This window comes from Pseudomonas sp. 8Z, assembly GCF_902506535.1.
In the GTDB taxonomy this organism is placed as follows: Bacteria; Pseudomonadota; Gammaproteobacteria; order Pseudomonadales; family Pseudomonadaceae; genus Aquipseudomonas.
On the sequence record NZ_LR733826.1, the window covers coordinates 113,451 to 226,580 of the forward strand.

96 protein-coding genes, 1 tRNA gene, 1 other RNA gene, 6 pseudogenes and 1 riboswitch (2 of these 105 running past the window's edge) are annotated in these 113,130 nt (G+C 61.7%); of the genes and pseudogenes, 41 read left to right on the forward strand and 63 right to left on the reverse strand.

The features are described 5' to 3' along the window. On the reverse strand, positions 1-1,184 hold the 5' portion of the coding sequence (pobA, locus tag AERO9A_RS09885) for a 4-hydroxybenzoate 3-monooxygenase (protein ID WP_159971796.1). It extends 1 nt beyond the left edge of the window; the window shows 1,184 of its 1,185 coding nt (coding positions 1-1,184); its start codon is at positions 1,182-1,184; the stop codon is cut by the window's left edge — 2 of its three bases fall inside, at positions 1-2. A gap of 108 nt (positions 1,185-1,292) precedes the next feature. On the opposite strand from pobA, the gene AERO9A_RS09890 reads away from it, so the two are divergent. The 3 genes and pseudogenes from AERO9A_RS09890 (at position 1,293) to AERO9A_RS22770 (ending at position 4,261) form a co-directional block, all read left to right on the forward strand. Beyond that, positions 1,293-2,150 (forward strand): helix-turn-helix domain-containing protein, encoded by an 858-nt coding sequence (locus AERO9A_RS09890; protein ID WP_159971797.1) that lies wholly within the window; start codon positions 1,293-1,295, stop codon positions 2,148-2,150. Between the two features lie 170 nt (positions 2,151-2,320). Further along, positions 2,321-3,406 (forward strand): annotated as a pseudogene (locus AERO9A_RS22765) (sensor histidine kinase); the annotation flags it as partial. Positions 3,407-3,532: 126 nt separating this feature from the next. Continuing rightward, the gene (locus AERO9A_RS22770) at positions 3,533-4,261 is read left to right on the forward strand and encodes a methyl-accepting chemotaxis protein (protein WP_372239670.1); all 729 of its coding nucleotides are present in this window, start codon (positions 3,533-3,535) and stop codon (positions 4,259-4,261) included. 449 nt (positions 4,262-4,710) lie between these two features. On the opposite strand, the gene AERO9A_RS09900 is transcribed toward AERO9A_RS22770, so the two are convergent. Then, positions 4,711-5,598: an ABC transporter substrate-binding protein gene (locus tag AERO9A_RS09900; protein WP_159971799.1), complete on the reverse strand. Its 888-nt coding sequence runs from the start codon at positions 5,596-5,598 to the stop codon at positions 4,711-4,713. Positions 5,599-5,828: 230 nt separating this feature from the next. On the opposite strand from AERO9A_RS09900, the pseudogene AERO9A_RS22455 reads away from it, so the two are divergent. The 3 genes and pseudogenes from AERO9A_RS22455 to AERO9A_RS09915 form a co-directional block, all read left to right on the forward strand. Then, positions 5,829-6,009 (forward strand): annotated as a pseudogene (locus AERO9A_RS22455) (integrase); the annotation flags it as partial. 48 nt (positions 6,010-6,057) lie between these two features. Continuing rightward, the gene (locus AERO9A_RS09910) at positions 6,058-6,423 is read left to right on the forward strand and encodes a type II toxin-antitoxin system RelE/ParE family toxin (protein ID WP_159971801.1); all 366 of its coding nucleotides are present in this window, start codon (positions 6,058-6,060) and stop codon (positions 6,421-6,423) included. Continuing rightward, positions 6,416-6,748, forward strand: a complete 333-nt coding sequence (locus AERO9A_RS09915) for an XRE family transcriptional regulator (RefSeq protein WP_159971802.1) — start codon at positions 6,416-6,418, stop codon at positions 6,746-6,748. Before AERO9A_RS09910 ends, AERO9A_RS09915 begins: the two co-directional genes overlap by 8 nt. A 69-nt stretch (positions 6,749-6,817) precedes the next feature. Here the strand turns inward: AERO9A_RS09915 and ssrA are convergent. Continuing rightward, positions 6,818-7,209, reverse strand: a transfer-messenger RNA (tmRNA) gene (gene ssrA, locus AERO9A_RS09920). 127 nt (positions 7,210-7,336) lie between these two features. On the opposite strand from ssrA, the gene AERO9A_RS09925 reads away from it, so the two are divergent. Continuing rightward, entirely contained in the window at positions 7,337-10,240 is a 2,904-nt protein-coding gene (locus AERO9A_RS09925; RefSeq protein ID WP_159971803.1) for an ATP-binding protein, read from the forward strand. A gap of 10 nt (positions 10,241-10,250) precedes the next feature. On the opposite strand, the gene AERO9A_RS09930 is transcribed toward AERO9A_RS09925, so the two are convergent. Both AERO9A_RS09930 and AERO9A_RS09935 read right to left on the reverse strand, forming a co-directional pair. After that, a complete protein-coding gene (locus tag AERO9A_RS09930) occupies positions 10,251-10,496 on the reverse strand; it encodes a hypothetical protein (RefSeq protein ID WP_159971804.1) in 246 nt (81 codons plus the stop codon). A gap of 89 nt (positions 10,497-10,585) precedes the next feature. Beyond that, on the reverse strand, positions 10,586-12,427 hold the full coding sequence (locus tag AERO9A_RS09935) for a DUF4105 domain-containing protein (protein WP_159971805.1): 1,842 nt from the start codon (positions 12,425-12,427) through the stop codon (positions 10,586-10,588). 301 nt (positions 12,428-12,728) lie between these two features. On the opposite strand from AERO9A_RS09935, the gene AERO9A_RS09940 reads away from it, so the two are divergent. From AERO9A_RS09940 to AERO9A_RS09970, 7 genes are all read left to right on the forward strand, one after another. After that, a complete protein-coding gene (locus AERO9A_RS09940) occupies positions 12,729-15,203 on the forward strand; it encodes a Lon protease family protein (RefSeq protein WP_159971806.1) in 2,475 nt (824 codons plus the stop codon). Positions 15,204-15,367: 164 nt separating this feature from the next. Continuing rightward, positions 15,368-15,721 carry a hypothetical protein gene (locus tag AERO9A_RS09945; RefSeq protein ID WP_159971807.1) on the forward strand — a complete coding sequence of 118 codons (354 nt, stop codon included), beginning with the start codon at positions 15,368-15,370 and terminating at the stop codon, positions 15,719-15,721. A 112-nt stretch (positions 15,722-15,833) separates the two neighbouring features. Continuing rightward, positions 15,834-16,328: a TIGR00645 family protein gene (locus tag AERO9A_RS09950; protein ID WP_159971808.1), complete on the forward strand. Its 495-nt coding sequence runs from the start codon at positions 15,834-15,836 to the stop codon at positions 16,326-16,328. A gap of 141 nt (positions 16,329-16,469) precedes the next feature. Next, entirely contained in the window at positions 16,470-16,772 is a 303-nt protein-coding gene (locus tag AERO9A_RS09955; protein ID WP_159971809.1) for a DUF6482 family protein, read from the forward strand. Between the two features lie 14 nt (positions 16,773-16,786). Further along, the gene (locus AERO9A_RS09960; protein WP_159971810.1) at positions 16,787-18,322 is read left to right on the forward strand and encodes a cryptochrome/photolyase family protein; all 1,536 of its coding nucleotides are present in this window, start codon (positions 16,787-16,789) and stop codon (positions 18,320-18,322) included. Then, positions 18,319-18,456: a DUF2256 domain-containing protein gene (locus tag AERO9A_RS09965; RefSeq protein WP_159971811.1), complete on the forward strand. Its 138-nt coding sequence runs from the start codon at positions 18,319-18,321 to the stop codon at positions 18,454-18,456. The genes AERO9A_RS09960 and AERO9A_RS09965 overlap by 4 nt, the downstream gene beginning before the upstream one ends. A gap of 150 nt (positions 18,457-18,606) precedes the next feature. Further along, on the forward strand, positions 18,607-19,236 hold the full coding sequence (locus AERO9A_RS09970; protein WP_159971812.1) for an FKBP-type peptidyl-prolyl cis-trans isomerase: 630 nt from the start codon (positions 18,607-18,609) through the stop codon (positions 19,234-19,236). Positions 19,237-19,624: 388 nt separating this feature from the next. Here the strand turns inward: AERO9A_RS09970 and AERO9A_RS09975 are convergent, their stop codons facing one another. The 3 genes from AERO9A_RS09975 to AERO9A_RS09985 all read right to left on the reverse strand — a co-directional run bounded on the left by AERO9A_RS09975 (position 19,625) and on the right by AERO9A_RS09985 (position 24,277). Then, complete coding sequence (locus tag AERO9A_RS09975; RefSeq protein WP_159971813.1) at positions 19,625-19,855, reverse strand: hypothetical protein; 231 nt, start codon at positions 19,853-19,855, stop codon at positions 19,625-19,627. A gap of 172 nt (positions 19,856-20,027) precedes the next feature. Then, the gene (locus AERO9A_RS09980; RefSeq protein WP_159971814.1) at positions 20,028-23,072 is read right to left on the reverse strand and encodes a multidrug efflux RND transporter permease subunit; all 3,045 of its coding nucleotides are present in this window, start codon (positions 23,070-23,072) and stop codon (positions 20,028-20,030) included. A gap of 59 nt (positions 23,073-23,131) precedes the next feature. Beyond that, positions 23,132-24,277: an efflux RND transporter periplasmic adaptor subunit gene (locus AERO9A_RS09985; protein WP_159971815.1), complete on the reverse strand. Its 1,146-nt coding sequence runs from the start codon at positions 24,275-24,277 to the stop codon at positions 23,132-23,134. Positions 24,278-24,470: 193 nt separating this feature from the next. Here AERO9A_RS09985 and AERO9A_RS09990 point away from each other — a divergent pair, with 193 nt between their 5' ends. Then, positions 24,471-24,686 carry a DUF6434 domain-containing protein gene (locus AERO9A_RS09990; RefSeq protein WP_178111125.1) on the forward strand — a complete coding sequence of 72 codons (216 nt, stop codon included), beginning with the start codon at positions 24,471-24,473 and terminating at the stop codon, positions 24,684-24,686. 214 nt (positions 24,687-24,900) lie between these two features. Here AERO9A_RS09990 and AERO9A_RS09995 read toward each other — a convergent pair whose 3' ends face one another. The 5 genes from AERO9A_RS09995 to AERO9A_RS10015 form a co-directional block, all read right to left on the reverse strand. Further along, a complete protein-coding gene (locus AERO9A_RS09995) occupies positions 24,901-26,514 on the reverse strand; it encodes an NAD(P)/FAD-dependent oxidoreductase (RefSeq protein ID WP_159971817.1) in 1,614 nt (537 codons plus the stop codon). A 131-nt stretch (positions 26,515-26,645) separates the two neighbouring features. After that, positions 26,646-27,770 (reverse strand): glycine cleavage system aminomethyltransferase GcvT, encoded by a 1,125-nt coding sequence (gcvT, locus tag AERO9A_RS10000; protein ID WP_159971818.1) that lies wholly within the window; start codon positions 27,768-27,770, stop codon positions 26,646-26,648. A 174-nt stretch (positions 27,771-27,944) separates the two neighbouring features. Continuing rightward, entirely contained in the window at positions 27,945-30,797 is a 2,853-nt protein-coding gene (gene gcvP, locus AERO9A_RS10005; protein WP_159971819.1) for an aminomethyl-transferring glycine dehydrogenase, read from the reverse strand. 9 nt (positions 30,798-30,806) lie between these two features. Beyond that, positions 30,807-31,190, reverse strand: coding sequence for a glycine cleavage system protein GcvH (gcvH, locus tag AERO9A_RS10010; protein ID WP_159971820.1), 384 nt, complete (start codon positions 31,188-31,190; stop codon positions 30,807-30,809). A 541-nt stretch (positions 31,191-31,731) separates the two neighbouring features. Further along, the gene (locus AERO9A_RS10015; RefSeq protein WP_159971821.1) at positions 31,732-33,249 is read right to left on the reverse strand and encodes a sigma-54-dependent transcriptional regulator; all 1,518 of its coding nucleotides are present in this window, start codon (positions 33,247-33,249) and stop codon (positions 31,732-31,734) included. A 73-nt stretch (positions 33,250-33,322) separates the two neighbouring features. On the opposite strand from AERO9A_RS10015, the gene AERO9A_RS10020 reads away from it, so the two are divergent. After that, positions 33,323-33,520, forward strand: a complete 198-nt coding sequence (locus AERO9A_RS10020) for a hypothetical protein (RefSeq protein ID WP_159971822.1) — start codon at positions 33,323-33,325, stop codon at positions 33,518-33,520. A gap of 108 nt (positions 33,521-33,628) precedes the next feature. On the opposite strand, the gene AERO9A_RS10025 is transcribed toward AERO9A_RS10020, so the two are convergent. The 17 genes from AERO9A_RS10025 to AERO9A_RS10105 form a co-directional block, all read right to left on the reverse strand. Further along, positions 33,629-34,327 (reverse strand): endonuclease, encoded by a 699-nt coding sequence (locus AERO9A_RS10025; RefSeq protein ID WP_159971823.1) that lies wholly within the window; start codon positions 34,325-34,327, stop codon positions 33,629-33,631. Between the two features lie 110 nt (positions 34,328-34,437). Then, on the reverse strand, positions 34,438-35,100 hold the full coding sequence (locus AERO9A_RS10030) for a DsbA family protein (RefSeq protein WP_159971824.1): 663 nt from the start codon (positions 35,098-35,100) through the stop codon (positions 34,438-34,440). Positions 35,101-35,470: 370 nt separating this feature from the next. After that, a complete protein-coding gene (gene tnpB, locus AERO9A_RS22460; RefSeq protein ID WP_256665900.1) occupies positions 35,471-35,713 on the reverse strand; it encodes an IS66 family insertion sequence element accessory protein TnpB in 243 nt (80 codons plus the stop codon). Positions 35,714-35,794: 81 nt separating this feature from the next. After that, the gene (locus AERO9A_RS10040) at positions 35,795-36,055 is read right to left on the reverse strand and encodes a hypothetical protein (protein ID WP_256665902.1); all 261 of its coding nucleotides are present in this window, start codon (positions 36,053-36,055) and stop codon (positions 35,795-35,797) included. Positions 36,056-36,278: 223 nt separating this feature from the next. Next, positions 36,279-37,616 carry an ATP-dependent endonuclease gene (locus AERO9A_RS10045; RefSeq protein ID WP_159971825.1) on the reverse strand — a complete coding sequence of 446 codons (1,338 nt, stop codon included), beginning with the start codon at positions 37,614-37,616 and terminating at the stop codon, positions 36,279-36,281. Then, complete coding sequence (locus tag AERO9A_RS10050; RefSeq protein WP_159971826.1) at positions 37,600-38,583, reverse strand: reverse transcriptase domain-containing protein; 984 nt, start codon at positions 38,581-38,583, stop codon at positions 37,600-37,602. Before AERO9A_RS10050 ends, AERO9A_RS10045 begins: the two co-directional genes overlap by 17 nt. A gap of 549 nt (positions 38,584-39,132) precedes the next feature. Beyond that, positions 39,133-39,206: transfer RNA gene (locus AERO9A_RS10055), tRNA-Gly, on the reverse strand. Positions 39,207-39,279: 73 nt separating this feature from the next. Next, positions 39,280-40,167 carry an alpha/beta fold hydrolase gene (locus AERO9A_RS10060; protein ID WP_159971827.1) on the reverse strand — a complete coding sequence of 296 codons (888 nt, stop codon included), beginning with the start codon at positions 40,165-40,167 and terminating at the stop codon, positions 39,280-39,282. Between the two features lie 391 nt (positions 40,168-40,558). Further along, complete coding sequence (locus AERO9A_RS10065; RefSeq protein WP_159971828.1) at positions 40,559-41,251, reverse strand: pseudouridine synthase; 693 nt, start codon at positions 41,249-41,251, stop codon at positions 40,559-40,561. Between the two features lie 3 nt (positions 41,252-41,254). Next, positions 41,255-41,461: a cysteine-rich CWC family protein gene (locus AERO9A_RS10070; RefSeq protein ID WP_159971829.1), complete on the reverse strand. Its 207-nt coding sequence runs from the start codon at positions 41,459-41,461 to the stop codon at positions 41,255-41,257. Continuing rightward, positions 41,461-42,927, reverse strand: coding sequence for a sensor domain-containing diguanylate cyclase (locus AERO9A_RS10075; protein ID WP_159971830.1), 1,467 nt, complete (start codon positions 42,925-42,927; stop codon positions 41,461-41,463). The genes AERO9A_RS10070 and AERO9A_RS10075 overlap by 1 nt, the downstream gene beginning before the upstream one ends. Before the next feature lie 697 nt (positions 42,928-43,624). Continuing rightward, a complete protein-coding gene (gene uca / locus AERO9A_RS10080; protein WP_159971831.1) occupies positions 43,625-47,335 on the reverse strand; it encodes an urea carboxylase in 3,711 nt (1,236 codons plus the stop codon). Between the two features lie 220 nt (positions 47,336-47,555). After that, entirely contained in the window at positions 47,556-48,191 is a 636-nt protein-coding gene (locus AERO9A_RS10085) for an urea amidolyase associated protein UAAP2 (RefSeq protein WP_159971832.1), read from the reverse strand. 11 nt (positions 48,192-48,202) lie between these two features. Continuing rightward, positions 48,203-48,931, reverse strand: a complete 729-nt coding sequence (locus AERO9A_RS10090) for an urea amidolyase associated protein UAAP1 (RefSeq protein WP_159971833.1) — start codon at positions 48,929-48,931, stop codon at positions 48,203-48,205. A 2-nt stretch (positions 48,932-48,933) separates the two neighbouring features. Continuing rightward, positions 48,934-49,737: an ABC transporter ATP-binding protein gene (locus tag AERO9A_RS10095; protein WP_159971834.1), complete on the reverse strand. Its 804-nt coding sequence runs from the start codon at positions 49,735-49,737 to the stop codon at positions 48,934-48,936. Continuing rightward, positions 49,734-50,549 (reverse strand): ABC transporter permease, encoded by an 816-nt coding sequence (locus AERO9A_RS10100; protein ID WP_159971835.1) that lies wholly within the window; start codon positions 50,547-50,549, stop codon positions 49,734-49,736. Before AERO9A_RS10100 ends, AERO9A_RS10095 begins: the two co-directional genes overlap by 4 nt. A 61-nt stretch (positions 50,550-50,610) precedes the next feature. Then, positions 50,611-51,681 (reverse strand): putative urea ABC transporter substrate-binding protein, encoded by a 1,071-nt coding sequence (locus tag AERO9A_RS10105; RefSeq protein WP_159971836.1) that lies wholly within the window; start codon positions 51,679-51,681, stop codon positions 50,611-50,613. A gap of 65 nt (positions 51,682-51,746) precedes the next feature. After that, positions 51,747-51,849, reverse strand: a riboswitch (guanidine-I (ykkC/yxkD leader). A gap of 296 nt (positions 51,850-52,145) precedes the next feature. Between AERO9A_RS10105 and AERO9A_RS10110 the strand changes: the two genes are divergently transcribed. Then, positions 52,146-52,577: a hypothetical protein gene (locus AERO9A_RS10110; RefSeq protein ID WP_159971837.1), complete on the forward strand. Its 432-nt coding sequence runs from the start codon at positions 52,146-52,148 to the stop codon at positions 52,575-52,577. On the opposite strand, the gene mmsB is transcribed toward AERO9A_RS10110, so the two are convergent. From mmsB to AERO9A_RS10145, 7 genes are all read right to left on the reverse strand, one after another. After that, positions 52,574-53,455, reverse strand: a complete 882-nt coding sequence (mmsB, locus tag AERO9A_RS10115) for a 3-hydroxyisobutyrate dehydrogenase (protein WP_159971838.1) — start codon at positions 53,453-53,455, stop codon at positions 52,574-52,576. The two genes, AERO9A_RS10110 and mmsB, sit on opposite strands and share 4 nt — an antisense overlap. Before the next feature lie 138 nt (positions 53,456-53,593). Beyond that, positions 53,594-54,430: an oxaloacetate decarboxylase gene (locus AERO9A_RS10120; protein WP_159971839.1), complete on the reverse strand. Its 837-nt coding sequence runs from the start codon at positions 54,428-54,430 to the stop codon at positions 53,594-53,596. Between the two features lie 69 nt (positions 54,431-54,499). Continuing rightward, positions 54,500-55,603, reverse strand: a complete 1,104-nt coding sequence (locus AERO9A_RS10125) for an enoyl-CoA hydratase/isomerase family protein (protein ID WP_159971840.1) — start codon at positions 55,601-55,603, stop codon at positions 54,500-54,502. Between the two features lie 103 nt (positions 55,604-55,706). Next, the gene (locus tag AERO9A_RS10130; protein WP_159971841.1) at positions 55,707-56,525 is read right to left on the reverse strand and encodes an enoyl-CoA hydratase; all 819 of its coding nucleotides are present in this window, start codon (positions 56,523-56,525) and stop codon (positions 55,707-55,709) included. Between the two features lie 38 nt (positions 56,526-56,563). After that, positions 56,564-57,727: an acyl-CoA dehydrogenase family protein gene (locus tag AERO9A_RS10135; protein ID WP_159971842.1), complete on the reverse strand. Its 1,164-nt coding sequence runs from the start codon at positions 57,725-57,727 to the stop codon at positions 56,564-56,566. A gap of 6 nt (positions 57,728-57,733) precedes the next feature. After that, positions 57,734-58,981, reverse strand: coding sequence for a substrate-binding protein (locus tag AERO9A_RS10140; RefSeq protein WP_159971843.1), 1,248 nt, complete (start codon positions 58,979-58,981; stop codon positions 57,734-57,736). 310 nt (positions 58,982-59,291) lie between these two features. Continuing rightward, complete coding sequence (locus AERO9A_RS10145; protein WP_159971844.1) at positions 59,292-60,104, reverse strand: HDOD domain-containing protein; 813 nt, start codon at positions 60,102-60,104, stop codon at positions 59,292-59,294. 139 nt (positions 60,105-60,243) lie between these two features. Here AERO9A_RS10145 and ung point away from each other — a divergent pair, with 139 nt between their 5' ends. Beyond that, on the forward strand, positions 60,244-60,933 hold the full coding sequence (gene ung / locus AERO9A_RS10150; protein ID WP_159971845.1) for a uracil-DNA glycosylase: 690 nt from the start codon (positions 60,244-60,246) through the stop codon (positions 60,931-60,933). A gap of 9 nt (positions 60,934-60,942) precedes the next feature. On the opposite strand, the gene AERO9A_RS10155 is transcribed toward ung, so the two are convergent. After that, the gene (locus AERO9A_RS10155; RefSeq protein ID WP_159971846.1) at positions 60,943-61,809 is read right to left on the reverse strand and encodes a DUF6279 family lipoprotein; all 867 of its coding nucleotides are present in this window, start codon (positions 61,807-61,809) and stop codon (positions 60,943-60,945) included. Between the two features lie 91 nt (positions 61,810-61,900). After that, positions 61,901-62,455, reverse strand: coding sequence for a tetratricopeptide repeat protein (locus tag AERO9A_RS10160; protein WP_159971847.1), 555 nt, complete (start codon positions 62,453-62,455; stop codon positions 61,901-61,903). Positions 62,456-62,605: 150 nt separating this feature from the next. Here AERO9A_RS10160 and AERO9A_RS10165 point away from each other — a divergent pair, with 150 nt between their 5' ends. Next, complete coding sequence (locus AERO9A_RS10165; protein WP_159971848.1) at positions 62,606-63,730, forward strand: M14-type cytosolic carboxypeptidase; 1,125 nt, start codon at positions 62,606-62,608, stop codon at positions 63,728-63,730. A gap of 22 nt (positions 63,731-63,752) precedes the next feature. On the opposite strand, the gene AERO9A_RS10170 is transcribed toward AERO9A_RS10165, so the two are convergent. From AERO9A_RS10170 to AERO9A_RS10185, 4 genes are all read right to left on the reverse strand, one after another. Beyond that, entirely contained in the window at positions 63,753-65,381 is a 1,629-nt protein-coding gene (locus AERO9A_RS10170; RefSeq protein ID WP_159971849.1) for an NADP-dependent glyceraldehyde-3-phosphate dehydrogenase, read from the reverse strand. A 72-nt stretch (positions 65,382-65,453) separates the two neighbouring features. After that, complete coding sequence (locus AERO9A_RS10175; protein WP_159972301.1) at positions 65,454-66,092, reverse strand: bifunctional 4-hydroxy-2-oxoglutarate aldolase/2-dehydro-3-deoxy-phosphogluconate aldolase; 639 nt, start codon at positions 66,090-66,092, stop codon at positions 65,454-65,456. 160 nt (positions 66,093-66,252) lie between these two features. Continuing rightward, positions 66,253-68,079 carry a phosphogluconate dehydratase gene (edd, locus tag AERO9A_RS10180; protein ID WP_159971850.1) on the reverse strand — a complete coding sequence of 609 codons (1,827 nt, stop codon included), beginning with the start codon at positions 68,077-68,079 and terminating at the stop codon, positions 66,253-66,255. A 75-nt stretch (positions 68,080-68,154) separates the two neighbouring features. Then, entirely contained in the window at positions 68,155-69,186 is a 1,032-nt protein-coding gene (locus AERO9A_RS10185; RefSeq protein WP_159971851.1) for a LacI family DNA-binding transcriptional regulator, read from the reverse strand. A gap of 344 nt (positions 69,187-69,530) precedes the next feature. Between AERO9A_RS10185 and AERO9A_RS10190 the strand changes: the two genes are divergently transcribed. Together AERO9A_RS10190 and AERO9A_RS10195 are read left to right on the forward strand one after the other, a co-directional pair. Beyond that, positions 69,531-70,064, forward strand: a complete 534-nt coding sequence (locus tag AERO9A_RS10190) for a gluconokinase (protein WP_159971852.1) — start codon at positions 69,531-69,533, stop codon at positions 70,062-70,064. 52 nt (positions 70,065-70,116) lie between these two features. Next, positions 70,117-71,493: a GntP family permease gene (locus AERO9A_RS10195; RefSeq protein ID WP_159971853.1), complete on the forward strand. Its 1,377-nt coding sequence runs from the start codon at positions 70,117-70,119 to the stop codon at positions 71,491-71,493. 134 nt (positions 71,494-71,627) lie between these two features. Here AERO9A_RS10195 and AERO9A_RS10200 read toward each other — a convergent pair whose 3' ends face one another. Then, entirely contained in the window at positions 71,628-72,227 is a 600-nt protein-coding gene (locus tag AERO9A_RS10200; protein ID WP_159971854.1) for a helix-turn-helix domain-containing protein, read from the reverse strand. A 241-nt stretch (positions 72,228-72,468) separates the two neighbouring features. Here AERO9A_RS10200 and glnT point away from each other — a divergent pair, with 241 nt between their 5' ends. From glnT to AERO9A_RS10220, 4 genes are all read left to right on the forward strand, one after another. Then, positions 72,469-73,803 carry a type III glutamate--ammonia ligase gene (glnT, locus tag AERO9A_RS10205; RefSeq protein WP_159971855.1) on the forward strand — a complete coding sequence of 445 codons (1,335 nt, stop codon included), beginning with the start codon at positions 72,469-72,471 and terminating at the stop codon, positions 73,801-73,803. A 124-nt stretch (positions 73,804-73,927) separates the two neighbouring features. Further along, the gene (locus AERO9A_RS10210) at positions 73,928-74,830 is read left to right on the forward strand and encodes a glutamine amidotransferase family protein (RefSeq protein WP_159971856.1); all 903 of its coding nucleotides are present in this window, start codon (positions 73,928-73,930) and stop codon (positions 74,828-74,830) included. 142 nt (positions 74,831-74,972) lie between these two features. Then, positions 74,973-75,656 (forward strand): protein glxC, encoded by a 684-nt coding sequence (locus AERO9A_RS10215; RefSeq protein WP_159971857.1) that lies wholly within the window; start codon positions 74,973-74,975, stop codon positions 75,654-75,656. 29 nt (positions 75,657-75,685) lie between these two features. Beyond that, complete coding sequence (locus tag AERO9A_RS10220; protein ID WP_159971858.1) at positions 75,686-77,011, forward strand: FMN-binding glutamate synthase family protein; 1,326 nt, start codon at positions 75,686-75,688, stop codon at positions 77,009-77,011. A 264-nt stretch (positions 77,012-77,275) separates the two neighbouring features. On the opposite strand, the gene AERO9A_RS10225 is transcribed toward AERO9A_RS10220, so the two are convergent. From AERO9A_RS10225 to AERO9A_RS10245, 6 genes and pseudogenes are all read right to left on the reverse strand, one after another. Further along, on the reverse strand, positions 77,276-77,743 hold the full coding sequence (locus tag AERO9A_RS10225; RefSeq protein WP_159971859.1) for a GNAT family N-acetyltransferase: 468 nt from the start codon (positions 77,741-77,743) through the stop codon (positions 77,276-77,278). 76 nt (positions 77,744-77,819) lie between these two features. Then, positions 77,820-78,686: a methyl-accepting chemotaxis protein gene (locus AERO9A_RS22775; RefSeq protein WP_372239671.1), complete on the reverse strand. Its 867-nt coding sequence runs from the start codon at positions 78,684-78,686 to the stop codon at positions 77,820-77,822. Beyond that, positions 78,681-79,976, reverse strand: a pseudogene (locus AERO9A_RS22780) (nitrate- and nitrite sensing domain-containing protein); the annotation flags it as partial. The pseudogene AERO9A_RS22780 and the gene AERO9A_RS22775, both read right to left, overlap by 6 nt. Positions 79,977-80,139: 163 nt before the next feature. Then, positions 80,140-80,598, reverse strand: coding sequence for a cyclophilin-like fold protein (locus AERO9A_RS10235; RefSeq protein WP_256665906.1), 459 nt, complete (start codon positions 80,596-80,598; stop codon positions 80,140-80,142). A gap of 347 nt (positions 80,599-80,945) precedes the next feature. Further along, the gene (locus tag AERO9A_RS10240; protein ID WP_159971861.1) at positions 80,946-82,049 is read right to left on the reverse strand and encodes an alpha/beta hydrolase; all 1,104 of its coding nucleotides are present in this window, start codon (positions 82,047-82,049) and stop codon (positions 80,946-80,948) included. A gap of 63 nt (positions 82,050-82,112) precedes the next feature. After that, a complete protein-coding gene (locus AERO9A_RS10245; protein WP_159971862.1) occupies positions 82,113-83,312 on the reverse strand; it encodes an MFS transporter in 1,200 nt (399 codons plus the stop codon). Positions 83,313-83,524: 212 nt separating this feature from the next. Between AERO9A_RS10245 and AERO9A_RS10250 the strand changes: the two genes are divergently transcribed. The 3 genes from AERO9A_RS10250 to AERO9A_RS10260 all read left to right on the forward strand — a co-directional run bounded on the left by AERO9A_RS10250 (position 83,525) and on the right by AERO9A_RS10260 (position 87,383). Beyond that, the gene (locus tag AERO9A_RS10250; protein WP_159971863.1) at positions 83,525-84,448 is read left to right on the forward strand and encodes a LysR family transcriptional regulator; all 924 of its coding nucleotides are present in this window, start codon (positions 83,525-83,527) and stop codon (positions 84,446-84,448) included. Positions 84,449-84,624: 176 nt separating this feature from the next. Then, positions 84,625-85,098, forward strand: coding sequence for a (2Fe-2S)-binding protein (locus tag AERO9A_RS10255; RefSeq protein ID WP_159971864.1), 474 nt, complete (start codon positions 84,625-84,627; stop codon positions 85,096-85,098). Then, positions 85,095-87,383 carry a xanthine dehydrogenase family protein molybdopterin-binding subunit gene (locus tag AERO9A_RS10260; RefSeq protein WP_159971865.1) on the forward strand — a complete coding sequence of 763 codons (2,289 nt, stop codon included), beginning with the start codon at positions 85,095-85,097 and terminating at the stop codon, positions 87,381-87,383. Before AERO9A_RS10255 ends, AERO9A_RS10260 begins: the two co-directional genes overlap by 4 nt. Before the next feature lie 107 nt (positions 87,384-87,490). Here AERO9A_RS10260 and AERO9A_RS10265 read toward each other — a convergent pair whose 3' ends face one another. Beyond that, positions 87,491-88,675 (reverse strand): GGDEF domain-containing protein, encoded by a 1,185-nt coding sequence (locus AERO9A_RS10265; protein ID WP_159971866.1) that lies wholly within the window; start codon positions 88,673-88,675, stop codon positions 87,491-87,493. A 372-nt stretch (positions 88,676-89,047) separates the two neighbouring features. On the opposite strand from AERO9A_RS10265, the gene AERO9A_RS10270 reads away from it, so the two are divergent. From AERO9A_RS10270 to AERO9A_RS10290, 5 genes are all read left to right on the forward strand, one after another. After that, positions 89,048-89,590, forward strand: a complete 543-nt coding sequence (locus tag AERO9A_RS10270; RefSeq protein WP_159971867.1) for a dimethylamine monooxygenase subunit DmmA family protein — start codon at positions 89,048-89,050, stop codon at positions 89,588-89,590. Beyond that, entirely contained in the window at positions 89,587-90,531 is a 945-nt protein-coding gene (locus tag AERO9A_RS10275; RefSeq protein WP_159971868.1) for a PDR/VanB family oxidoreductase, read from the forward strand. The genes AERO9A_RS10270 and AERO9A_RS10275 overlap by 4 nt, the downstream gene beginning before the upstream one ends. 10 nt (positions 90,532-90,541) lie before the next feature. After that, positions 90,542-91,570 (forward strand): DUF3445 domain-containing protein, encoded by a 1,029-nt coding sequence (locus AERO9A_RS10280; protein ID WP_159971869.1) that lies wholly within the window; start codon positions 90,542-90,544, stop codon positions 91,568-91,570. A 92-nt stretch (positions 91,571-91,662) separates the two neighbouring features. After that, positions 91,663-92,793, forward strand: a complete 1,131-nt coding sequence (locus AERO9A_RS10285; protein ID WP_159971870.1) for an aminomethyltransferase family protein — start codon at positions 91,663-91,665, stop codon at positions 92,791-92,793. Positions 92,794-92,858: 65 nt separating this feature from the next. Continuing rightward, a complete protein-coding gene (locus AERO9A_RS10290) occupies positions 92,859-93,200 on the forward strand; it encodes a multidrug efflux SMR transporter (RefSeq protein ID WP_159972303.1) in 342 nt (113 codons plus the stop codon). A 57-nt stretch (positions 93,201-93,257) separates the two neighbouring features. Here AERO9A_RS10290 and AERO9A_RS10295 read toward each other — a convergent pair whose 3' ends face one another. The 7 genes and pseudogenes from AERO9A_RS10295 to AERO9A_RS10320 all read right to left on the reverse strand — a co-directional run bounded on the left by AERO9A_RS10295 (position 93,258) and on the right by AERO9A_RS10320 (position 100,500). After that, positions 93,258-93,440, reverse strand: coding sequence for a hypothetical protein (locus tag AERO9A_RS10295; protein WP_159971871.1), 183 nt, complete (start codon positions 93,438-93,440; stop codon positions 93,258-93,260). After that, positions 93,437-93,571 (reverse strand): hypothetical protein, encoded by a 135-nt coding sequence (locus tag AERO9A_RS22465; RefSeq protein WP_256665909.1) that lies wholly within the window; start codon positions 93,569-93,571, stop codon positions 93,437-93,439. The genes AERO9A_RS10295 and AERO9A_RS22465 overlap by 4 nt, the downstream gene beginning before the upstream one ends. A 196-nt stretch (positions 93,572-93,767) precedes the next feature. Then, entirely contained in the window at positions 93,768-93,947 is a 180-nt protein-coding gene (locus AERO9A_RS10300) for a hypothetical protein (RefSeq protein WP_159971872.1), read from the reverse strand. Between the two features lie 56 nt (positions 93,948-94,003). Next, positions 94,004-95,374: an ammonium transporter gene (locus AERO9A_RS10305; RefSeq protein ID WP_159971873.1), complete on the reverse strand. Its 1,371-nt coding sequence runs from the start codon at positions 95,372-95,374 to the stop codon at positions 94,004-94,006. 260 nt (positions 95,375-95,634) lie between these two features. After that, a pseudogene (locus tag AERO9A_RS22635) lies at positions 95,635-96,606 on the reverse strand (methyl-accepting chemotaxis protein); the annotation flags it as partial. A gap of 90 nt (positions 96,607-96,696) precedes the next feature. Continuing rightward, positions 96,697-99,042: a DUF1989 domain-containing protein gene (locus tag AERO9A_RS10315; RefSeq protein WP_159971875.1), complete on the reverse strand. Its 2,346-nt coding sequence runs from the start codon at positions 99,040-99,042 to the stop codon at positions 96,697-96,699. A gap of 87 nt (positions 99,043-99,129) precedes the next feature. Then, complete coding sequence (locus tag AERO9A_RS10320; protein WP_159971876.1) at positions 99,130-100,500, reverse strand: NAD(P)-binding domain-containing protein; 1,371 nt, start codon at positions 100,498-100,500, stop codon at positions 99,130-99,132. A gap of 290 nt (positions 100,501-100,790) precedes the next feature. On the opposite strand from AERO9A_RS10320, the gene AERO9A_RS10325 reads away from it, so the two are divergent. Genes AERO9A_RS10325 through AERO9A_RS10335 form a run of 3 tightly spaced genes read left to right on the forward strand, consistent with a single transcriptional unit; the run spans position 100,791 to position 103,305 of the window. Next, positions 100,791-101,888, forward strand: coding sequence for a sensor histidine kinase (locus AERO9A_RS10325; RefSeq protein WP_256665911.1), 1,098 nt, complete (start codon positions 100,791-100,793; stop codon positions 101,886-101,888). After that, positions 101,885-102,535: a response regulator gene (locus AERO9A_RS10330; protein WP_159971877.1), complete on the forward strand. Its 651-nt coding sequence runs from the start codon at positions 101,885-101,887 to the stop codon at positions 102,533-102,535. Before AERO9A_RS10325 ends, AERO9A_RS10330 begins: the two co-directional genes overlap by 4 nt. After that, positions 102,532-103,305, forward strand: a complete 774-nt coding sequence (locus AERO9A_RS10335) for a PAS domain-containing protein (protein ID WP_159971878.1) — start codon at positions 102,532-102,534, stop codon at positions 103,303-103,305. Before AERO9A_RS10330 ends, AERO9A_RS10335 begins: the two co-directional genes overlap by 4 nt. 155 nt (positions 103,306-103,460) lie before the next feature. On the opposite strand, the pseudogene AERO9A_RS10340 reads toward AERO9A_RS10335, so the two are convergent. Then, positions 103,461-103,627 (reverse strand): annotated as a pseudogene (locus AERO9A_RS10340) (IS256 family transposase); the annotation flags it as partial. A gap of 1 nt (position 103,628) precedes the next feature. Between AERO9A_RS10340 and AERO9A_RS10345 the strand changes: the two are divergent. The 5 genes and pseudogenes from AERO9A_RS10345 to AERO9A_RS10365 all read left to right on the forward strand — a co-directional run. Beyond that, positions 103,629-103,951, forward strand: a pseudogene (locus AERO9A_RS10345) (IS110 family transposase); the annotation flags it as partial. Positions 103,952-104,268: 317 nt separating this feature from the next. Further along, complete coding sequence (locus tag AERO9A_RS10350) at positions 104,269-104,544, forward strand: hypothetical protein (RefSeq protein ID WP_159971879.1); 276 nt, start codon at positions 104,269-104,271, stop codon at positions 104,542-104,544. 21 nt (positions 104,545-104,565) lie between these two features. Next, on the forward strand, positions 104,566-105,408 hold the full coding sequence (locus AERO9A_RS10355) for a DUF692 domain-containing protein (protein ID WP_159971880.1): 843 nt from the start codon (positions 104,566-104,568) through the stop codon (positions 105,406-105,408). After that, the gene (locus tag AERO9A_RS10360) at positions 105,405-106,115 is read left to right on the forward strand and encodes a DUF2063 domain-containing protein (RefSeq protein WP_159971881.1); all 711 of its coding nucleotides are present in this window, start codon (positions 105,405-105,407) and stop codon (positions 106,113-106,115) included. The genes AERO9A_RS10355 and AERO9A_RS10360 overlap by 4 nt, the downstream gene beginning before the upstream one ends. Positions 106,116-106,120: 5 nt before the next feature. Further along, positions 106,121-106,717: a DoxX family protein gene (locus AERO9A_RS10365; protein WP_159971882.1), complete on the forward strand. Its 597-nt coding sequence runs from the start codon at positions 106,121-106,123 to the stop codon at positions 106,715-106,717. A 280-nt stretch (positions 106,718-106,997) separates the two neighbouring features. Here the strand turns inward: AERO9A_RS10365 and AERO9A_RS10370 are convergent, their stop codons facing one another. From AERO9A_RS10370 to ngg, 4 genes are all read right to left on the reverse strand, one after another. Next, positions 106,998-107,237 carry a YheU family protein gene (locus AERO9A_RS10370; RefSeq protein WP_159971883.1) on the reverse strand — a complete coding sequence of 80 codons (240 nt, stop codon included), beginning with the start codon at positions 107,235-107,237 and terminating at the stop codon, positions 106,998-107,000. A 40-nt stretch (positions 107,238-107,277) separates the two neighbouring features. Further along, a complete protein-coding gene (locus tag AERO9A_RS10375) occupies positions 107,278-110,025 on the reverse strand; it encodes a hybrid sensor histidine kinase/response regulator (RefSeq protein WP_159971884.1) in 2,748 nt (915 codons plus the stop codon). A gap of 161 nt (positions 110,026-110,186) precedes the next feature. Next, positions 110,187-111,389 carry an osmoprotectant NAGGN system M42 family peptidase gene (locus AERO9A_RS10380; protein WP_159971885.1) on the reverse strand — a complete coding sequence of 401 codons (1,203 nt, stop codon included), beginning with the start codon at positions 111,387-111,389 and terminating at the stop codon, positions 110,187-110,189. A gap of 61 nt (positions 111,390-111,450) precedes the next feature. Next, positions 111,451-113,130, reverse strand: partial view of an N-acetylglutaminylglutamine synthetase gene (gene ngg, locus AERO9A_RS10385; RefSeq protein WP_159971886.1) — the 3' portion only. The gene runs 60 nt beyond the window's last position; 1,680 of the gene's 1,740 nt are visible here — the last part of the coding sequence; its start codon lies beyond the right edge, outside the window — the gene reads right to left on this strand; the stop codon is at positions 111,451-111,453.

Here is a 113,130-nt window from a genome sequence, read left to right on the forward strand (position 1 = left end):
TACTCGACCGCTTCGTAGGGCAGGCCGACGTAGTTCTCGGCGATGGTGCGGCGCCCGGCTTCGGAGCCGACGAAGTAGTCCAATTCGGTCTGCTGCATGCGCTGGCTGAAGGCGTCAGTGTCGGGGAAGCGGTGCAGCATCGAGGTCATCCACCAGGAGAAACGCTCAGCCTTCCAGATGCGCCGCAGACAAATTTCCGAGTATTTCTCCAGCAACTCCGTGCGGCCTTCCTGATGCACCTTGAGCAGGATGCGGTACAGCGTGTTGACGTCGCTGGCCGCCAGGTTAAGGCCCTTGGCGCCGGTGGGCGGGACGATGTGCGCGGCGTCGCCGACGAGGAACAAGTGCCCGTATTGCATGGGCTCGACCACGAAGCTGCGCAGCGGCGCGATGCTCTTCTCGATGGATGGGCCGGTGATCAGCTTGGCGGCGGTTGGTGCGGGCAGGCGGCGCTTGAGTTCGTCCCAGAAGCGCTCGTCCGACCAGTTTTCGACTTTTTCCTCGCTGCTGACTTGCACGTAGTAGCGGGTGCGCGTCGGCGAACGCATGCTGCACAAGGCAAAGCCGCGCTCGTGGTTGGCGTAGATCAGCTCTTCGTTGACTGGCGGGGTGTCGGCCAGCACGCCGAGCCAGCCGAAGGGGTAGACCCGCTCGAACTCGGTGAGCACGCCTGCGGGAATGGATTGGCGCGATACACCATGGAAGCCGTCGCAGCCGGCGATCTGCTGGCAATCCAGGCGCATGCGCTGGCCTTCGTGGGTGAAGGTGACATAGGGCTGCTCGCCCTTGAGGTCGTGCAGTTCGACCTCGCTGACGCTGTAGAAGCTTGGCGCGCCGCAGGCCACGCGGGCGTCCATCAAATCGCGGGTGACTTCGGTTTGGCCGTAGACCATGACGGTCTTGCCACCTGTCAGGCCGCGCAGATCGATGCGCTCCAGGCGGCCGTCGAAGGCCAGTTCGAAGCCGTCATGCACCAGGCCTTCGCGCTCCATGCGGGCGCTGACGCCAGCCTCGCGCAGCAGATCGACCATGCCCTGTTCGAGCACGCCGGCGCGGATGCGGCTGAGCACGTAGTCCGGGCTTTGGCGTTCGATGATGACGTTGTCGATACCGGCCTTGTGCAGCAACTGGCCGAGCAACAGGCCGGACGGGCCGGCACCGATGATTGCAACTTGGGTTTTCATTATTGTTGTCCCGGTTATGCACTGATGTAGGAATCAGTATTTTTGATGTATCGATGTCCGCCATGAAGGCACTATCCGCTTAGTTACTTGGACTTTTCGAGGATTCGTATGACCGGTCAGGTTCCTGTGTTCAAGCTCTACGGCGAGGATCGCGCCTGGCCGACGCCAGACCTGATCCACTGCGAGTCGATTGCCGAGCGCAGCCGCCTGCACGGCTGGGAAATCAGCGCTCATCTGCACAGTGATCTGCTGCAGGTGCTGTACATCCAGAGTGGCCATGCCGAGGTGGAGATCGATGGCCAAGTGCGCGTGCTCGACCAGGCGGCGGTGCAGGTGGTGCCGGCGCTGTGCGTGCACGGCTTTCGTTTTTCCGAGGATATCCAAGGCCATGTGCTGACCTTGGCCCAGCCAATGGTCGAGCACCTCGGCGCGGCGCTGGAGCGACCGCCGCTGACTCAGGCGGTTTGCTATCTGGCGCAAGGCCAAGAGCCGCGCCTGGATATGCTGTTCGCCACCCTGGCTCACGAATACGGGCAGCACGAGGCAGGGCGCGAGTTGATGTTGCAGTCGCTGATCAGCGCGCTGCTGGTATGGCTGGTGCGTCAAGCTTTGGCCAACGAGCATGAGGAAGCCTTGTTGAGTGACCGTGGGCGCCACCATTTGCGGCGCTTTCAGGGGGTGGTCGAGGCGCACTATAGCGAGCATCGTCCGCTGGACTGGTACGCCTCGCAGTTGGGCCTGAGCGTGGCCCATCTCAATAGCCTGTGTCGGCGCCTGGCCGGGCAGTCCGGCCTGCAGTTGATCCATCAGCGGCTGTTGCTCGAAGCCAAGCGTAACTTGGTCTATACCTCGATGACGGTCGCCCAGGTGGCCGACAGCTTAGGATTTTCCGAGGCGGCTTATTTTTCGCGTTTCTTCAGGCGGATGACGGGGCTTTCTCCCAGGGCATTCCGTGAGCGGCGCTGAGCCTCTGAGTTGCCTTTACCTAGCAAAGACACAGCACAGGTAAAACGGCTGGTTGGGTCTATATTCGAGGGAGGCCTTAAGCGTTGCGTGGGCATGCCGATAGCCTTTTGAGCCTTCATCAGTAACGGTCTTGTGCCGGTTGTAGTCCCACTCTTACGAGAGCCAGTCGAATGAATATCAAGCAGAAACTGACCTGGGCGTTTGCCGCTATCGCGTGCGTGCCGATCCTTCTGGTTGCCGTCGTGGTCATTTATAACTTGCGCGTACAGGCTGAGGCCGATTTCCTCGATAGCAGCTCTCGCGAGATCCGTCAGATCGACAATGCCATGGGCATGTTCTTCAAGGGCATCAGCGAGAACATCGATTACATCGCCAGTCTGCCGGAGATCGTGGCTGCTCCCGTTCTGAAAAACTACTCGTCGGCCGATGCCCCGAGCCAGCCATTACCGGAAACCAACCAGCAGTTGGAAAGCCTTTTCGACCGCTTCGCCAAGTCGCATCCGACCACGGCCTATATGTCCTACGGCCGGGTCGATGGCGGCTATGCCATCTGGCCAAGCGATCCGGGCCTGAAAAGCTACGACCCGCGCGTGCGCCCCTGGTACAAGACTGGTATAGCCTCTCCAGGCAAAACGGTACGCACTGCCGCCTACTACTGGGCGCCGGATGATGCCGTGCTGATCGGTACCGTGCGTGCCGTCAACGATGCGCAGGGCAATGTGGCCGGTGTAGTCGGGCTGGATGTGTCGCTCAAGCAGCTCACCGACCTGGTCAAGCAAATCAAGATTGGCGAAACCGGCTATCTGCTGCTGGCTGAGGCGAGCGGCAATGTTTTGGTTGACTCTGGCAATGCCGAGAACAACTTCAAGTCGCTTACCGACCTGGGCGGCGACTACGCCAAGATGGCAGGTGCCGATGGTTTGCAGGAGGTTCAGATCAATGGCACCCATTACATGGCCAATGTCTGGTCGTCGCCCACGCTTGGCTGGCGCTTTATCGGCTTGATCGAACGCGACGAGGTCATGGCCAAAGCCAACGTCTTGGCCTGGCAGATCGGCGTGATTGTGCTGCTACTGGCCATTGTTTTTGCCGTGGTCGGCGGCGTGTTCGCCAAGCTCATCGTCAACCCGATCCGTAGCGTTGCCAGCGGCTTGGAAGGCATTGCGCAGGGGGAGGGCGATCTGACTCGCAGCTTGAGCGTACAAGGCAAGGATGAAACGGCGCTGCTGGCGCGTTGGTTCAACCAGTTTCTTGGCACCATTCGTCAACTCGTGCAGAGCATCATGGAGGCCTCGGCGGCACTGCGCCAGACTTCCGATGACTCTACCCGTGTCGCACATGACATGAACGATGTGGCCGAGCGTCAGCGTGGCGCGGTGGAAATGGTCTCCACGGCCTTCAATGAAATGGTCGCCACCGCCAACGAAGTCGCCCGCTCCTGCAGCGAGGCCGCCAGCTCTGCCGACGACGGCCAGCGCCAGGTGCATACCGGTCAGACACAGATCGAAGATGCCACCGACAGCGTCACCCGCCTGAGCGACAACCTGAAGCAATCGGCCTTGGCGCTGCAGGCTCTGGAGCAGGACAGCCAGAACATCAACGCCATCCTCGGCACCATCCGCTCGATTGCCGAGCAGACTAACCTGCTAGCGCTCAACGCCGCCATCGAGGCCGCGCGAGCAGGGGATCAGGGCCGTGGCTTTGCCGTCGTTGCCGACGAGGTGCGTGCCCTGGCCCAGCGCACCGCCGACTCCACCGGCGAGATCGACAGCCTGCTCGGCGGCCTGGCACGGCGCACCCAAGAGGTGACGCGGCAGATGCAGAACAGCCTGGAAATGTCTCAGACCAGCGTTGAGCGCATCAGCCTGGCCAGCCAGAGCTTCGAGCAGATTCGCGGTTCGGTGGATCACATTCGTGACCAGAACACCCAGATCGCTACGGCCGCTGAGGAGCAGCACCAGGTCGCCGAGGAGATCAACCGCCACATCGCGCAGATTCAGAACGACGCTCAACTGGTGGAAAATCTCGCGCAGTCGGCGCATCGAGATTCGCAGGAGCTGGCGCAACTGTCTGAGCAACTGCATGGCCTGGTCGGGCGCTTTCGCGCGTGAGGCTACGGGCCTTGCACCGGATCAGCCTGGTCCGGTGCAAGGTTTGAAACCGATACGTCATTAGTTGCTTGTGCAGCCTCTGGCTCTGGCGTATCGACCTTGCGTATCTCCGGCCCCGGCCAGTGATTTATGGGCACCTCTAAACACTACTACGTTGCCATCGCGGCGTTAAGAACAGGCTCGTGCGCGAGTCCTAGCAAAATGCTCATTTACAGCACGCAAAGTCGAACGCGATTCCGAGCCTCTCTCGCCTGTTTTACAGGGGCGCCAGCGGTATTGCGTTGGCTGCCGCGCCTACGTTTTTAGACGTGCCTTTATCCTGTTTGTATTTTCCGTGATTGAGCCACCGCAAGGTGGCGCTATGCAGACAGGAGCAGGCATTGGCGTAAATTGCTGGAGGGGTCGCTTGAGGCCGCGTGCTTTGCCTGCGTATTGGGCATCAACGAGATTCATCTGCCTTCTCGGAAGAAGCGATGAGTGGAGTCCGAATGTTTTTCCAGCATCAGTGCGGCATCTTCAGTATTTCCCTGAGACTCCTTCACGATACCGTGCTGGATCGCCAATGAGCGGTAAACGCCTTTGAGCTCTAGAGCACGCAGTGCATGGTTAAAACGCTCAAGTAGTTGTTCGGCTTGAGGGTAATGACGCGAGGTCATCAGGTAGTTGTAACCGACGTTCAAAGGTGTATCCATTACACGAAAGTGAGCGTGTTCTTCGGGAGGGAATATAGTGCGAATGATATTCCAGCCCACCACTTCCACGGCAGGCACCAAGTCCACGCGGCCAGCACGCAGCATTCTGAAACTTTGCTCCTCGCTTGAGGCCAGCGATAGCTTAATGCCTGCGTCGGAAAAAACGCTTTCATAGTAGTAGCCGCGTACGCCGCCGACTCTGAGTCGACTGAGTTCACGTAAATCTGTGAAGGTTTTTGGAAGCGACGGTTGCTCTTCGCTGTAGTGAAACAGCATCGTGCGCTTGGCATATAGAGGGATTGAGAACAAAAACTTTTTCTCACGCTCTGGCGTAGGCACATAAGGCATGGTGGCCCATGCTTGCAGCGAATCCACGGCCTGTTCGCCGCGTGCCCAGGGCATGAAACGAAACTCGAATTTAACGCCCATTTCCTTGCCTACTTCCTGCAGTAGTGCGCTTAGGAAACTGTCCTGCGGTTTGGCGCTGGTATAGGGAGGCAACTCGCTGGTCACAATGATCAATGTTTGCGGCGCCGCATAACTTGCACTGCAATAGCTCCATGCCACACCAAGAGCACCCAGCAAATACAATCGCCTCAGGCATCCTGCAAAAAGCAAGATACTGGCGATACCCATAGCGATCATAAGCGCGCTCCCAGGCGATAAGGCCCTCGATAAGCATAGCGCAGCCTGAGAGGGACCCACGAAAGGCTTCAATACCTTGTCGGGCATGCCGGTAAGCACACGCAGTAGCTGTCTGGCACGCTGGTGCTCCATGGCGATGAAAAGACTGCCGGTCTGCGTGATGCCGCGATTAACGTCAGCGAAACCAAGGCCAGCAAGGTTCGTTCGGTGCCGAGCAGCGTAGAGCTTGAGGCCAGGCCGTCCACGCACTGCGACACACCTTCGCCAGCCACTTCATCCAGAACGGCGGCAACATCCTCACCCTGCAGAAAATCCAGGGCACTCCAGCCTTGCCACTCCATGCGCTACGCGCACCTGGTGCCGGATCATCTGCAGGATGCGGTACGCTTTGGCCCGCTCTCGTCCCTATGATTCAGATATTCCATTGATGGAATATTCCTTTGAGGTTATATTTTCTCCATGACTTGGAATATCGAATACACCGACGAGTTCGGTGAGTGGTGGGAAGGCTTGTCTGCAGAGGAACAGGAGTCCGTTGCGGTGTCAGTCCAGCTCCTAGAGGAGCGAGGCCCGTCACTTGGCTTTCCACACAGCAGCGGAATCAATGGCTCTCGTCACAGCCATATGCGCGAGCTGAGGACTCAGCACGAAGGCCGACCCTACAGAACCCTGTATGCATTTGATCCCAGGCGTTCGGCTATTTTGCTGATCGGTGGCGACAAGACTGGTGATGATCGTTGGTATGACATCAACGTTCCGCTATCTGATCGACTGTACGACGAACATTTGGAACAGCTTCGTAAGGAGGGCTTGATAGATGGCTAAGAAATTTGCAGAGCTGCGCGCAAAAATGGCGCCTGAGGCTCAGGCCAGGGTAGAGGCCAAAGCCCAGGAGCTGCTTGCAGAGATGCCGCTTAATGAGCTGCGCCAGGCTCGTGGGCTGTCACAGAAGGTGCTGGCTGAGGTGCTGCATGTACAGCAACCATCCATTGCCAAGATGGAAAAGCGTACTGACATGTACATTTCTACTTTGCGTAGCCACATCGAAGCCATGGGTGGTCAGTTGGATGTCATTGCCCGCTTTCCCGAAGGTTCGGTGAAGATCAGCAATTTTTCAGACATCGAAAGCGATCTTCTCCAGCAGTCTTAACGCTTCGACACTTTTTCGGCACCCCAAAGAAAAACCCCTGACTTCCTCTAGGAAAATCAGGGGTTTATTTGGTGGAGCCGGGGGGATTTGAACCCCCGTCCGCCAGTTCTCCACTGTTGGTACTACATGCTTAGCCGTGTCTATTGAGTTAACCCTCAGCCGCCCGACGGGCAGGGTGCATTGGGCGAGTTGTGTAAGTTTTAGCCACTTCGTCCACAACGTACTACGCGGCGATCCTGTTCTGCATGACAATCACTTCAGGTTTACAGGCATCCCCTAGTGATCGCTGGAGCCGAAGCTACCAGAAGGACTAGTCGCGCCGCTTACGCAGCGAGAGCGTAGCCCTCGTAGTTTTCGTCATTGGCAACTATAGAAAGTTGCAACAGTTGATTTACGACTTCTGTTACCAAGTCGGCATGCACCTCGAGCTTCGCTACCGGCGTCGAATCCTAATCGGCCCCGAAACTTTGGTGGTTACAGCTAGGACGCGGAGTTTACGGCAAAGGTTCCTCTGCGTCGACTGCGGATTCGGCTCGGGGAGGCTATGATGGCGCGCCTGCTCAGGGTGGGAATTGGAAAGGAGTCGTCATGCCGAGTAGCCGTTATCCCTTGCGTCAGTGGATTTGGCGAGCCTTTGTTCAGAGTGCGCTGATCCCCCTGGTTCTGGTGGAGTCTGTGCTGATCGCGGTGTATCTGTTGAGCAATCAGGCCATTCGCGATGAGCAGGTGGCCCACCTGCAGGAAACTGCTGTGCGTGACTTGGCCAGTGCTGCGCAGCGTGAGGCGCAGGTCATCGATGGTCGTCTGCGTGCTGTTGAGGTGCAGGTTCAGGTCTTTCGCGATGCTGTGCAACGCGCGTTGCTCGATAGCCGTTTTCGCCCGGATGACAAGGAGCGGCAGCGCTACGCGACCACTGCTTCTGGGGTGTTCTATAGCCGCACTGACGATGGCCGGGCGGCATCGTTCTATGCCAATAGCACGCCCTTGGCTAAACAGGATCACGCTAAGGTGATGCGGTTGTCGCAGGTCGATCCGTTGATGCGTTCGTTCCATCAGGCCAATCCGCTGGTCGCGGCGCTCTATTTCAATAGCTGGGACAGCTACAACCGTATTTATCCCTGGTTCGATACACCGGCGCAGTATCCCCATGACATGGTGATACCGGATTACAACTTCTATTACCTGGCTGATGCCAAACACAATCCGCAGCGCAAGGTCGTCTGGACTGACGTGTATCTCGATCCTGCTGGGCAGGGCTGGATGATGTCTGCAATTGCGCCGGTTTATCGTGGCGATTTCCTCGAAGGCGTGGTGGGGTTTGATATCACTGTCGACCAGGTGTTGGGCGAGATCGATGAGCTGAATGTGCCTTGGGATGGCTACGCGATGTTGATTGGCCCGGATAATCGGATCATGGCTTTGCCTGCGGCAGGGGAGCTGGATTTTGGTTTGCGCGAGCTGACGCACTATTCCTATGAAGAGGCAGTGCGGCGTGAGGTGCTAAAGCCAGAGGACTTCAGCCTGTCGCGGCGTGAGGGAATGGAGCCTTTGCTAACTGCCATGAGCAGTGGTGAGGGCAATGTGCGGGAAGTGATGCTGGGCGGGCGTAAACAACTGGTTGCCTGGAGCGTTATCGCGCAGACCGGTTGGCGTTTGCTGCTGGTGGTGGATGAGGAGCGCATTTTTCAAGGCACCAATCAGTTGGCCAAGCGCTATCAGCACATCGGTTACTGGCTGATTGCGGGGCTGCTGCTGTTCTACCTGTTGTTTTTTGCCGGTATGTGGTGGCGCTCGCGGCAACTCAGCGAGCAACTGGCGCGCCCGATCAACGGGGTTGTGGATATGGCTGCTAGCCTTGGCCAGGGCGAATATCCCGCGGATGCTCCGCGCAGTCATATCCATGAAGTCGATGCGCTGGCCGAGGCTATGCAGCAGGCAGCTCGGCAGTTACAGATCAGTGAACGCAAGCGTCAGGATACCCATGAGCTACTGCAACTGGTGCTCGATAACACCACTGAAAGCCTTTGGCAGATTGACGCGCAGGCCTTGACCATAGAACTGAGTGAGCGCTTCGTGCGGCGCTTTGGTCTGGGCGCCAACCTGCTCACCTTGAGCGAATTCAACCAGCGTGTGCACCCGGACGACCTGGAGCGCCTGCGCCATCTGCGCAGGCTTTTCGCTGAGCAGGGAGAGGAATATTTCGATGCCGAGTACCGCTACCTCAATTGCCGTGGCGAGTATGTCTGGCTGCTCAGTCGCGGGCGCTTGCTGGAGCGCGATGCGACAGGCTGGCCGCGGCGCATCGCCGGTACGCACGTGGATATCACCCGGCTCAAGCTCGCGCAGGAAGAGTTGCGCCATGCCAGTCTGCAGGCGCAGACGGCGAGCCAGGCCAAGAGCCGCTTCCTGTCGAGCATGAGTCATGAGTTGCGTACGCCGCTCAATGCCATCCATGGTTTTGCCCAACTGATCGAGCTGGAAACCCAAGACAAAGCCGGTGCTCAGCAGGAGGCCGACTATGCTCGCGAGATCGTCCAGGCCAGCCGCCATCTCACGTCGTTGGTGGACGACATCCTCGATCTGTCGAGCATTGAGAACCGACGCCAGCAGTTGCAACTGCAAGCCATCGAAATCGGCACGTTGCTCAAAGGTTGTGCAGAGCTGGTACAGCCAGAGGTGCAGCAACGGAAATTGCAGTTGCAGGTGATGCCTGCTGCTGATCCCGCACTCTACGTGCAGGGTGACCCGCGCAGGGTGAGACAGATCCTGCTCAATCTGTTGTCCAACGCGATCAAATACAACAGCCCGCAAGGTGCGATTCGTGTGGGCTATGAAGTGCGCCCCAACTGCGTACGGCTATGGGTTGAGGATACCGGCCCAGGGCTTGCTGAGGGGCAAGTGGCCCGGCTCTTTCAGCCGTTCCAGCGTCTGGGGCGTGAGAGCTCGAACATTCCCGGTACTGGTATTGGCCTGATGTTGTGTCGTGAGTTGGCCAGTTTGATGGATGGCGAGGTCGGCGTGCGGAGCGAGCTGGGTGTTGGCAGTCGCTTCTGGCTCGACCTGCCCAGCGCCGCCCGCCCGGAAGACGGCTTGATTGAAGGGCAGCAGGCGCTGCAGACGGCTCGTAGCTTGGTGCTGTGCGTGGAGGATCAGCCGACCAACGTGCGGATGTTGCAGGCGTCGTTGCGTGAGTTTGCGGACGTACGCAGCGTGAGTTCGTGGCAGAGCGCGATGGCTGAGCTGCATTTGCAGACACCTGCTCTGGTGTTGCTGGATATCGACTTGGCCGATGGCAGTGGCTTGGATGTGCTCGACGCGATGCAGAGCGAGCCGCGTCTGCGGGAGGTGCCGGTCATGGTGATCAGTGCGGCGACCGACACTCATCTCTTCGCAGAGGCCCAGGCGCGTGGTGCTGCTATTTGCCTAGCTAAACCGGTGGAGCAGCAGGTATTGCGCCAGGCTGTTCTGGGGTTGCTTTACAGTGGCTTCTGAGTGGCGGCTGTTACTCGCTGGCGGAGAGCAGGTCGAGCGCCTCGGCCAATACACGAGCCGACTCGGCATGTTCGCCAGACTTGTGCAGCGCTTCGCCTTCGGCGCGTAGCTCCTTGACCTTGGCCACCACCTCGGGATCGCTGGGTGGATCGCTCTGCAGCATTTCGTCGATTTTGGCCATGTCCTGTGGGCAGTGCATGGCCCACAGCGGAAAACTGATCAAGGCGGCAGCAAGCAACACGAATAGACGGCGCATGGCGACTCTCCGAGCGGGTGGTGGAGTTTGCAGTATAGGAGAGTTGATGCAGGGCAAGAGGCGACCTGCACAGGCAGGTCGTTTCGGGCTCAGTAGTGATACCAGCGCAGCTCCAGTTTCACCTCGTTGACCGGGCTGGCGAGTTGGCTGAACTCGCGTTGGGCGCTCAGGCGCAGGCCGAGGTTGCGTGAGACTTCCCATTGTTGATTGAGGGACAGGCGCTGGCGCACTTCGCCGTTATAGAAGTAGTCGCTGGCGCCCTCCAGGGTCAGGTTGCCCAGCGGGTTGCGCCACAGCAGGCCGGTGTTGAAGCCCAGGGCGGGGGCGATCACGGAGGCAAAGTCTTCGTTGTATTCCAGGCGGGTGGTGCCGAGGGCGAAGCCGAGTAGGTCTTCGCTCAATTGCCAACTGGCGCCGGCGCCACCGCTGATATGTGCGACCAGTGGGGTGTCGCCATCTTTGCCGAGTACCCGCTCCAGCCCACCGCCGACCTGCCAGGACAGAGGTTGCAGCAGGGCGTTGCGCGGCGTCAGCGAGCGGATGTTGGCTAGATCCAGGCGTTGCACTTGCCAGTGGTTGTTCTCGTACTGGCGCAGCTTGAGCTGGAGAATCTCGATTTGCGCACCCAGCGGGAAACCGTCGAGATTGTCGTTGAGGTCGTGGTAGGCCATGCGCAGGCCGTACTCGGCGAAGGCGCGGTTGTCGCGGCTGCCACCGGCCAGTTGCCAGGTGCGCGACTGGTGGCCTTCCTCGGGCAGCGGCGGGCGCTCGATGTTCAGTGGCGGCGGTGGATTGCGGCTGATCGCGCCGAGAAGTTGGAAGCTGCGCTGCGCCGTGACCCTGCGTTCATTGTCGTTGGCCTGGTAGCGCACCAGGCGGAAGGCGGCGTCCTGGATCAGCGCGCGGCGTTCGTTGGGCAGGGCAGTAAACGCGGCATCTTGCAACAGCGTCGGGTCTTCGCTCAGGCGCAATACCCAGGCCTGCTCGTCTGCATCGAGCGGCTCGGCGCGGGCCAGCAGCTCGCGTTCACGGGAGGGGCGATAGTCGATGCGTTCGATCAGCCCGGCATCCTTGACCGCGCGCACGGTGTCGGTGGGGATGGCGGTAAGCGGGAAGTGTTCGGTCAGCTCGATGCCGGGGCGGGCGATCTCCAGCAATTCCAGCAGGCGGTAGGAGCAGTTTTCGTCGAAGAAGAAGTAGTCGAAGCGGATCTGCTTGAGCTCCCAGACATGCTCGACCATGCGCTGGGTTTCCTCGGGCGTCAGGTTCAGCCGGTATTCCCACAGATCGCGGTTTTCCAGGCGGCTGTATTCGCTGAGCTTGTCGTGGTAGGGCACCAGGGCGAACAGGCCGGGATAGCCGCCCATTAGGCCGCGCCAGGCGTAGAGAATGCCGTTGTCGTCGCCTTCGATAAAGGCGCCGAAGTTCAGCGCGTAGCTGAGCAGGGCGGTGTTGTGGCTGTCGATGTCGGGCTGGTCGATGCGCAGCAGGGTGTGGCCGAACATCGACGACGGGCTGTTCAGGTACGCCGCCGGGAATACCAGCACGGCGCTATGCGGGTTGATGTCGGCCATCCACGCCCGGTACTCGGCGCAGTCCGGGCTGGGCAGATCGGTCAGTTGCAGTTGCGCCTTGAGCCAGCGCGTGCGCGCCGGGTAGATGCATTGGGGATGACGGTCGCCCAGTTCGGCGGGTTGATACAGTGCCTTTACTGTGGCGGTGAGTTCGGCGGCGGGGTCATGGGCGCCGCTCTCGGCGAGGAAGAAATCGTCGTCATCGACGTAGCTGCGCCAGCCGCCGAGCTTGCCGGTTTCATAGTGGCCGAGGGCTATCCAGTAGGGATCAGCGGCCAGCTCGGCCAGGCGCTGGGGCGAGGCGGCATGAAGGGGAAGGCTGCAACACAGGGCGAGGATGGCGACTATCCGATTCAAGGACGCGGCTCTTGTTGAGGGCAGGCGATGGGGCGAGCTTTGGTCAGGTACGCAGTAGGTGTCAAGGCAGCAGACAAAGCCGTTGCGCGCAAGTGCTGACGGGCATCGGCAATGGCCGCAGGTGGGCGCGCTACATTGGGGGCTCTTTAATCCTTATGGCGAGTGTTTGTGCTTTGCTGAACAAGAGGTTTTGCCGGGTGATTTCTCTGTTGCGATGAATCAAGCCTTGATCGTCGTTGCGCCGCAGGCCCAGAATCACCCCATGTTTTGCGGAATTTTCCGCCCGCTATAAGGATCGCCAATGTCCAAGCTTAGCCTCGATGCTTTGCGCCTTGCCCCCGAATCACTGACCCGTCCCTTCGCCCCTGAGCAGTTCAACTTCACCAGCACTGACGAACTCGAACCCTTTCGCGGCGTGCTAGGCCAGACGCGTGCGGTCGAGGCGCTGCAATTCGGCGTGGCCATGCCGCGCCCTGGTTACAACGTGTTCGTCATGGGCGAGCCTGGCACCGGGCGCTTCTCTTTCGTGCAGCGCTACCTCAAAGCCGAGGCCAAGCGTATGGACACCCCGGCGGACCGTGTCTATGTCAATCATTTCGACGAGCCGCGCGAGCCGCGTGCGCTGGAGCTGCCCGCGGGCACGGCCAGTGATTTCATCGCTGACATCAATTTGTTGATCGATAACCTGCTGGCCACCTTCCCGGCGGTGTTCGAGACGCCGACTTACCAGCAGAAGAAGAGTGCCATCGACCGCACCTTCAACAAGCGCTATGACCAGGCGCTGGACGTGATCGAGCGTTTGTCGCTGGAGAAGGGCATCGCCCTGTACCGCGACAGCACCAACATCGCCTTTACCCCGATGGCCGAAGGCAAGGCGCTGGATGAAGCCGAGTTCGCCCAGTTGCCCGAAGCTGAGCGTGAGCGCTTCCATGCCGATATCGCCGCCCTGGAAGAGCGCCTCAATGAGGAGCTGGCCAGCCTGCCGCAGTGGAAGCGCGAGTCGAGCAACCAACTGCGCCAGCTCAACGAAGAAACCATCACCGTCGCCCTGCAACCGCTGCTGGCGCCGCTGTCGGAGAAGTACGCGGAGAACGCAGGCGTTTGTGCCTACCTGCAGGCCATGCAGGTCAATCTGCTGAAAACGGCGGTTGATCAGTTGGTGGATGTGGACAAGGCCGATCCGCAACTGCGCAAGCTGCTCGAAGAAATCTACTGCCCGAGCCTGGTGGTTGGTCACCACGCCAATGGCGGTGCGCCGGTGGTATTCGAGTCGCACCCAACCTACGACAATCTATTTGGCCGCATCGAATACAACTCCGACCAGGGCGCTTTGTACACCAGCTACCGCCAACTGCGCCCTGGTGCGCTGCACCGCGCCAATGGCGGCTATCTGGTGGTCGAGGCGGAAAAACTGCTGGGCGAACCCTTCGTCTGGGAAGCGCTCAAGCGCGCCCTGCATTCGCGCCAGTTGAAGATGGAATCGCCATTGGGCGATCTGGGCCGCATCGCCACCGTGACCCTTAATCCCCAGGTCATCCCACTGCAGTTGAAGGTCATCATCATCGGTTCGCGCCAGCTCTATTACGCGCTACAGGACGCCGATCCAGACTTCCAGGAAATGTTCCGCGTACTGGTGGACTTTGACGAAGACATCCCGCTGGCTGACGAGAGCCTGGAGCAGTTCGCTCAATTGATGAAGACGCGCACCTCGGAAGAGGGCATGGCGCCGCTGAGCGGCGCTGCCGTGGCGCGTCTGGCGACCTACAGTGCGCGTCTGGCTGAACATCAGGGGCGTTTGTCGGCGCGCATCGGTGACCTGTTCCAACTGGTCAGCGAGGCGGACTTTATCCGTCAACTGGCGGGCGAGACGTTGACCGACGTTGGCCATATCGAGCGTGCGCTCAAGGCCAAGGCCACTCGCACCGGCCGTGTCTCGGCGCGGATCATCGACGACATGTTGGCTGGCATCATCCTCATCGACACCAGTGGTGCCGCCGTTGGCAAATGCAACGGCCTGACCGTGCTGGCTGTCGGTGATTCGGACTTCGGTGTGCCGGCGCGGATTTCCGCCACGGTCTATCCGGGTGGCAGCGGTATTGTCGATATCGAGCGCGAGGTCAGCCTGGGTCAGTCGATTCACTCCAAGGGCGTGATGATCCTTACCGGTTTTCTCGGCAGCCGCTACGCTCAGGAATTTCCCCTGGAGATTTCCGCCAGCATCGCCCTGGAGCAGTCCTATGGTTACGTCGACGGTGACAGCGCCTCGCTTGGCGAGGTATGTACGCTGATCTCGGCCTTGTCGCGCACGCCGCTCAAGCAGTGCTTCGCCATCACCGGTTCGATCAACCAGTTCGGCGAGGTGCAGGCGGTCGGTGGGGTCAACGAGAAGATCGAAGGCTTCTTCCGCCTGTGTGAGGCGCGTGGTCTGACTGGTGAGCAGGGGGTGATCATCCCGCACTCCAATGTCGCCAACCTGATGCTCGACGAACGTGTGCTACAAGCCGTGCGTGCCGGGCAGTTCAACGTCTACGCCGTGCGTCATGTCGACGAGGCGCTGAGCCTGCTGGTCGGCGAGCCGGCCGGGTACCCGGACGAGAAGGGACGTTTCCCCAAAGGCAGCGTCAATGCCCGCGTGGTCGAGCGTTTGCGCGATATCGCTGCAATTGGCCTGGAGGAGGAGAGCAGCCCTGCCGAAGCCAAGGAGCAGGCGCCCGTCGAGGCAAGCAAGGCTGCGCCAAAACCACGGCGCAAGAAGGCTGACGGCGAGGCGAGCTGATCAGTTCTTGCACGGCTTCTGTGCGAGCCCCTTGGCAGGTGCGCTGGAGCGTTTGCGCACGTGTCATCAACAGAGTTATCCACAATTTTTGTGGGTAACTCTGACTTCCCTCTTCGGGCGCTTGGGGTGTAGGCTGAGGGCTGGATTCCGCGAGGGTCGCCGCCATGCCGCGTAGCCTCTGCCTCACCCGAGACTGTCTGGGACTTGTTACCCGTATCGAGTGCGTAATCAAACCGCTGGCTGGTGATCGAGGCCTGTGGACGTTGATTTGCGCAGCAGGCATGGCGGGCTCTCAGCCCACGGCCATCAAGGCGCAAGGCCCATTCTTTGGGCCTCATGCTGCCGAAGAGGTACTCGCGGCTATCGTCCAGAGCCTAGCCCAGCAGGGCTACGGTGAATGTTCCGAACCTCCGATCTGGAGCCTGCACCAGCAGGCAGAACTGCGGCGGCTGAACGACTCACAGCGGCGCCATCCGGGGACTTATCGCTTGCGCCCCGATACTGACGGGCAAAGCTGAAGGCGCTGCGGCCCTGTGTTGTTGCCAGGTTTATCCACAATGTGCTGCATGCTTTGTCCTGCCTGCGCCGCTGGGTATACTCGCCGCCATTTCCGCCCCGAGTGAGACCTTCATGGAACGCTTTATCGAAAACGCGATGTATGCCTCGCGCTGGTTGTTGGCACCCATCTATTTTGGCCTGTCGCTCGCCTTGTTGGCTTTGGCACTGAAGTTTTTCCAAGAGATCTTCCACATCCTGCCGGTTGTCTTCGAGAAAACCGAGGCCGAGCTGATTCTGGTGCTGTTGTCGTTGATCGATATGGCGTTGGTCGGCGGCTTGCTGGTGATGGTGATGTTCTCCGGTTACGAGAATTTCGTGTCGCAACTGGATATCAGTGATGGCAAGGAGAAGTTGGAGTGGCTGGGCAAGATGGACTCCAGCTCGCTGAAGATGAAAGTGGCCGCGTCGATCGTTGCGATTTCCTCGATCCATCTGCTGCGCATGTTTATGGACGCCCAGCAGATCAGCGGCGAGAAACTGATGTGGTATGTGATCATCCACATGACTTTCGTGGTATCTGCCTTCGCCATGGGCTATCTGGACAAGCTGACCAAGCATAGCCACTGAGCTTTTATCGCGTTGAGCTGCCGCCCGGCCGTTGCATAACGGACGGGCGGTTTTCATTTGGGCCTTGTGCTTTTTAAATGCTGTACAAAAATTGTTTATGTATAGGTTTTTGTATAGCTTTATAGAGAACGAGGAGCGCTCATGAATCTGTCCGATCTTGCCATTCATGCCCAGGCTGGGCGTATAGACGAACTCAACCTGATCTCCCTGGAAGGTGGCATCTACCTGCTGGAGGCACGCATGGATGGGCGTGCTTATCCGCTTCACGACGAGCACGGTGTCACGTTGAACCTGCGCTCGGTCGAGCACGCCCGCGATGCGCTACAGGAAATGCCTACGCTGCCATTCTTCCTGGTGCACAGCTCGGTGCATGACGAGATGTGTGGCATGCCCACGGCTGATAACAGCCTGCGTGTGCCCATCGCCTTGCGTTCAGGGTGGTGACGGACGCTGCCGCCATGAGTGCACGCCGCCTGATTTTGCTACTGGGCGACCAGCTCACTCCTGGCCTCGGTGCTCTGGCCGACATTGACCCTGAGCGCGATCACCTGCTGCTGGCCGAGGTGATGGAGGAGGCCAGCCATGTACCGCATCATCCGAAGAAGATCGCCCTGATCTTCAGCGCCATGCGCCATTTCGCCGAGGCTCTGCGTGAGCGGGGGCTACAGGTGCACTACGTGACGCTGGACGATCCGGCCAACAGCGGCTCGCTGCCCGGCGAGTTGCAGCGCTGGACGCAGCAGCTTAACCCTGCCGAGGTGCACCTGACCGAGTGTGGTGACTGGCGCCTGGAACAGGCGCTGCGCCATTGCGGCGTGCCGATTCACTGGCACCCGGATACGCGTTTTCTCTGCTCGCGCGAAGCCTTCGCCGCCTGGGCGCAGGGACGCAAGCACTTGCGTATGGAGTTCTTCTACCGCGAGATGCGCCGCGCCAGCGGCCTGCTGCTGAACCCGGACGGCAGCCCCGAAGGCGGGGCCTGGAACTTCGATGCCGATAACCGCAAGGCCTTGCCCAAAGGCGTGCGGCCACCGGCGCCGTTGCGTATCGAAGCGGACGCTACTACCGCCGAGGTGCTGGAGTTGGTCGCGCAGCGCTTTGCCGATCACTACGGTCGCCTGGACGGCTTCGATTACCCGGTGACAGCCGAACAGGCCGAGCGCCTGTGGCGGTATTTCCTCGCTTATGGTCTGGCCGATTTCGGTGATTATCAGGACGCCATGGCCGATGGCGAACCCTTTCTCTTTCATTCGCGCATCAGCGCCGCGTTGAACATCGGCCTGCTCGACATGCGCCGACTGTGCAGCGAAGTGGAGGCGGCCTATCGCGCTGGCGAGGTGCCGTTGAACGCGGCCGAGGGTTTTATCCGCCAGTTGATCGGCTGGCGCGAGTACGTGCGTGGCATCTACTGGCTGCGCATGCCGGAGTACGCCGAGGGCAATACCTTCGGCAATGCGCGGGCGCTGCCGGCGTTCTACTGGACGGGGCAGACGCGCATGAACTGCATGCGCCAGGCCATCGGCCAGACCCTGGAGCACGCCTACGCGCACCATATCCAACGGCTGATGGTTACCGGTAACTTCGCCCTGCTTGCCGGCATCGCGCCCAAGGCCATCTGCGACTGGTACCTGGCCGTGTACATGGATGCCTTCGACTGGGTCGAGCTGCCCAATACCCTGGGCATGGTGATGCACGCCGACGGCGGTTACCTGGGCTCCAAGCCTTACTGCGCCAGCGGCCAGTACATCAAGCGCATGTCCAACCATTGCCAGGGGTGCAGTTACAAGGTGAGTGAAAGCACCGGCGAGTCGGCCTGTCCGTTCAATGCGTTGTATTGGCATTTTCTGATGCGCCACCGCGAGCGCTTGGAGCGCAACCCGCGCATCGGCATGGTTTACCGCAACCTGGCGAGGATGAGCGAGGCCAAGCAACAAGCGCTTTGGGGCTGGGGCGAGCGTTTGCTGGCACGACTCGATGCCGGGGAGATGCTGTGAGCAAGAGCAAGTTGCCGGTCAAGACCTGCTTGGTCTGCGGCCTGCCCTTTACCTGGCGCAAGAAGTGGGCGCGTTGTTGGGACGAGGTGCGCTATTGCTCCGAGCGTTGTCGGCGGGGGCGCAACGCCCTGTAGATTCAGACAGTCGCCGCTGAAGCGCCTCCCACGGAATGTGCGCTGTGGGCGGGGCTTTAGCCGCGACAGGCTTGGCACCTTGCCGTGACCTCGCGCCGGGCTTCTGTGCTAGTCTGGCCGACCTTTTTGTAGCCCCTAGCGGAGCCTTTCATGTCCGAATTTACCTTCAGCCCCGATCTGTCCTCCGACGAAGGCCGCGTCAGCTACGGCATCGGCCGCCAACTCGGTGGTCAACTGCGCGACAACCCGCCGCCGGGCGTTGATCTGACTGCCATCCTCGCCGGTCTGACCGATGCCTTCAGCGGCCAGGCCAGCCGCGTTTCCGAGGCTGAGCTGGGCGCTAGCTTCAAGGTTATCCGCGAAATCATGCAGGCTGAGGCCGCTGCCAAGGCTGAAGCCGCTGCCGGCGAAGGTCGCGCCTATCTGGTCGAGAACGCCAAGCGTGAAGGCGTCACCGTGTTGGCCTCCGGCCTGCAGTACGAAGTGCTGGTAGCGGGCGAGGGCGCCAAGCCGTCGGCTGACGATCAGGTGCGTACCCACTACCACGGCACCCTGATCGACGGCACTGTGTTCGACAGCTCCTACGAGCGCGGTCAGCCGGCAGAATTTCCGGTCGGCGGCGTGATTCCGGGCTGGGTCGAAGCCCTGCAACTGATGGGCACTGGTAGCAAATGGCGTCTGCACGTACCGAGCGAGCTGGCCTACGGCGCGCAAGGTGTAGGCAGCATCCCGCCGCACAGTGTGCTGGTATTCGATGTCGAGCTGCTCGACATCCTGTAAGAGTCGTTAACGGCCTGCTGCGCGTCGGCGCTACTGCGTTAAAAACAAGCGAGTAATGCTCATGTACAAAAGTACACTGCGCTCACTCGCTTGTTTTTGCCTTGTATCGCTCTAGCTCGCGATGCCGGAGAAAGGTTTTTAGGGTGGACAAGGCTGTTTTTGTCCACCATGGCGGCGGTGGACGGGTGAAGCGTCGTCCACCCTACGATCGAGCGGCCCTCTGCCATGGCAGGGGGCCGTTGCATTTCAGGGCGGGCGAAATGCCTGGGCGTCGCAGTTTGTAGGGTGGACAAGGCTGTTCTTGTCCACCACGGCGACGGTGGACGGGTGAAGCGTCGGTCCACCCTACGATCGAGCGGCCCTCTGCCATGGCAGGGAGCGTTGCGTTTCAGGACGGGCGCAAGGCCCGGGCGTAGCAGAACAGGAACAGGCTGCGCACCAGCTCCTTGAGCACGCTGGGCTCGTTTGAGTTGAGTTCGTGCAAATCCAGATCGCCCTGGTCGCGCAGCTCGTCCAGCGCATCTTCTTCCAGCACAGCGCAGACTTCGCCGGTCTGGCGGTTGAGGATTCGCAGGTAGGGATGTGGCCGATCCAGCCAGGCATCGATGAGGTAGGTCATGGCAGTTCTCCTTGGCCGTTAATATGTAAATGAGAATAATTACTATTACATAAATAGCAAGGACCAATTACGACCTTTTGTCGCTTCCGTGAGTCAGGTGCTGGCGATAAAGGGATTGTGGGAGGGGCCTGAGCCGCGACAGTCGCCGCTAAAGCACCTCCCACTGGATCGGTCAGTGCGCCTCTTGCTGCGGTTTGGCATCCGGCTTGGCCAGCAGGCTGTACACGCAGGGCAGGACGAACAGGGTGAACAGTGTGCCGACGCTCATGCCGGTGGCGATCACCAGGCCTATGTCGAAACGGCTCACCGCACCGGCACCGCTGGCGAGGATCAGCGGCACCATGCCGAACACCATGGCCGCGGTAGTCATCAGCACCGGGCGCAGGCGGATGGCGGCGGCTTCTTCGATGGCTTCGCGCACGTTCAGCCCCTTCTCGCGGCGTAGCTGGTTAGCGAACTCGACGATAAGGATGCCGTGCTTGCTGATCAGACCGATCAGTGTCACCAGGCCCACCTGGGTGTAGATGTTCATGCTTGAGAAGCCGAGGAAGATTGGCACTAGCGCGCCGCAGATCGACAGCGGCACGGTGACCAGAATCACCAGCGGGTCGCGGAAGCTCTCGAACTGCGCCGCCAGCACCAGGAAGATGATCGCCAGCGCCAGACCGAAGGTGAGCAACAGTGCGCTGCCTTCCTGCACGTATTGGCGCGAGGCGCCGGCGTAGTCGTAGCTGTAGCCGCGTGGCGCTTCCTCACGGGTGATCTGGGTGATGGTGTCCACCGCCTCGCCCATGCTGACGATGGGCACACCCTGGATGATGACCGAGTTGAGTTGCTGGAACTGGTTGAGCTTGGTCGGGCGGGCGCGGTCACTGACGCGGATCAGCGTACCCAGCGGCACCATCTGGCCGCTTTCGCTGCGCACATAGTAGCTGTCGAGCCAGCCCGGATTGTCGCGGTAGGCGCGCTCCACCTGGGCGATCACCTTGTAGCTGCGGCCGTCGATGGTGAAACGGTTGATTTCACCCTCGCCGAGCAGGCTGGCCAGCGTGGTGCCCAGATCCTGCATCGATACGCCCATCTGCGCGGCTTTCTCGCGGTCGATGTCGACCACGACCTCCGGCTTATCGAAGGCCAGGTCGATGTCGAGGAAGGCGAACTTGCCCGACTCCTGCGCGCGTGCCTTGACCCGCTGGGCCACTTGCAGCAGCGACTCATAGTCGTTTGGTGTGTTGATCACGAACTGAAACGGCAGGCCTTCACCGGTGCCCGGCAGCGATGGCAGGTTGAAGCCGAATACCTGCAGGCCGGGGATTTGGTCGAGTTTGGCTTGTACTTCGGGAAGGATCGCCATTTGCGTGCGCTCACGCTCGTCCCAGGGCTTGAGCAGAAAGCCGCCAATACCTGACTGCACGCCATTGAAACCGTTGATTTGGAACGAGGAGTAATACTCGGGGAACGTCTTGAAAATTTCGACAAACTGCTTGGAATAAGCGTTCATGTAGTTGAGGTTGGTGGGCTGTGGCGACTGGCTCATCATGAATACGATGCCTTGGTCTTCATCCGGTGCTAGCTCGTTCTTGGAGAACGACAGCAGCGCCGGAATCAGCGCCATCACAATCAGGCCGAACACCACCACGACAGGCCGGGTATTGAGCGTGCCGTGCAGGGCGCGCTGGTAGCGCCGCTTGAGCGTGTCGAAGATCTGATCCAGGCGATGTGCCAGGCCCGACGGGTTTTCCTCATGACGCAGCAGCTTGGCGCACATCATCGGCGAGAGGGTCAGGGCGACGATACCGGAGATGATCACCGCGCCGGCCAGGGTCAGGGCGAACTCCTTGAACAGCGCGCCAGTCAGGCCTTCGAGAAAACCGATAGGGGCATACACCGCGGCCAGGGTGATGGTCATGGAAATCACCGGCACGGCGATCTCACGTGCGCCTTCGAGGGCGGCATCGAACGGCGTCTTGCCCTCTTCGATATGGCGGTGGATGTTCTCTACCACGACGATGGCGTCGTCCACCACCAGGCCGATGGCCAGCACCATCGCCAGCAAGGTGAGCAGGTTGATCGAGTAACCCATCAACTGCATGAAGAACAACACACCGACCATCGACAGCGGAATGGTGACCACCGGGATCAGCACCGAGCGCAAGGCGCCGAGGAACAGGAACACCACGACTATGACGATCAGCACCGCTTCGCCGAGGGTCTTCACCACCTCGTCGATGGATGCCTGGATGAACTCGGTGGCGTCGTAGGCGATGGCCACCTTGAGGTTCGGCGGCAGTTGCGCCTCCAACTCCGGCATAGCCGCGCGCACGTTCTTGATCACATCCAGCGGGTTGGCGCTGGGTGTGGCCTTGATTGCGATGTACACCGAGGGGATGCCGTCGAACGAACTGATCGAGTCGTAGTTCTCTGCGCCCATTTCCACGCGGGCGATATCGCGCACTAGCACGCGGCTGTCACCCATCGTCTTCACCGGAATGGCGGCGAAAGCATCGGCGGATTTCAGGTCGGTACTGGCGTTGATGCTGGTGACCACGTACTCGCCCTTCACCTCGCCGGCAGCGGAGAGGAAGTTGTACTTGCGCACCGCGTCGTTGAGGTCGCTGGCGGTGACGCCGTAGGCGGCCATCTTCACTGGGTCGAGCCACAGGCGCATGGCGAACACCTGGTTACCGAGGATCTGCGCCTCGGCCATGCCGGGCAGCGTGGCCAGCTTGGGCTGGATGACGCGCGACAGGTAATCGGTGATCTGCGGGTTGGACAGCTCACTGCTGTAGAAACTCACGTACATCAGCGCCGAAGCGTCGGCGGCTTCTTTGCTCAGCACCGGGTCTTCGGCGTCCTGCGGCAGTTGGTTTTTCACCTCGTTGGCCTTGGCCAGTAGTTCGGTGAACAGGCGGTCGCTGTTGGCGCCGATGCGCGCGTAGATGGAGATGGTGGACAGATTCTGCTGGCTCGACGAGGTCATGTAGTCGATGCCTTCGGCGCTGGCCAGGCTCTGTTGCAGCGGTTGGGTGATGTAACCCTGGATCGTTTCGGCGTTGGCGCCCGGATAGGCAGTGGTGACCGTGATCAGGGCGTTTTCCATCTGCGGGTACTGGCGGATGACCAGCTTGCTGAATGCCTGGATGCCGAGCAGGACGATCAGCAGGCTGACCACGGTGGCCAGCACGGGGCGACGGATGAACGGATCGGTGAAAGCCATGATGATTTCCTTGGCTGTTGCCCCCCCGGTCGCCGATCTGGCGGCGGCCGGGAGACTGGTCAGTTGGTGCCGGGCTGGACGGTGTCGGGCTGCACGGGATCGTCGACGATGGCCACGTGCGCGCCGTTGTCGAGCTTCAACTGGCCCGAGGTGACCACCTGCTGGCCGGCTTGCAGGCCTTTGAGAATCACCACGCGCCCGTCACGGCGTTCGCCAGTGCTGACGAAGTGGCGCTCGACCAGCAGTTGCGGCTTGCCGTCGCTGTCCTTGACCCGCTCGCCCTGGTCGTCCTTCTGCTCGTCGATCAGGTACACCGAGTTGCCGTACAGGGTGTAGGTGATGGCGGTTTCCGGCACGGAGACGCGCGCAGGGTTGCCCGGCAGCAAAACCTGCAGGTTGGCGAACATGCCTGGCAGCAGCTTCTCGTCCGGGTTGGCCAGGGTGGCGCGCACTTGCAGGTTGCGGGTCTCGTTCTCCACCTTGGGGTTGATCGCGCTGATGCGCCCTTCGAAGATTTCGCCGGGGTAGGCGGCGACGCTGATCAGCACGCGCTGGCCGACGGCCAACTGCGGTGCGTGCTGTTCGGGCAGGAAGAAGTCGACGTTCAGCCGCGATAGATCCTGCAGGGTGGCGATGGTCGCACCCGGCGACAGATACGCGCCAGGGTCGACCTGACGAATGCCGATGGTGCCGGTGAAGGGCGCGCTGATGCGCTTTTTGTCCAGTTGCGCCTTGAACTGGGCGACACTGGCGGTGGCTTGCTGCAGGGTCGAGGCCAGGCGGTCGAACTCGCTCTTGGAGATGTTCGAGCGGCTGACCAGACTGCGCCCGCGCTCGAATTCGATCTGCGCCAGGCTGCGCTCGGCTTCGGCGGTGGCCAGGCTGGCACGCTCAACCTCACTGTCGAGTTGCAGCAACGGCTGGCCATGCTCGACCTTCTGCCCGGACTCGAACAACACCTCGCGCACGATGCCAGTGACCTCGCCTGACAGATCCACACCCTGATACGCCTTGAGCGTACCAATGGCCGCTAGGCGCTCCTGCCATGGCTGCTCGACAGCGGTTGCCGCCGAAATATTGATGGCCGGGCGCGGCGCCGAGAACATCTGGATTTGTTGGTAGATCGAGAAGCCTTTGTAGGCGGCGAGGGCGAGTACCACTGCAACGACGGCACCCAGCATGATCAGCATGCGGCGGAGCAACATATTCCATTTCCTTGGCAAATCGGTGCGAGCCTGGAATAGGCGAATTGCGCACGATAGTGCCAACCTCGAATGCTGTCAAAACGCTTGATCCTGCAAGGTTTCAACCCTTGCAGGTGGCGAGCAATGATGATGGCGCGCGTTATTGAGCGTATCTTGCCCCATGACCAATGGATGGATGATCAAGGCCTGGATAATGAGTGATTTCGACTGGCACCGTGAGCCCATCACGGCAGAAACGCCTGTGACCGGGAACTATCGAAATACCCAGAATGTGCGCCGCTTCCTGACCGCGTCTTGCGGCCCGGCCTTTAAGTTCGATCGTGAACTCATGGCCTGGATCAACAATGGCGAGCCCAAGACCATGGGGGACGTGGCTGCACAGTGGCGCCAGCGCCAGCAGGGGCAATAGTGGGCTGTGGTGCCCTGTCGCGCCGCAATGGCGTCATCCACCCGCTTGGGGGCTGTCCAGTCGTCTTATCCGCTCAAGGTGTTCGCTGACTATCACCCGTTCTATTTTCGCGTGAAGCCGCGGCGGGGGATTTGTCCGGTGCCGGTGCGCGCATGCTCGTGTGCTGAGCCTAGGCAGTTGCCTGGGTTACTCTGGGCAACCCAGGCGGCGCCTGCTAGCGATTGAGCGCGAGCATGTCCTTGATTACCGCCTCGGCGACGCGGATGCCGTCTACCCCGGCAGAGAGAATGCCGCCGGCGTAACCCGCGCCTTCGCCCGCCGGGTACAGGCCCTTGAGGTTCAGGCTCTGCATCTCGGCATTGCGGGTGATGCGTACCGGCGAGGAGGTGCGCGTTTCGATGCCGGTCAGCACGGCGTCATGCAGGTCGAAGCCCTTGATCTGCTTGGCGAAGGCGGGGATCGCCTCACGAATCGCAGCGATGGCGAAGTCCGGCAGCGACGGCGCCAGGTCGCCCAGGCGCACGCCCGGTTTGTACGACGGTTGTACCTCGCCAAGGGCGGTAGACGGCGTGCCCTTGATGAAGTCGCCGACCAATTGCCCCGGCGCCTCGTAGTTGCGCCCGCCGAGCACGTAGGCGTGCGATTCCAGGCGCTCCTGCAGTTCCACGCCAGCCAGCGGGCCGCCTGGGTAATCCTGCTCGGGGGTGATGCCGACGACGATGCCAGCGTTGGCGTTGCGCTCATTGCGCGAATACTGGCTCATACCGTTGGTGACCACACGCTCCGGCTCGGAGGTGGCGGCGACCACGGTGCCGCCGGGGCACATGCAGAAGCTGTACACCGCGCGGCCATTGCTGGCGTGGTGCACCAGTTTGTAGTCGGCGGCGCCCAGCTTGGGGTGGCCGGCGTATTTGCCCAGGCGCGCGTTGTCGATCAGCGACTGCGGATGCTCGATGCGGAAACCCACCGAGAACGGCTTGGCTTCCAGGTACACGCCACGGGCATGCAGCATGCGGAAGGTATCGCGCGAGCTGTGGCCGAGGGCCAGGACGACATGGCGGCTGTGCAGTTGCTCGCCGCTTTCCAGCACAACGCCGGTAAGCTGCTCGTCTTCGATCAGCAGGTCGCTGACGCGCTGCTGGAAGCGCACTTCACCGCCGAGGGCTTTGATCTCTTCGCGCATGGTGGCGACCACGCCGGTGAGGCGGAAGGTGCCGATGTGCGGCTTGTTGATGTAGAGGATTTCGTCCGGCGCACCGGCCTTGACGAACTCCTCCAGCACCTTGCGTCCGTGGTGCTGCGGGTCCTTGATCTGGCTGTACAGCTTGCCGTCGGAGAAGGTGCCGGCGCCGCCTTCGCCGAACTGCACGTTGGACGTCGGGTCGAGCACATTCTTGCGCCACAGGCCCCAGGTGTCCTTGGTGCGCTGACGCACTTCCTTGCCGCGTTCGAGGACGATTGGGCGCAGGCCTGCTTGCGCCAGCAGCAGCGCAGCGAAGATGCCGCAGGGGCCGAAACCGACCACAATGGGGCGCTCGTCCAGTGCTGCCTCGGCCTTGCCCACTGGCTTGTAGCGGATATCCGGGGCGACGCTGACATGACGGTCGCCGTCGAGACGGGCGAGCAGGGCCGCTTCGTCCTTGATCTCGCAGTCGACGATATAGATGAACGGCATGTCGCCGAAGCGCTTGCGCGCATCGTAGCTGCGCTTGAACACGGTGAAGGCGAGCAGCTCGGCGTCATCAATGCCAAGGCGCTGGACAATGGCCGGGCGCAGGGCCTCTTCGGGGTGGTCGAGCGGCAGTTTCAGTTCGGTCAGGCGAATCATGGCGGGTATCCAGCAGGGCCGGTGGTGATCCGGCAGGGTGTGAAAAGGGCGGTGATTGTACAGGATCACCGCCCGCCGGTCGCCGCTGCGGCATTGCGCGAGGCCGATTGCGCGAGCGCTGCCGCCTTACCTCAACCGCGATAGTAGCGCTGCGGCACGAAGGGCGTTTTCGCCACTTTCATCGGCACGCGCTTGCCACGCACCACGGCCCACACGTCGCTGTCGATGGCGCTGTGGCTGGCGTTGACGTAGCCCATGGCCAGCGGTGCGCCGAGGCTCGGGCCGAAGCCGCCGCTGCATACCTGGCCGATCACCGTGCCGTCTGCGTCGACGATTTCCGCGCCTTCACGCACCGGCACGCGCTCCTGCGGTAGCAGGCCGACGCGCTTGCGCGCCACGCCTTTTTGCTGCTGCTCGAACACGCGCTCGGCGCCGGGGAAGTTGCCGGCGCGCGCGCCACCCTCGCGACGCACCTTGGAGATGGCCCACAGCAGGCTGGCCTCGATCGGCGAGGTGGCGCTGCTCATGTCGTGGCCGTACAGGCATAGGCCGGCTTCCAGGCGCAGCGAGTCACGCGCACCGAGGCCGATGGCTTCGACTTCCGCCTCGGCCAGCAGGCTGCGCGCCAGGGCTTCGGCCTGCTCGACGGCGACGGAAATCTCGAAACCGTCTTCGCCGGTGTAGCCGCTGCGGCTGACGATGCACTCGCTGCCCAGCAGGTTGACGCGAGCGACCTGCATAAAGGTCATCTTGCTCACTTCAGGTGCCAGGCGGGCCAGCACATCGACTGCCTTCGGGCCTTGCAGGGCGAGCAGGGCGCGTTCTTCGAACAGGCATTCGATCTGGCACTGTTCGCCAATGTGCTTGTTCAGGTGGGCCAAGTCCTGATGTTTGCAGGCGGCGTTGACCACCAGATACAGGGTGTCGTCACCCAGGTTGGCGACCATTAGGTCGTCGAGGATGCCGCCCTGGGCGTCGGTGAACATGGCGTAGCGCTGCGTACCCACCGGCAGGTCGATGATGTCCACTGGCACCAGGGTTTCCAGCGCACGCGCGGCGTGTTCGCCACGTAGGAGGATCTGGCCCATGTGCGACACGTCGAACAGGCCGGCGGCGTCGCGGCTGTGCAGGTGTTCCTTCATCACGCCCAGCGGGTATTGCACGGGCATGTCATAGCCAGCGAAAGGCACCATGCGCGCGCCGAGTTCGAGGTGCAGGGCGTGCAATGGCGTCTTGGCGAGGGTTTCGGTAGTCATCGGAAAAATCCTTGAAAAGGCCCTGCGCACCTGGCGCGAGGCGTTTCGCGAGTCGTAGCCCGGATGCAATCCGGGGGCTTTGGCGGGCCTCCCCGGTTGCATCCCCGGATTGCATCCGGGCTACGGGCTGGACGCAGAACAGTCCCCTTTCCCCTCGGGGAAAGGGAAGGTTCATTACGCGTCCTGATATGCCTCGATGGACGGGCAGGCGCAGACCAGGTTGCGGTCGCCGTAGACGTTGTCCACGCGGCCCACCGGCGGCCAGTACTTGGCCTCGATCAGGCTGGCGATCGGGTACACGGCCTGCTCGCGGCTGTAGGCGTGGTTCCACTCGCCAACCAACTCCAGGGCGGTGTGTGGGGCGTTCTTCAGCGGGTTGTCGTCTTTATCCAGACGGCCTTGCTCGACTGCGCGAATTTCCTCGCGAATGGTGATCATGGCGTCGCAGAAGCGATCCAGCTCTTCCTTGGACTCGCTCTCGGTCGGCTCGATCATCAGCGTGCCAGCCACCGGGAAGGACATGGTCGGGGCGTGGAAGCCGAAGTCGATCAGGCGCTTGGCCACGTCGTCGACGCTGATGCCGCTGCTATCTTTCAGCGGGCGGATATCGAGGATGCACTCGTGCGCCACCAGGCCGCCTTCGCCGGAGTACAGCACCGGGTAGTGCTCTTCCAGGCGACGGGCGATGTAGTTGGCGTTGAGAATCGCCATCTGCGACGCACGCTTGAGGCCGTCGCCACCCATCATGCTGATGTACATCCAGGTGATCGGCAGGATGCTGGCGCTGCCGAACGGCGCGGCGCTTACCGCCCCGACCTGGCGTGCCATGCTGGCATGGCCTGGCAGGAACGGCGCCAGGTGCGACTTGACGCCAATCGGGCCGACGCCCGGACCGCCGCCGCCGTGCGGGATGCAGAAGGTCTTGTGCAGGTTCAGGTGCGAGACGTCGCCGCCGAACTGGCCCGGCGCGCAGAGGCCGACCATGGCGTTCATATTGGCGCCGTCGATGTACACCTGGCCGCCGTTGGCGTGGATGATCTGGCAGATTTCGCGGATGCCTTCCTCGAACACACCGTGGGTGGACGGGTAGGTGATCATGATGGCGGCCAGGCGATCCCTGTGCTCTTCGGCCTTGGCTTTCAGATCGGCGATGTCGACGTTGCCACGGCTGTCACAGGCGGTCACCACCACACGCATGCCGGCCATGGAGGCGGTCGCCGGGTTGGTGCCGTGGGCCGATTGCGGGATCAGGCAGATGTTGCGCTGATCCTCGCCACGGCTCATGTGGTAGGCGCGGATGGCCAAGAGACCTGCGTACTCACCTTGGGAGCCTGCGTTGGGCTGCAGCGACACGGCGTCGTAGCCAGTGGCGGCGCAGAGCATGGCTTCCAGCTCAGTGGTCAGTTGGCTGTAACCGGCAGCCTGCTCGGCGGGCGCGAAGGGGTGCAGGTTGCCGAATTCCGGCCAGGTGACCGGGATCATCTCGCTGGCGGCGTTGAGCTTCATGGTGCAGGAGCCCAGCGGGATCATGCTGCGATCCAGGGCCAGATCCTTGTCAGCCAGCTTGCGCAGGTAGCGCATCAGCTCGGTTTCGCTGTGGTAGCGGTTGAACACGGCGTGCGTGAGGATCGCCGACTGGCGCAGCAGGTTCTGCGGCAGGCGGCTGGCGATCTGTGCGGCCAGGTCGCTGACGGCAGGGGCGGCTTGCTCACCGGCGAACAGTGCCAGCAAGGCCTCGACGGCAGCCTGGTCGGTGGTTTCGTCCAGCGACAGGCCGAGACGCCCGGCGTCGATCTCGCGCAGGTTGATGCCGGCAGCACGGGCCTTGGCATGCAGCTCGGCGGTCTTGGCGCCAGTCTTGATGCTCAGGGTGTCGAAGAAGTGCTGCTGCTCGACGCTGTGGCCCAGCTTGGTCAGGCCCAGGGCGAGAATGGCGGTGAAGCTGTGTACGCGCTGAGCGATTTCGCTCAGGCCTTTCGGGCCGTGGTACACGGCGTACATGCTGGCGATGTTGGCCAGCAGCACCTGCGCGGTACAGATGTTACTGGTGGCCTTCTCGCGGCGGATGTGCTGCTCGCGGGTCTGCATGGCCAGGCGCAGGGCCGGCTTGCCGAAGCGGTCGACCGACATGCCGACCAGGCGGCCCGGCATGTCGCGCTTGAACGCGTCGCGGGTGGCGAAGTAAGCAGCGTGCGGGCCACCGAAGCCCAGCGGCACACCGAAGCGTTGGGCGCTGCCCAGGGCGACGTCGGCGCCGAACTCGCCCGGCGGGGTGAGCAGGGTCAGGGCCAGCAGATCGGCGGCTACGGCGACCAGGGCATTGGCGGCGTGGAAGCGCTCGACCAGGGCGCGGTAGTCGAAGATGTCACCATTGCTGGCCGGGTACTGCAGCAGCGCGCCGAAGTAAGCGCTGGCGTCGGTGATGGCGGCCTCGTCGCCGACTTCAACCTCGATGCCCAGCGGCTCGGCACGGGTGCGCAGCACGTCGAGGGTCTGCGGGTGGCAGTGCTGGGAGGCGAAGAAGGTGTTGCTGGCTTTGTTCTTCGACAGGCGCTTGCAGAAGGTCATCGCTTCGGCGGCCGCGGTGGCTTCATCCAGCAGCGACGCGTTGGCGATCTGCATGCCGGTGAGGTCGCTGATCAGGGTCTGGAAGTTCAGCAGCGCTTCCAGGCGGCCCTGGGAAATTTCCGGCTGGTACGGGGTGTAGGCGGTGTACCAGGCCGGGTTTTCCAGCAAGTTGCGCAGAATCGGGCTCGGCGTGTGGGTGCCGTAGTAACCCTGGCCGATGTAGTTCTTGAACTGCTGATTCTTGGCGGCGATAGCCTTGATGCGCGCCAGGGCGTCGGCTTCCGACAGGCCCGGCTGCGCGCCGAGGATGCTGGTGCCCTTGATGCTCTCGGGAATCACCGCATTGGTCAGCGCGTCGACCGAGTCATAGCCGAGCAGTTCGAGCATGGCGGCGGTGTCGGCATCGCGCGGGCCGATGTGGCGGGCGATGAATTCGTTCTGGGTATCGAGCTTGGTCATGGCGGTCACTCAGGCGTCGGCGTTGGCGTTCAGCAGGCGGTCATAGCCAGCCTTGTCCAACAGGTCGGCCAGCACGGCGTTGTCGGCCAGGCGCATGCGGAAGAACCAGGCCTTGTCCAGCGGCGACTCGTTGACCAGCTCCGGGCTGCCTTCCAGATCGCCGTTGATCTCGACAATCTCTCCGTCCAGCGGCATGACGATGTTGCTGGCGGCCTTGACCGACTCCAGCACGGCGACTTCCTCGCCCTGGGTGTAGGCCTTCACTTCCGGCAGTTGCACGTATACCACGTCGCCGAGCGCGTCCTGGGCGTAATGGGTGATGCCGACGGTCACCAGACCATCGTTATCCAGACGCAGCCATTCGTGATCGGCGGTGAAACGCAACTCGCTCATGTGAACTCCTCAAAGGGCAAAGGTGGCCTGCTTCTGCGGCAGGCAACGGGGAACCCGCAATAAGGCGGGTTGAACTACTGGCCCTAGAGCAAGCTTGGTGCCATCGCAATAAAACACAATTAAATCAATGGTTTAGTTGTTTGTAGGGTGGCCGCCAAGAGTGTTTTGGAACGATATCGTTCCAAAACGCCTCGTCGTTTTTAGCAAAGTCGAGGTCGCACCGGCGGGAATGGGGCTTTACCTGTGTCGTTACGAAATCGTTACGGTGGAATGATTTTGCTACGGTTGAGCTGCAAGCCACGTCCTGCCTGGCTTGTAGCCCGCATGCATCCGGGAAAATCGTGCAGGTAACCCCCGGATTCGTCGGCTGGCTCGTGGGAGGCGCTTCAGCGGCGATTTTGTCGAGGCTGTCGCGGCTAAAGCCCCTCCCACGGCAAGTGGACGACGCTTTTGATATCCGCCGGGTGATGCTGCAGGTTGTGCTTGTGTTGGTGGGCTAAAACGGATCGCCGCCCGGCCCACCCTACGCCAGCGAGCGTCGTTACAGCTTGCCGATGCCGTACTTGCGCAGGCGTTTGGCGATGGCGGTGTGCGAGGTACCCAGGCGCGCGGCGAGCAGGCGGCTGGAGGGGTGGCTGGCGTAGAGCTTTTCCAGCAGCGCCTTCTCGTATTCGTCCATGGCCTGTTCCAGGCTGCCGACCTCGCCCTGTACACGCGGCGCCACTTCGGTCACGGCGATGTCCAGGTCGTCCATCTCCACCCAGTTGCTGTCGCAGATGGCCGCGGCGCGGAAGATCACGTTCTGCAACTGGCGCACGTTGCCCGGCCAGCGCCCGGCCAGCAGCGCGGGGAAGGTGGCTGGCGCCAGGCGGCAGGGCAAGCGCTGAATCTGCGCGCAGGCCTGAGCCATGAAGTGCTGGGCCAGCAGCAGGATGTCCTGGCCGCGCTCGCGCAGTGGCGGTACTTGCAGATTGAGCACGTTGAGGCGATAGAACAGATCCTCGCGGAAGCTGCCTTCGGCCACCATCTTTTCCAGATCACGATGGGTGGCGCTGAGGATGCGTACGTCCACCTTTACCTCACGGTCGCCACCGACGCGGCGGAAGCTGCCATCGCTCAAGAAACGCAGCAGCTTGGCCTGCAGGTAGGGCGACATTTCGCCGATTTCATCGAGAAACACCGTGCCCTGGTTGGCCAGCTCCAGCAGCCCCGGCTTGCCACCACGCTGGGCGCCGGTAAAGGCGCCGGGGGCGTAGCCGAACAGCTCGCTCTCTGCCAGGTTTTCCGGCAGGGCGGCGCAGTTCAGCGCCAGGAAGGGCGCGGTGCGGCGCACGCTGACGGCATGGCAGGCGCGCGCTACCAGCTCCTTGCCGGTGCCGGTTTCGCCATGGATCAACAGCGGCGCATCCAGCGACGCCACGCGCAGGGCGCGGGCCTTGAGCGCACGGATCGGCGCGGATTCACCGAGCAGTGAGTCGAAGCCCTCGGCATGGTCGTGGTGCAACGCGGCCAGGCGCTGGCCCATGCGGCTTGGGGCGTAGAGAGTGAGCAGGCCGCCGGTGAGGCGACCGTCCTCGGTAATCGGCTGGGCATCGAGCAGCAGCGGCTGACTGGCGAAATGCACCTCGCGCAGTGGCTGGTGGAAACCGGCGGCGAGCAGCGATTGTTGCAGCGCATCGTCGGCGAACAGCGCGGCGATGCTCAGGCCCTCGGGGGCGCGGCCGTAGAGGTCGTTCAGCGCCGGGTTGGCCAGTAGCACCGTGGCGCGGTCATCCACCGCCAGCACCGGGTCGGGCATGGCGGCGAGCAGGGCATCGAGCTGCAAGCGGCGGCGCTGGCCAGGGAGAATGTCCACCACCTCCACGCTCTGCACGCCGCGCACCTGCAGCAGCGCGCCGCGCAGTTCGTCGAGCACCTCGGCGCTTAGCGTCGGTGCGTCGATATAGACGTTTGGCGGTACCATCTCCACCGCATCGAGGTTCAGATTGCGCCCGCCGAGCAGCGCCAGGACTTCCTGGGTGATGCCGACGCGGTCGATAAAGCTGACGTGGATACGCATTGATGATGGTCGAAATGGGCGAACAGGCGGCGATTATGCCTGCTCCGCCCGATATGAGGAAAAGGGCAACAGTGTGAGCACAGAAAAACCGAACCGCGCCGACTACCACCGCGAGCACCAGGCCCGCGCCGAAGCCGAAGCCCAGCGCCTGCTGGCGCGCAAGGCTGAACTACAAGGGCGCTGGCTACCCTGGGTGGCGCAGGAGCTGTACCAGCTCAGCCCACCGGAGTTCGCCAACATGGTGCGGCGCGAGTTGCAGCGCCTGGCATAGCCCGCCACGACGCAAACCCGTAGGAGCGGCTTCAGTCGTGATCCCGCAATAGCCCCAAGCGTCACCTGTGGGAGGGGCTTTAGCCGCGAGCCTTCGTATCCTGCGAACCTACGCCCGCTTGCGCCCGCAGCGGCTCATATCCACCTTGCCCACATAAGGGTTGCCCCAGCCCATCACACAGGCCACCTGCTGGTTGCGCTGGCGCTCCCAGGGTTCGGCTGGGTAGGTCTTGCTCCAGGCTTCGTAGAGTTGGCGATCCTGCTTGGACAGGCGCAGCTTGTAGTGGTCAGCCATATAGAAGTAGGTGCGCGCGATCATCCCGCGAATGGCGGCGCGCGGCATCACCTTGCGTGCCTTGAAGTCCACCACCGTCTGGCACTGGCCGTATTGGGTGGGCTGCTGTGGCAGCCAGGCGAAGCTGTAGTTGCTGCGGTCGCCATTCACCTCACCGATGCTCGGCACCAGGTTGTGCAGGTCGGCCTCGGCCTTGCGGAACTGCGCGTCGTGAGCTGCACAGTTCTTGCGCCCGCCTTTCTGCCAGCACTGGCGCTGATGGCCGATTACCCAGGCGGGGACGATGTGTTCCCACTCGATACGCTGCGCGCGGTTGGCATTCTTGCGCGGCGTGTAGCCACAAGAGCGCAGGTCGACACGCTTGCCGCTGTACTTGCAGCCGCAGTAGAACTCGGTGGACTGCTTGGCATACAGCGGCCAGGCCAGGCGCTTGGCCTCGGCAAAGGTGGCGGGTGCGGCGTTGAGTGATAGAGGGAGTAAACAGCAAACGAGGACAGCGAGGCATCGAATCATGGGGCGGCAGAGTAGCCGCCGTTGATGCCCTTGTGAAGCTAAAAAATCATGTTTTTCAAAGGTTTAAATGCTGGCAAGAAGCCTTGATAATGGCCTCTTGCTGCGCCTTTTCAGAGCAATGAAGCAATGTGCGTAAGCAACCGCTGCGGGCCTTCGTATAGTGGTTGCCCGGCAATTACATGAGGCGTGCCATTGATCTTGAGCAACAACTGCGGCACACCACCGGACGGCAGCGCTTGCATTGCCTGTTGCGCCCGAGTGACACGCTGTGCGGTGGCGTCGGCGAGTGAGCGGTCGTCGCTTAGGCGGGCGCTGAACGCGTCGAGGTCGAGGTCGAGCCCGGCGCTACGCGCTACATCCAGCGCAATCTGCGCGACCGCTTCGACGCGGCAGGTGTCCACCCCGTCGACGTAGCGGGCGAGTTGCGCAGTATGCAGCAGACGCAGTTCCAAGGCAGCGTCCTGTTCGCCCAGTGCCGTGAGTGCCCGCGTCAGGGGCGTCGAATCGAACACCCCATCGGCGGCCAGCAGCACCTGCTCCCGATAAGCCTCGCTAAAGTGTTGGCCTGTGAGCGTGGCGATGCGCTGGTCGTTCTGCCAGGCGAACTCGGCAATGCCCGCGATGGGGCGCGGCTGCATGAACAGCCCCACGGGCATCATCCGCAACGCCGCGCCATGGCGCTCGGCCAGGCCGACCAGGGCTGGTGCGCTGGCATAACACCAGCCACAGAGCGGGTCGAAGAAATACTGCAGTTCGAGGTTTTGCATGGTCATGGGCGAGGTCTCCTGTGCGCCCACTCTATCGTTGCGTCATGCGCAGATATAGCGCGTGACAGTCGCAGCTTTGTTGCGCAAAGCGCGCGAGTCAGCGGCTAACTGAACCTCGGCAAGCGCTGATCCTGCTCCCCATGCTCGACCTCCGCCTGCTGTACTCGGGGCAACCTTGAGCGCCGTTCTTCTCCGTATCGCTTGGCTAGATGGCTAATTATTTTTCGATTAAAAAGCTCTTAAAGCCATGATTTGTGGGCCTCTTGGCCTATTTTTTAGGTAAGGTAAAATTTTTTACCTTACGTTTATGCATGCTGTAGCCTGCGTCCAAACCAAGGCTGAAATGCCTCTTTATGAGCTTTTGAAGACCGATACGTTAGATTTCGGACATCGGACTTAGTCTTGAAATGCTCGGCCTCCAGGCGCTTGAATCACAGGCAAAAGCCATTGAGTTAGAGGACTTGACCTGGCTGCGCGTGCGATTGAGGAACACGAACAGCACCGGATTGAACACCTCCACCTTGATGTCCAGCTCGACCAGGCCGTTTATGGATTTACGGAAGTCGACCGGTTTGGGGTAGAGGTAGAGTTTTTGCACCTTGGCATCGGGACGCATCATGGTGAGGCTCCTGTCTGTCGGAAACGGGAGCTCTGCATCCGCAAGTGGATGACTCAGATGAAGGTGGGGTTTGTGGAGCGCTTACCAACTGTCGGGAAGATCCGGCAAGCGCAACGCCAGCAGCAGGGAAAAGGCCCGCAGCAACAAACGGCTGGTACGGCCAATCACGACCGCGACGAAGTGCTGCCAACTGCCATCCTGATCCTTCGACCAGGCCGTCAAGCGCTTGTGCAGCGCCCCGACCACGGCTCGCAGTACGCCGTAGATCAGCGCCGTGGCGACCAGGACAATCGCCACGTTGAGCCAGACATCGCGTTCAAGCCAGATATTCCACTGTTCCATCGCCAGGGGCCTCCAGAAAAAGACATATAGGGTTCTGGTGGCGTTGGGGGGTAGAAGTTCCGGGGAAATGGTTGAGTGGTTTGTCTGGTTGTGTGTACAGGGAATCGAACCCTTTCCAGCCCTCGCTGTGATCCGCAACGGCCGACTTTTCTGGCCTTGTAGACCAAGGCCAATTGCATTTTTTCGCTATCCCTTGCAGTGATTTCGACACTTTTTCGACATTCTAAAGCCTCATAGGATAGAGGAAATTTCTTAGATTCACTGCGAAGGCTTCAATGTCTTCATTGTAGGTATTGCAGAGAAGTTCAAATATTTCACTTTTGCTCATGAGATTTCTGATTAATAAATCCTTGAATACTCTTTTATGCTCTTTGCGCGGTATATGTCCTGTGATTCTTGGGTGCACTCCGCCATTCTCGTGAAGATCATGCAGCGCCTTCTCGACACTATCTAAAGGAATGCAATATGTATTGGGGCGGCTGCCTATTTCCTCGTTTCGCATGTCTCCATCCATAATGGCTATTACATTTCTCTCTATCGATAAGAACTCTTCATTGATGTTGCGTTGCAATAAGTCGGCGACGCTAGCTGCTGTGCCTGTGTGTATTATGTGGTACTTGTAGAATGTGTTTGGGCAGTATTTGGCAATTATGTGCTGCAGGAAGTCTCTTAGAGTAATGTCCTCGGTTAGTATGTATTTGTCATACCCGTTAAAGCCAAACATTACGCTTTTTATGTAGTTGTATGAGACCTCTTTGATTTCTGTTGTTGCATCATTCTCCTGCATGTAATACAGCTCTCCATCATCGAGCATTCGTATCATTGCTAAGGAGTGAGATGTGAATAGGATGTTTATCTGGAACTCTGTGCAGCATGCCCTTAGCCAACGTATCAGCCTTACCTGGGCTGCTGCGTCCAGGGAAATATCTATTTCATCTATTACGATAAGTTTTCGGCGGCTTTTTATTTTTCTGTATAGGCTTATTAGTAAGTATTCGCCAGAGCTTAGGTAATCTTCGCGTATGTATTTATTTTCTGGCAGTACTATGCAGTAATATTCGCTGTTTTTGACTTTGATGGCTCTGATGTTGTTGAATTTGTCGCTATCATATATTTCGCTTAAAAAGGAAATTAAGTCATCTGGTCTTGAGTATTGTTCTAAAACAACGGCGCGCCTTATGTCGTCGTCAACATTGCTTATCGTCTGAAAGAAATTGAAGCGCTGGCCGTGAGGTAGTGGCAGTTCTACGTCGATGTTTTCCTTGATCTCGTCTGGTATGTTTTTTTTGCAGTTAAGGCTGCTTATGTTTTCGACATACTCGAAGCTATAAATTTCTTCGTTGACTTTGTACGTTATGTTGCTGTTCTTGTGGAAGATTGAATCGGCGGAGGTTTTTTTAAAGGTGTCCGCAAGTGAGAAGTTTTTTATTGCTTTGATAAGGGTTGTTTTGCCGACTCCGTTTTTTCCTACGATACAAGATATCTTATGCTCTGAAAGATTTAGAGAGAGAGTTAGGGACTCGACATGTTGGACGCGCCTAACTTCAAAAGTTATTTGCATGGCGATCCTCTTTCTTTTTTGTTCTGTGTAAGAACATGTCTATTACGGTTGCGCCAAATTTCTTTCTGAGTTTTTCTAGGTAATTTTTATCTATGGTGCTTACGTAGTTTAAGTACCCGAAGAGTAAGTCAACTCCCTTTGTCATGTCTTGCTTTATTTTTTCATGATCAAGAAATTTATCTCTGTCATTTACATAGTGGAAAAGTAATACTTCGATTTCATTTCTTATCTTTATGTCAATGGTTACTTTTCCGTTTGGCAGTATGGCCAATCCTAGGAGTTTTACTTTGTTTCCTTTTCGTGTGTGTTTGCTTTTTTGTTTGTTTAGATTTAGTTGTCCATTGTGATGCTTGTTTAAAATAAATTCGATTGTGCTTTCAATAGGTTCTATTTTTTCTTGATTTTGGCTTGATATGATTATGTCGTCTGAGTATCGCGTATAAATTAGTTCGTTCTGTATGCAAAGTTTCTCTAATTCGTTGTCGAAATCATAAAGGCAGGCATTGCTCATTACTGGTGATGAGGAGAATCCCAGTGGCAGAGAATTGTTAAGTGTGGTGAGCTCTACTATCCTGTCGATATGGTTTTCGATGTCTAGTACGGGGCTGTTGTCAGAATTATTTAGTATGGTTTTTCGTATTAGTGGTGTGGTTAAGTTCTCAAAGAAATGTTCAATGTCTGTTTGAAAGAAATATTTGCTTTGGGCGTGTTTGGAAACGGCGTCAAGGGAGTTGAAGCCTTTTCTATATGAGTAGACTACTCTTGGGTTGATGTTCAGGTATTCAAGTATGAATAAGCTAATGAAAGAGTGAAATGTTTTCAGTTTTTTTGTTGTTCGGTATATTGTGCGTTCTTTTGCTTTGAATGATGCATATTCAGCACTTATGTCACTTTCTATGAAGTCTTTGAAGCTGTATTTTCCGTGATACATGGCCTCAAATAGGACTTCTAGTTTCTTCTTGTTCATAAAGGTCTTCACCTGATGCGAGCCAATTGCTCTAGCTACCAATTGGCGTGAGGTCGTGACGATGAGGCATAGCAGATGTTACCGCAGGATGCGAAACAAGGAGTGCTAGGAGTCGGGAATGTAGGTACTGGCTTGAGCTGGAGGCTGGAGAGTGCTGCTAGGTGCCGAGGAGGTTTTTTACTATTTGTACCGCTCTTCTTATGCCTTGCATCAAGAAGAGCGGTACAAACGTAAAAAGGATAAAGGCGCCTAGAGGTCAGACTGTTGACTGGAGCTACTCCTAGTCGCTGACATGCCCTCATTTTAGGGGAACCTGAGCCAAAATCAAGCATCTGCCATGACGCTCCTCTGCTTAGTCAAGTCCTACGGCATACCAGCGTCTAGCTGCTTCCTGTGACGAAAAGGTGACAGATTTATTTTCTGCCTGACGCCTTTCCCGTCTGATCGCAAAGCGCCATCTTTCCCGGCCCAAACCCTTGCGGTCAAGCCTTTCAAACGCCAGAAACGAAAAAGCCCCGTCAGTGATGACGGGGCTTTTGCTTGGCTGTCTGGAGCGGGTGATGGGAATCGAACCCACGGCTCTAGCTTGGGAAGCTAGGGTATTACCATTATACGACACCCGCAGCGGGTGCCTTTATACCGGAACCTGCGGCGGAAATGAAGCGCAAAGCGCATTCGCTTTGCGCTTGGTGCTCTTCATACCGCCATCGCCTGCAGTTCGCGCAGGTCGCCTTTGACTGGCAGTTGCAGGCGTTTGCTGGGGGCGTTGAAGAAGTCCAGCAGTACGCGTTGGCTCTGCAGCCAGGCAGCCTTGTGCTCCATGTCGAGGAAGTGGCCGGCATCGTCGATCACGGCGAACTGGGCGTTGTCGATGTGTTGGGCGAACAGGCAGGCGTCTTCCACTGAGGTGTATTCGTCGCGGTCGCCGTTGACGAACAGCAGTGGGATGTCGATGGCCTGCAGGCATTCCTTGCGGCAGTGCGCTTCCATGCCCAGCACCTGTTTGATGTGTGCGTACATCTGCCGGTACTCGTGTTCATCAAGGGTGCTGATGTGTTTGTGGTTGAAGCGCTTGAACAGTGAGGGCAGGTGTTTGCCGATGGTGCTGTTGACCAGCAGGGCTACGTTGTCGCGATCTACCGAGCCGAGGAAGCGCAAGCCCTTGTGCAGGTAGTCGAGCATCGGCACGTTGAGGATCGGCGAGAAGGAGCAGATGGCGGCTTTCTCCAGTGTCGCCGGGCGTTGCGCGAGGGCGAGCAGGGAGGCGACGCCGCCCCAGGAGAAGGACATCAGGTAGTTGGCGCCGTAGTGGTCGATCAGGTGCAGCAGGATCGCTGCTTCGTCTTCCTTGGTTATCGGGGTGAAGTCCGTGTTGTAGGGCTTCGACTGGCCGGCGTAGGGCAGGTCGAAGGCCACCACGTTGAATTGTGGCTGTAGGTATTTGACCGTTTGCGCGAACGAGGCGGTGGTGGCCAGTGAGCCGTTGACCAGGATGATGGTCTTGCTTGCTGCCGGATTGCCGTAGAACTCCGTGTGTACCTTGTGCTTCCTGTTGATCTCGACGACTGCGGTTTCTGGCCTCATGTCGTTTCCTCCTGGCGCAAGTGGGTCGTGGCGAGCGGTTGGCCGTTCGCTGTGCTTCAGCAGAGAAGAAAAGCGCCTGAGCGTGACAGCTTGATGTCAGGCAGGGGATTTTTATAAGTATAGGAATTTCAATCAGTTAGGATCGTAACGGGCGGATATTCCAGGCTTTTTAGGGCCGGAATAAGCGGTGTTACCAGGCAGGAATCCAATCGGTGCAGAGCACCAGCAACTGACGAAGATATATGCGTCTCTCGCTGTGACTATTTGGTCATGCGCAGACTTATGATTCGATTCAAGCAGGTGCCTTGCAGCCGCGCAAGGGTAAGTCACATTTTTATCTGTGATTGTTTTGACCGTTGGTCGGGTTGCCGTTTGGCGCGATGAGAGGCGCTCAGACGCTGGCGATTTCCGTAGCTGTCAGGGCGCGGTACTGGCCGGGGGCGAGCTGCGGGTCGAGGGTGATGGCGCCCATGCTTTCACGGTGCAGGGTGACGACGCGGTTACGGAAGTGGCCGAACATGCGCTTGACCTGATGGTAGCGCCCTTCGAACAGGGTCAGGCGGGCGCTGTGGCTGTCGAGGATTTCCAGTTGGGCGGGCAGGGTGGTCAGGTCTTCATAGGCGAAGTACAGGCCTTGGGCGAAGACCTCGGCGTATTCGCCGGTGATCGGCTGTTCGGTGGTGACGTGGTAGACCTTGGGTTTGCGTTGCTGTGGTTGGGTGATGCGCCGCGACCAGCGCCCGTCGTTGGTGATCAGCAGCAGGCCGCTGGTGTTCAGGTCGAGGCGCCCGGCCAGGTGCAGGTCGTGTTTGTCCGGCTCGTCGAGCAGGTCGAGTACGGTGCGGTGTTTGTCGTGTTCGGTGGCGCTGACCACGCCGACCGGTTTGTGCAGCATCCAGTAGCGCGCGCTGCGCCCGGCTTGCAGCAGTTCGTCATCCAGCTCCACGCGTTGGAAGTCGCGGATCTCATGGAGTGGGTCGCGGACGATCTGGCCGTCCACGCGCAGGCGCCCGGCGCTGATTAGCAGGCGGCTGTCCTGGCGGCTGAAGCGCGGGAAGTTGCTGAGGAAGCGATCCAGGCGCATGGCTCAGTCGCGCTCGTTGCGTTTGGCGGCTGCGACGGCACCGGCGCAGGCCGGGCACAGGCAGGCTTGGTCGCGTTGCGCGGGCGTCAGGCGCTCCAGCGCGTTGGGGTCGATTTTGGCTTCGAAGCACCAGCAAGGCTCGTCGCTGCGGCCAGCGGCGATGCTGCATTGGTTGGCTTTGCCGCATAGCGGGCAGCGTTGGGTGTCCATCAGTTATCGCTGCACACGCGGTCGCGCCCGGCCTGCTTGGCGCGGTACAGGGCGCGGTCGGCGCGGCCCAGTAGGGCGTGCAGGCTTTCGCCCGGCTGCCACTGGCTGAGGCCGAGGCTGACGGTCACTTGCAGTGTTTTATCACTCACCGGGTAGCGTTGTGCGGCGCAGTGCTGGCGCAGTTTTTCCGCCAGTTCATGGGCGGCTTGGCGGTCGCTGTTTTTCAGTAGCACGATAAATTCCTCGCCGCCCCAGCGGCAGAGGATGTCGGACTGGCGCAGGGCGCCGCGCAATTGTTCGGCGAAGCGGCGCAGCACTGCATCACCTGCCAGGTGGCCGTGCTCGTCGTTGATCAGCTTGAAGTGGTCCAGATCCAGCAGCAGCGCGCACAGCGGGATGCTGTCGCGCTGCGCTTCTTGCAGGGCTTGTTCGGCGAGCAGATCGAAGCCGCGCCGGTTGGGCAGTTCGGTGAGGCTATCGGTGGTGGCGAGGGCGTCGATGCGGTGCTGGTAGCGGCGGATCGCCAGGCTGACCAGGGTGAGGACGATGGCGGTGACCATCAGGCATAGCAGCAGGTTGAGGTAGAGGCCGTGGCGGATGTCGGTCAGGGCCTGGTCTTGTTTGTCGACGAACAGATACCACTCCAGCTCGGGAATGTAGCGCACGTTGAGGAAGTGCTCGCGGCCATGCTCCTGGTATTCGAAGCGGCCACTCTGTGGCGTTGGCAGTTTTTCCAGCAGTTCGCTGAGGCTGTCGATGTCGGCGAGCGAGTCGCCGACTTTCGCGCCCATCGGCCCGCCTTGGGTGCCGGTGAGGGTGATGTGGCCCATTGTGTCGACGAAGTAGACGCTGCGCTCGTAGCGTTGCTGGTATTCGTCTATCAGCTTGACCACGGCGTCGACAGCCAGGCCTACGCCGGCGGCGCCGATGAATTTGCCGTCGTAGTCCAGCACTTTGTAGTTGATGAAAATGGTCAGGCGGTCGGCGTTGGCCATGTCGACGTCGACGTTGATTTCGTAGGGTTCGCGTAGGCCACGCACGCGGTAGTACCACAGGTCGCGCGGCTCGTCCGGCCTGACCTGTTTGAGCACGCCTCTGGCCTGGTAATAGGTGCGGGTTTTGTCGGAGACGAAGAAGCTGGTGACGGCGCCGTAGTGTTCCTGCACTTCGCGCAGGTAGCGAGTGACCTGCGCCGGGTCGTGCTCGCCGGCCAGCACCCAGTCACGCAGGAAGGTGTCGCGGGCCATCATTGAGGAGATGAGGATGGGGCGCACCAGATCTTTCTGGATTTCCGAGTAGACGGTGTCGGAGGTCAGCGGCAGTTCGGTGTTGACGATGCTGTCGCGGATCGAATCACGCGAGGCGTGGTAGCTCAGCAATGTGGTGCTGAGAAAGCCGCTGCCAAGCAGGAACAGGAGGAGCAACCTCAGCGAGGTTTGCGTTTGCCTTTGGCGGCGCAGGGGCATGGGTGAATCCGTGGGGCGAGTTGATGGCGTGATGCTAGCTGGTTGGGCGTGGAAAGCGCCAGTTGTGATCACAGTTGGCGCTGTTTTATCGGCTATGGATGTTTGGCTAATAGGGGGGGTGTAGGAGCGGATTTATCCGCGATGGGGCGGTGGGAGGTGAAGCGGTCGCGGCTAAAGCCCCCTCCCACAGGTGGCGCTTGGGGCTTTGGTGAGATCGCGGCTAAAGCCGCTCCCACGGGTGGATTAGAGGGCGAGATCGTGGCTGAAGTGGAATGACGCCCGGCCCTGCCAGTGTGCTGCTTTGCCTCCCATAGGATGCATCCGGGCTACGGGGTTGTTGTAGGAGCGGATTTATCCGCGATGGGGCGGTGGGAGGTGAAGCGGTCGCGGCTAAAGCCCCTCCCACAGGTGGCGCTTGGGGCTATTGCGGGATCGCGGCTGAAGCCGCTCCCACGGGGGGCGATTAGATGGATTTATCCGCGATTGGGGGCGGTGGGAGGTGAAGCGGTCGCGGCTAAAGCCCCTCCCACAGGTGGCGCTTGGGGCTTTGGTGAGATCGCGGCTGAAGCCGCTCCTACGGGGGCGATTAGATGTCGCGATCGTGGTTGAGGCGCAATACCGCCCAGCCGTTGTGCGCAGATGTGCCGCCCACAGGATGTTCGTGGGTCCTGTGGGAGGCGCTTTAGCGGCGATGTTTTCAGGCTTCTTCCAGCACCACCACACGTTGCCCGGCCCTCACGGGTGAGCCCGGTTGTACGCGCACTTCGCGCACGGTGCCGGCCATCGGCGCAGTGAGCGGAATCTCCATCTTCATCGATTCGAGGATTACCAGCACGTCGCCGGCCTGCACCTGCGCGCCAACTTCGACCTGCACCTGCCAGAGGTTGCCGGCGACATGGCTTTCGATGGCGTGTTGGCCTACAGCGAGCGGGGCGTCCTCATCCTGCTCGGGCGCGGCTTCCTCGACCTCGAAGTGCGCCTGGCCGCTGTCGATCCAGCGTTGGCGTTCGGCGTCGAAGGCGGCGCGCTGCTGCTCGCGGAAGGCGGCGATGCCGTCGGCTTCGGCGTCGAGAAACTGCTGGTAGTCGGCCAGGGCCAGTTCGCTCTGTTCGATGCGCAGCGGGTAGCGGCCCAGCGGGAAGTCGCGGCGGATGCGCAGCAGTTCGTCAGCCGATACCGGGTAGAAGCGGATCTGGTCGAAGAAGCGCAGCAGCCAGGGCTTGCCGTCGAAGGCTTCGACCGCGCGGTAGCGGTTCCACATCTGCAGGGTGCGACCTACGAACTGGTAGCCGCCTGGGCCTTCCATGCCGTACACGCACATGTAGGCGCCGCCGATGCCGACGGAGTTTTCCGCCGTCCAGGTACGCGCCGGGTTGTACTTGGTGGTGACCAGGCGATGGCGCGGGTCGAGCGGGGTGGCCACCGGCGCGCCGAGGTAGACGTCGCCCAGGCCCATGACCAGGTAGCTGGCGTCGAACACGGTGCGGTACACCTCGTCCAGATTCGGCAGGTCGTTGATGCGGCGGATGAACTCCAGGTTGCTCGGGCACCAGGGGGCGTCCTTGCGCACGGTGGTCATGTACTTGTCGATTGCCAACTGGCAAGCCGGATCGTCCCAGGACAGCGGCAGGTGGACGATACGCGACGGCACGCGCAGGTCTTGCGCAGCGCATACGGCGTCCCACTCACCGGCGACGATATCGAGCAGTGTTCGCAGGGCCAGGGTTTCCGGCTGGTAATGCACTTGCAGCGAGCGGATGCCCGGCGTCAGGTCGATTACGCCGCCCAGTTGCTTGGCCTCCAGCGCCTGCATTAGCGCATGGCCACGGAAGCGCAGCACCAGATCGAGTTCCGGCTGGCCGATTTCCAGCAGCAGGTGGGTGTCACCGGACAGGCGCGCGACCAGGCGGGTGTCGGCTTGGCCGAGGTCGAGGACGATGGGGCTTTGTAGCCCGGATGCAATCCGGGACTCAGGTGCTGCGATTTCCCCGGATTGCATCCGGGCTACGGTCGTGTCTGTAGGAGCGGATTTATCCGCGATTTCGGTGTCGCCTGCATCGCGGCTAAAGCGGAGCGCCGCCCGGCCGTTCCTACAAAGTTCGGCGTATTCGCGTGCATTGCTTTGCGCCAACTCCCGCGCTGTGGCGATATCCACCGGCACGAAGCGCACCTTGTCGCCGGCCTTGAGTTGGCCGAGCTGCCAGAGGTCGGCCTCGATGATGGTCACCAGGCAGACGAAGCCGCCGAGGCTGGGGCCGTCCGGGCCGAGGATCACCGGCATGTCGCCGGTAAAATCTACCGCGCCGATGGCGTAGGGATTGTCGTGGATATTGGAGGGGTGCAGGCCGGCTTCACCACCGCTGTCGCGCACCCATTCCGGTTTCGGGCCGATCAGGCGTACGCCGGTGCGGCTGGAGTTGAAGTGCACTTCCCAGTCAGTGGCCAGGAAGCTGTCGACATAGGCGGGTGTGAAGTATTCCGGGGCGCCGTGCGGGCCGTAGATCACGCGCAGTTCGCGTACCGCTGGCAGGGGCGGGCACAGCTCGGCGGGCAGTTGTGCGCCGGCTTCGCTGCTATCGAGCGGCAGCAGATGCAGTACATCGCCAGCGCGCAGGGCGCGGCCCGCGTGGCCGCCGAACTGGCCGAGGGTGAAGGTGCTCTTGCTGCCCAGATAGTCTGGCACCTGGATGCCGCCGCGAATGCTCAGGTAGCTGCGCGCACCGGGGCCTGCGATGGTGCCGAGGGCCAGGGTGCTGCCTGCGCGGATCAGCAGCGCGGTGTTCAGCGGCTGGGCGACGCCGTCGATGCTCAGCGGAATCTCGGCGCCAGTGACGGCGACCACGGCGTCGGTATTGAAGCGCAATGTGGGGCCGCTCATGGTGATTTCCAGGCCGGCGGCGCCCTCTTCGTTACCGAGCAGGCGGTTGCCCAGGCGCAGCGCGCGGCTGTCCATCGGCCCGGACGGCGGCACGCCAACGGCCCAGTAGCCGAGGCGGCCGGGGACGTCCTGCACGCTGGTCTGGGTGCCGGCGCTGAGCACTTCGAAGGTGCTCGCCTGATAGACGAGGTTTTCCAGGCAGCGCGTCCATGGCGAGCCGCTGGCGAACGGGGTATCGGCCAGGATCTGGCGCAGGTAGTCGCGGTTGCATTCAACGCCGTACAGCACGGAATCGCCAAGGGCTTTGTCCAGCGCGTTGCAGGCTTCATCTCGACTGGGTGCCCAGGTGATCAGTTTGGCGATCATCGGGTCGAAATAGGGCGGGATCTCGCAACCAGCCTCGACCCAGGTATCGATACGCAGCGCCTTGCCGTCGGCTTCGGGAAACTGCACGGCGGTGAGCAGGCCGGGGCTGGGCTGGAAGTCACGGCCCGGATCTTCGGCGTACAGCCGTGCCTGGATGGCATGGCCGGACGGCTTGAGTGCGTTGGCCAGTTCATTGAGCGGCGCCAGATCGCCTGCGGCCAGCTCGATCATCCAGCGCACCAGATCGACGCCCCACACCTGTTCGGTGACGCCGTGCTCGACCTGCAGGCGGGTGTTCACTTCGAGGAAGTAGAAGCGCTCGGCCTCGCTGTCGTAGACGAATTCGACGGTGCCGGCGCTGCGGTAATTCACCGCCTTGGCCAGTTTGATGGCGGCGGCGCACAGCTCATCGGCCATGCCGGTGGGCAGGTTCGGCGCTGGTGTTTCTTCCAGCACCTTCTGGTTGCGCCGTTGTACCGAGCAGTCGCGCACGCCGAGGGCGAGCACTTCGCCCTGGCCGTCGCCGAACACCTGCACTTCCAGATGGCGGGCACGCTGGATGTACTTTTCGATGAATACGCCGCTGTCGCTGAAGTTGTTCTGCCCCAGGCGCTTGACCGCCTCGAAGGCATCGGAGAGTTCCGCCGCCGAACGGCACACGCGCATGCCGATACCGCCGCCGCCAGCGGTGCTTTTCAGCATCACCGGATAGCCGACCTGCTCACCGGCCTTGAGCGCTGCGTCGAGGTTTTCCAGCAGCTCGGTGCCTTCGAGCATCGGCACGCCGTGCTGCTTGGCCAGGGCACGGGCGGTGTGCTTGAGGCCGAACACGCGCAGTTGCTCGGGCGTCGGGCCGACGAAGGCGATACCGGCCGCTTCGCAGGCTTCGGCAAACGCCGCGTTTTCGGAGAGAAAGCCGTAGCCGGGGTGGATGGCTTTGGCGCCGGTGCGTTTGGCGACGTCGAGAATTTTCTCCACGACAAGATAGGTTTGCGCGGCCGGGCCTTCGCCGAGGGAGAAGGCCTCGTCGGCCTGCTGGATATGCAGGCTGGCGGCGTCGGCTTCGGAGTACACGGCCACGCCGCCGACGTTCAGCTCGCGCAGGGTGCGCAGGATGCGGCAGGCGATGGCGCCACGGTTGGCGATCAGGAGTTTGTCGAACATCGTCATTGACCCTCGAAGGGCGTGGCGGGCCGTCCCGCCGTCATTTGTCGTGCACCACGGTCGTCCGTGGCGAAAAATCCGGTGATGCGTGCCGCGCGTGTTGGCGGGACGATTTGTAGGGCGGGTGAAACCCGCCGGGCCTTGGCGGGTTGCACCCGCCCTACGTTGGTTCTGTGCCAGCGTTTCGGCTGGGGTTTTGGCGGGTTTCACCCGCCCTACGTCAGTCCCACACCAGCACTTCGGCGGGGGTTGGGTTCCAGCCGTTGCAGGGGTTGTTCAGTTGCGGGCAGTTGGAGATCAGCACGATCACGTCGGTCTCGGCTTTCAGTTCCACGTATTTGCCGGGCGCGGAGATGCCGTCCTCGAAGGTCAGGCCGCCTTCGGGGGTGACGGGTACGTTCATGAAGAAGTTGATGTTGGCGCCGAGGTCGCGCTTGCTCAGGCGGCCGTCGTGCAGGCTGGCGCGCAGGAAGTTGTCGCGGCAGCTATGCATATAGCGCTTATCGAGTGCATATCTGACGGTGTTGCTCTCCTGCGCGCAGGCGCCGCCGAGGGTGTCGTGGCGGCCGCAGGTGTCGGTAACGATGGTCAGCAACGGGTTGCCGAGGTTGGAATAGAGCACGGTGCCGGTGGTCAGGTAGACCTTGTTTTGCTTGCGCAGGGTGCGCTGCGGGTCGAAGCGTTCGCGCGGGTTGGCGGCGGCGAAGAACAGGGTATCGATCGCCTGGTTGCCTTCCAGGTCGTGCAGGCGCAGGGTCTGCCCGGCCTTGACTTCGAACAGGTAAGGCTCGCCCGCTGGGATGGTGTGGCGGAATACGGCGGTTTCGGGATGCAGGGTGCTGGCGGTCAGGGTCATTTCGGCAGCCCTCAGATGTACTGGCGTTCGGTGTTGTGGAAGGCGCGGCCGTTTTCCGGGCGCGAGGTGCGGCACAGCACGCTGATGCCGTCGCTGTCGACCTTGCTCCAGGTCAGTTGCACCGGCTTGGGCGCGTATTGCGGGTTCGGGTCCATCGGGTGCTGCAGGGCGGTGAGCACCACCAGGGTGTCCATCGGTGCGTACAGCTCGATGTAGTCGCCGGCTTTGCTGTTATTGGGCTGGAAGTGGAAGGCGCCCTCGGCATCGACGTCCACACGGCTGAACAGGTTGAGGTTCATCAGCAGGTCGGCCAGCGCGAGATCCCACTTGCCCATTTCCACCAGCAGGTTGTCCATGCCATTGCGGAAGAAGCCGTTGCGCAGTTCCTGATAGCGGCCCTGGCCGTACTTCTCCAGCGTTTCCTCGGCATTGAGTACGCCGCCGAAGCTGTCGTGCCAGCCACAGGTGTCAGCGGTGATGGCCGCCAGTACCTTGCCCATGTCCGAGTACAGGCAGTGGCCGGCGGTGAGCTTGGCGGTGTGCTGACCCTTGAGGGTGTCGGGCAGGTTCAGCCGTTCGCTTTTCTCCAGGGCGTTGAACAGCAGCAGGCTGACGTTGGCGCCGCCCTGGATATCGGTGATGCGCAGCAGTTGGCCGCGCTTGAGGATGAAGGAGGTGTGGCCGCCGCCAGGGACGGTCTCTTCATACAGGGTCGGACGCAGGGCGAGAGAGGCAGTCATGCTCAGGCTCCTTGGTGAGTGGGTTGCAGGCTGCCGAGCAGGTGTGCGGGCAGCAGGTCGGCTGCCGCGCGCTGGCTGCGGCGGCCTTCGTTGAGAGGGATGTCGTAGGTCACCCGAGCGCCATAGGCGCCTGGGGCATGTGGGTCGTGGCGCAGCTTGTCGAAGACCATCAGCCGCGTGCCGAGGCTGAAGCCCTCGGACAGGTCGTGGGTGACCATGAACACGGTCAGCCCGGTTGCGTGCCACAGTTCCAGCAGCAGGGCGTGCATGTCCTTGCGGATGCCGGGGTCGAGTGCGCCAAAGGGCTCGTCCAGCAGCAGCACGCGCGGCTTCATGATCAGCGCCTGAGCGATGGCCAGACGCTGCTGCATGCCACCGGAGAGGGCGCTGGGGTATTTGTCCAGAGCGTGAGCGAGGCCGACCTTGGTGAGTATCTCGGCTGCACGTTCGCGGGCTTCGCGCTTGGCGGCGCCGAACAGGCGGCCGAGCAGCCGTGACTGGCGCAGCTCCAGGCCGAGGGCGACGTTGTCCAGCACGCTCAGGTGCGGGAACACCGAGTAGCGCTGGAACACCACGCCTCGGCTGGGATCTGGCTCGGCGGTCAGTGGCTCGCCGCCGAGCAGGATCTGCCCACGGCTGGGACGCTCCTGGCCAAGCAGCAGGCGCAGGAAGGTGGACTTGCCGCAACCGGAAGCGCCGACCAGGGTGCAGAACTCACCCTCGGCGATGCTCAGGTCGAGACGCTCCAGCACGGTCTGGTCGCCATATTGTTGCCAGACGTTTTTCACTTCAATGAAGGCGCTCATGCCTTGGCTCCTTCATACCAGGGGAAGCACAGGCGGGTGAGCTGGCGCAGGCCCAGGTCCATGGCCCAGGCCAGCAGGGTGATCCAGGCCACGTAAGGCAGTATCACGTCCATGGCCATGTAGCGGCGCACGAGGAAAATGCGGTAGCCCAGACCGTCGGTGGAGGCGATGGCTTCGGCGGCGATCAGAAACAGCCAGGCCGACCCCAGCACCAGGCGCAGGGAAATGAGCAGACGCGGCAGCAATTGCGGCAGTACCAGACGCAGGATCAGCGTCCAGGTGCTGGCACCGAGGGTTTGCGCCTTGATCAGCAGCTCATTGGGTATTTCCCGCGCGCGCTGTTCGAGGTCACGCGCCAGCATCGGCGTGACGCCAATGACGATCAGCATGACCTTGGACAGCTCGCCAAGGCCGAAGACGATGAACAGGATCGGCAGGATGGCCAGTGGCGGGATCATCGACAGCACGGTGAGCAGCGGCGACAGCGGTGCGCCGAACAGCGGCAGGCTGCCGGCGGCAATGCCCAGGGTCAGGCCGACCAGTGCGGCAATGCCCAGACCCAGGGCCAGGCGCCTCAGGCTTGAGGCGCTGTCAGCCCAGAACAGATACTGACCAGTGCGTTTGTCCTCGGTAAAGGCCAGACGGTCGATGGCGTCGGCCATCTGCGCGGCACTGGGCAGTAGCTTGTCGTTGGGGTTCTCCGCCAGGCGCGTGGTCGAACTGCTGAAGTACACCAGCAGTACGAGCGCGAAGGGCAGGAGGATCAGCAGCAGGCGGCTGCCGCGATCCGGGTGTCGATTGATCAGGCGCATGGGATCTCTCGGTTGGCTTGGGGCCTGAACCCGTTCCCTAGGGGAACGGGCGGGAGAGGCGTCAGAGCTTGCCGTCGGCGGCCATCTGCATGTAGCTCGGGTCGAAGCGCAGCTTGAGGTTGCCCTGGTCACCGGTGGTCACACCGCCGGCGAAGCTCATGCCGATGGCGTCGCTGCTCTGCGCGCCATCGCCGAGCAGGCCGTGGGCGAAGGAGAACTCGGCCACCTTGGTCATGGTTGCCGGCAGTTGCGCGCTGGTGGCGAAGGCCACGGCGTCTTTGGCGGTGTAGAACATCTTGGTCGCCGCCAGTTGCGCCTCGTAGCCGACCAGGTCGGTGCCGGAGGCCTTGGCCATGTGTTCGCGGGCCGCTTTGCCTTCGGCCGAATCGCTGCCCATGGTGGCCATGATTTCGTACCAGGCACCGGTCAGCGCCTTGCCCAGGGCGGGGTTGTCCTTGAGCGTTGCGCTGTTGACCACCATCAGGTCGATGATTTCGCCAGGGATCTGGCTGGAATCGAACACCTTGGTCACGCTCGGTGTGGCTTCGATCTCGGCCAGCAGCGGGTTCCAGGTGGCCGCTGCCTGCACGCCGGGTGTGGAGAAGGCAGCGACCATATCGGCGTCGGAGGTGTTAACCACCTTGAGGTCGCGTTCGCTTAGGCCGACGCTCTCCAGGCCACGGGCCAGCAGGTAATGCGAAACCGACAGCTCAACGAGGTTGACGTCCATGCCCTTGAGGTCGGCCAGGGTCTTGCCTTCGCCTTTGACCACGACGCCGTCGTTGCCATTGGAGAAGTCGCCGATGATCAGCGCGGTGCTGTCCACACCACCGGCGGCGGGGATGGTCAGGGCGTCCATGTTGGTCATGGTGCAGCCGTCGAACTGGCCGACGCTGTACTGGTTGATCGACTCGACGTAGTCGTTGATCTGCACCACGTCGATGTTGATGTCGTACTTCTTCGCCCATTTGTCGACGATGCCTTGAGCGGCGCCGTATTCCCAGGGCATCCAGCCGGCGTAGATGGTCCAGCACACCTTGAAGTCGGTTTTCGGAGCAGCCTGCGCGGACAGGCTGAGCGCGGCGCCAAGACCGGCGGCAGCGAGAACGGAGAGTAGACGGGACTTACGCATGAGGAACCTCCAGTTCGAGAAAGGGCGGGCAGGAGTTCGCGGCGTTTCCCCACGGATGGGGCGCGTTCTCCCGGGCTTTTATCCCGCCGTGTAACCTCGAAGGAGGTCGCCAACTCTCGGACCAGTCACTCGCTTTATCGGCGAGCCGGAACCCTAGTCAGCTATTTGTTACAAATTGTGGTGCCGCGTACCCGGCGCACCGGGCATTTCCTGCACCTTTGGCCTAAAGCGAACATCGTGCCAGGTGCTGGAAGACCCGCGCGGCGCGGTATCTGGCTTGATGTGGATGTAATGCGTGCGTCGTGTTGGTGCGATTTATCGCTGTGCGCTGCTTGCTGGGGCGTTGTGCCGGGCCATGGGGCGGTACTGCACCTAAGGGTGTTGCCGGTGTCTGAACGAACAGGGAGCCCCTCCCTATGTCGGCATATGCCGACCCTGTGCCCTGCGGTCGAAAGGAGGCCGCCATGCCCAAAAAAATCCTGCTTATGCTGTTGCTGTCACTGTCGGGTTGCACGGTATACGGGGGTGGTTACGACCAACCCGGTTATGGCTACTACGACTATCGCTACAACGATGGCTACCGCCGCGACACATACTCACCGCCCGTGTACGTGGTGCCGGGTTACTACTATGAGGAGCGCCGCTATGGTTACCGGCAAGATCGCCGTTACCTGCCGCCGCCGACACCGCCACGTTACGCGCCACCGCCACGCTACCGGGCCGATTATCCTCGGCATCAGCGGCCACAGCCACGTTATGAGCAATACCAGGGCAACCGCCGTTACGACTCACGTGGCGCAGATGGCAGGCCCCGTGGCGGTTGGGGTAACGGTGATCGGCGTTACTCGCAAGAGCGCTATCAGCAGCCGCGCGGTATGGGTGAGCGTAGCCGCTAGATAAATAACTGCTGTACCACCGAGAAGTCCTGTTTGCCCTTGCCCTGTTTGAGCAGCAAGCGATAAAGCTGCAGGGCCAGGGCGCCCATCGGTGCGCTGTTGCCGTTGTGGTTGGCGGTTTCCTGGGCTAGGCCGAGGTCCTTGGCCATCAATTCGACCATGAAGCCGCCGCTGTAGTCGTTGGACGCAGGCGCGTGTTCCATCACGCCTGGCCAGGGGTTGTACTTCTCCAGCGTCCAGTTGCCGCCTGAGCTCTGGCGCATGATTTCTGCCAGCACTATTGGCTCCAGGCCGTTGGCCACGCCCAAGGCCATGGCTTCGGCGGTGGCGATCATCTGCACGGCCAGCACCTGGTTGTTGCACACCTTGGCCACCTGGCCGGCGCCTGCGGGCCCGGCGTGAAAGATGTTGCGGCCCATGGCGGCGAGAATCGGCCGGGCTTTTTCCAGTGCCTCGGTGTCACCGCCAACCATGAACGTCAGGGTTGCGGCGGCTGCGCCGCTGGTGCCGCCAGAGACGGGAGCATCGAGCAGGACGATGCCGCGCTCACGGGCGGCGGTGTGTACCTTACGCGCTGCCTCCGGGGCGATGGTCGAGCACTCGATCACCCGCGTGCCTGTCTTGAGTCGTTCGAGCAGGCCGTTCTCGCCCAGATACAGGTCAGTCACATGACGGCTGGCCGGCAGCATGCTGATCACCACCTGCGCTCGCGAGGCGGCGTCCGTAGCGCTGTCGGCAGCTAGTGCGCCTTCACCTACCAGGGTGTCGACGGCGCTGCGCTGCAGGTCGAATACGCTCAGCGGGTAGCCAGCCTTGAGCAGGTTGCGGGCCATAGGCAAGCCCATGTTGCCGAGGCCGATAAAGGCGATATGAGTCATGCTGCCTCTCCTTTGCTTGTTGCTCTTGGGGTACGGCTCAATGCCAATCAATCACGCATCAATCGTGTCGGTTCCCGTTGCTCTGCCGGTCGCGGCTAAAGCCCCTGCCACAGGCCCATGACCCAAATTGCATGGAGGTTACTGCCCGGCTTTGAACAGGTCGTTGAGTTCGGCGAAGGGCGCGGCATCTCTGGCGAAGCCGGCATCGCCCTGGCGCAGTGCGCGTGCGGCCTGCAGGAAACCGCCAAAGGCGGCACGCGCGAGGCTGGAGCCGACGCTGACGCGGCGCACGCCCAGTTCGCTCAGGTCGTCCAGCGTCAGGGCGCTGCTGGACAGCCCCAGCAGCACGTTGACCGGTCGTGGCGCCACGGCGCGAACCACGGCGTCGATTTGTGCGCGGGTGCTCAGGCCCGGTGCATAGAGCACATCGGCGCCTGCCTCGGCATAGGCTTCCAGGCGCCGCAGGGTGTCGGCCAGGTCTTCGCGCCCGTGCAGGAAGTTTTCAGCACGGGCGCAGAGGGTGAAGGGAAAGGGCAGGCTGCGTGCGGCTGCCACCGAGGCGCGAATGCGCTCGACTGCCAGCTCCAGCGGATAGATGGGCACCTGCGGATTGCCGCTGGCATCTTCGATGGAGCCGCCGACCAGGCCGCAGGCGGCAGCTTGGATGATGGTTTCGGCGCAGCCTGTGGGCTCATCGGCAAAGCCGTTTTCCAGATCGGCGGCTACCGGTAGTGGTGTGGCTTCGACAATGGCGCGGGCATTGGCCAGTGTGTCTTCGCGGCTGATCAGGCCTTCACCATCGGCGCGCCCGAGACTGAAGGCCAGGCCTGCGCTGGTGGTGGCCAGTGCCTCGAAGCCGAGTGCCGCGAGGATTTTCGCCGAGCCTGCATCCCAGGGGTTGGGCAGCACCAGCAATCGCTCACGCTGGTGCAGGGCCTGGAAGGCCAGGGCTTTTTGCTGCTGCGTATCGGCCATGCCGTCGCTCCTTGGTAAGTGGTTGCAGCTCTTCAGGTCGCGGCTAAAACCCTCCCACAAAAGCCCCTGCTACAAATCTGCCAATGGATGTTCGCCGTCCCAGGCTGGAGCGAAGTGGGCGTCGACCACGGCTGGCGGGATCGCTGCAACGTCTGGCCAGTTCCAACGCGGCGCTTGATCCTTGTCGATCAGGCGGGCGCGTACGCCTTCGGGGAATTCCGGGTGGCGGCAGCAGTTCAGGCTCATGGCGTACTCCATGCGAAACACCTCGGCCAGCGATAGGTGACGGGCGCGCTGGATTTGCTCCCAGACCAGGTGCGCGGTCAGCGGGCAGCCGTGGGCCAGGGTTTTGGCGGCGCGGGCGAGCAGGGCGTCGTCATCCTCTTGTAAGGCGCTGATGGCTTGTACGGCAGTTGGCAGGTCGGCGACATCGAGCAGTTCATCGATGCGCGCGCGACGTGGCAGCCATTGCGCGGCAGGCAGTTCGCTGCGCGCCTCGCTTTCTAGCGCGCGCAGCAGGCTGTGCAGTTGGGCCTGCGGCTGCTCGCGCCAATTCAGTTGCACCAGGCCGTCGAGCAGGGCGCTTTGCTGATCCTCGCGCAGGAAGCGGTCGGCCAGGTTCAGATCCAGCGCGTCACGGGCATTCATGCCGCTGGCGGTCAGGCCCAGGAACAGGCCGAGCTTGCCGGGCAGGCGGGCGAGGAACCAACTGCCGCCGACATCCGGGTACAGGCCGATGTTGATTTCCGGCATGCCCAGGCGACTGCTCGGGGTGACGATGCGGATGCCTGCACCCTGCAGCAGGCCCATGCCGCCACCGAGCACATGGCCGTGAGCCCAGCAGATGAATGGTTTGGGATAAGTGTGGATGCGGTAATCGAGGCGGTATTCGTCGGCGAAGAAGCGCTGCGCCAGGGGCGGCACTTCACCGGGATGTTCGCGGCACTGGTGGACGAGTTGCACCACATCGCCACCGGCGCAGAAGGCTTTGGCGCCGTTGCCGCGCAGCACCACGCAGGCGATCTCGGGGTCATCGGCCCAGGCCTTGAGGCGGGCATCGAGCGCCTCGATCATCGGCAGGGAAAGGGCGTTGAGACTTTTTTCGGCATCCAGGCTGGCGATGCCGATACGGTAGCCGTGCAGGCTGGGGCGTTCTTCGAATTGCAGATTCATGCGTGTTTCCCGCGTAGGGTGGATGGCGCTTTGTCCATCCACCGCGTGTGTTGTGGTGGACGTGAAAGGCGACGTCCACCCTACGAGCGTGCAACTGTTGGGCTTACTTGTTGCGCCACTGCGGGTCGCGTTTTTCCAAAAATGCGTTGACCCCTTCGCGGGTGTCGTCGGCGTCGAACAGGTCGACGAAACGCTCGCGTTCCTCCGGCAGCCAGGCGTTCGGGCCGCGTTGGCGGGCGCCCTGGATCAGCGGTTTGATGGTCCGCACCGCCACCGGGCTTTGCCGCGCGACTTTGCTTGCCAGCAGCAAGGCGGTGCCGCGCGCTTCGCCAGTGTCCACCACCTGCTCGACCAGGCCGATGCGCAGGGCGGTGTCGGCGTCGAGGCGCTCGCCGCAGAGAATCATGCGCTTGGCCCAGCCTTCGCCCACCAGCCAGGGCAGTGCCTGGGTGCCACCGGCGCAGGGCAGCAGGCCCACGGCGGCTTCGGGCAGGGCCATCTGCGCCTGGCGCTCGGCGATACGGATGTCGCAGGCCAGCGCGCACTCCAGGCCGCCGCCCATGGCGTAGCCGTTGATCGCGGCGATGGACACACCACGGAAATCGCGCAGAGTTTCGAAGGCTTCACCGAAGCGCCGCGCCATCTCGCGGGCGCGGGCCTTGTCGCCGTCGGCGAACATATTCAGGTCGGCGCCTGCGCTGAAGAATTTTGCCCCCTGGCCGGTTACCACCAGGGCGTAAACCTCGTCGTCACGGTTAAGGTGCTCGACCACTTGCTTGAGGCCGATCAGCGAGTCGCGATCCCAGGTGTTGGCCGGTGGGTGGTTGATGGTGATGAGTGCGGTGTGGCCGTGTTTTTCCACGGTGAGCTTGTGGGTCAGGTCGAAGATGCCGGATTTGTAGGTTTCGATGGCTGTGCTCATGGTCGTCCCCGATAGGGTTCATCGTCGCGTGCACCTAACTACAACAGGCGATCGAGCATACCGTCCTGCTGCAGCAGGCGGCGGGCGATGATCACCCGCATGATTTCGTTGGTGCCCTCCAGAATCTGATGCACACGGGTGTCGCGCACCCAGCGCTCCAGTGGATAGTCATTCAGATAGCCGTAACCGCCGTGCAGTTGCAAGGCTTCGTTGCAGACGCTGAAGCAGCGGTCGGTGGCGAAGCGCTTGGCCATGGCGCAGTACAGGCTGGCTTCGCTGTGGGCCTGGTCGATTTTGTGAGCGGCCAGGCGCACCATCTGTCTGCTGGCGGTGAGGTCGGTGAGCATGTCGGCGAGCTTGAACTGCAGCGCTTGAAACTCACTCAGCGCTTTGTCGAACTGCTTGCGTTCGCTGGTATAGCGCAGGCTTTGCTCCAGGGCTGCCTGGGCCGCGCCGAGCGAGCAACTGGCGATATTGATGCGACCGCCATCGAGACCTTTCATGGCGTAGATAAAACCTTCGCCTTCCGGGCCGATGCGGTTGCTCGCGGGAATCCGCACGCCCTCGAAGGTGATGGTGCGGGTCGGTTGGGCTTTCCAGCCCATCTTGTCCTCGTTACGCCCGTAGCTCACGCCGGGCGTATTGGCAGGCACCAGAAAGCAGGAGATGCCCTTGGCGCCGTCTGCACCGGTGCGCGCCATGACGATCAGCACATCGGTACTGCCGGCTCCGGAGATAAAGCATTTGCTGCCATCGAGCACATAGTCGTCGCCATCTCGCCGAGCGCGGGTGCGCAGGTTGGCGGCGTCGGAGCCAGCGTTCGGCTCGGTCAGGCAGTAGGAGGCCAGCCACTGGCCGCTGATCAACCCAGGCAGCCAGGCGTCTTTGAGAGCTTGTTCCGCGAAGCTGGCGAGCATCCAGGTGGCCATGTTGTGGATGGTCAGATAGGCGGTGGTGGCCACACAGCCGCTGGCCAGTTGCTCGAAGATCAGCGAGCTGGACAGGCGTGATAGACCCAGCCCACCGTCTTGCTCGGCGATGCACAGGGCCAGGTAGCCCTGTTCGGCCGCCCGGCGGATGACATCGATGGGGAAGTGGTGGTCGCGATCCCAGTCGGCGGCATGCGGTGCCAGCTCGCGCTTGGCAAAGGCACGGGCACTGTCGGTAAGCAGGTGTTGTTCAGCGCTGAGTTCGAAGTTCATGGCGGCTCACTGCAAGGTCAGAGGTTGGCCGGCGGCCCGGCGTTCGGCCTGCCACTCCTCAAGGCTGGGTAGAGCCGTGCTGGCGTCGAGGCGATCGACAATCTCGAAATAGTCCTGCTTGAGATCATTCTTGAGCACTTCATCGCGTGGTTTGACCCGCACGGCGTAGACCGTTTGCAGGTTCTGGTGATCGAAGGCGCGCCACTGTTGCTCGTCTTTCAGCAGTTTGTAGCGGTGACCTTCGAGGGTCTTGATCAGCGCTTCGCTGTCCAGGCTATTGGCGCGCTTGGCGGCATCTGCCCACTGTATGACGATGCTGTAGGCCGAGGCAGCGGAGCTGGAGGGGTACATCTGGTAGCGCGTTTTGAAGGCTTCGACGAAGGCTTCTCCACGGGGGGCTTTTTCCAGCGCGGGTACGCGCCAGGTCCAGGGTTCGGTGCCGATTACCCCTTGCATCAGGCTGGGGCCTGCTTGTTCGACGATGCTCTGCGTGAGGTTGGGGGCGATGACCTGCATGCGTTCGGTCAGGCCCAGCTCCTTGGCAATCCGCATGGCGCGTACCAGATCCTCGCCAAACAGCACCAGCGCCAGAATATCCGCATTACTGGAGGCGGCCTGAGTCAGGGCGTCCTGATAATCGGCAAGGCGTGCGCCGGGGAAGGGAACGTGCACGCCAGCATGCTGACCTACATCTTCACTGGCGGTGGTGTGGCGTAACGAGGCCTCGGTGGTATGGCCCCAGGTGTAATCGGCGGTGATATAGAAATAGCGTTTGTTCGGCAGTGTCTTGTTCAGGTATTGGCCAAGCACTTGTGCACTCATCCAGGCGTTGTTGCACTCGCGGAACATGTAGCGGTGGCCGTCTTTGCCGGTGGTGTCGTTGGAGTAGGTCAGGGTGCCGAAATACAGTAGACCCAGTTCCTTGGCGCGCTTGCCGGCGGCGATGGCCACCGAGCTGGAGGAGCCGCCAAAAAGCATTGATGCGCCTTCGGCAGCCAGTTTGTCGACGTTCTTCACTGCCTTGGCCGGGCGCGATGCAGTGTCTTTGCTGGATAAGCGCAAGGGGCGGCCCAGTACACCGCCTGCGCCGTTGATTTCATCGATGGCCAGTAGAGCACCACGCATCTGTGCCAGACCTTCTTCTTTATAAGGCCCGGTACGCGGGTAGTTGAGTCCGAGGGTGATGGGCTCGGCAGCCTGCACGCAGGCGGTTACTCCGGCCCAAAGGGCCAGGACAGCTGACAGACGGCGCATTTTGCAGTTCTCCTTGTTTTTGTTCTGCAGACTACGTTTACGCGGCTTACCGGTTTGGCAGTATTTCTCTGGCTGTTGGTTAGGCTCTCCTGATTCTAGTTCACGTGGCTTGTTCTATCTGTCGACCAGATACGGTTACAGGTTCGTGGCGATATTAGGCCTTGTATGAAAAGTGCGCGCTCACTGATACGGCGTTGATATCGCTCTCCGAATGCTCATTTGCACTGCTTAAACTGCGTTTCTTCGAGCGATTGCGCGGGGCTGCCATCGCTATTGCCTGACCTTCGTTCGACGACTTTTTGTACCAAGCCTAGGCCAGCAGGCGCTTCCAAAGCTTGAGTGCGTCCGCCAATTCGTCGCGCAGTTCGGCAAGTGGTTGCTCCAGACCCAGCTTGCTCTGAACCGGTAAGGGTTCACTGAATGCTGCTGTGCCTTGCAGGGCGCTGGCCAGTAGTACCAGGTCGGCCAGATCGGCAGCGCCTGCATGTGTGCGCTGCAGTTGGCCATACTGTTTTGTGCATTCGATAACCGCAGGCGGCAGTTGCCAGTGCGTCAGGATCAGTGCGCCGATAGTGCCGGACAACTGTTCACAGAGCGCGTGCAGGGACTCGGGGTCGCGCGGCAGGTCTGGCCAGTGTTCCAACTCCGAGAGCAGCGGCAGGCTGCCGATGTCCTGCAAAAGGCCGCCGAGCATGGCGTCGTCCAGTGAGAAATCGATGTGCTGAGCCAGCACGGCACAGTAGGCGGCGCGCTCGCGGGCATGTCGCCAGCGTTCACGGAACACCTGCTGCAGTGCGGCATCCTGACTGGTGAACAGGTGTTGCAGGCTAAAACCCAGTACCAAATCCGATAGCTGGCGAGTGCCTAGACGTCCGAGCAAATCGCGCAGTGAGGTGCAGGCGCGGTTGCCACGCAGCAGGGGCGTGGTGGAAAAGTGCATGAGATAGGCGGCCAGGGGCGGGTCGCCGTTGATCACGCGGGTCAGTTGTTCCAGCGAGGTGTGGGGGTTGTCCAGTAGCTTTTTGATTCGCACGGCAGATTCGGGCATCTGCGGAATCTTGGCTTCGCCCTTGAGGAAACGGTCCAGTAGCACCAGGCGCAGGTTATCGGCTGTCGTTGGCATCGGCTTCCTTTTCGTTGACGTTAGCTATGGTCGAAAGGCTAGCAAAGCATCATTACGCGTCTCGGGCTAGCCTTCCTTGACTTGCCGCACCCCCTTCTCTAGCTTGCCTGCTCGTGTGAAGACCAGGCAGGAACAGCGGATGACCGATGATCGCATCAAACTCGAAGCCAGTTGGAAGCAAGCGCTGCGCGATGAGTTCGACAAGCCCTACATGAAAGAACTCGGCGAGTTCCTGCGTGCCGAGCGGGCGGCTGGTAAGGAAATCTATCCGCCTGGGCCGCTGATCTTCAATGCGCTCAACTCCACGCCGCTGGGTCAGGTCAAGGTGGTGATCATTGGTCAGGACCCTTACCACGGTCCAGGCCAGGCCCATGGTTTGTGCTTCTCGGTGCAGCCCGGCGTGCAGACGCCGCCGTCGCTGGTGAACATCTACAAAGAGCTCAAGCGCGATCTGAATATCGACATCCCCGCGCATGGCTATCTACAGAGTTGGGCTGATCAGGGCGTGCTGCTGCTCAACACCTCGCTGACGGTGGAGCGGGCCAACGCCGGCTCGCATGCCAAGATGGGCTGGCAGTTCTTTACTGACCGGGTGATCGAAGTGGTCAACGCGCATCAGGACAAGCTGGTGTTTCTGCTCTGGGGCAGCCATGCGCAGAGCAAACAGCGCCTGGTCGACCCGACCAAGCATCTGGTGCTGCGTTCACCGCATCCCTCGCCGCTGTCGGCGCACCGTGGCTTCATCGGCAACGGCCATTTCAGTCGTTGCAATCAATTCCTCAGCCAGAACGGCCTGAGTCCTATCGACTGGCAACTGCCGCCGCTGTGAGCGGCGCCTTTATCGTGCGCTGGCGACTGACTCACTGGTGACGTTGCACTGCTGCGCAGCCAGATCATCGTGCAGTTCTTCCAGGCGGTTGTTGGCGCGTTCCAACTGGTCGCGTTCGGCTTGGCTGAGCAAGTCCGCGAACAGTTGCACCATGGCCTCGCGGTTGCTCGCGTAGCGTGCTCGATAGGCTTGGGTATAGAAGCGCTCGCGCTCTTGCAGCAACGCTTGCATGCGTGGGCTGAAATCGTCGGCGTGGCGATTTTCCAGGGCTTCGCGTAGCGCTTGCTGCCAGGCCGCACGATTTTCCAGCCAGACGGTATTTTGTGCGCCGATTTCCTCAGCCCAGGCTTCGACGCTGCTGAGTTGTTGCGCGTTTAGCTCGCCAAGCCAGGGCTCCAGGCGTTCATTCATGCGTGCGATGCGCAGCTCGATCTGCTCGGGCAGGGTGGGTGTGAGAAAGGTTTTCTGCAGTTCGGCGTTTTGTTCGTCCAGGGCGGCGAACAATTGTGTGACCTGATTCGGCTCAAGACCGCTGAGCAGCTCGGTGGCGTTTGGGGTGATCTGCACGGCGATCCGCTGCAGGGCCAGGTCGAACTCATTGAGTTGCGCATTCAGGCGCGCGGGGGCTGGGTCGTTCAGCAGTGCCTGGGTATCTCGCAGCCAGAGTAGATAGCGCGGCAGTTCCACACTGCAATGCCAGTTCAGATGCTCCTGCAGGCGGGGTTTCAACCACTCGCGCTGCTGCTCGTCGAGGGCCAGGTAGTCATCGAGTTTCCAGGGGATCAGCCAGTCGAGGTTACGGTAGGCCAGGTCGATCCGGCTGCAGGCAACCAGCAGCAGGGGCAGGGCTAGCAGCGACAGCCAGAACTTGTGCATGGGGCAGCGTCTCGTGAGGCAGAGCTGCCGAGCCTACTGCCTCCATGGCACAGGGCAAGAGCGCGGAAATATCCGCTAAAGAGTTACTCGCTCACTCGTGCTGCAGGGCGGCGCAGGACACGTCGTAGTTCTGCTTGCAGGCGCTTTCGTACAGACGGCGGGCTTGATCCGGGTCGCGCGGCAGGCCACCTTCGCCACGGCGGTAGAGGTTACCCAGCACGTGTTGCGCCATGGGGTTGCCGGCTGCGGCGGATTGGTTGAGGTAGCGCAGCATCTCACGTTGATTGGCCAGCTCGGGAGCATCACGGCCCGTGTAGAGGTAGGCAAGGCTGACAGCGGCCATGGAGTGGCCTTTGTCGGCGGCCTGTTTCCACCAGTATTCGGCTTGTTTGAGGTTTTTATCTGGTTGGCCGACGAAGTAGCTGCTGCCCAGTTTGAACTGGCTTTCCAGATCGCCGCGCTGCGCTTGTTCGAGCAACTTGGCCTGTATCTCAAGCGCCTTGCCCAGCAACTGTTGCTGTTCGGTCTGCTCGGCGGCCGGTGTTACTACTGGGTCGGGCTGTTCCTGAGGCTCCTTGTTGGCGCAGCCGACCAGCAGTGCCAGGGTAAAAAGCGCGAGGGCTGGGTAGCGAAATGAGTGGTTCATCTGGGCTCCTTTGGGCAGATATGGGAGGTTAGCAGGCTGTTGAAAAACCACCTGTTAGGCCCCGCGTGTACGTCATAGTTCTCTCGAATCCTTCCCTGGCGGGCGATCACCTGTAATGCTGCTGCTTTTGATGGGATCAACGAGGCGTGCATGAAGATCAGCGCGGATTTCGACAGCGGCAATATTCAGGTGATCGACAGCAGCGACGCGCAGCGGGTGCTGCTGGCGATCCGCCCCGACCTTAACAGCTCGCACTTTCAATGGTTTCACTTTCAAGTCGCCGAGCTTGAGGTCGGCCAGCGCTATGGCTTCGTGCTGACCAATATCGGGCAGTCGGCCTACAGCCATGCCTGGACGGGCTATCAGGCCACCGCCAGCTATGACGGCGAACACTGGTTTCGCGTGCCTACGCGTATCGTCGATGGGCAGTTGCACTTCGAGTTGCGGGCCGAGCAGCCCCAGGTGCGCTTTGCCTATTTCGAGCCCTACAGCCGGGCGCGGCATGATCAGTTGATCACGCGCACTCTGGCTGCTGGCGCCGAGCAAGTCGCCTGCGGCAAGAGCCTGGAAGGCCGCAATATCGAACTGCTGCGCATCGGCGGGCGGGCTGCTGCGCCGCGCAAGCTGTGGATCATCGCTCAGCAGCACCCTGGCGAGCATATGGCCGAATGGTTTATGGAAGGGCTGATCGAGCGCTTGCAGGATCGGCAGGATGAGCAGATGGCCGAGCTGTTGGCGCAGGCGGATCTTTATTTGGTGCCGAACATGAACCCGGACGGCGCCATTCGCGGCCATCTGCGCACCAACTACGCCGGCCAGGATCTCAACCGCGCCTGGCAGTCAGCCAGCGCCGAACGCAGCCCCGAGGTGCTGTTCGTGCTGGAGCAGATGCAGCGGATCGGCGTCGACCTGTTCCTCGACATCCATGGCGACGAGGACATTCCCCATGTCTTCACCGCTGGTTGCGAGGGCAATCCGGGTTACACGCCACGCCTGGCCGCGCTGGAGGAGGAGTTTCGCTCGCGCCTGGTGGCGGTTGGCGAGTTCCAGACGCGCTTCGGCTACCCGCGTGCCGCGCCTGGCCAAGCCAACCTGGCGCTGGCCTGTAACGCAGTGGGGCAGGCGTTCGACTGTCTGTCGTTCACTCTGGAGATGCCGTTCAAGGATCATGACGACAGCCCACAGCCGCGCACCGGCTGGAACGGTGCCCGCTCCGCGCGCCTGGGACGTGATGTGCTGACGGTACTGGCGCAGATGGTCGCCCGCCTGCGCTGAAAACGCAGGCGGGAGATGCACCTTAGAAGATGTAGTCGGTGGTCAGGAAGCTCGAATGCCGCCCTTGGATGATGCCGCTGAACAGTTCCTTGTTGGCGGCCTGATCGCGGGTGGCCACCAGGGTGCGGATGGAGAACACGCGTAGCGCGTCATACACCGACAGGGTGCCCTCGGCCGAGTTCTTGCGCCCGTTGAACGGGTAGCTGTCCGGGCCGCGCTGGCACTGGGCGTTGACGTTGATGCGGCCGACCTGGTTGGCGAAGGCGTCGATCAACTGGCCGACCTGCGCCGGGTCGTTGCCGAACAGGCTGAGCTGCTGGCCGTAGTCGGACTGCAACACGTAGTCGATCACTTCACTGATCTCGTCGTACGGCACCACCGGAATCAGCGGGCCGAACTGCTCTTCGTGGTACAGGCGCATGTCCGCGCTGACCGGGCTGAGCAGCGCCGGGTAGAAGAAGGTCTCGCGCTGGCTGCCGCCGCCTGCGTTGATTACTTTGGCGCCTTTGCTCAGGGCGTCCTGCAGCAGGCCGCTGAGGTAGTCGACCTTGCCCGGTTCGGGCAGCGGCGTCAGGGCCACGCCCGGCTCCCAGGGCATGCCGGGTTTGAGTGCGGCCAGTTTGGCGCTGAAGCGTTCGAGGAACGGCTGCAGCACGTCGCGGTGGACGAAGAGGATCTTCAGTGCGGTGCAGCGCTGGCCGTTGAACGACAGAGCACCGGTCACGGCTTCTTCCACGGCGTTGTCCAGATCCACCTGTGGCAGGACGATGCCCGGATTCTTCGCGTCCAGGCCGAGCACGGCGCGCAGACGGTGCGGGCGCGGGTGCAGTTTCTTCAGGTCGCTGGCGCCTTTGTTGGTGCCGATAAAGGCGAATACATCGACCTTGCCACTGGCCATCAGCGCGCTGACGGTGTCGCGGCCCTTGCCGTAGATGACGTTGATCACGCCCGGCGGGAAGCTGTCGCGGAAGGCTTCGAGCAGCGGGCGGATCAGCAGCACGCCAAACTTGGCCGGTTTGAACACCACGGTGTTGCCCATGATCAGCGCCGGGATCAGGGTGGTGAAGGTTTCGTTCAGCGGGTAGTTGTACGGCCCCATGCACAGCGCCACGCCCAGCGGCGCGCGGCGAATCTGGCCGAGGGTGCCTTGCTCCAGCTCGAAGCGGCTGGAGCGACGGTCGAGTTTTTTCAGCTCGTCGATGGTGTCGACGATGTAGTCGCAGGTGCGGTCGAATTCCTTCTCGGCGTCCTTCAGGCTCTTGCCGATTTCCCACATCAGCAGGCGTACCACTGCGTCGCGCTGCTGGCGCATGCGTGCCAGGAAACTCTCTACGTGGCGGATACGTTCGGCCACGCGCAGGTTGGGCCACAGGCCCTGGCCGTTGTCGTAGGCACGTACGGCGGCGTCGAGGGCGGCCAGCGCGGCGTCGGCGTCCATCAGCGGCGCGCTGCCGAGTACCACTTGCTCGACGCTACCGTCGGCTTGAGTCAGGCAGATCGGGCTGCGCACGCTGGCCAGCGGCCCTGCCCAGGTATGCAGTTGGCCATCGAGCAGGTACTCGCGTTGCTCGATTGGCGTATCCAGGCGGTATTGCTCGGGAATCTGCGCGGCGCTGGGGAAGAGGGTGTCCAAGCGATTTTCTGTGCTCATGTTTCCAGTCCTTTCGGTCACTACGAGAAAATACCAGCGGTGCTGGGCCTGACTGTGCCTACTACTACAGGGTTATGCCAACAGTTGCAGTGCCTCGCTGCTGACCTGAGTGATGCGCTGCCAGTCGCCGTTGCGAATCCAGGCATCGTTGAGCATCCACGAGCCACCGACGCACATCACGTTGGGTTGCTGAATGTATTGCTGCACGTTGTTCGGGTTGAGGCCGCCGGTGGGGCAGAAGCGCACGTTGCCGAAGGGGCCACGGAAGGCCTTGAGCGCCGCGACGCCACCGGCCAGCTCGGCGGGGAACAGCTTGAAGCGGCGATAGCCCAGGCTGTAGCCGAGCATGATTTCCGAGGCGCTGCTGACGCCAGGCAGCAGCGGGACCGGCGAGCTAAGGCCAGCCTCCAGCAGCGCCTGCGTGCAGCCAGGGGTGACGATAAATTCGGCGCCAGCGGCCACCGACTCGGCCAGCATGTGTTCGTCGAGTACGGTGCCTGCACCTACGCACAGCTCAGGGCGTTGCTTACGCAGTTGGGCGATGGCCTTCAGACCGAGATCCGAGCGCAGGGTGATTTCCAGCGTGCGTAGGCCGCCGGCAGCGAGGGCATCGGCCAGCGGCAGAATGTCGGCTTCGCGCTCGATCTTGATGACCGGCAGGATGCGCGCAGCCTGGCAGAGGGCATCGATACGGGCAATATGGCTGGCCATGTCGGCTTGTGTTGCGGTTTGCTTGGCGCTGCGTTGCGGGTTGCTCATCGGTTTCATCCTCGGAGGCCGTGGCCTCTGTGTTTAGGTCAACGCACTTTGGGTAGCGCTGTCTTTGTCGTGTGCAGTGATGCGGCTTCTGGGCATCGGCCTGCGTGGTGATTTATTTCAGTTCGCTAAGGGCTTGGGTAAACGCGCTGGCGCCTTGTTCTGCCGAGCTGAAGGCGTTGCGCATAAAGGCGAACAGTTCGCGAGCGCAGCCGACGTTGTTGCTTGCTGGCGCTTGAGTGGGTTGGCGTGCGGCCAGTTCGGCGGGGTCGATCAGTACCTGCAGTTCACCCTTGCGACCGTCGACGCGCACCCGATCGCCGTCACGCAGGCGTGCCAGTGGGCCGCCATCGATGGCCTCCGGGTAGACGTGGATGGCCGCCGGAACTTTGCCTGAGGCGCCGGACATGCGCCCGTCTGTGACCAGGGCGACCTTGAAGCCGCGATCCTGCAACACACCGAGGTAGGGCGTCATCTTGTGCAGTTCGGGCATGCCGTTGCTGCGTGGGCCTTGGAACAGCATCACGGCGACCAGGTCGCGCTCCAGTTCGCCAGCCTGGAAGGCATCGACCAGTTGTTGCTGGTCATGAAAGATGCGCGCCGGTGCTTCCACGATCTGGTGTTCTGGCGCCACGGCGGAAACCTTCATCACGCCCTGGCCGAGGTTGCCGCTCATGACGCGCAGGCCACCCTCGGCGGAGAAGGGGCGGGCCACCGGGCTGAGGATATTCTCGTCGAGGCTCTGCGTCGGGCCGTCACGCCAGACCAGGCGCTTGCCGTCGATGAACGGCTCCTGGGTATAGCGCCGCAGGCCGCGGCCCATCACGGTGTCGACGTCCTCGTGCAGCAAGCCTGCATCGAGCAGTTCGCGCACGAGGAAGGCCACGCCACCGGCGGCCTGGAAGTGGTTGATGTCGGCTTTGCCGTTGGGGTAGACGCGCGTGAGCGTCGGCACCACTTCGGAGAGGTCGGCCATGTCCTGCCAGGTCAGTTGGATGCCCGCAGCTTGCGCGATGGCCGGCAGGTGCAGGGTGTGATTGGTGGAACCCCCGGTGGCATGCAGAGCGACCACGGCATTGACCAGTACGCGCTCGTCGAGCATGCGCCCGAGCGGGGTGAAGCTGCCACCCTGGCGGGTCAGGCCCACCACGCGGCGCGCGGCTTCGTCGCTCAGCCACTGGCGCAGTTCGGCGTCCGGGTTGACGAAGGACGAGCCCGGCAGGTGCAGGCCCATCACTTCCATCAGCATCTGGTTGGTGTTGGCGGTGCCGTAGAAGGTGCAGGTGCCTGGGTTGTGGTAGGCCTGCATCTCCGCCTCGAGCAACTCTTCGCGGCTGGCGCGGCCTTCGGCGAAGCGCTGGCGCACCTCGGCCTTTTCCTTGTTGGGCAGGCCCGAGGTCATTGGCCCGCTGGGCATGAACAGCGCCGGCAGGTGGCCAAAGCGCAGGGCGCCGATCAGCAAGCCGGGCACGATCTTGTCGCAGATGCCCAGGTACAGCGCGGCGTCGAACATGTTGTGGGAGAGGGCGACGGCGGTAGACAGCGCTATCACTTCACGGCTGGCTAACGACAGTTCCATGCCTGGTTCGCCCTGCGTCACGCCATCGCACATGGCTGGCACGCCCCCGGCGACCTGGCCGACCGAGCCGATGTCTTGTAGCACCTGTTTGATGCGCTGCGGGTAGTCGGCATAGGGCTGGTGCGCCGAGAGCATGTCGTTGTAGGCGGTGACGATGGCCACGTTGGCCGAGTCCATCAGGCGCAGGCGTTGTTTGTCGCTGCTGCTGCAAGCCGCCACGCCGTGGGCGAAGTTGGCGCACTGCAACTTGCCCCGCTGCGGGCCGTCAGCGGCGGCGGCATCGATCATGGCCAGATAGCGCGTGCGTGTGGCGCGGCTGCGCTGGATCAGGCGTTCGGTGACCTCTAGGATGCGAGGGTGCATGGGCTGACTCCGTATCAGGTGTTCACTGGCAGGAGCGCTTATCAGCTCCCTCATTACATTCTTTCGAGCGCCTGTTCAGGTGCTCTCGCGCAACATGAGTTCAAAACCCAGATCATTGACCTGTTCGGCTGGCTTTTGGCCGGCCATCAGCGTGAGCAGCATTTCGGCGGCGCGACGGCCAATGGCTTCGCGCGGGGTGCGAATACTGCTCAGGCGCGGCACGCTGAATGCCGAAGCCGGGAGGTCGTTGAAACCCAGTACCGATATGCGTTCTGGGATACGAATGCCCATACGTGTGGCTTCGAGCAGTGCGCCCTGGGCCAGGTCGTCGTTGCCGAAGAAAATGCCGTCCAGATCCGGGTGTTCTGTGACCAGGCGGGCGAACAGTTCACAGCCCAGGCCGACGGTCGAGCGTCTTGGGGTCAGCATTTCCAGAATCGGGTCATAGAGATCGGCGCGCTGCAGGGCTCGGCGAAACCCTTCGCCACGTAGCAAGGTCCGTTGGTCCAATTGGGCGCCGACGAAAGCCAGGCGTTTACGACCACGGGCGATCAGGTGTTCGGCGGCGCAGGTACCGGCCTGCACCTGGGAAAAGCCGACGCAGTGCAGGCCCGCGCCGGGATCTATATCCATCATGTAAACACAGGGAATGCCGCTGGCATCGAGCAGGCGGCGGGCTGTTTCGGTGCGCTCGAAGCCGGTCAGCAGCATGCCGCGTGGCTGATAAGCCAGGTAGTTGCGGATCAGGTCTTCTTCTTCATCGCGCGAGTAGTGTGAGTTGCCGATCAGCACTTCCAGGCCGCGCTGGCGCATGACGCCATGAATGGCTTCCAGCGTCTCGACGAATAACTGGTTGGTCAGCGACGGCACGATCACCGCGATGGTCTGGCTGTGCGAGGAGGCGAGCGCGCGGGCTGCGGGGTTGGCCACGTAACCCAACTTACTGGCGGCCTCGCGCACCTTTTGCACCAGCTCTTCGGCCACGCTGGGAATACCACGCAGGGCGCGCGATGCGGTAATCGGGCTGACGCCGGCTTGACGGGCGACCTCGTTGAGGGTCGGGCGGCCGGTTGTGCGGGTGTTTTTACCTGTTTTTGCAGTGCTCATCGGTGGCATTTCGCATGTTTTATTTCTTTTATTTTGCTGCAGTGGGCCTCTGTACCGCGAGCCCTGTTGGTGCTGCGGGCAATTTTGCGCATAACCTGGCTTTTGCTCGGTGGTTTTTCCTGCAGAACCAGGGCGCTATGCGATGACTGGCGGCTCTTGCCAAGGCATAAATGGACTACTAGGATAGCGCTGTCTTTGGGGGCTGGCAAATGTCAGGCTCTACGTTAATCGCTTAATTTGCTGAGTTTTTCAGCTAATTTGCGGCTATCTCGATATAAATACAATGAACTATAGCGCTCCTCAGGTTTCAATGGTTGGGGTAGCGCTACTTCAATGAGGTGCTTATGCATCCACGCATCAATGCACTGGTCGTCATGGGTGTTGCCGGCTGCGGTAAAAGCAGTGTCGGCCAAGCCATCGCGAAGCTGACCGACGCCGTGTTTATCGAGGGTGACGCGTTTCACCCGCCTGCCAACATCGCCAAAATGAGTGCAGGCATTCCTTTGGACGACAACGATCGTGCTGGTTGGTTGGTTCGCCTCGGTGAGGAGCTGCGTGCCGCTACCCGTGGCGGCCAGCGTGCCGTGTTGACCTGTTCGGCCTTGCGCCATGCCTATCGTCGCCAACTCCGCCAGTCATTGCCTGGACTGGGTTTTGTCTATCTCGAATTGGCTCGTGAGACGGCCGGCGAACGTGTTGCCAGTCGCCCTGATCACTTTATGCCCGCCAGCTTGATCGACAGTCAGTTCGCGGCTCTCGAACCCCCTCACGTTGAGCCACTGACTTTGGTGCTTGACGCGACATTGCCCGTTGATCAGCTCAGCCAGGAGGCTGAAGCCTGGTGGAAATCGACGGATTCCATCGCGAGACCGGCCTGATCGTGCCTCGTTCCCTAGCTGTAGTTCTACGACAAAAATAATGAGGTAGACCATGAACCAACTGGCTTCTACGCCCGATGCAACATCGCTGTTGCTCACGGCTGCGGCGGCTGTCGCGTTACTGCTGCTGCTGATCATCCGTTTGCGGGTACATGCTTTTCTTGCTCTTGTGCTGGTGAGTGTCGTCACGGCGCTGGTCGCGCAGATTCCTTTCGACCAGATCGTGCCGACGCTGTTAACTGGCTTCGGCAACACCCTGGCTGCGGTCGCGCTGTTGGTCGGGCTTGGCGCCATGATCGGGCGGTTGCTGGAGATGACCGGAGGTGCTCAGGTGCTGGCCGATACCTTGATTGGCACCTTCGGTGAAAAGCGGGCGCCGTTCGCGCTGGGCGTCGCCTCGCTGCTGTTTGGCTTCCCGATTTTCTTCGATGCCGGGCTGGTGGTGATGCTGCCGATCATCTTTAGCGTGGCCAAGCGCTTTGGCGGATCGACCCTGCTCTATGCCTTGCCGGCTGCGGGGGCGTTCGCCGCCATGCATGCACTGGTGCCTCCGCACCCAGGCCCGGTTGCCGCGGCTGATCTGCTGGGGGCGAATATCGGCCTGTTGGTTCTCGTGGGTGGGATTATCGCGCTGCCTACCTGGTATTTCGGCGCTTATGTATTCGGCCAGTGGGCCGGCAAGCGTTTTGATGTGAAGCTGCCGACTACCTTCCTCACCGATGTCGAGCGTGATGCCTCGGTCGCGCCGCCGAGTTTCGCTCTGGTGCTGTCGGTGTTGTTGCTGCCGCTGTGCTTAATCTTCCTGGATACCGGGCTCAACACGCTGACCGTCACCGGCTATGTACAGGCCGGTGATACCTGGGTGCAGTTCCTGCGTATGCTCGGCAAAACACCTGTTGCGCTGTTGATCACCACCTTCTTCGCGTTGCTGATGTTCAGTGGCCGTTACAGCGGCAAGCATCTGGAAAAGGCCTGCGAAGGGGCCTTAGGGCCGATTTGCTCCATCGTTCTGGTCACCGGTGCGGGCGGTATGTTCGGTAACGTGCTGCGCACCAGTGGTATTGGTGATGCGCTGTCGTCGCTGCTGGCCGATACCGGTTTGCCGGTGATCATCGCGGCTTTCGTCATCTCCGCAGCGCTGCGCGTGGCGCAGGGCTCAGCGACCGTGGCGCTGACCACTGCCGCTGCGCTGATGGCGCCGACTGTGGCCGCTACACCGGGGCTCAGCCAGTTCGATCTGTGCTTTATCGTGGTCGCCATCGCTGGTGGTGCGACCGTGCTGTCGCACGTCAACGACTCGGGGTTCTGGCTGGTCAGCCGCTTCCTGCAGATGGATGAGAAAACCACCCTCAAGACCTGGACGGTGATGGAAACCTTGCTCGGTGGCATCGCCTTCCTGTTGGCGTTCATCGGTAGCTTGTTGCTCTGATGGCGTCAGTGCCTGAGATGTTGTCGCTAATGCCCGACCCATAGTGGTCGGGCATTTTCATTTCAGGCGACGAATTTTTTGCGCAGGGTTGTTGCTCGCTTGCCTCTTGGTGAGCGAATCGCGAGCGAGCCTGCTCAATCCGTCCCGTAGTTCATGATCGACAGCAACCGGATCGGCACCTGCACCAGCTTTTCCGGGCCGTGCGGTACTTCACCGTCGAAGGTCAGGCTGTCGCCGGCCTGCATCGGGTAGAGCTGGTTGCCGTGGCGGTACACCAGCTCGCCTTCGAGCAGGTGCAGAAACTCGGTGCCGGGGTGGGCGAAGGTCGGAAACTCCTCGCTGGCGTCGTCCATGCTGACCATATAAGCCTCGAAGCTCTTCTTCGGCCCACGGGTGTGGTTGAGCAGCCGATAGGTGTGGCCTTTTTCCGTGCCGCGCCGCACCACTTCCAGGCCTTCGCCAGCTTTGACCAGCAGGGCGCTACCACCTTGCTGGTCATATTGGCTGAAGAGTTTCGACATGGGCATACCGAGCACGTCGCACAGGCGGCTGAGAGTGTCGAGACTGGTGGAAACTTGAGCGTTCTCGATCTTGCTCAGCATGCCCTGGCTGATCCCGGCGATGCGCGCCACGTCGGCGATCTTCAGTTCCTGGGCCTGGCGCTGGCGGCGGATCTGCATGCCTAAATATTGTTCGAGTTTGAGACGGGGTGGGTTTTCTGGAGTGGTCGTCATTCAGGATTTCTTTCGTGAATAAAAAATTCGCACCAGGAATGTGCGTGGCGCCTTGCTTCGGTGCATTCTCCGTTCGCGACTTTCTTCTTATGAAAGCATTTTTCCTCAGCAGATAGAAGAACGGCGCGGGTTGGCTGGGCGGCGCTCGATGGCATACCAAGTTGGCAAGCGGCTTGCATTTCTTTTCAGGAATTTAAAATTCCTAAGCGGAATAATGGTGACGCCACTGGAGGCCCTTCCCATGTTGCCCAGCGAAACCCAGAAAATCATCGATCAGCATGGCATCAAGTATGTGCTGGCTCAGTTCGTCGATATCCATGGTGCCGCCAAGACCAAGTCTGTGCCGGTGTCCGGTCTTAAAGCCGTGGCCGAGGAGGGCGCCGGTTTCGCCGGTTTCGCCATCTGGGGCATGGGTATGGAGCCGCATGGGCCGGATTTCATGGCGCGTGGTGATCTGTCCACGCTCATGCCGGTGCCTTGGCAGCCAGGTTATGGCCGCGTGGTGTGCGTGGGCCACGTCAATGGTCAGCCCTGGCCTTATGACACCCGTTACGTGTTGCAGCAACAGGTGGAGCGTCTGAGCGAGCGCGGCTGGACGCTCAACACCGGCCTGGAGCCCGAGTTCAGCCTGTTCCGTCGCGATGCCGAGGGTAAGCTCGCCCCGGTCGATGCCAGCGATAAGTTGGAGAAGCCCTGCTACGACTACAAGGGCCTGTCGCGTTCGCGCGCCTTTCTTGAGCGGCTCACCGAGTCGCTGCAACCGGTGGGTTTCGACATCTACCAGATCGACCACGAAGACGCCTGCGGCCAGTTTGAGATCAACTACACCTACAGCGATGCGCTGGAGTCGGCGGATCGCTTCACCTTCTTCCGCATGGCCGCTGGAGAGATCGCTAACGACCTGGGCATGATTTGCTCGTTCATGCCCAAGCCTGATCCGCGCCGTGCGGGCAATGGCATGCACTTTCACCTGTCGATTGGCGATGGCAGTAGCAAGAACCTGTTCCATGACGCCAGTGACCCCAGCGGCATGGGCCTGTCGAAATTGGCCTATCACTTTATCGGCGGTCTGCTGGCGCATGGCCCGGCACTGTGCGCTTTCGCTGCGCCGACAGTGAACTCCTACAAGCGCCTGGTCGTTGGCCGTTCGCTGTCCGGTGCGACCTGGGCCCCGGCCTTTATCGCCTACGGCGACAACAACCGCTCGGCGATGCTGCGCATCCCCTACGGGCGCATCGAGTTCCGCCTGCCGGACGCCGGTTGCAACCCCTATCTGGTGACCGCCGCGATTATCGCTGCGGGCCTCGACGGCATCGACCGCAAGCTCGATCCGGGCAGCGCCTGCAACGAGAACCTCTACACCCTGAGCCTGGACGAGATTGCCGCGCGCGGCATCAAGACCCTGCCGCAATCGCTCAAGGAAGCCTGCGACGCGCTGGAGGCCGACCCGCTGTTTAGCGAGGTGCTGGGGCAGGAAATGGTTGCTGAGTTCATCAAGCTCAAGCGCATGGAATGGATCGAGTACAGCCGCCATGTCTCCGACTGGGAGATCGAGCGTTACACCGAATTCTTTTGAGGCGCCAAGCCACAAGCTTCCAGCCGCAAGCAATGCGGTGCGAAGCCTGGTACGGCATCCGTATCAACTCGGTCAGCTTGCCGCTTGAGGCTTGCAGCTACCGAACGTAGTGAGGACTGCTCTTATGTGTGGAATCGTAGGTTTGTATCTGAAGAACCCGGCGCTGGAGAGCCAGCTTGGCGCGCTCTTCGAGCCTATGCTGCTGGCCATGACTGACCGTGGCCCGGACAGCGCCGGCTTCGCCATCTATGGCGACGAGGTGAAGGACGGCTGGATCAAGCTGACCCTACAGAGCACCACCGCCGGCTATGACTTCAAGGCCCTGATGGGCGAACTGGAAGGGCGTCTGGGTTGCTCGCTGGACTGGTTCCAGAACGCCAGCGCCGCCGTGCTCAAAACCAATGCCGATGAGGTGGCTGTGCGCGCCGAGCTTGCCGAGCTGGCGCCAAGCGTGCGGGTGATGAGCGTTGGCCAGAGCATCGAGATCCTCAAGGGCATGGGCTTGCCCAAGGAAATTTCCGAGCGCTTCTCGCTGGCCAAGATGAAGGGCAGCCACATCATCGGCCACACCCGCATGGCCACCGAAAGCGCGGTGACCATGGAAGGCAGCCACCCGTTCTCCACCGGCCAGGATCTGTGCCTGGTGCATAACGGCTCGCTGTCCAACCACTTCCGCCTGCGCCAGGAGCTGCGCCGCCACGGTATCGAATTCGAAACCGAAAACGACACCGAGGTCGCTGCCGGCTACCTGACCTGGCGTCTGCGCCAAGGCGATTCGCTCAAGCAAGCGCTCGACCATTCGCTGGAGGATCTCGATGGCTTCTTCACCTTCGCCATCGGCACCCGCGACGGCTTCGCGGTGATCCGCGACCCCATCGCCTGCAAGCCGGCGATCCTCGCCGAGACCGACGACTATGTGGCCATGGCCTCCGAATACCAGGCCCTGTCGACTCTGCCGGGCATCGACAAGGCCAAGGTGTGGGAGCCGGAACCGGCCACCATGTACATCTGGGAACGTAGCGCTTGAGTCGCTCCAGGCCTACTGCGCACACCGATTGCTGCATCAGATCCTCGCGATCCGCTCGCCTGCGGCTCGCTGCGGTTCTTCCTTGTACTCGGCGCGCCCGCGACGGCCTGCATTCGACTCTCTATTTTTTGGAGACACGGACATGAAAAAAATCGACCTTGCCAGCGCCACTGTGCGCGATTTGAACCAGGCGCTGCACGAGCAAGCCAAGACCCTTACCGAGCGTGAGTGGGTGGTGAGCAATCCGGGTGGCAAGCACAATCTAGCAGTGGGTTTGAACGAGGCGCTGAGCGTGGAGATCGACGGTCACGCCGGTTACTACTGCGCCGGTATGAACCAGAAGGCCAGCGTCACCATCCACGGCAACGTCGGTGTCGGCGTGGCCGAGAACATGATGAGTGGCATGGTACGCATCAAGGGCAGCGCCTCGCAGTCCGCTGGCGCTACCGCCCATGGCGGTCTGCTGGTGATCGAGGGCGACGCCGGCGCGCGCTGCGGCATTTCGATGAAGGGCGTCGACATCGTCGTCGGCGGCAACATCGGCCACATGAGCTGCTTTATGGGCCAGGCGGGCAGACTCGTCGTCTGCGGCGATGCCGGCGACGCGCTGGGTGATTCGCTCTACGAGACGCGCATTTACGTCAAGGGCACGGTCAAGTCCCTGGGCTCGGATTGCATCGAGAAGGACATGCGCCCCGAGCATCTGGAAGAACTCGCCGAGTTGCTGGGCCGCGCCGGCTTCGATGAAGACCCGGCCAGCTTCAAACGCTACGGCTCGGCCCGTCACTTGTACAACTTCAAGGTCGACAACGCTTCGGCGTACTGATCGCGCACCCTGCCGACGAGGAACTGCATATGAGCGAAAAAATTACCCCGGTGTTGCGCGAATCCGCCACCTTTGACCGCCTGTCCATTCAGGAAATCCAGCGCGCCGCCGAGACCGGCATTTATGACATCCGTGGTGGCGGCACCAAGCGCAAGCTGCCGCACTTCGACGACCTGCTGCTGCTCGGCGCCTCGATGTCGCGCTACCCGCTGGAAGGCTACCGCGAGAAATGCGGCACCGACGTGGTGCTGGGCAACCGCTTCGCCAAGAAGCCGATTCACCTGAAGATTCCGGTGACCATTGCCGGCATGAGCTTCGGCGCGCTGTCGGCGCAGGCCAAGGAAGCTCTCGGCCGAGGCGCTACCATCGCCGGTACCAGCACCACCACCGGCGACGGCGGTATGACCCCGGAAGAGCGCGGTCAGTCGCAGCACTTGGTCTACCAGTATCTGCCGTCGCGCTACGGCATGAACCCGGACGACCTGCGCAAGGCCGACGCCATCGAGATCGTCCTTGGCCAGGGCGCCAAGCCGGGCGGCGGCGGCATGCTCTTGGGCATGAAGGTGACCGAGCGCGTGGCCGGTATGCGTACCTTGCCGATTGGCGTCGACCAGCGCAGCGCCTGCCGTCACCCGGACTGGACCGGTCCGGACGACTTGGCGATCAAGATTGCCGAGATCCGCGAGATCACCGACTGGGAAAAACCCATCTACGTGAAGATCGGCGCCAGCCGCCCGTACTACGACGTCAAGCTGGCGGTGAAGGCCGGTGCCGACGTGATTGTCCTCGACGGCATGCAAGGTGGCACTGCCGCCACTCAGGAAGTGTTCATCGAGCACGTCGGCATCCCGATTCTCTCGGCCATCCCGCAAGCTGTGCAGGCCCTGCAGGAGATGGACATGCATCGCAAGGTGCAACTGATCGTCTCCGGCGGCATTCGTACCGGCGCCGATGTGGCCAAGGCCATGGCCATGGGGGCTGATGCCGTGGCCATCGGCACCGCGGCGCTGATCGCCCTCGGTGACAATCACCCGCGTCTGGATGAGGAGCTGAAGAAGATCGATTCGGCTGCTGGTTTCTACGATGACTGGCAAAACGGCAAAGACCCTGCCGGTATCACCACCCAGGACCCGGAGTTGTCCAAGCGCCTCGACCCGGTCGCCGCTGGCCGCCGCCTGGCCAACTACCTGCGCGTGCTGGTGCTGGAAGCGCAGACCATGGCCCGCGCCTGCGGCAAGTCGCACCTGCACAACCTTGACCCTGAGGATCTGGTGGCCCTGACCGTGGAGGCGGCTGCCATGGCCCGTGTGCCGCTGGCTGGCACCAACTGGGTGCCGGGACAGTTGCGCTACTGAGGCGACAGGTGCTGGTGCGTTGTTGAAAATCGCGAATAAATTCGCTCCTACACGAGTGCTTCCCTGCACCCTGGATGCACGGCTGGTAGGAGCGGATTTATCCGCGAAAAGGGCTGGCGCCGAGGCCGCAAGCCTCGCGAATGACTCTGCGCCTACCCAAGGACATCAGCCCTTGAATGCCGAATTCTCCGAAACGCGCCGTTTCTCCTAGCGCACGTCGCGTTCGTCGACGGCACACGCCAGCTCCCAGCCAGGTGAGCGGCTTCAATCAGGCAAGTCGGCCTGGAGCCGGCGGGCCATGACCAGGGTGCGCTCGGCGCCGTCGACGACTTCCCGTTGCAGCTCGAAGCCCAGGCGTTGGTAGAAGCCCCGAGCGGTGAGCGAGGAGGGCACGAGCAACTCGGCGATACCCTGTTCGCGAGCGAGCCGGGTGATGGCCAGCATGAGCAGGCGCCCGACGCCCTGGCCCTGCATCGGCGGATCGATGAACACCGTTCTGACAACCTCGCCGTCGAGGCTGGCGGTGCCGAGCAGTTGCCGGTTGCATTCGGCAACCAGCACCTGGCGCGTATCGATCAACTGCGCGACGCGCTCGACGCTGAAGCTTTGCTCCACCCGCTCAATCACCTCGGGTGCATAGTCCCGCGCATTGCTGACGTGCAGGGCACTGATGATCACCCGGCTTATCGCGTGCGCGTCGCTCGCTCGTGCGGGGCGGATTTCGATTGGCATGGCAGGGGCTCAGGCTTGGGGTGGTCGTTCAGGTGGGCCGGCTGCCGGCGCGTTCGAGGCCGACAGCGTGATCCTGTCAGACTACCTTGAAGCGACTGACCAGTTGCTGCTGGTGATCGGCCAGGCGCGCGAGTTCACGGCTGCTCACGGCGGTCTGCTCAGCCGTTGCGCTGACTTGAATAACCAAATCGTTGATGTCGTGGACGTTACGGTTGATTTCCTCTGACACCAGACTTTGCTCCTCGGCAGCCGAGGCTACCTGGATGTTGCGGTCACTGATATTGGCGATGCCGTCAGCGATTTGCTCCAGCAATTCGCCCGCTTTGACCACGTTATTGGCGCCTGTCTGAGCTTTGTTCAGGGTTTCTTGCATGGAGCTGGCGGCCCGGTCGGAGCCACTTTGCAGGTTGCTGATCATCTGCTGGATGCTGACGGTGGAGTCCTGGGTCTTTTGCGCCAACTGGCGTACCTCGTCGGCGACCACGGCGAAACCACGGCCTTGCTCCCCGGCGCGGGCTGCTTCGATGGCGGCATTGAGGGCGAGCAGGTTGGTCTGTTCGGCGACACCTCGGATAACGTCGAGCACCGAGGAGATGGCGTCGGTTTCTTTCTTCAGGGCGAGGATGATCTGCGTGGTTTGCTCGGCTTGCTTCGACAGGGCCTGCACCAGAAGCACGGTGTTCTCGATCTCGGTTTTGCCGCGCGCGGTGTTGTCATTGACCTGGCGGGACATTTCAGCCGCTTCGGTGGTGCTGCGCGCCACGTCGCGGACGGTGGCGCTCATCTGTTGGATCGCGGTGACGACCTGGTCGGTGTTCAGGCGCTGCTGCGCTACGTTCTGGCTGGTCTGCAGGGCGGCTGAGGATGATTCTTCGGCGGCGCTGGCTACCTGCGCTGCCGCACCGCTGACTTCCTGGATCACCTCCTTGATCTGCAGGGCCATGTTGTTGAGGTTATGCGCGATCATGCCGAACTCATCGCGGCCCTCGTAGCGGGTGTGGGCGGTGAGGTCACGTTTGGATAAGGCCAGCAGAGTCTCGTTAAGGTCGCTGACGGCTGATTTGATGCTACGGATGATCAGGTACGAGAGCGTCAGCACGATGGCCAGCACGAGCAGAATTGCGCCGACCGTTTTCCACAGACTGGCGACGATCGAGGCCTGCATGTTCATTGCGATGCTACCTGCATCCTGGCTCAGCTCACTTTCTACCTGCCCGATGAGGTCAATGCGTGCGGTGGAGAGCTTGAACCACTGTTCGGGCTTGGTGTTGAGGGCTGTGCCCAGCGGTGTTTCTAGAGCCAGTCGTTGTAGAGCCATGGCTGCCTGCGCGTCGGGTTGCTGCATGGCACTGTCCAGCTTGCCTTTGAGTTCTGCCGAAGCCTGGCGCTGGAAGGCCGCCTGATAGGCTGAAAACTCTCCGAGGTTACGGCTCAGGCGCGTGAGCAGATCGGCATTGAGCTGATTGAGACTGAAAATCTGCCCGAGCAAGGCGCGCTCACGGCCTGCGCGCTCTTTCATTTCTATCAGTTGATTGAGTACGTTGAGGGTACGTTGAACCTTCACCACGCTGATACTGGCTTCTAGCGAATGGGTGTAGCCGATCAGACCGGTGATCATGCCGGTGTAGCGTGCCCCGGATTCGGCGCCAGTGAGCGCCAGGGCATCGACTTGTTTACGCAGCTCGGCTATTTCGCCTAAGCCCTTTAGAACGGCATTCAGATCTGTTGTCGCGGTGCTCGATAGGCTCTGCAATTGCTTGATCGCTGCATCGCTGTCACGTCGAAACTGGGCCAGCGCATCGCGCATGGCTGCGCCCTTGCTCGTAATGAACACGCCACTGGCACCGCGCTCGCGCTGCAATGCGGTAACGGCAGTGCTGATGTGCTGAGCGGTGTCGATGGCGACAACGGTATGGTTGGTCTCGCGTAGCGTCTGATACTGATTGGCGACGTCCATCGCGCAGAAGAGCAAAAAGCCCAGGAGGGGGAACAGCACTATAAGCAGGAGCTTTGTGCTCAGGGGCGCATTTTTCAGCATCGTTGATATGCCTATCGTCTGTGTTGATAGTGGCAGGCGAACAACGAATACCAGTGGTCTCTTGAGCCGCGACTGGCTGGCGAGGGATCTACTGTCCCTCTGCTTCAACGGGAACTGCATTCCGTTGCATCGACTGTTGCAAGCACTGGCGCAACACCTCAATGCGCCCAGGCTGGTTATTCCAGAGTAGCTCATTGGGCTGGGGTGTAGGCGCGGTGCGTCTTATGTTTTCGGGTGCTCGGCGGTTTTCTTGAGTGATGGCAAGTATTCACCTGAAACCGTCAGCTATTCGCGCCTGTCGCAAGCATGCCGTCGGCTGCCACACCGACCGCTGTTACACGACTCGTATCGGGGGCTGTTAATGCCCTGTGGCAAGTTCTACTTTGGCCGACTTAGCACCTGGGTAGCTTAGATGTTCGAGACCTGCTGTGATGCGCCCGAGCCTTATCAGGCCTTGGGAGTAGCCAAAGTCTTGGTAGAAGATCGCCAGGTTGCCCCAGGGCGCGTAGTAGGTGATGTCACCGATTTGCGGGTCTATGCCGGGCGGTGCATTTGTGGTGGAAAGCTTGTGGGGTAAATAGGCGATCTTCTCTGTAGACGCATAGTCTTTGAGGTCGATGTTCAGAGGGAGCTGAGCAATAAAGTCGCGACTGGACGGAGTATCGTCGAGCGTCGCGGTGATGATGGCCTCACCGATGATGATGCGGATGGCGTGCATACGATGTGCGTCCTCGTTGATTGTGCCTGCGGCACCGCAAGCGGCACTGAATATCAGCGCCAGCATGAAGGTTAGGTTTTGCCGCATGTATTCAGGCACTTGATCGATTCCCGGTAGTGATCAGCACGCATAGGCCTAAGGTGCCTCGCCGCGGGGGCTTGGCCAAATTCATCCAGTCTTGCAGGTCTTTCGGCAGAGCGTTTAGCTCCAATGCCTTGAGGTTCTGGCGCAGTTGGTTGGCAGTGCGCGCGCCTCTGAGTGCGGTTGTGGAGCCGTCAGGCAAATGCCACGTTTGTCGGAGCCTCGCCTAGTCCGATGCGGCTGTGTGGCCAAGATGTGTATAGCGTATTTCAACCCATTCCCTGGCTCTGAAATACTGCCTTGCCGGATATGCAAGACAGCGCCAGGCCTAACCTGACGCTGCCTGCGTATAGATAAGCTAGGTGCTACAGATATTTGCCGAAGAACTCGGTCATCCGGTCAAAAGGAATCTTGTCCGCGCGGTCGTACAGGTCGACATGGCTGGCGCCTGGAATGATCAGCAACTCCTTCGGCTCCGCCGCGGCGGAGTAGGCGGCTTCGCTGAAATAGCGCGAGTGGGCATTTTCACCGTGGATGAACAGAACCGGACGCGGTGAGATTTCCTTGATGTAGGTGAGGATTGGCATGTTCATGAACGACAACGGCGTGGTCATCGTCCAGGCATTACCCGAGTTAACCGCGCGAGGGTGGTAGCCGCGTGGCGTCATGTAGTAGTCGTGGTAGTCGACTAGAAACTGCGCTTCGCCACCTTTTAGCTCGTTGTAGGGTGGCTGATAAGCGGGCGCTCCGTTTTGTGCATCCTTCCAGCGTTGCTGGCCCAGTTGCTCCAGCGTCTGCGTGCGTTGTTCGAGGGTTACGCTGTCGTTGTAGCCTTTGGACATCACTCGTGTCATGTCGTACATGGTACTGGTCACGACTGCTTTGATGCGTTTGTCCACGGCTGTTGCGTTCAGGGCCATGCCCCCCCAGCCACAGATACCGATGATGCCGATGCGTTCACGATCTACTTCCGGCAGTAGGCCGATGAAGTCCACGGCGGCGCTGAAGTCTTCGGTATTGATGTCTGGTGAGGCGACATTGCGTGGCTGACCACCACTCTCACCGGTATAAGACGGGTCGAAAGCCAGTGTAACGAAGCCGCGCTCGGCCATGGTCTGCGCATACAGGCCGGAAGATTGTTCCTTGACGGCGCCAAATGGGCCGCTGACCACAATTGCCGGTAGTCGATCTGCAGTACGTGCCTTCGGCAAATAGAGATCAGCCGCCAGGGTGATGCCATAACGGTTTACGAAAGTGACTTTGCGCTGCTCGACCTTTTCACTACGGGGGAAGGTTTTGTCCCATTCCTGCGTAAGTTGCAGTTGCATGCTGTCTACTCCGTTGTTTGAGGAGGCGGTTGCTACCTGATTGTTCTGGCAGCCGAGAAGAGCCATCAGCGCGCCGGCCAGGATGGCTAATTGGAGGGAGGCTTTCTTGAGTCGTACTCGGTTACTGCTCTGAATTTCCATGTAGTGCTCCAACGATCAAATCGACATAGCGAGTTCTAGGTGGGTGAGTTGGACGGTGTCCTCTCAGGGCTTTGAGCGTGCGGTGAGGATGGTCAGGATGGCCGACAGCAGCAGGATCGCGGCGCTGGTGAAAAAGGTGGCCTGATAACCGATGTGGTCGAACAGCAGGCCACCCAGCGTGGAGCCCAGGGCGATCGACAGTTGAACAACTGCGACGAAAAGGCCGCCACCTGCTTCTGCATCTTTGGGGAACGTCATCGCGATCCAGGCCCACCAGCCCACGGGGGCGGCAGTGCCGGTCAACCCCCATAGCCCTAGCAGGGCGACGACGACCGCGAGCCAGCCACCGAATGCCACTAGGGCCAGTGCTGTCAGTGTCATCAGTAACGGGATGGCGACCATGGTATGGATAAAGCGCCGTTGCAAAAGATTGCCAATCAGCAGAGTGCCGATGAAGCCCGCGACACCGATCACCAGCAGTACTAGGGAGATAGATGTGCCATGCACCCCGGTGACGGTTTCCAGGAAGGGGCGCACATAGGTGAACAGGGCAAATTGGCCCATGAAGAACAAGCTGCTGGCTAGCATGCCGATCACGACGCCAGGGCGTTTAAGCAACGTGAACACGCTGAACAAATTGTGCGTACCAGGCGCACGCGCAGCCGCCTGCATGGACGGCAGTGTTGCCCATTGCCAGGCCAGCGCGGCCAGTGCAACTGGTACCAGGCAGAGAAATGCGCCGCGCCAGCCGATGAAGGTGCCAAGCCAGGCGCCCAGCGGAGCAGCCACCACCGTGGACAGGGCATTACCACCATTGACCAGCGCTAGAGCGCGTGGCACGTCATGGCTTGGCACCAAACGAATGGCCGTTGCGGCGGACATCGACCAGAAGCCGCCGATCACCACGCCGATCAGTGCCCGGCCTAGCATGTAGATGAGATAGTTCGGTGCCAACGCGACGATGGCGCCGGACACGCCCATCGCTGCCGTCAGCCCCAGTAGCAGAGTCTTGCGGTTCAGGCTGCCAACAAGCGAGGAAATGAACAGACTGGTCAGTACGGCGAAAGCCCCCGAGATGGCGATGCCCTGACCCGCCATACCTTCGGTGATGTGCAAATCATTGGCGATGGGGCTCAGCAGGCTGACCGGCAGGAACTCCGACGCGACCAGAGCGAAAGCGCAAACCGAGATGCCCAAAACACCACTCCAAGAGCTGGAGGGATTGGTCATTTCATGGTGGGTGTCGAGCGTACTGGCTGTCATGCAGAACCTGGTTCATCTACAGAAGAAAGGAAACTTCACCGCTGACTGGGCAGCTCCGTTGAATGGGCTTGTTCGGCAATCAAGGGAGCTGCCAAGCAGTAGCCACGATGTTGGTTGGCTAATGTTCGGGTATATGGATATCTATGACTAGCTAATCAATTCTTAAAGAGGATATAAGCTCTGCTAATCATTTATTCATGGAAAAATGCAGCATGATCAAACGTAATCTCAACGACCTGCTGTCTTTCGTAACCGTCGCCCGTGAGGGGACTTTCACTCGTGCCGCCGCTCAGCTAGGGGTGACGCAATCGGCTCTGAGCCAATCAATAAGCGGCCTGGAGACTCGATTGCAGATCCGCCTGCTCACCCGCACCACGCGCAGCGTTTCGCCTACGGCAGCGGGAGAGCGCCTGTTGAATGCCATTGGCAATCGCTTTGATGAAATCGAGGCTGAGCTGGATGAACTGACGGCGCTGCGCGACAAGCCAAGCGGCACCGTTCGTATTACCTGTGGCGACCATATCCAGCGAACCAATCTGCTGCCCAAGCTCACGCCCTTGCTGTTTGAGTACCCGGACATCAAGATCGAGTTCGATATCAACTATGGTTTCCGCGATATCGTGGCCGACCGCTTCGATGCAGGCGTGCGCTTGGGCGACACCATCGACAAGGACATGATCGCTGTGCCGATTGGGCCGCCTGTGCGTATGGCCGTTGTGGCCTCTCCTGGCTACTTTGCTGTGCATCCGAAACCCAAGAACCCGCGTGATCTGGTTAATCACAACTGCATCAACATGCGTATGCAGTCCGGCGGGGGGCTCTATGTCTGGGATTTTCAGCGCAAGGACAAGCTGTTGAATGTTCGCGTGGATGGGCAACTCATTTTCAATACTTCGCCCAATATCGTGGATGCCGCGTTGGCCGGGTTGGGGATCGCCTGGCTTCCCGAGGAGGAGTTTGCGCCGCACATTGAGGAGGGACGCCTGGTACGTGTGCTGGAGGATTGGTGTCAGCCGTTCCCTGGGTACTACCTGTATTACCCGAGTCGTCGGCAGCCATCCCCGGCTTTTACCTTGGTCGTTGATGCGCTGCGCCTCTCAACGCCCGGTGGTGGCCGGATAGAACCCAAAGGGTGACCCGGCAGCCTCTGCTGATTCTTGCGTTTATCCATTGGCAGCTAAATAGCCTTATTAGCTAGGCTAATCAATTGCCTCGGGAGTTTTTCTGTAGAGTCTCTGGGCTTATTCCGTCCAGCCGTTTCTACTCTGCGCAGGTTCTGCCTTCGAAGTTAATTTTGACAGGAGTTCAACTCATGACACGTCTTCAAATCAACGGGCAAACCAAGGATGTCGATGCCCCCGGCGAGATACCTCTGCTGTGGGCATTGCGCGATGAGTTGGGCATGACCGGAACCAAGTTCGGCTGCGGTATGGCGTTGTGTGGCGCCTGTACTGTGCATATGGATGGCAGCGCAATTCGTTCATGCGTGACGCCTATCTCGGCCGTGACCGGAAAGGCGATTTCGACCATTGAGGGGATGGAGGTGGACCCTGTGGGGCAGGTTGTGCAGCATGCCTGGGTGGAGAATAACGTCGCCCAATGTGGTTACTGCCAGGCGGGACAAATCATGACTGCGGTGAGCTTGCTCAAGAGCACACCGAGGCCGAGTGAAGAGCAAATCGACCAGGCGATGAGCGGAAATATCTGCCGTTGCGGCACCTACCCACGCATTCGTGCGGCCATCTTGCAGGCGGCCGACCAACTGGCGCAGGGAGGTCAGCGATGAAAACTTCCTCTGGATTTTCCCGCCGTGAGTTTCTCCACGGTAGCCTCGCGGCATTGACACTGGCGGTGACGGCCAAGGGTTTGGTTAGCGCCGCCTGGGCGGCTGACGTTGCGCCGAAATACGGTGCTGACAGCATGCCTGGCGGCACAGTGGATGATCCGCTGGTTTTCGTGTCCATCGCTGAAGATGGCACCGTCACCATCGTGGCGCATCGTGCGGAGATGGGCACAGGTGTGCGTACCAGCTTGCCGATGGTGGTGGCCGACGAGATGGAAGCACGTTGGGAGCATGTGACGATCGTGCAGGCCGAGGCCAATGAAGAGCGTTACGGCAACCAGAATGTGGATGGTTCGCGCAGTGTGCGCCATTTCCTCATGCCCATGCGACGTGTGGGGGCTGCGGCGCGACAGATGCTCGAAGCGGCAGCCGCCGCACGCTGGTCAGTGTCTGTGGCTGAGGTCAAAGCCGTACAGCATGAAGTCGTTCACATACCCAGCGGGCGGCGCCTGGGTTACGGCGAGTTGGCAGCGGAAGCGGCCAAGCAGCCTGTGCCTCGAACCGATGCGCTCAAGCTCAAGGCGCGTGACGAGTTTCGCTACATTGGCAAGGATCAGGTGCGCCTGATCGATCTGGAAGCCATCGGTAAAGGGCAGGCTACCTACGGAATGGACATGCGCTTGCCAGGCATGGTCTATGCCGTGGTCGCGCGCCCGCCTGTGGTCGGCGGCAAGCTGCTTCGCTTCGATGCCAGCAAGGCTCTGGCGGTACCCGGTGTTTTGAAGGTTGTGGAGCTGCCGGTCATGACTGGCGCACCGGCTTTCCAGCCTTTAGGGGGTGTGGCGGTGGTTGCGCGCAATACCTGGGCTGCTCGCCAAGGTCGTACCGCGCTTGAGATCGAATGGGACGACGGCCCCAACGCTGGCTATGACACCAGCGTCTACCGGCAGACGCTGGAGACTGCCGCGCGCAAGGCCGGCAAGGTGGTACGCAATCAGGGCGATACTGCCCAGGCTTGGGAGGCTGCCCCCGAAGCCGAGCGTCTGACCGCGGAGTATTACGTGCCGCACCTTGCTCATGCCTCGATGGAGCCGCCGGTGGCTACCGTGCAGATCAAAGCCGGTATGGCCGAGGTTTGGACTTCGATCCAGAACCCTGTCGCAGCGCGTGATGCGGTGGCGGCGCGGCTGAAACTCAAGCCGGAGAACGTCAAGGTCAACGTGTTGCTGCTGGGCGGTGGTTTTGGTCGTAAGTCCAAGCCTGATTTCGTCGATGAGGCGACCGTTGTTGCGCAGGCCATGCCCGAGGGTACGCCGGTCAAGCTGGTCTGGACGCGCGAAGACGACATTCAGCATGACTACCTGCACACCGTTTCGGTCGAACGACTGGAGGCCGTTATCGACAGCCAGGGTCAGGTCAGCTCTTGGCTGCACCGCAGCGCCGCCCCTACGATCGGCTCGCTGTTCAAGGAGGGGGCCATGGGTGGGCAGATTTTTGAGACTGCGATGTCGGCAATCAACATGCCCTATCGTATTGCCAACGTACGCGTGGAAACGGCTGAGGTGCCTGCGCATGCTCGCATTGGTTGGTTCCGTTCAGTGTCCAATATCCCGCATGCCTTTGCTGCGCAGTGTTTCATTGCTGAGCTGGCGCACCGTGCAGGCAAGGATCATCGGCAGTTTGCCTTCGATCTGATTGGCCCCGCGCGGCAGATAGACCCCGCCACGATGGCCGATACCTGGAACTACACCGAGTCGCCCGAACGCTACCCCTATGACACCGGGCGCTTGCGTGGCGTAATCGATGCCGCGTGCGAGGGCGCTGGGTGGGGGCGCAAGCTCGCAGCAGGGCATGGTCTGGGGCTGGCGTTCTGCTATAGCTTTCTCAGCTACACCGCTGCAGTCGTGGAGGTCGCCGTCGATGATAAGGGCGCCGTACGTGTCGTGAGTGTGGACATGGCGATCGATTGCGGCCCTCAGATCAATCCCGAGCGAATCCGCGCACAGCTTGAAGGTGGTGCGATCATGGGCCTTAGTCTGGCGCTGAGCAGCCAGATTACCTTTGCGAAGGGGCGAGTGAGTCAGAGCAACTTCCATGACTACGAAGTGCTGCGCCATAACGTCTCGCCCCGGGTGATCCGTACTCATCTGGTCAACGATGACCACAACCTGCCGCCGGGTGGTGTGGGTGAGCCGCCAGTGCCGCCAGTGGCACCTGCTCTGTGCAACGCGATCTTTGCCGCTACAGGCAAACGCGTGCGCAGCTTACCGGTACGAACGGTGGTTTAAGACCTTACTCATGCAGGCAGATCAATTCGCTTTGCCTGCATGAGCTGAAGTCGAGTGCCAGGTGTTACGGGCGCCTCATATCGTCCTTCCAGGCCTTAAAGATTGCCTCACTCCACATGCGCGCAAACGCGGTTGCGGCCTTGCTGTTTGGCTTCGTACAGCAGGTTGTCGCAGTGGGCGAAGAGATCCTGCGCCTGTTGCACGCGGGTGGCCTGCGTGGTGCTTGCACCGATGCTGATGGTCAGATGGTTGAGGCTGTCGGGGCGGTGTAGATGCTCGATGGCGAGGTCGGCTATATGCTCGCGCAGTCGCTCGGCCAGTGCGCGTAATTCTTCGGCATCGGCGATCTGCAAGAGAACGACGAACTCCTCGCCGCCATAGCGAAAGACCTCGCCCTGGCCATGCCGTAGGCTGGCACTGATACCGTGGGCGACGGCGCACAGGCTCTGGTCGCCAACCTGATGGCCGTAGTGGTCGTTGAAGGGCTTGAAGAAGTCGATGTCCAGCAGCAGCAGTGAGAAGGGGCGGCCATTGCGCTGCATCTGCTGCCAGTGTTCATCCAGGGCCCTGTCGAATGCGCGGCGGTTGCCCACGCTGGTCAGTGCGTCGGTGCGGGCCTGCTCGCTCAGGCGTTGGTTGAGTGCGGCCAACTCGTCACGCTGGCGCTGTTTTTCCTGATCGTCGAGAAAGGCTCGGCGCACTTCATTGATATTAGTCCAACTGATGAACAGGCTGAACAGCAGCACAGGCAGATAGGCGATGCTGAATACCAGCACCGGTTTGCCCTGGCCGTCGTGCAGCAGCCATAAGTTGTACAGGATGATCGTCGAGATGGCGCAGGAGCAGGCGAGGATGCCGCGGAAACTGTAGCGCGCGCCCAGGTTGGCCAGGATGACGAACACCACCGAGGCATAGACGAAGGTGGGCACGTCCGGTGATTGGCTGCGCTTGAGCAGCTCGAACCAGGCGATGGTGGAAATGATGTCGTGTATCGGCATCAGCATGTCCATCAGCAGGACGTTGCGATAGCGCCAGAACACCACGTAGATGTTGCACAGGCCAATCAGGCTGAGGATGCCGCGCAGCAGCAGCGATTCCATTGCCATATCGGCAATCAGCAAGGCATCGGCGAAGACGTAGAGGTCATAGGCGAACATGGCGATGAAGTTGATCGCCAGCAAGAAGCGCCCATGCTGCTCGACGACATAGCGCTGATAAGCCGGTTGTAACGGGGCGGGAATCACGTGGCGCGTTCGCTTGATAGGGGTCTGGCCGGGGGTGGAGGCACTCATCGTGTAGAAATCCTTTCGCATAGTGTCGAAATGATGGCGCTTTGCTTTATTTGTGTGGCCTGACGCCATTATTACGCCATTTATTGGCTACAAAAATCCAGGCACTTATGCCGCGCTGCAAGACGGGCGTTTTTTCGCCGCTCAAGTGCTTTGTTCAGTTGAGGTCTGTGTGCGCCGTGACGGCGCGTGCTGCTCTGCGTTTGTGCAGTGTGGTGATGCTCTGCGTAGGCGGATTTGAGCGGCGCCAGCGCTGCCGGGAGTTGACGGGAATGGCACAGTCCATGCTTTCTTCTTGAGAACAAAAAGTTCTCCATGGGAATTTGCTTGGAGGGCGATCGACTATTGCCTTGCTTTCATCCTGGAGGGTTTGCGATGACAGCATCCAGTGCCGAACCTCTGTTCAGTACCCCGCGTTATGCCAGCCAGGCTTCCGACCAGTCGGCTAGCCGCCGCATTGTGGTCGCTCAGCAGGCGAGTGCGGCCCGTGCCTTGCTCGATCATCCGGCGCCGACTCTGCTGTTGTGTCTGGGTACCGTGTCGCCCGCCCGCGATCAGGAGTGCTTGCCCAGCCCCGAGGCCCTGTATCTGCGTTTGCAGATGCTGCTGGAGCAGGCGCAGGTCGGCACTCGGCTTTATGTGTGTGGCGATGAAAGCTTTCTCTGGCATGTGCAGCACCTGGCGTTGCAGGCCGGTTTGCTCGGTGACGAGATCGAACTGTTCAAGCAAGGTGCGCGCCGTCGCCTGTACTGCGTGCACTGTGGGTATTTGCAGGACATCGGCAATGAGGGCGAGTGCACCTGCGCGCAGTGCCAGGTGAGGCTGCTGGTACGCGAGCATTTTTCGCAGCGCTTGGGCGCCTATATGGGCGTGTGCATTGACCCGGACGCCCCCTATGCGCAGCAGGTGCAGGCATGAGCGCGATGATCGAGGTGCAGGTCACGCAGGTGCGCCAACTGACGCCCGTGGTGCGCGAGTTCAGCTTCGCTGCTGTCGATGGCGTGCTGCCGGGGTTTTCTTGCGGCAGCCATGTGCAGGTGCTGCTGCCCACGGCTGAACGCACGCTGCGCAACGCCTATTCACTGCTGGGTGATCCACGGCAGAACGGCATCTACCGCATTGCCGTGCGCTTGCAGGAGGCTTCGCGCGGTGGTTCGCGTTACCTGCACGAGCAGGTCAAGGTCGGCGACCGTCTGCACATCGGCGTGCCGAGCAATCTGTTCGCCCTGCATTCGCAGGCGCGCCATCACATTCTGCTTGCCGGTGGCATCGGCATCACGCCGTTCATGGCCTATCTGGCCGAGTTACAGGCCAGCGGCGCCTCTTTCGAGCTGCACTACGCCTACCGCAGCGGGTTGACCGATGCCTACGCCGACGAGCTACGCGAGCGCCTGGGTGAGCGTTTTCATGGCTACGACGCCGCAGCGGGGCAGCGTTTGGCCTGTGCCGGGCTGCTGCGCGACAAGCCACTTGGCAGCCATCTCTATGTCTGTGGCCCACAGCGCCTGCTCAATGAAATCAGAACACTGGCCGAGACTCAGGGCTGGTCGGCCGGACGCGTGCACTGGGAGGCCTTTGCCGCGCCGGAGCCGGGCCAGCCGTTCAGCGTCGAGCTGGCGCGCAGTGGCCAGCGCCTGCAGGTGCCGGGCGACCACAGCCTGCTCGAAGCGCTGGAGGCCGCCGGTGTGGACGTGCCCAACCTGTGTCGGGGCGGGGTGTGCGGGCAGTGCACCACACGTTACCTGAGCGGTGAGGTGGAGCACCGCGACCACTACCTGGATGAGCAACAGCGCGGTGAGGCGCTGATGCCCTGTGTTTCCCGTGGCGGCTGCTCCGGCACGCTGCTGCTCGATCTTTGAGGAGTTCGCTATGCCTGTCGTGATCAAGCCGCTGGAAACCTATCGAGGCGATTTCACCTTCCGCAACAGCCCCGAGGCCATCGCCCGTTTTCCCTTCCCGTTCCCCGAGGACAGTTACATGTACTCGGTCAATCTCGAACCGGCGACGCCGCGCGAGCCGGGGTCGGTGTACGCGCACTGGTTCGACATCGACGAGCATTACGCCTCGGAGATGGCCGAGCGTGCCCGCGTGCTGGAGCAAGACCCGCAGCGTTGCCTGGTGCTGCCGCACATGGCCCAAGCCGCCTGGGACACCCTGGAAATGCTGATGGAGCACCTGGCCGCCGACTATCCCGAGCATTTCGCCCTCGTGCGTGACGGCGATCAGTGGCTGTGGACCAATCGCCCGCTGGGCATCGAGCAGCGCTTTACCTTCGGCGATGCCAGCACGCTGCCGTTCGAGCCGCTGGAGTACATCACGCGCCAGGCACAGGGCGACTTCGCCGTGCTCGATCAGCGCGATGGCGACCTGTTCATGGACGCCGGCATGGTCACTTGCCCGGCGGACTGGTCGATCAAGTTCGACGCCGGCATGAGCTTCAAGCAGTGGCACGCGCCGGTGCCGGGGGTGGCGCATCAGCTAGGGGTGTTCGACCGCGCGCTCAAGTACCTGCTGAATATTCAGGTCGGCCAGCCGGTACGCCGCCTGAACTGGACCATGACCATCAACCCACGCCTGGACACTTCCCCGGAGACCTTTCATGAGTGGGGCCATGAGCGCGGTTTGGTGACGCCGGAGAATGTCGCACGCCTGGTGCACCTGCGCGTCGAGTTGCAATTCATGCCGCGCCTGCCACGCAGCAATGCGCTGCTGTTCGGCATCCGCACCTACCTGATCAGCCTGGAAGAATTGGCCACCAATCCAGCCTGGGCCTGCCGCCTGCACCGCGTATTGCGCGATCTGCCGGATGAAATCGCCGACTACAAGGGCATGACCCGCTACCGCCAGACCGTGGTGGATTGGCTGCGCCAGTTCGACCCGCAGGCCCAGGCCGCCTGAATACCGCCGAGTTCTCTCGCCCACAAATGGGCGAGGGGGCAGAACCCTGCCTGCATGCGCAGGCTCAACGATGAATGACAGGAGACACTGACATGGCTAATTCCTGGCGTATTTCCGCCCTTGCCGAGCGTCACCGTGCACTGGGTTCCAAGCTCGAAGACTGGAGTGGCATGGGCACCGCCTGGACTTACGCCAGCGACCTGGCCGACGAGCACGAGGCGATCCGCACCCGTGCCGGGCTGATGGACGTGTCCGGTTTGAAGAAGGTGCACTACGTCGGCCCGCATGCCGAAAGTCTGTTGGAGTACGCCACCAGCCGCGACATTTCCAAGGTCTATCCGGGCAAGAGCGTGTACGCCACCATGCTCAACGAGGCCGGCAAGTTCGTCGACGACTGCGTGATCTACCGCACCGGCCCCAACGCCTTCATGGTGGTACACGGTTCCGGCAACGGCCACGAGATGCTCGTGCGCTCGGCCCAGGGCCGTCAGGTGGCGGTGCTGTTCGACGACGATCTGCACGACCTGTCGCTGCAAGGCCCGTTGGCGGTGGATTTTCTCGCCGAGCATGTGCCGGGCATTCGCGAGCTGCCGTACTTTCATCATCTGCAGACCAAGCTGTTCGACTGCCCGGTGATGATCTCGCGCACCGGCTATACCGGCGAGCGCGGCTACGAGATCTTCTGCAAGGCCGCCGACGCGCCGGCCATCTGGGACAGCATCCTGGAACAGGGCAAGGGCCTGGGCATCATCCCCTGCGCCTTTACCGCGCTGGACTGGCTGCGGGTGGAGAGCTACCTGCTGTTCTTCCCCTACGACAACTCAGAGATGTACCCCTTCGCTGATCAGCCGGCTGGCGACACGCTCTGGGAGCTGGGCCTGGACTTCACCGTGTCGCCGACCAAGGGCGATTTTCGCGGTGCCACCGAGCATCGTCGCCTGCAGGGCAAGGAACGCTTCAAAATCTTCGGCGTGCTGCTCGACGGCGACAAGGCGGCCGAGGCCGGTGACACCCTGTGGGCCGGCGGCAAGCAGGTGGGCGTGATTACCTGCGCCATGTACTCGCGGCTGTCCGGCAAATCCATGGCCATCGCCCGCATGGACGTGCCTTATGCCGAGCAGGGTGCGGCGCTGGAAGTCAAAGGCAGCCTGGCGGTCAAGGCCATCGCCCACAGTTTGCCGTTCGACGACCCGGAGAAGAAAAAGCGTACCGCCAAGGGCTGATGAGGGCTGATTAAGGAACAGGGCCATGGAGCATGGCCCGCCTGATGTTTACCAAGGAGCGTGCGATGGCCTGGTTCAATGGCTGGGGATTTTTGCTGCTGGCGGGGCTGTGCGAGGTGTTCTACGCCTCGATCATTCCGCGTACCGATGGTTTCACCCGTTTGTGGCCAAGCCTGTATTGCGGTTTTTTCCTGTTGCTCAGCATCTACCTGCTGAGCCTTTCCGTGCGCGTGCTGCCGCTGGGCGTGGCATACGCGGTGTGGGTTGGTATCGGCACCTTGGGCACCGTGGTCTACGGTGCGCTGTTTCTGGGCGAAAGCCTGAATCTGCTGCGCAGCCTGTGTTTGTTGATGATCATTGGCGGCATTGTTGGCTTGAAGCTCTTCACGCCTACACCGTTGACCTGACCTGACCTGACCTGACCTGACCTGACGTGCGCGGCCGGTGCCGGGCCGCGCACTAGCTCAGAGCTGGACGCGGGCGATGTTCTCGCGCCCGGCCACGCTGGTGCGCGCCAGGCTCTCGCTTTCCCGGCGAGCGTTGTGGAAGGCGGCTGCCGATTGTTCCGCGCTGTTGCGTACCGAGGCGAAGCCATGGCTGATCAGCTCGGCCACTGAGCTTTGTTCCTCGGCGGCGGTGGCGATCATTTCCACTTCACGCTGAGCGTGGCGACGCTTTCGGCGTTGCGCTGGCTCGATTCGCTCAACGCCTGGCTGCAATGAGCCTCAGCGTGTGAGGAGCTGTCGATGCCTTGAACCTGGCGCAGGTTCTGCTGCATGCGCTGCAAGGCTGCGAGCGTGCTGCTTTCTGCGATATGCAGTAGATCCCCGCGGCCACGCCTTGAGCCATTGCTGGCCAGCGATATGTCTGAAGCGAGGGCCGCTGCGTTGACGGACGGTGCCAGATCAACGCAGCGGCTAGGTGAGAGGGGGGAGCGTAAAAGGGTCGACGGCAGGAGCCGTCGACCAGAGGGCTTACTTGAGTTTGGGCAGATCTTCGTCGGGTAGGGCGTAGCTGTGCTTCTCATGGATCATGGTGGCGATCAGCGCATAGAGGCTGACGCCGGCCACCAGCAGGCTGATGAAAACCAGGATGGCGGGTTTGTCGGCGAAGGTGAATACGGCGCTGGCGCCTTCGTAGGTGGTGATGCTCATGCTGTGTTCCTCGCAATGGAGCTGGCCGCGTATGCGGCCAGGCTGCAAAAGGTAAGTCAGGCGGATTTCGGCGCGGTGGTTGCCAGCGGTGCCGGCTCACTGCCGCCGACGCTGGTGCTCGAACCGTACATCGAGGTCCATTCCGGGTAGGCCTGGGCCGGTACTTCGGTCAGATCCAGACCACGCTCCTCGGCATGTGCCGGTACACGCAGCAGGTCGGCTTTTTTCAGCGCGTAGGAGATCAGGTAGCCGGGGATGAAGCCCAGCGCGGCCATGACCACGGCACCGCCCAGTTGACCGAAGAAGCTGATCGGCGGCATGCCGTTCACGTTCGGGTAACCGGCCAGGAAGATGCCGCTGATGACGATGCCGGCAAAACCGCCGAAACCATGCACGGCGAAGGCGCCGACGGCGTCGTCGAGGCGGAACTTGAGCAGCAGGTTGTTGACCAGCGGTGCGGTGGCCGAGACGGCCATGGCGATCAGATAGGCCAGGCCGGGGTGGTACAGATCCAGACCCGGTGCCACCGAGATGATTCCGACCAGGCCACCGGACATCATCCAGAACGGCTCACGGGTGGTCAGGTAGGCGCCGATCAGGCCGCCGGCAAAGCCCATCAGGGTGTTGAAGGCGAAGGCCGAGAGGTTGGTGGGGGCGCCGTAAATGTTGATCCACTGCGCGCCCGAGTTGTAGATGATGCAGCCGCCGAGGAAGCCGAAGAAGCCGACGATGATCAGCATGAGGCCAACCACGCTCATCGGCATGCTGTGACCGACGATGGCGTTGGCGCTGCCATCGGCATTGAAGCGACCGATACGCGCGCCGAGGTTGATCACCACCGCCAGGGTGAAGAAGCCGGCGATCATGTGCACGCAGCCGGCCGCGCCGACGTCATGGAAGCCCCATTTGACGGTCAGCCAGCCTTCCGGGTGCCAGCCCCAGGACGCCGCCACCAGCCAGAGAAAGCCGCCAAGGAAGATGGTCATGATGATGAAGGCGCTCATCCGCGTACGTTCGATCAGCGCACCGGAGAGAATCGAGCCGGTAGTGGCGGCGAACATGGCGAAGGCGGCCCAGAAGATACCGGTGGCGTTATCGCTGATGTTCGGCCCCATGGATTGGCTCCAGGGCATGCCGGCCATGATGGCATCCATGCGTGGCACGATGCCGTCCGGGAAGCCGTTATAGACCGCCCAGCCGACCAGGAACACGCTGGGTACGATGAAGCCGAAGGCGAGGATATTCTTCACCCCGGCTGCCAGCGCGTTCTTCAGTCGCGAAGCGCCGATCTCGTATGACAGGAAGCCCACGTGAATGCAGATCATCAGGGCGATACACCACCAGTAGAATATTTCCATATTCAGGGTGTTGGTCATCTCTATCAGAGCCTGTAGCTCCTCCAGAGTGGGTGTCTTCTGCTCTTCCATCTATCAATCCTCGATGCTGTTCTTGGAATGTCTGTCGGTCATGGCAGTGGAACTGAAGGGATGCGCCGCGTGGGCCCTAGCTTTATCTGTAGTTATAAAAAGTTCGCATGGTGAATAGGCAATCCTTATGCCAGAAAGCTGTTTTGCTCAGCAGGCCAGGGGCGTGCCTGTTTGGAAATATCTGGTTAAAAAGTGCCCCGTTTGTGTTCATCGTGCTGTGCTTGCGCCTGAAAATGGGTCGCATCTCATGGCTTTTTCTGCAGCATGCCCTGGATCTGCTGCACCGATTCCTGGGTGCGCCTGGCTAGGTTGCGCACTTCATCGGCGACCACGGCGAAACCGCGCCCTTGCTCGCCGGCACGGGCGGCCTCGATGGCGGCGTTGAGCGCCAGCAGGTTGGTTTGCTCGGCGATGCCCTTGATCACCCCGGCGACCTGGGCAATCTGCCCGTAGGTGGCCTGGATGCTCGCTTGCTCGCGCTCCTGCAAGCTGGCGGCGGCTTTTTCATCGGTGATCTCACGCACCGCACCGGTGACATAAAGCAGCTTGCCCTGAGCATCACGCAGGCAGCGACCACGTTCACGGAACCAGACCTCGCCACGGGTCTTGTGGCGCATGCGGTACTCCACGGCGTAGAAACCGTCGCCGCTTTTGTCCACCATCGAGGCATTGAAGGCTTGCATCACGGCCTTGAGATCTTCGGCGTTGACCACCTGAAAGTAGCTGTCCCAGCCGTCGGGAAACTCGGCATAGCTGTAGCCGATCAGTTCGCGAAATTGCTCGGACCAGCGGATCAGGTTCTGCGGGTGGTCGGGGTCTCCACCTACCACGTTCATTGCCCAACAGCCTTCGGTGAGGGTGCGTTTGGTCAGTTCCCAGACTTGACGCTCTTCTTCCCAGTGGGCGCGCTCGGCAGCGACGTCCTGATTCTGCGCATGGCTGGCGCGCAGCTCATCTTCGAGCAGGGCGCATTGCTGTTCGGCTTGTGCCAGGCGCTGTTGCAGGGCGGCATATTCGGCGGCGCTGCAGGGCGGTGGGGGCAGTTGTTCGCTGTGTTGGCGAATGCGCTGCAGTTCTTCCCAGTCATGTTGCAGGCGCTGCAGGCTGCCGAGCAACTGCGGCTGTTGTTGCAGATGGGGACGTTCATCTGCCGGTTGGCGGTGGCTGAGCAGGTGTTCGAGCCACTGATTGAGTTCGCTGGCCAGGTTTCGGGTCGTATTGCTGAACCACATTGGCCGATCCTCCTTGGACGTTGACGAGAGCACTCTGTGCTTGCCTAGCAATTAGCTGTCCAAGATCGCCTGCTGCGGCGCATGCCCTGTTCAGGCACGTACCCGCAGCTTCTCCGGGTCGTAGGCGACGGTGCTGGCCGCGACGCTGGCGCCGATGCGTTTCTGCTGGCCGTCGAGCTTGCCGACTTCCACGCGCGTACCGGGCGTGCAGTAGTCCACTGCCAGGCGGCACAAGGCGATGTTCTTGCCCAGTCGTGGTGCGCGTGTGGCGCTGGTGATGACCCCGACCTGGGCTCGCCCGATATGCACGCAGTCGCCGTGGGCCGCCGTTTCGTTGCCGTCCAGCTCCAGGCCCACCAGGCGTTGCATCGGGTGTTCCTTGCGCCGCAGTAGGGCGTTACGGCCAATGAAGTCGTCCTGTTTGCCCTGTAGTGGCACACAAAAGCCGATGCCAGCCTCGAACGGGTCGGTCTGGTCGCTGAACTCGTAGCCGGCGAAGATCAGCCCCGCTTCGATGCGCAGCATGTCCAGCGCGTGCAGGCCGAGCGGCGCCAGGCCCAGGGGGGCGCCGAGCTGCCACAGGCGCTGCCAGACCTGCATCGCATCATTCGGGTGGCACCAGATTTCATAGCCCAGCTCACCGGTGTAGCCGGTGCGCGACACCATCAGCGGTGGGCCGTCGTAGTCGTCCAGTCGGCCAATAAGAAAGCGGAACCAGCCCAGCTCTTCTAGCTTCGGTTGGGTGCCCGGCGTCCAGATCATCTGCTTGAGCAGTTCGCGCGAGCTCGGGCCTTGCACGGCGATGTTGTGGATTTGCTCGGAGGCGGACTTGATCCACACCTTCATACCCAGTTTCTCGGCCTGCTGGCGCAGCCAGTCACCACCGAAGTCCTCGCCGCAGATCCAGCGAAAGGCATCCGGCCCCAGGCGTAGCAGCGTGCCGTCATCGAGCATGCCGCCGTGCTCATAACACATGGCGCTGTACACCACCTGGCCAACGCTGAGCTTGCGCACGTCGCGGGTCAGGCAGTGGTTGAGCAGGGCCTCGGCGTCGGGGCCGAGCACCTCGAACTTGCGCAGGGCGGACAGATCCATCACCGCCACCCGCTCGCGGCAGGCGTGGTATTCGGCCAGCGTGCCGTAAGCGTCGAACTGGGTGGGCGTCCACCAGCCGCGATAATCGACGAACTGGCGGGTGAGGGCGGAAGTGCCCGGATGAAAGCCGCTTTCGCGGGTCAGCACCGGGTCGGCGTCGGGCGTTTTGCGGTTGGCCATGGCGATACTGAAGCGCTCCTTGTCGGCATACACGCGGATATGAATGTCGGTCGGCTGCCAGCCGTTGGCCGGGTCGATGTCGTCCGGGCAGGAGCTGCTGGCGCACACCAGCTCGCGCTGGGCGCGCAGCAGCACGTAGTCGCCGGGGCGTGACCAGGGTTCATCCAGCGTGAGCTGCTGGTGGGCGTCGACGCCGGTGTTGAAGAAAAAGTTGATCGCCGGCCAGCCGCGCCGGCCCTGCACGCCATGGGCGGCGAGTGCGCGGCTGAGGTTGTCGCTGCAGTTGGCGTGGCCGAAATAGCCCTGTGCCTCGTAGTAACGCGCGGTGCAGGCCAGGGCGAAGGTGTCGTGGCGGCCCACGGTGTCGCGCACCACCTCCAGCATCGGCTGCAGGTCGCGGTCGAAGAAGCGGCTGAACAGGCCGGGCCCCGGATAGGCGCTGCCGTTGAGGGTGCGAGTGACGGTGGGGTCGAGGTCGATCTCGCGACCCGCATCGAGGCCACGGCGGTCGAAGGCGACGAAGTCCGAACACTGGCGCCCGGCAACGTCGAGCACCTGAATGTACTGGCCGGGGGCGACGATGTAGTCACGCGCGGTGCCGGGGGCGATGGTGAATTCGTCGACCACCTCGCCGAGCGGCGCTGGCAGGGTGGGAATCAGCAGGCTCGACGGGTTGGCGCGTTGGATGATCAAACGCAGTTCGCTGGCGCGCTGTTGGCTGTCCACCGCTGTCTGTCCGCCGGGGGCGGCGACGATGACCAGCAGCGCCGCGTTGGCGCTCAGGCTGCGGCTGAAACCGGCGGGTGTGTCGTCTGGCCACAGGCGCGCAGCGGAGGGTAAGTGGCGAGAGTCGATATGGCGTTTGCGCAGGCCGCTGGCGACGTGCTGCGATTCGCGGCTGCCATCGCTGAGCAGACGGCCGATGAAGTCGGCGCCGGGGCAGGTTTGCAGGCAGAGGGCGGCGAGCGCTTCGCGGCCCGTTTCGTCGAAGGCCAGCAGCTCGGCGCGCTGGTCGCCTTCGAGGTCGATCACGTCCAGCCGGTCACCCGGCTCCAGGGCGATCACCGTCAGGCCGCCGGGGGCGACGCGATGGCGCTCCAGGCCAGGGGCGCGGGCGAACAGCGCCGGCTCGTATGGTCGGGAAATCACGGGCATCTGCATGCAAGGCACCTGGGTTCTTACCGATTGAGGCGTCAGTGGTGGGCTGAAGCCCACCCTACGGCGCGTGTCGAGCAGCTTGGGTGCGGTTCAGCCCACGGCCTTGATGACCGCCTGCGGCGAATCGGCCAGATAGGCTTCGAGCGAGTCATCCAGGGCCTCCAGCCAGGGGGTGTGGTGCGGCGTGGCCAGGGTGCCGGTCATCAGCGAGCGGTGGCATTTGTTGCGGTAGCCCATGATGTCGTCGTACTTGTCGTGCTTCCAGTCGAGGAAGGTCTGGTTCACTGCGGCGATATCGAAGCTCGGGTAGTCGGTGGCGTCGATCAGGGTCTGGATGTACTGGCCCTGGAACTCGAACATTTCCTGGGCGTTCTTCAGGGTGAGCTCCTGCTCGCGCCAGGCCAGGTCCTCGGCGTGCATGGCGGTGTGGTCGGGCAGGGCGATACGTCCGAGGATCACGTCGCGGGCGTACCAGGCCTGCGCGTCGAACATGTTGAAGCTGTACCATTGGTCCTGCATGCCGAGGTAGACCAGCTTGGGGTTGTCCTCCCAGAACACGCCCTTGTACAGGTTCAGCGGCCACAGGCGGTTGTTGGTTTTCAGGCGCAGTTCTTCTGCGAGGAAGGGGAAGTGGTGCTTGTAGCCGGTGCACAGGACGATGGCATCGATGTGCTTGCTGGTGCCGTCGGCGAAGAACGCGGTGCTGCCCTTGACGTGGCTCAGCAGCGGTTTCTCCTCCCAGTTCTCTGGCCACTTGTAGCCCATCGGGGCGCTGCGGTAGCAACTGGTGATCGAGCGCGCGCCGTACTTGTAGCACTGCGAGCCGATGTCTTCGGCCGAGTAGCTGGCGCCGACGATGAGCACGTCCTTGCCCTTGAATTCCAGCGCATCGCGAAAGTCGTGGGCATGCAGCACACGCCCGGCGAAGCTCTCGAAACCCTCGAAGTAGGGCACGTTGGGCGTGGAGAAATGGCCGCTGGCGACCACCACGTAGTCGAAGCGTTCGGTGCGGGTGAGGTCGTGATCGTAACTGTGCACGGTGACGTCGAACTGGCCGCTGCTCTCATCGAACGTGACCCCGCGCACGGCGCTGTTGAACTGGATGTACTGGCGCACACCGGCCTTTTCGACGCGGCCCTTGATGTAATCCCACAGCACCTCGCGCGGTGGGTAGGAGCCTATCGGGCGAGCGAAGTGCTCATCGAAGGTGTAATCGGCGAACTCCAGGCATTCCTTCGGCCCGTTCGACCACAGGTAGCGGTACATGCTGCCGTGTACCGGCTCGCCATGTTCGTCGAGGCCGGTACGCCAGGTGTAGTTCCACATGCCGCCCCAGTCGCTTTGCTTTTCGAAGCAGACCAGCTCGGGGATTTCCGCGCCTTTGGCGGCGGCGGACTGGAAGGCTCGGAGCTGGGCCAGGCCGCAGGGGCCGGCGCCGATGATGGCGATGCGAGTGGTCATGAGGCGCTCCCGTACGGATCTTTATGGTGAATTTCAGGAATTTAATTTTCCTTCTGGGAATTACCTTACGGGCTTCATCTCTGGCTGCAATTCGCTCATTGGGGATACCTCCTTGGGGGTAGTGGCAATGAGCTGACCGCCCTGATCGGAGGCGTTCAGGCGTCGGATTGGTGCAATGAATAATTTCTTTACGGGAATTTTTCTTTCTTTTCAGTGGGCTTTAGCGGCCTATAGGCGGGGCATGGAACTTGCTCAACTGTGCAGCGAATCTCTGCTCGAACGGAGGCCGGATGTTCCAGGCGCTGCTACGTTCTTTGCTCCCCGTGCGCTCTGTCGCCGCGACCATGCCGGCCTACCGCCAGGCGTTGCTGGAGCTGCCACTGCGCGCCCTGCAACAGGGTTGTATCGAGGCGCCGTTGCGCGCGTTGCTGCCGCTCTTGGCGGACGCTTTGCAAGCGCAGCAGGTCAGCCTGTTACTGCCGCAGGCCGGAGCACCAGGCTGGCGCCTACTGGGGGCGTCGCTTGCATGCGTTGATGGCAGCCATGATCAGGGCGGTGTATTACCCGGCTCGCTGCAACTGTGCGAACGCTGCCTGGCGCAAGGGCGTTTTCTCGCCTTGTGCGGCCTGCACAGCGAACAGGAGCGTGTCGCCTCAATGCAGGTTGCCTTCGCTCAACGCCCGGATGCCCGCCAGCGCGAATGCCTGCGTGAGATCGCTCGGCAACTGGCCGAAGTCCTGCTGGCCTTCGCCGCAGCGCGTCGGCTCAAGCGCAGCGAGTTGAGTGCCGAGCATGGTGTGCTGGCGCGCGAGCTGCACGATTCAGTGGCGCAGCAGCTCGGGTATCTGCAGATCCGCAGCCATCGCTTGCAGCAACTACTGGCCGACCCACAGCAGGGCGAACAGGCGCAGGTCATGCTCGAAGAGCTGCGCGACACCCTGCGCACCCTACAGCGCCAGGTGCGCGAACTGATCAGCAGCGCACGCCTGACCATGGATGGCCGCACCTTGCGCCAGGCCCTGGAGGCTTCGGTGGCCGAGTTCGCCCGCTGCAGCAGTTGCGTATTCAGCCTGGACAATCGCCTGCCCGGTCACTGCCTGCCGACCGAAAGCGAACTGCAGGTGCTGCAGATCGTGCGTGAGGCGCTGGCCAACGTGGTGCGCCATTCCCATGCCCGGCAGGTGTGGATCCGCCTGTGGCCGAGCGCTGATGGCGGCGCCGTGGAAGTGTGCGATGACGGTGTCGGCCTGCCGCAGCACCTGCCGCCGACCGGGCATTTCGGCCTGCATATCATGCGCGAGCGTGCTGCCGCCATCGGCGCCGAGTTGCGCATCGAGCCATCAGCGACGGGCGGCACGCGCGTGCTGCTGCGCTGGGGGGCGGCATGAGCGCGCCTTTCGACCTGCTGTTGATCGACGATCACCCCATGCTCCGTCGTGGCCTGGCCGAACTGTTCGAGAGCAGCGGCGAATTTCGCGTGGTCGGCAGCGTCTCCAGTGGCCGCGAAGGCATCGCCCTGGCGCGTGAGCTGAGCCCGGCGCTGATCCTGCTCGATCTGCACATGCCGGGGCAGGGCGGCCTGGACACTCTGGAGTGTCTCAAACGTGACCAGCCGGAAATCAGCGTCATGGTGCTCAGCGCCTCGGCAGCGCGTGAGGACGTGCTGCCGGCGCTGCGTGCGGGGGCCGATGGCTACCTGCTCAAGGACAGCGAGCCGGAGGAACTGCTGGCGGCGGTCAGCGCCTGTGCCCATGGCCAGAGTCGGCTTGACCCGGCCCTGTCACGGTTGCTCGCCAGCAGCCTGGGTGAACGCGACAGCATTGCGTCTGCGGCGCGTATCGAACTGACCGAGCGGGAGCGGCAGACCCTGGCGCTGATCGCCGAGGGCTTCAGCAACAAGCTGATCGGCCGCCAGCTCGGCATCAGCGACGGCACGGTGAAGGTCTACGTCAAGCATCTGCTGAGCAAGCTCAACCTGCGCTCGCGCTTGGAGCTGGCGGCCTGGGTGCATCGCCATTCAGGAGAGACATCATGAAGGGATTACTGCGTTGGCTGGCTGGCCGATTACCCTGGCCGGGCGCCGATGAGTTGCCTCTGGCGCTGATCCAGCTCGATCCGCATGGACGGCTGTGCCGGGCCAATCATGGCTGGGAGACGTTCAGCGGCTATCGAGCGCCTGAGTGCTTGGGGCGTGAACATCAGGCTTTCCTGCACCTCGAAGACCACGCTGCCTGGCAGCTTGGCCTACAAGCCCTGAGGCCTGAGCGGCCAGAGTGGGATGGCTGCCTGCGCTACACCACGCGGGCAGGCGAACTGCGCTGGGCCGATGTACGGGCGCGTTTTACCGGTACGGCTTACCTGCTCACCTTGGCTGACGTGAGTGCGCAGATGCCACAGCGCGAGCAATTGCTCGCGCGTCATCGCAGCCTGAGCAACCTGCTCGACGGCTTGCCGGTCATGGTCTATCGCTGCCGCAACAACCGCCACTGGAGCATGGAGTACGTCAGTGCCGGTTGCCTGGAGTTGACCGGCTACCCAGCCGAGCGGCTGATCGACAGCCAGGAGCTGACTTACAACGGGCTGATCCACCCGCACGACCGCGAGCAGGTCTGGCGCGGCGTGCAGGACGGCCTGCGGGCGCGGCGACCGTTCGTGCTCGAATACCGCCTGCTGTGTGCCGATGGGCGGGAGAAGTGGGTCAGCGAGCGGGGGTGTGGGGTGTATTCGGATCTGGGGGAGGTGCTTGGGTTGGAGGGGGTGGTGATGGAGCGTGGGGTGGAGGTGGTGAGGCAGATGGTGGTTTAGTCTCGTTTTCGGGCATCGCTCCCTGACATACAGCAACCAAAACTCCCGTAGCTTGTTCTGAATTGCCGCGTTTTTGTTGATGTTTGTGGTTTCGCCGAGACTGTCAGATTTTTTGTGTGCGGGCGTTAACGCCCGTCACCCGACGGACAGTGAATTCACCAGGCGGGCCTGGTGAAGCGATCTCCGTAAAGGATCGCGAATTGATTCATGGCTCCCTTCCAATCATTCGCGGCTCTGCCCCAATTGGCCGTGATATTGCGCAACGCCAGCCAGATCAATTTGGTAGCGGCTTCGTCATTCGGGAAGTGCCCACGCGTCTTGANACCAAGTTGCCGAGAGTGTCCGCTTCGGCCAGGTGGTGCAGCGCACGCGGCTGAACCGAGAGGCGTTCCGGCGATATATACAGGAGCAAGCCGAGCCGGTCGAGTGGGTGATGGAGGCCTGTGGCACAGCGCATTACTGGGGGCGCTTGGCGCAATCGCTCGGTCATCAGGTCAGGCTGCTGCATCTTCGGTACGTGCTGCCCTATCGCCGTCGTAGCAAGACCAAGCGTAATGACTGCGATGCCATGCTGTAAGTCGCGCGTTCCTCCGACATTCATCCCATGCCAGTAAAGGGCCGTGATCAGCAACAGCTCCAGCACGTGGATGACGCTTTTTTCATCCACCGTTTGCTTGTGGCTGCTTCGGCTACTGGCTATCGGAAGCCTCGCCGCTGAAGCGCCTCCCACGGTGCGGTGGATGTTTCTGTGCCTGTGGGAGGGGCTTTCGGCTCTGCATCCTGCTTCGCTCTACCTCCTGCATCCATGCCGTCGTAGCCGCGACGGGTTGCGGGCAAAGCGCCCCCGGATTTCATCCGGGCTACGAAAAATTTTTCGCCGGCTGTAACGCCCGCATCCCTGCCTCGTCCATTGCTGCGAGGGCGCCAATCCGGCGCCGTATTCGAAGCCGATGGAGAGATGCCATGAAACAACTCAATACCCTGACTGCCACCCTGGGCGCCGCACTGCTGACCACCGTTGCCTTTACCGCGCAGGCCGCGAGCAACCCATTCGCCGCGCAGGAGCTGAGCAGCGGCTACAGCCTGGCTGCCGGTGAGAAGGCGCAGGAAGGTTCCTGTGGTGAAGGCAAATGTGGCGGTGACATGAAAGGCGATATGAAGGCAGGCAAGGAAGGCTCCTGCGGCGCCGACAAGAAGACCGATGCCGAAGGCAAGTGCGGTGGCGAGAAGAGCGAGTAAGGGCGCAGGGGAGGACGGATCATGCACCTCGCACACCTCACCGGCGCCGGTCTCGGCCTGCGTCGCGGGCTGCTCGCCGAGCTGATCGGCGATGACGCCAGCGGCGCCGACTTTCTCGAAGTGGCGCCGGAGAACTGGATCGGCGTCGGTGGCCGCCTGGGCAAGCAATTGCGCGCCCTGAGCGAGCGCCGGCCGTTGCTGTGCCATGGTCTGTCCCTCAACCTCGGCGGCTTCGCGCCGCTGAATCTGCAGTTGCTGCACGCCATCAAGGGCTTTCTCGACGCGCATGGCGTGCTGGCTTACAGCGAGCATCTGTCGGCCTGTGCCGACGATGGCCTGCTCTATGACTTAATGCCGTTGCCGTTTTCCGAAGAGTCGGTGGCGCGCATCGCCGAGCGCGTGCGTATCGTGCAGGACGTGCTGGAGCGGCCGCTGATCATCGAGAATGTCTCGGCCTACGCGCGCCTGCCCGGCGAGTTGGATGAGGCGGATTTCGTTCGCGCGGTGCTGGAGCGTGCTGACTGCCAATTGTTGCTGGACGTCAACAACGTCTACGTCAACAGTCTGAACTTCGGCTTCGATGCCGAAGCCTATATCGCCGCGATGCCCAGTGAGCGCATCGCCTATTTGCACGTCGCCGGGCATTACGACCAGGCGGCAGATCTGAAGATCGACACCCACGGTGCGCCGGTGATCGACCCGGTGTGGGCATTGCTGAGCAGCGCTTATGCGCAGCATGGCGTGCGCCCGACGCTGTTGGAGCGCGACTTCAACTTCCCGCCGCTGGCCGAGCTGTATGCCGAGCTGGCGCATATCCGCAGCCTGCAACAGGCAGCGCAACCGCTGAGCAGGTACGGCACATGAGCAGCGTGCAATTGCAGCGCGATTTCGCCGCGCGTATTCGCCAGCCCGAGGCGCAGCCGCTGTTGCCGGGCATCAGCGGCGAGCGCATGGCGATCTACGAGGAACTGTTTTTCAACAACGTCGCCAGCCTAGTTGGCAGCGCCTTTCCGGTGCTGCGCAGGGTGCTCGGGGGCGAGCGCTGGCAGCGGCTGCTGCGCGCGTTCTTCGCCGAGCATCGGGCGGGCACGCCGTACTTTCTTGAGATCAGTCAGGAGTTCATTGCCTGGTTGCAGCAGGGTTATCGCGCCGAGCCTGGCGACCCTGCGTTCATGCTGGAGCTGGCGCATTACGAGTGGGTTGAGCTGGCGCTGGATGTCAGCGATGCGAAGTTGCCCGAGTGCGGCTGGTCGCCTCTGGCTTGGCCGCTGGCGTATCGCTGGCCGGTGCAGATGCTCGGTGTCGATCACTGCCCGACGCAGCCACCGGCCGAACCGACCTGCCTGCTGGTCTGGCGTGATGGCCAGGACAAGGTGCGCTTTATGCAACTGACGCCCTTCGCCTATCAGCTCGCACTGCGCTTGCAGGCCGGTGAGCCGACGATGCAGGCACTACAAAGCCTGGCCGGTGCCCACGGCCTGGCCGCCGATAGTGGCTATTTCGACAACGCTCGCGCACTGCTGGATGACTGGCAGGCGCGCGACATCTGGTTTCCGTATTCCGAGGACTGACCGCCATGATCGCTTTGCTCAATCGCTGCCAGGACGCGCTGGAGGCCTCCCGGCGCCTGGATTTTCTCGGCCCGCTGTTGCTGCGCCTGTATCTGGTGCCGGTGTTCTGGATGGCCGGCACGCACAAGCTGGCCGATATCGACGCCACTGCCGCCTGGTTCGGCAACCCGGATTGGGGGCTGGGCCTGCCATTTCCCGAGCTGCTGGCCTGGGCGGCGGCGCTGACCGAGGCCGGTGGCGCCATCCTGCTGCTGTTTGGTTTTGCCGTGCGCTGGATCAGCATTCCTTTGATCATCACCATGCTGGTGGCGATCGTCACCGTGCACTGGCCCTATGGCTGGCAGGCGATTGCCGATCCGTCCGCGCCCTTCGCCAACGACCGCGTGCTGGCAGCGGCGGAAAAGCTCGAACGGGCGCGGGCGATTTTGCGTGAGCACGGCAATTACGATTGGCTGACGGGCAGCGGCAAGTTCGTGGTGCTGAACAACGGCATCGAGTTCGCCGCCACCTATCTGGTGATGCTGGTGGCGCTGTTCTTCAGTGGTGCCGGGCGTTGGCTGAGCATCGATTACTGGCTAGCACGCCGCTGCGGACACCTCTAAAAACTAACTGCGTTGCCATCACTGCGTTAAAAACAGGCTCACAGCCGGAGGCTGAACGCGCTTTAGCGCGGCCCCGACGGGGTGAGTGAAGCGAATCAAATGCTCATTTACAGCTCGTAAAGTCGAGCGCGACTCCGACCGTTTTTCGCCTGTTTTTGCGGGGCCGCCATCGGTATTGTGCTGGCTGCCTTGGCTCTGGCTTCCTGCTTCGCTCTACCTCCTGCATCCCTGCAGTCGTCGCCTACGTTTTTAGAAGTATCCGGCGTGGATGGGTTCAGGATTAGTCGCGCAGGGCGTCGAGCCATTCGTTGGGCACGTCGCGCTTGAGCGCCAATTGGCACTGCTGGCTGTCGGGGTCGAAGACGATGACCGCCTCGCCCTTGTCCAGGGCGCGGCGTACGCGTTGTACGCGGGTTTCCAGCGGGGTTTCGTCGCCGTTGTCGGTGCCTTCGCGGGTGACGAAGTCTTCGATCAGGGCGGTGAGGGTTTCAGCTTGCAGCAGGTGAGGGGGGATCAGCACGGGGGGCGCTCCAGTCGGACGGCGCCCATGATAGAGGCTGTCAGGATTGCGGGCGAGGGTTCAGATAGCGTTCCAGCATGCTGTACAGCACTTCGCTGTCCAGCGGCTTGCCGAGGAAGTCGTTCATGCCGACATCCAGGCCATTTTGTCGGTGTTCGTCGAGGATATGCGCAGTCAGAGCGATGATGGGCACGGCAGGCAACTGGCTGTCGCGCTCCAGGCGGCGAATTTGCCGGGTGGCCTCGAAGCCGTCCATTTGCGGCATCTCGCAATCCATCAGTATCAGGTGAATGCTGCTGGGTGCACGGTTGTACTCATCAACGGCGGCCTGGCCGTTGGTGACCAGTTTCACGCTGTAGCCACGCTTTTTCAGAAAACCTTGTACCACCAGTTGATTCACCGGGTTGTCTTCGGCAACCAGAATGCAGGGCGTTGCGCCTTTGTTGCGGTGTATCTCTTGGGTCAACGGGTGCACCTTCACGTGGGGAGCGGCATAGAGCTCGTTCAGGGCCAGGCGCAGGGCATTGACTGCAACCGGCTGGGCCAGGTGTTGCAGAAGTAGGCCCTGGCTGGCTGGCAGAGTCTGGCAGCTCTCGGGCGGGCAGACCAGTAGCACGCGTTGGTCGGGCCGCAGCTCCTTGCGTATTGACTCCAGCCAGTGCATGACGCTTCCCGGCCAGGGTGCCATCAGCACCAGCAAAGGTGGCGCCTTGAAGTCTTCCAGCGCTTCTTGAAGTCGCTCGGGGGTCTGGCAGCGTTCGGTTCGCATACCCCAGCGACCGAGCATGCGGCTCATGGCATCCAGGCCAAGCCCGTCGAGCGAGGCGAGTAGCGCTGTGCGCCCGCTGAGCAGAGAGGCAAGCTCATCGGGAAGGGCGGCGTCATCGGGCAGGGGGATCTCGAAAGCGAAGCGGGTGCCCTGGCCGAGTGTGCTCTGCACCTCAATACGCCCGCTCATCATTTCTACCAGTTCCTTGCTGATCGCCAGGCCCAGGCCGCTGCCGCCATAACGGCGAGTGGTGCTGGAATCGCCTTGAGCGAAGGACTCGAACAGCTTGCTCAGGGCCTGCTCGCTGATGCCGATACCGCTGTCGCTGACCGCAAAGATCAGGTACGAGCGCCCCTGGCTGTCGCTGCGCAGGCTAAGGCTGAGGGCGACATGCCCTTCAGAGGTGAACTTGAGCGCATTGCTCAGCAGGTTCATCAGTATTTGTTTGAGGCGCGTGGGGTCACCTTTGATGCGCTGTGGCACGCCGTTTTCCAGGGTGACGTAGAGGCGTAGGCGTTTGTCCAGGGCTTGGCCGGTGAACAGGCTCAGGGTTTCGGAAATCATGTCTTCGAGGTCGAAGTCGATCTGTTCCAGGCTGAGCTTGCCGGACTCGATGCGGGCGTAGTCGAGGATGTCGTTGATTACCGCCATCAGTGAGCTGCCGGAGCTGGAGATGGTGTCGACGTAAAAGCGCTGGCTGCGATCGAGCGGCGTCTCGCGCAGCAGTTGCAGCATGCCCAGTACGCCATTGAGTGGCGTGCGGATCTCATGGCTCATCTTGGCCAGGAAGCGGCTTTTGGCTCGGTTTTCGAACTCGGCCTGCTCGGCTGCGCGGCGGGATTGGAAACCTTCATCCTTGAGCAGGTTGATACGGTCGGCGAGGCCGATGGACAGGGTGATCAGTTCGATGGTGACGCCGATTTTCACCGCCGTAGCACCGAACACGCCGAATATTTCCTGCCCGAGCGAGCCCGCCGTGGCCTGGATAAAGGCGAACAGCAATACGGCCCATGCCAGGGTGTAGTAGGAGCCGTAGCGCACGCCGCGACGCCAGGCGTACAGGCCTGTCAACAGCAGGATCAATGACACCAGGGAGACGGTCAGGCTGGCGAGGATGTTCCAGTTGGTTGTACCGATCAGTGGCACCGATACCAGGCAGGCCAGGCACACCAACATGAGCAGGCGCAGGCAGTTGTCCAGGCGCGGGAAGAATTGTCTGGCATGCAGGAAGTGGCGGCTGAACTGGATGGCGCTCAGGCAATGCAGGTACATCAGGATGTAGATGGCCACCGATTGCAACGCCACATGTTCGGGCAGCAGCTTGAACAGCATGCCGTCGAAGCAGGCAGCGAGCAGGCCGACATTGAGGTTATAGGCCAGATACCAGAAATAGGCGGGCTCGCGCAGCGATAGATAGAGGAACAGGTTGTAGCAGAACATGGCGAACAACACGCCATAGAACGCGCCGTTGAGCCCCATGAAATTTTCCTGGGCGGCGGCACTGGCACCATAGGTGGCGAAGAACAACGGCACGAAGACTGTGCTGGTGGTCTCGACGCGCACCAGCAACGTGCTGATGCCAGGTTCAACCTGCAGCGGGAACCAGAAGTTGCGTACCTTGACCGGGCGCTGGGCAAAGGCGAAGTGGTCGCCGCTTTCCTGTCTGAGGGTTTGCCCTTGCGCATTCATCTGGTAGATCTGCAGGTCGTCGAGCAGCGGGTAGTTGACTTCCAGATAGCCGCCCAGGGCGTGTTCGAGGCTATTGACCAGACGCAGCTTGAACCACCAGACCGATTTGTTCTTGCCCAGGTTGGCATGTTCGCTGGCCAGTGGGCGAAAGGCCGTGTCATCGAGCGCCAGAATCTGGGCGCTGGTCATCTGCCCGTCGGCGTCTTCGTAATAGGTTGTGTAGGGGCCTAGGGAAAGGCGTAGCTCCTCACTGTCCAGTGGGGCAGGTTGGGCGGCCCAGAGGGGGGCGGCGAGCCAGTACAACAGTACAACCAGGCAGAGACGAGGCATCCGTGAACCTCAAGGCCATGCAGTGATGGCCGACAGTCATTCTAACGTCGCGTCGCGACGCGCCTTATGAAGAGTAGTCGCCGAATCGCAACTACAAAAAGGGGAGCTGCTGCTCCCCCTGTTCCTTTTGCTTGCACTTTGCTCTATATGCCGAGCTACCTTCAAGTGTCCTGATCGCGTTGGCCTAACAGACTGTCGACCTTGGGTACGCGGGTATCACTTCCCATTTGTGCCTCATGTTCCAACTGGTGGCTGAAGCGCTCCAGTGAGCCCTGATCCGCCGGCTGCGCGTCGCTGGCGAATACCGGCGGGCTGAGCACGTAGGCGGTAAGGATCTGCGTCAGTGCCTTGAGGCTGTCGGTGTGGGTGCGCTCGTAGCCGTGGGTGGCGTCGCAGCCGAAGGCGAGCAGCGCGGTGCGAATGTCATGGCCGGCCGCTACGGCCGACTGGGCGTCGCTGTGGTAGTAGCGAAACAGATCGCGGCGCACCGGGATGTCGTTTTCTGCGGCCAGGCGCAGCAGTTGCCGCGACAGGTGATAGTCATACGGGCCGCCGGAGTCCTGCATGGCCACGCTGACTGCGTGTTCGCTGGACTGCTGGCCAGGCGCGACCGGGGCGATGTCGATGCCGACGAACTCGCTGACATCCCAGGGCAGGGCGGCGGCGGCGCCGGAGCCGACTTCTTCGGTGATGGTGAACAGCGGGTGGCAGTCGATCAGTGGCTGCAGGCCGTGATCGCGAATGGACTTGAGCGAGGTCAGCAGGGCAGCCACGCCGGCCTTGTCGTCGAGGTGGCGGGCGCTGATATGACCGCTTTCGGAGAACTCCGGCAGCGGGTCGAAGGCGACGAAATCGCCCACCGAGATGCCCAGCGAATCGCAATCGGCGCGTGTGGCGCAGTAGGCGTCCAGGCGCAGTTCGACGTGATCCCAACTGATCGGCAGGGTGTCGACGGCGGTGTTGAAGGCGTGCCCAGAAGCCATCAGCGGCAGCACGCTGCCACGTATCACGCCGTTGTCGGTGAACAGGCTGACGCGGCTGCCTTCGGCGAAACGGCTCGACCAGCAGCCCACTGGGGCCAGGCCCACGCGGCCGTTGTCCTTGATTTCACGGACGATGGCACCAATGGTGTCGAGGTGCGCGGACACGGCGCGGTCGAAGCGCTCGTACTCGCTCTGGCGCCCGCGCAGGGTGGCGCGGATGGTGCCGCGACGGGTCAGCTCGAAGGGGATTTCCAGCTCTTCCAGGCGCTCGGCGACGTAGCGCACGATGGTGTCGGTAAAGCCGGTGGGGCTGGGAATGGCGAGCATTTCCAGCAGTACCTTGTGCAGGTAGTCGAGGTCGGGTTCGGGTAGTTGTTGCATACAGTCTCCTCGGCGTTTGAGTCTTCCCACTCCCGTTTGCGCGAGTGGGCCGGGGGGCATCTCAGCTCGTGGCGTGGCTCAGCGGGAACAGCAGGTCGACGAAGCGCTCGGCGGTCGGTTGCGGTTCGTGGTTGGCCAGACCGGCGCGTTCGTTGGCTTCGATGAACACGTAGTCCGGCTGATCGGCGGCTGGCACCAGCAGGTCGAGGCCGACCACTGGAATCTCCAGTGCCCGCGCCGCCTTGATCGCGGCCTCGTGCAAGGTCGGGTGAAGGATTGCGGTGACGTCCTCCAGGGTGCCACCGGTATGCAGGTTGGCGGTCTTGCGCACCGCCAGGCGCTGACCGGCCGGTAGCACGCTGTCGTAGTCAAGGCCGGCGCCGTGCAGGGTGCGCAGGGTTTCGGCGTCCTTGGGAATGCGGCTTTCGCCACCGGTGGCAGCCTGGCGGCGGCGGCTTTGCGCATCGATCAGTTCGCCGATGCTGTGGCGGCCGTCGCCGATGATCTCGGCGGGGCGGCGGATGGCGGCGGCGACCACTTCGTAGCCGATCACCAGCACGCGCAGATCAAAGCCCTCGTGATAGCTTTCCAGCAGCACACGCTGGTCGAATACGCTGGCGCGCTCGATGGCCTCCTGTACTTCACCGGGGGTGCGCAGATCCACCGCCACGCCCTGGCCTTGTTCGCCATCGACCGGCTTGACCACCAGCGAGCCATGCTCGGCGAGGAAGGCGGCATTTTCTTCGGCGCTGCCGGCCAGCCGCTGCGCCGGCACGCTGAGGTCGGCGCGCGACAGGGCGCGGTGGGTCAGGCGCTTGTCCTGGCACAGGGTCATGCTCACGGCGCTGGTCAGGTCGCACAGCGATTCGCGGCAACGGATGCGGCGGCCGCCGTGACTAAGGGTGAACAGCCCGGCTTCGGCGTCGTCCACCGTCACTTCGATGCCCCGGCGCAATGCTTCGTCGACGATGATGCGGGCGTAAGGGTTGAGTTCGGCCTGCGGGCCGGGACCGAGGAACAGCGGTTGGTTGATGCCGTTCTTGCGCTTGAGGCTGAAGGTCTGCAGTTCGCGAAAACCGAGCTTGGCGTAGAGCTTCTTGGCCTGCTTATTGTCGTGCAGCACCGACAGGTCGAGGTAGCTCAGGCCACGGCTCATGCCGTGTTCGATCAGATGCCGCACCAGCACTTCGCCGACACCGGGGCGGCTGCATTGTGGGTCGACTGCCAGGCACCAGAGGCTGCTGCCGTTTTCCGGGTCGCGGAAGGCGCGCTGGTGGTTGAGGCCCATGACGCTGCCGATCACCGCGCCGCTGTCTTCGTCCTCGGCCAGCCAGTAGGTGGGGCCGCCTTCGTTGTAGGGCGTGAGCTTGTCCGGGTCGATGGGCAGCATATTGCGGGTCTGGTACAGGCAGTTAATGGCCTGCCAGTCCGCTTCGTTCTGCGCGCGGCGAATGCGAAAACCGCGAAAGCTGCGACGCGCCGGGCGGTAGTCGGTGAACCACAGACGCAGGGTGTCGGAAGGGTCGAGGAACAGTTGCTGCGGCGCATGGGCCAGCACCTGATGCGGCGCGGCGACATACAGGGCGATATCGCGCTCGCCGAGTTGCTCATCGAGCAGGGATTCGGCCAGCGCGGCGGCATCCGGGTAGGTGTGGCCGATCAGCAGGCGCCCCCAGCCGCAGTGGATGGCCTGCGGTTGGCTTGGCTGGCTGGTGTGATCTTCGGCCAGGCGTGCCTGCAA

Coding starts and splice junctions, on each gene's coding strand:
- AERO9A_RS10210 (WP_159971856.1), top strand. CDS start 73,928: ATGTGTGGAATCGTAGGTTTGTATCTGAAGAACCCGGCGCTGGAGAGC.
- AERO9A_RS09970 (WP_159971812.1), top strand. CDS start 18,607: ATGTCCGAATTTACCTTCAGCCCCGATCTGTCCTCCGACGAAGGCCGC.
- AERO9A_RS10185 (WP_159971851.1), bottom strand. CDS start 69,186: ATGAGCACTGCAAAAACAGGTAAAAACACCCGCACAACCGGCCGCCCG.
- AERO9A_RS09950 (WP_159971808.1), top strand. CDS start 15,834: ATGGAACGCTTTATCGAAAACGCGATGTATGCCTCGCGCTGGTTGTTG.
- AERO9A_RS10015 (WP_159971821.1), bottom strand. CDS start 33,249: ATGCGTATCCACGTCAGCTTTATCGACCGCGTCGGCATCACCCAGGAA.
- AERO9A_RS09890 (WP_159971797.1), top strand. CDS start 1,293: ATGACCGGTCAGGTTCCTGTGTTCAAGCTCTACGGCGAGGATCGCGCC.
- AERO9A_RS10110 (WP_159971837.1), top strand. CDS start 52,146: ATGCCCAAAAAAATCCTGCTTATGCTGTTGCTGTCACTGTCGGGTTGC.
- AERO9A_RS10225 (WP_159971859.1), bottom strand. CDS start 77,743: ATGCCAATCGAAATCCGCCCCGCACGAGCGAGCGACGCGCACGCGATA.
- AERO9A_RS10045 (WP_159971825.1), bottom strand. CDS start 37,616: ATGCAAATAACTTTTGAAGTTAGGCGCGTCCAACATGTCGAGTCCCTA.
- AERO9A_RS10100 (WP_159971835.1), bottom strand. CDS start 50,549: ATGCGCCTGATCAATCGACACCCGGATCGCGGCAGCCGCCTGCTGCTG.
- AERO9A_RS10155 (WP_159971846.1), bottom strand. CDS start 61,809: ATGCACAAGTTCTGGCTGTCGCTGCTAGCCCTGCCCCTGCTGCTGGTT.
- AERO9A_RS10255 (WP_159971864.1), top strand. CDS start 84,625: ATGACACGTCTTCAAATCAACGGGCAAACCAAGGATGTCGATGCCCCC.
- AERO9A_RS10300 (WP_159971872.1), bottom strand. CDS start 93,947: ATGAGCATCACCACCTACGAAGGCGCCAGCGCCGTATTCACCTTCGCC.
- AERO9A_RS10380 (WP_159971885.1), bottom strand. CDS start 111,389: ATGCAACAACTACCCGAACCCGACCTCGACTACCTGCACAAGGTACTG.
- AERO9A_RS10260 (WP_159971865.1), top strand. CDS start 85,095: ATGAAAACTTCCTCTGGATTTTCCCGCCGTGAGTTTCTCCACGGTAGC.
- AERO9A_RS10095 (WP_159971834.1), bottom strand. CDS start 49,737: ATGAGCGCCTTCATTGAAGTGAAAAACGTCTGGCAACAATATGGCGAC.
- tnpB (WP_256665900.1), bottom strand. CDS start 35,713: ATGATGCGTCCCGATGCCAAGGTGCAAAAACTCTACCTCTACCCCAAA.
- AERO9A_RS22775 (WP_372239671.1), bottom strand. CDS start 78,686: ATGGCCCTGCAGATCAAGGAGGTGATCCAGGAAGTCAGCGGTGCGGCA.
- AERO9A_RS10350 (WP_159971879.1), top strand. CDS start 104,269: ATGAAACAACTCAATACCCTGACTGCCACCCTGGGCGCCGCACTGCTG.
- AERO9A_RS09955 (WP_159971809.1), top strand. CDS start 16,470: ATGAATCTGTCCGATCTTGCCATTCATGCCCAGGCTGGGCGTATAGAC.
- AERO9A_RS10165 (WP_159971848.1), top strand. CDS start 62,606: ATGAAGATCAGCGCGGATTTCGACAGCGGCAATATTCAGGTGATCGAC.
- mmsB (WP_159971838.1), bottom strand. CDS start 53,455: ATGACTCATATCGCCTTTATCGGCCTCGGCAACATGGGCTTGCCTATG.
- AERO9A_RS10275 (WP_159971868.1), top strand. CDS start 89,587: ATGAGCGCGATGATCGAGGTGCAGGTCACGCAGGTGCGCCAACTGACG.
- AERO9A_RS10085 (WP_159971832.1), bottom strand. CDS start 48,191: ATGACCCTGACCGCCAGCACCCTGCATCCCGAAACCGCCGTATTCCGC.
- AERO9A_RS10120 (WP_159971839.1), bottom strand. CDS start 54,430: ATGGCCGATACGCAGCAGCAAAAAGCCCTGGCCTTCCAGGCCCTGCAC.
- AERO9A_RS10175 (WP_159972301.1), bottom strand. CDS start 66,092: ATGGCCAGCCATATTGCCCGTATCGATGCCCTCTGCCAGGCTGCGCGC.
- uca (WP_159971831.1), bottom strand. CDS start 47,335: ATGTTCGACAAACTCCTGATCGCCAACCGTGGCGCCATCGCCTGCCGC.
- AERO9A_RS09925 (WP_159971803.1), top strand. CDS start 7,337: ATGCCGAGTAGCCGTTATCCCTTGCGTCAGTGGATTTGGCGAGCCTTT.
- AERO9A_RS10200 (WP_159971854.1), bottom strand. CDS start 72,227: ATGACGACCACTCCAGAAAACCCACCCCGTCTCAAACTCGAACAATAT.
- AERO9A_RS09990 (WP_178111125.1), top strand. CDS start 24,471: ATGAGTGATTTCGACTGGCACCGTGAGCCCATCACGGCAGAAACGCCT.
- gcvT (WP_159971818.1), bottom strand. CDS start 27,770: ATGACTACCGAAACCCTCGCCAAGACGCCATTGCACGCCCTGCACCTC.
- AERO9A_RS10330 (WP_159971877.1), top strand. CDS start 101,885: ATGAGCGCGCCTTTCGACCTGCTGTTGATCGACGATCACCCCATGCTC.
- AERO9A_RS10270 (WP_159971867.1), top strand. CDS start 89,048: ATGACAGCATCCAGTGCCGAACCTCTGTTCAGTACCCCGCGTTATGCC.
- AERO9A_RS10040 (WP_256665902.1), bottom strand. CDS start 36,055: ATGGAACAGTGGAATATCTGGCTTGAACGCGATGTCTGGCTCAACGTG.
- AERO9A_RS10295 (WP_159971871.1), bottom strand. CDS start 93,440: ATGATCGCCACCGCCGCCGAGGAACAAAGCTCAGTGGCCGAGCTGATC.
- ung (WP_159971845.1), top strand. CDS start 60,244: ATGACCGATGATCGCATCAAACTCGAAGCCAGTTGGAAGCAAGCGCTG.
- AERO9A_RS10315 (WP_159971875.1), bottom strand. CDS start 99,042: ATGCAGATGCCCGTGATTTCCCGACCATACGAGCCGGCGCTGTTCGCC.
- AERO9A_RS10030 (WP_159971824.1), bottom strand. CDS start 35,100: ATGACCATGCAAAACCTCGAACTGCAGTATTTCTTCGACCCGCTCTGT.
- gcvP (WP_159971819.1), bottom strand. CDS start 30,797: ATGACCAAGCTCGATACCCAGAACGAATTCATCGCCCGCCACATCGGC.
- AERO9A_RS09930 (WP_159971804.1), bottom strand. CDS start 10,496: ATGCGCCGTCTATTCGTGTTGCTTGCTGCCGCCTTGATCAGTTTTCCG.
- AERO9A_RS10105 (WP_159971836.1), bottom strand. CDS start 51,681: ATGCGTAAGTCCCGTCTACTCTCCGTTCTCGCTGCCGCCGGTCTTGGC.
- AERO9A_RS09945 (WP_159971807.1), top strand. CDS start 15,368: ATGCCGCGTAGCCTCTGCCTCACCCGAGACTGTCTGGGACTTGTTACC.
- AERO9A_RS10360 (WP_159971881.1), top strand. CDS start 105,405: ATGAGCAGCGTGCAATTGCAGCGCGATTTCGCCGCGCGTATTCGCCAG.
- AERO9A_RS10075 (WP_159971830.1), bottom strand. CDS start 42,927: ATGCCCCTGCGCCGCCAAAGGCAAACGCAAACCTCGCTGAGGTTGCTC.
- AERO9A_RS10135 (WP_159971842.1), bottom strand. CDS start 57,727: ATGAACTTCGAACTCAGCGCTGAACAACACCTGCTTACCGACAGTGCC.
- AERO9A_RS10365 (WP_159971882.1), top strand. CDS start 106,121: ATGATCGCTTTGCTCAATCGCTGCCAGGACGCGCTGGAGGCCTCCCGG.
- AERO9A_RS10280 (WP_159971869.1), top strand. CDS start 90,542: ATGCCTGTCGTGATCAAGCCGCTGGAAACCTATCGAGGCGATTTCACC.
- AERO9A_RS09975 (WP_159971813.1), bottom strand. CDS start 19,855: ATGACCTACCTCATCGATGCCTGGCTGGATCGGCCACATCCCTACCTG.
- AERO9A_RS10090 (WP_159971833.1), bottom strand. CDS start 48,931: ATGACTGCCTCTCTCGCCCTGCGTCCGACCCTGTATGAAGAGACCGTC.
- AERO9A_RS09980 (WP_159971814.1), bottom strand. CDS start 23,072: ATGGCTTTCACCGATCCGTTCATCCGTCGCCCCGTGCTGGCCACCGTG.
- AERO9A_RS10355 (WP_159971880.1), top strand. CDS start 104,566: ATGCACCTCGCACACCTCACCGGCGCCGGTCTCGGCCTGCGTCGCGGG.
- AERO9A_RS22465 (WP_256665909.1), bottom strand. CDS start 93,571: ATGCAGCAGAACCTGCGCCAGGTTCAAGGCATCGACAGCTCCTCACAC.
- AERO9A_RS10320 (WP_159971876.1), bottom strand. CDS start 100,500: ATGACCACTCGCATCGCCATCATCGGCGCCGGCCCCTGCGGCCTGGCC.
- AERO9A_RS09995 (WP_159971817.1), bottom strand. CDS start 26,514: ATGATTCGCCTGACCGAACTGAAACTGCCGCTCGACCACCCCGAAGAG.
- AERO9A_RS10140 (WP_159971843.1), bottom strand. CDS start 58,981: ATGCGCCGTCTGTCAGCTGTCCTGGCCCTTTGGGCCGGAGTAACCGCC.
- AERO9A_RS10305 (WP_159971873.1), bottom strand. CDS start 95,374: ATGGAAGAGCAGAAGACACCCACTCTGGAGGAGCTACAGGCTCTGATA.
- AERO9A_RS10250 (WP_159971863.1), top strand. CDS start 83,525: ATGATCAAACGTAATCTCAACGACCTGCTGTCTTTCGTAACCGTCGCC.
- AERO9A_RS10285 (WP_159971870.1), top strand. CDS start 91,663: ATGGCTAATTCCTGGCGTATTTCCGCCCTTGCCGAGCGTCACCGTGCA.
- AERO9A_RS10325 (WP_256665911.1), top strand. CDS start 100,791: ATGTTCCAGGCGCTGCTACGTTCTTTGCTCCCCGTGCGCTCTGTCGCC.
- AERO9A_RS10195 (WP_159971853.1), top strand. CDS start 70,117: ATGAACCAACTGGCTTCTACGCCCGATGCAACATCGCTGTTGCTCACG.
- AERO9A_RS10070 (WP_159971829.1), bottom strand. CDS start 41,461: ATGGACACCCAACGCTGCCCGCTATGCGGCAAAGCCAACCAATGCAGC.
- AERO9A_RS10245 (WP_159971862.1), bottom strand. CDS start 83,312: ATGACAGCCAGTACGCTCGACACCCACCATGAAATGACCAATCCCTCC.
- gcvH (WP_159971820.1), bottom strand. CDS start 31,190: ATGAGCGAGTTGCGTTTCACCGCCGATCACGAATGGCTGCGTCTGGAT.
- AERO9A_RS10290 (WP_159972303.1), top strand. CDS start 92,859: ATGGCCTGGTTCAATGGCTGGGGATTTTTGCTGCTGGCGGGGCTGTGC.
- AERO9A_RS10065 (WP_159971828.1), bottom strand. CDS start 41,251: ATGCGCCTGGATCGCTTCCTCAGCAACTTCCCGCGCTTCAGCCGCCAG.
- AERO9A_RS22770 (WP_372239670.1), top strand. CDS start 3,533: ATGGTCTCCACGGCCTTCAATGAAATGGTCGCCACCGCCAACGAAGTC.
- AERO9A_RS10025 (WP_159971823.1), bottom strand. CDS start 34,327: ATGATTCGATGCCTCGCTGTCCTCGTTTGCTGTTTACTCCCTCTATCA.
- AERO9A_RS10190 (WP_159971852.1), top strand. CDS start 69,531: ATGCATCCACGCATCAATGCACTGGTCGTCATGGGTGTTGCCGGCTGC.
- edd (WP_159971850.1), bottom strand. CDS start 68,079: ATGCACCCTCGCATCCTAGAGGTCACCGAACGCCTGATCCAGCGCAGC.
- AERO9A_RS10375 (WP_159971884.1), bottom strand. CDS start 110,025: ATGCCTCGTCTCTGCCTGGTTGTACTGTTGTACTGGCTCGCCGCCCCC.
- AERO9A_RS10130 (WP_159971841.1), bottom strand. CDS start 56,525: ATGAGCACAGCCATCGAAACCTACAAATCCGGCATCTTCGACCTGACC.
- AERO9A_RS10125 (WP_159971840.1), bottom strand. CDS start 55,603: ATGAATCTGCAATTCGAAGAACGCCCCAGCCTGCACGGCTACCGTATC.
- AERO9A_RS10145 (WP_159971844.1), bottom strand. CDS start 60,104: ATGCCAACGACAGCCGATAACCTGCGCCTGGTGCTACTGGACCGTTTC.
- AERO9A_RS10160 (WP_159971847.1), bottom strand. CDS start 62,455: ATGAACCACTCATTTCGCTACCCAGCCCTCGCGCTTTTTACCCTGGCA.
- AERO9A_RS10265 (WP_159971866.1), bottom strand. CDS start 88,675: ATGAGTGCCTCCACCCCCGGCCAGACCCCTATCAAGCGAACGCGCCAC.
- AERO9A_RS09985 (WP_159971815.1), bottom strand. CDS start 24,277: ATGTTGCTCCGCCGCATGCTGATCATGCTGGGTGCCGTCGTTGCAGTG.
- AERO9A_RS10170 (WP_159971849.1), bottom strand. CDS start 65,381: ATGAGCACAGAAAATCGCTTGGACACCCTCTTCCCCAGCGCCGCGCAG.
- AERO9A_RS10240 (WP_159971861.1), bottom strand. CDS start 82,049: ATGGAAATTCAGAGCAGTAACCGAGTACGACTCAAGAAAGCCTCCCTC.
- AERO9A_RS09915 (WP_159971802.1), top strand. CDS start 6,416: ATGGCTAAGAAATTTGCAGAGCTGCGCGCAAAAATGGCGCCTGAGGCT.
- AERO9A_RS10335 (WP_159971878.1), top strand. CDS start 102,532: ATGAAGGGATTACTGCGTTGGCTGGCTGGCCGATTACCCTGGCCGGGC.
- AERO9A_RS10060 (WP_159971827.1), bottom strand. CDS start 40,167: ATGAGGCCAGAAACCGCAGTCGTCGAGATCAACAGGAAGCACAAGGTA.
- AERO9A_RS10220 (WP_159971858.1), top strand. CDS start 75,686: ATGAGCGAAAAAATTACCCCGGTGTTGCGCGAATCCGCCACCTTTGAC.
- AERO9A_RS09940 (WP_159971806.1), top strand. CDS start 12,729: ATGTCCAAGCTTAGCCTCGATGCTTTGCGCCTTGCCCCCGAATCACTG.
- AERO9A_RS09910 (WP_159971801.1), top strand. CDS start 6,058: ATGACTTGGAATATCGAATACACCGACGAGTTCGGTGAGTGGTGGGAA.
- glnT (WP_159971855.1), top strand. CDS start 72,469: ATGTTGCCCAGCGAAACCCAGAAAATCATCGATCAGCATGGCATCAAG.
- AERO9A_RS10215 (WP_159971857.1), top strand. CDS start 74,973: ATGAAAAAAATCGACCTTGCCAGCGCCACTGTGCGCGATTTGAACCAG.
- AERO9A_RS09900 (WP_159971799.1), bottom strand. CDS start 5,598: ATGATCGCTATGGGTATCGCCAGTATCTTGCTTTTTGCAGGATGCCTG.
- AERO9A_RS09960 (WP_159971810.1), top strand. CDS start 16,787: ATGAGTGCACGCCGCCTGATTTTGCTACTGGGCGACCAGCTCACTCCT.
- AERO9A_RS10050 (WP_159971826.1), bottom strand. CDS start 38,583: ATGAACAAGAAGAAACTAGAAGTCCTATTTGAGGCCATGTATCACGGA.